At 39.9% G+C, this 115343-nt stretch carries 90 protein-coding genes, 1 tRNA gene, 3 pseudogenes and 1 riboswitch (2 of these 95 running past the window's edge); of the genes and pseudogenes, 48 read left to right on the forward strand and 46 right to left on the reverse strand.

The features are described from left to right. From rpoC to AOR04_RS16090, 9 genes are all read right to left on the reverse strand, one after another. Positions 1–980, reverse strand: partial view of a DNA-directed RNA polymerase subunit beta' gene (gene rpoC / locus AOR04_RS16050; protein WP_008133458.1) — the 5' portion only. The gene continues 3196 nt to the left of window position 1, outside the view; the window shows 980 of its 4176 coding nt (coding positions 1–980); its start codon is at positions 978–980; its stop codon lies off the left edge, out of view. 104 nt (positions 981–1084) lie between these two features. Then, positions 1085–5110: a DNA-directed RNA polymerase subunit beta gene (gene rpoB / locus AOR04_RS16055; RefSeq protein WP_007378453.1), complete on the reverse strand. Its 4026-nt coding sequence runs from the start codon at positions 5108–5110 to the stop codon at positions 1085–1087. Between the two features lie 272 nt (positions 5111–5382). Continuing rightward, positions 5383–5745 (reverse strand): 50S ribosomal protein L7/L12, encoded by a 363-nt coding sequence (gene rplL, locus AOR04_RS16060; protein ID WP_002958882.1) that lies wholly within the window; start codon positions 5743–5745, stop codon positions 5383–5385. Positions 5746–5819: 74 nt separating this feature from the next. After that, a complete protein-coding gene (gene rplJ / locus AOR04_RS16065) occupies positions 5820–6314 on the reverse strand; it encodes a 50S ribosomal protein L10 (protein ID WP_007378452.1) in 495 nt (164 codons plus the stop codon). A 323-nt stretch (positions 6315–6637) separates the two neighbouring features. After that, positions 6638–7342: a 50S ribosomal protein L1 gene (rplA, locus tag AOR04_RS16070; RefSeq protein WP_007378451.1), complete on the reverse strand. Its 705-nt coding sequence runs from the start codon at positions 7340–7342 to the stop codon at positions 6638–6640. Positions 7343–7345: 3 nt separating this feature from the next. Beyond that, positions 7346–7774, reverse strand: coding sequence for a 50S ribosomal protein L11 (gene rplK, locus AOR04_RS16075; protein WP_002958879.1), 429 nt, complete (start codon positions 7772–7774; stop codon positions 7346–7348). Between the two features lie 214 nt (positions 7775–7988). Then, the gene (gene nusG, locus AOR04_RS16080; RefSeq protein WP_007378450.1) at positions 7989–8552 is read right to left on the reverse strand and encodes a transcription termination/antitermination protein NusG; all 564 of its coding nucleotides are present in this window, start codon (positions 8550–8552) and stop codon (positions 7989–7991) included. A gap of 4 nt (positions 8553–8556) precedes the next feature. After that, positions 8557–8934, reverse strand: a complete 378-nt coding sequence (gene secE / locus AOR04_RS16085; protein WP_002958877.1) for a preprotein translocase subunit SecE — start codon at positions 8932–8934, stop codon at positions 8557–8559. 131 nt (positions 8935–9065) lie between these two features. Further along, positions 9066–9142: transfer RNA gene (locus AOR04_RS16090), tRNA-Trp, on the reverse strand. Positions 9143–9402: 260 nt separating this feature from the next. On the opposite strand from AOR04_RS16090, the gene AOR04_RS16095 reads away from it, so the two are divergent. Both AOR04_RS16095 and AOR04_RS16100 read left to right on the forward strand, forming a co-directional pair. Then, positions 9403–13386, forward strand: coding sequence for a hybrid sensor histidine kinase/response regulator transcription factor (locus tag AOR04_RS16095; RefSeq protein ID WP_096793886.1), 3984 nt, complete (start codon positions 9403–9405; stop codon positions 13384–13386). Positions 13387–13519: 133 nt separating this feature from the next. Further along, positions 13520–14650 (forward strand): CsgG/HfaB family protein, encoded by a 1131-nt coding sequence (locus AOR04_RS16100; protein ID WP_096793887.1) that lies wholly within the window; start codon positions 13520–13522, stop codon positions 14648–14650. A 37-nt stretch (positions 14651–14687) separates the two neighbouring features. Here the strand turns inward: AOR04_RS16100 and AOR04_RS16105 are convergent. Continuing rightward, positions 14688–15203 (reverse strand): annotated as a pseudogene (locus AOR04_RS16105) (hypothetical protein). Further along, positions 15187–15939 carry a deoxyribose-phosphate aldolase gene (gene deoC / locus AOR04_RS16110; protein ID WP_096793888.1) on the reverse strand — a complete coding sequence of 251 codons (753 nt, stop codon included), beginning with the start codon at positions 15937–15939 and terminating at the stop codon, positions 15187–15189. Before deoC ends, AOR04_RS16105 begins: the two are co-directional and overlap by 17 nt. A 450-nt stretch (positions 15940–16389) precedes the next feature. Here deoC and cysG point away from each other — a divergent pair, with 450 nt between their 5' ends. Genes cysG through cysQ form a run of 6 tightly spaced genes read left to right on the forward strand, consistent with a single transcriptional unit; the run spans position 16390 to position 23352 of the window. Next, positions 16390–17817: a siroheme synthase CysG gene (gene cysG, locus AOR04_RS16115; protein ID WP_096793889.1), complete on the forward strand. Its 1428-nt coding sequence runs from the start codon at positions 16390–16392 to the stop codon at positions 17815–17817. 49 nt (positions 17818–17866) lie between these two features. After that, positions 17867–18766, forward strand: a complete 900-nt coding sequence (gene cysD / locus AOR04_RS16120) for a sulfate adenylyltransferase subunit CysD (RefSeq protein WP_096793890.1) — start codon at positions 17867–17869, stop codon at positions 18764–18766. Then, positions 18766–20190 carry a sulfate adenylyltransferase subunit CysN gene (gene cysN, locus AOR04_RS16125; RefSeq protein ID WP_033039400.1) on the forward strand — a complete coding sequence of 475 codons (1425 nt, stop codon included), beginning with the start codon at positions 18766–18768 and terminating at the stop codon, positions 20188–20190. Before cysD ends, cysN begins: the two co-directional genes overlap by 1 nt. A 31-nt stretch (positions 20191–20221) precedes the next feature. After that, positions 20222–21946 (forward strand): SLC13 family permease, encoded by a 1725-nt coding sequence (locus AOR04_RS16130; protein WP_096793891.1) that lies wholly within the window; start codon positions 20222–20224, stop codon positions 21944–21946. A 32-nt stretch (positions 21947–21978) separates the two neighbouring features. Then, a complete protein-coding gene (gene cysC, locus AOR04_RS16135; protein WP_007378439.1) occupies positions 21979–22572 on the forward strand; it encodes an adenylyl-sulfate kinase in 594 nt (197 codons plus the stop codon). 9 nt (positions 22573–22581) lie between these two features. Beyond that, entirely contained in the window at positions 22582–23352 is a 771-nt protein-coding gene (gene cysQ / locus AOR04_RS16140; RefSeq protein WP_024589584.1) for a 3'(2'),5'-bisphosphate nucleotidase CysQ, read from the forward strand. A gap of 321 nt (positions 23353–23673) precedes the next feature. Here the strand turns inward: cysQ and AOR04_RS16145 are convergent, their stop codons facing one another. Continuing rightward, a complete protein-coding gene (locus AOR04_RS16145; RefSeq protein WP_096793892.1) occupies positions 23674–26457 on the reverse strand; it encodes a P-loop NTPase fold protein in 2784 nt (927 codons plus the stop codon). Between the two features lie 331 nt (positions 26458–26788). On the opposite strand from AOR04_RS16145, the gene AOR04_RS16150 reads away from it, so the two are divergent. From AOR04_RS16150 to AOR04_RS21905, 3 genes and pseudogenes are all read left to right on the forward strand, one after another. Further along, positions 26789–27112 (forward strand): helix-turn-helix domain-containing protein, encoded by a 324-nt coding sequence (locus AOR04_RS16150; protein WP_096793893.1) that lies wholly within the window; start codon positions 26789–26791, stop codon positions 27110–27112. Between the two features lie 9 nt (positions 27113–27121). Further along, positions 27122–28363, forward strand: a complete 1242-nt coding sequence (locus AOR04_RS16155) for a type II toxin-antitoxin system HipA family toxin (RefSeq protein ID WP_096793894.1) — start codon at positions 27122–27124, stop codon at positions 28361–28363. A gap of 216 nt (positions 28364–28579) precedes the next feature. After that, positions 28580–29045, forward strand: a pseudogene (locus tag AOR04_RS21905) (HAAAP family serine/threonine permease); the annotation flags it as partial. 126 nt (positions 29046–29171) lie between these two features. On the opposite strand, the gene AOR04_RS16165 reads toward AOR04_RS21905, so the two are convergent. Both AOR04_RS16165 and AOR04_RS16170 read right to left on the reverse strand, forming a co-directional pair. After that, positions 29172–29969, reverse strand: coding sequence for an alpha/beta fold hydrolase (locus tag AOR04_RS16165; protein WP_033023331.1), 798 nt, complete (start codon positions 29967–29969; stop codon positions 29172–29174). Between the two features lie 159 nt (positions 29970–30128). After that, entirely contained in the window at positions 30129–30491 is a 363-nt protein-coding gene (locus AOR04_RS16170) for a DUF7674 family protein (protein WP_096793895.1), read from the reverse strand. A 458-nt stretch (positions 30492–30949) separates the two neighbouring features. Here AOR04_RS16170 and AOR04_RS16175 point away from each other — a divergent pair, with 458 nt between their 5' ends. The 4 genes from AOR04_RS16175 to AOR04_RS16190 are packed head-to-tail and all read left to right on the forward strand — an operon-like array spanning position 30950 to position 34446. Continuing rightward, positions 30950–31627: a phosphoribosylanthranilate isomerase gene (locus AOR04_RS16175; protein ID WP_008133429.1), complete on the forward strand. Its 678-nt coding sequence runs from the start codon at positions 30950–30952 to the stop codon at positions 31625–31627. Positions 31628–31685: 58 nt separating this feature from the next. Continuing rightward, positions 31686–32390, forward strand: a complete 705-nt coding sequence (gene upp / locus AOR04_RS16180; RefSeq protein WP_232224803.1) for a uracil phosphoribosyltransferase — start codon at positions 31686–31688, stop codon at positions 32388–32390. Next, entirely contained in the window at positions 32387–33301 is a 915-nt protein-coding gene (locus AOR04_RS16185) for an EamA family transporter (protein ID WP_033039413.1), read from the forward strand. The genes upp and AOR04_RS16185 overlap by 4 nt, the downstream gene beginning before the upstream one ends. Positions 33302–33312: 11 nt before the next feature. Further along, positions 33313–34446, forward strand: coding sequence for an alkene reductase (locus AOR04_RS16190; protein ID WP_096793896.1), 1134 nt, complete (start codon positions 33313–33315; stop codon positions 34444–34446). A gap of 373 nt (positions 34447–34819) precedes the next feature. Here AOR04_RS16190 and AOR04_RS16195 read toward each other — a convergent pair whose 3' ends face one another. Next, positions 34820–35323, reverse strand: a complete 504-nt coding sequence (locus AOR04_RS16195) for a MarR family winged helix-turn-helix transcriptional regulator (RefSeq protein WP_007376275.1) — start codon at positions 35321–35323, stop codon at positions 34820–34822. A gap of 230 nt (positions 35324–35553) precedes the next feature. Between AOR04_RS16195 and AOR04_RS16200 the strand changes: the two genes are divergently transcribed. From AOR04_RS16200 to AOR04_RS16225, 7 genes are all read left to right on the forward strand, one after another. Continuing rightward, on the forward strand, positions 35554–39432 hold the full coding sequence (locus AOR04_RS16200) for an amino acid adenylation domain-containing protein (RefSeq protein WP_096793897.1): 3879 nt from the start codon (positions 35554–35556) through the stop codon (positions 39430–39432). A gap of 72 nt (positions 39433–39504) precedes the next feature. After that, positions 39505–39666 carry a hypothetical protein gene (locus AOR04_RS21605; RefSeq protein ID WP_007376273.1) on the forward strand — a complete coding sequence of 54 codons (162 nt, stop codon included), beginning with the start codon at positions 39505–39507 and terminating at the stop codon, positions 39664–39666. A gap of 12 nt (positions 39667–39678) precedes the next feature. After that, positions 39679–40623: a pseudouridine-5'-phosphate glycosidase gene (locus tag AOR04_RS16205; protein WP_007376272.1), complete on the forward strand. Its 945-nt coding sequence runs from the start codon at positions 39679–39681 to the stop codon at positions 40621–40623. A gap of 120 nt (positions 40624–40743) precedes the next feature. Beyond that, on the forward strand, positions 40744–41859 hold the full coding sequence (locus AOR04_RS16210) for an efflux RND transporter periplasmic adaptor subunit (RefSeq protein WP_007376271.1): 1116 nt from the start codon (positions 40744–40746) through the stop codon (positions 41857–41859). Beyond that, positions 41856–44948, forward strand: coding sequence for an efflux RND transporter permease subunit (locus AOR04_RS16215; RefSeq protein WP_096793898.1), 3093 nt, complete (start codon positions 41856–41858; stop codon positions 44946–44948). Before AOR04_RS16210 ends, AOR04_RS16215 begins: the two co-directional genes overlap by 4 nt. A 453-nt stretch (positions 44949–45401) precedes the next feature. Then, on the forward strand, positions 45402–46673 hold the full coding sequence (locus tag AOR04_RS16220; protein WP_096793899.1) for an aromatic amino acid transport family protein: 1272 nt from the start codon (positions 45402–45404) through the stop codon (positions 46671–46673). Between the two features lie 133 nt (positions 46674–46806). After that, positions 46807–48150, forward strand: coding sequence for a M24 family metallopeptidase (locus AOR04_RS16225; RefSeq protein ID WP_096793900.1), 1344 nt, complete (start codon positions 46807–46809; stop codon positions 48148–48150). Between the two features lie 51 nt (positions 48151–48201). Here the strand turns inward: AOR04_RS16225 and speD are convergent, their stop codons facing one another. The 8 genes from speD to AOR04_RS16265 all read right to left on the reverse strand — a co-directional run bounded on the left by speD (position 48202) and on the right by AOR04_RS16265 (position 56048). Continuing rightward, positions 48202–49014 (reverse strand): adenosylmethionine decarboxylase, encoded by an 813-nt coding sequence (gene speD, locus AOR04_RS16230; RefSeq protein WP_007376266.1) that lies wholly within the window; start codon positions 49012–49014, stop codon positions 48202–48204. 88 nt (positions 49015–49102) lie between these two features. Next, entirely contained in the window at positions 49103–49516 is a 414-nt protein-coding gene (locus AOR04_RS16235; protein ID WP_008133415.1) for an OsmC family protein, read from the reverse strand. Between the two features lie 97 nt (positions 49517–49613). Beyond that, complete coding sequence (locus AOR04_RS16240; protein ID WP_007376264.1) at positions 49614–49961, reverse strand: DUF3802 family protein; 348 nt, start codon at positions 49959–49961, stop codon at positions 49614–49616. 126 nt (positions 49962–50087) lie between these two features. Further along, positions 50088–51557: a succinylglutamate-semialdehyde dehydrogenase gene (gene astD, locus AOR04_RS16245; protein ID WP_096793901.1), complete on the reverse strand. Its 1470-nt coding sequence runs from the start codon at positions 51555–51557 to the stop codon at positions 50088–50090. 15 nt (positions 51558–51572) lie between these two features. Then, on the reverse strand, positions 51573–52589 hold the full coding sequence (gene astA / locus AOR04_RS16250; protein ID WP_008133413.1) for an arginine N-succinyltransferase: 1017 nt from the start codon (positions 52587–52589) through the stop codon (positions 51573–51575). An 85-nt stretch (positions 52590–52674) separates the two neighbouring features. Further along, on the reverse strand, positions 52675–53880 hold the full coding sequence (locus AOR04_RS16255) for an aspartate aminotransferase family protein (protein WP_096793902.1): 1206 nt from the start codon (positions 53878–53880) through the stop codon (positions 52675–52677). Between the two features lie 379 nt (positions 53881–54259). After that, positions 54260–55420, reverse strand: coding sequence for an HDOD domain-containing protein (locus AOR04_RS16260; protein ID WP_007376260.1), 1161 nt, complete (start codon positions 55418–55420; stop codon positions 54260–54262). Positions 55421–55466: 46 nt separating this feature from the next. Then, entirely contained in the window at positions 55467–56048 is a 582-nt protein-coding gene (locus AOR04_RS16265; RefSeq protein WP_007376259.1) for an anthranilate synthase component II, read from the reverse strand. Positions 56049–56593: 545 nt separating this feature from the next. On the opposite strand from AOR04_RS16265, the gene AOR04_RS16275 reads away from it, so the two are divergent. Then, positions 56594–56842, forward strand: a complete 249-nt coding sequence (locus AOR04_RS16275; protein WP_096793903.1) for a YdcH family protein — start codon at positions 56594–56596, stop codon at positions 56840–56842. 163 nt (positions 56843–57005) lie between these two features. Here the strand turns inward: AOR04_RS16275 and AOR04_RS16280 are convergent, their stop codons facing one another. Further along, positions 57006–57824 (reverse strand): SDR family NAD(P)-dependent oxidoreductase, encoded by an 819-nt coding sequence (locus AOR04_RS16280; protein ID WP_096793904.1) that lies wholly within the window; start codon positions 57822–57824, stop codon positions 57006–57008. A 314-nt stretch (positions 57825–58138) separates the two neighbouring features. Here AOR04_RS16280 and galE point away from each other — a divergent pair, with 314 nt between their 5' ends. The 7 genes and pseudogenes from galE (at position 58139) to glpD (ending at position 67245) form a co-directional block, all read left to right on the forward strand. Further along, positions 58139–59152: a UDP-glucose 4-epimerase GalE gene (gene galE, locus AOR04_RS16285; RefSeq protein WP_096793905.1), complete on the forward strand. Its 1014-nt coding sequence runs from the start codon at positions 58139–58141 to the stop codon at positions 59150–59152. Position 59153: 1 nt separating this feature from the next. Further along, positions 59154–60218, forward strand: a complete 1065-nt coding sequence (locus tag AOR04_RS16290; RefSeq protein WP_096793906.1) for a UDP-glucose--hexose-1-phosphate uridylyltransferase — start codon at positions 59154–59156, stop codon at positions 60216–60218. After that, a complete protein-coding gene (gene galK / locus AOR04_RS16295; RefSeq protein WP_096793907.1) occupies positions 60208–61356 on the forward strand; it encodes a galactokinase in 1149 nt (382 codons plus the stop codon). The genes AOR04_RS16290 and galK overlap by 11 nt, the downstream gene beginning before the upstream one ends. 19 nt (positions 61357–61375) lie before the next feature. After that, on the forward strand, positions 61376–62380 hold the full coding sequence (locus tag AOR04_RS16300; protein WP_096793908.1) for a Gfo/Idh/MocA family protein: 1005 nt from the start codon (positions 61376–61378) through the stop codon (positions 62378–62380). A 29-nt stretch (positions 62381–62409) separates the two neighbouring features. Further along, positions 62410–63732 carry an alpha/beta hydrolase family protein gene (locus tag AOR04_RS16305; protein WP_096793909.1) on the forward strand — a complete coding sequence of 441 codons (1323 nt, stop codon included), beginning with the start codon at positions 62410–62412 and terminating at the stop codon, positions 63730–63732. Positions 63733–64029: 297 nt separating this feature from the next. Then, positions 64030–65528 (forward strand): annotated as a pseudogene (glpK, locus tag AOR04_RS16310) (glycerol kinase GlpK). A gap of 211 nt (positions 65529–65739) precedes the next feature. Continuing rightward, positions 65740–67245 (forward strand): glycerol-3-phosphate dehydrogenase, encoded by a 1506-nt coding sequence (glpD, locus tag AOR04_RS16315; protein WP_096793910.1) that lies wholly within the window; start codon positions 65740–65742, stop codon positions 67243–67245. 246 nt (positions 67246–67491) lie between these two features. On the opposite strand, the gene AOR04_RS16320 is transcribed toward glpD, so the two are convergent. Continuing rightward, entirely contained in the window at positions 67492–68433 is a 942-nt protein-coding gene (locus tag AOR04_RS16320; protein ID WP_007376248.1) for a 2-dehydro-3-deoxygalactonokinase, read from the reverse strand. 3 nt (positions 68434–68436) lie between these two features. Then, on the reverse strand, positions 68437–69195 hold the full coding sequence (locus AOR04_RS16325) for an SDR family NAD(P)-dependent oxidoreductase (protein WP_007376247.1): 759 nt from the start codon (positions 69193–69195) through the stop codon (positions 68437–68439). 197 nt (positions 69196–69392) lie between these two features. On the opposite strand from AOR04_RS16325, the gene AOR04_RS16330 reads away from it, so the two are divergent. Then, positions 69393–70094 carry a FadR/GntR family transcriptional regulator gene (locus tag AOR04_RS16330; protein ID WP_007376246.1) on the forward strand — a complete coding sequence of 234 codons (702 nt, stop codon included), beginning with the start codon at positions 69393–69395 and terminating at the stop codon, positions 70092–70094. A 69-nt stretch (positions 70095–70163) separates the two neighbouring features. Here the strand turns inward: AOR04_RS16330 and AOR04_RS16335 are convergent, their stop codons facing one another. The 7 genes from AOR04_RS16335 to AOR04_RS16365 form a co-directional block, all read right to left on the reverse strand. Beyond that, on the reverse strand, positions 70164–72296 hold the full coding sequence (locus AOR04_RS16335) for an alpha-galactosidase (RefSeq protein WP_096793911.1): 2133 nt from the start codon (positions 72294–72296) through the stop codon (positions 70164–70166). A 322-nt stretch (positions 72297–72618) separates the two neighbouring features. Continuing rightward, positions 72619–74097, reverse strand: a complete 1479-nt coding sequence (locus AOR04_RS16340; protein ID WP_007376244.1) for an SLC5 family protein — start codon at positions 74095–74097, stop codon at positions 72619–72621. A gap of 36 nt (positions 74098–74133) precedes the next feature. Then, a complete protein-coding gene (locus tag AOR04_RS16345; protein WP_096793912.1) occupies positions 74134–74895 on the reverse strand; it encodes a SapC family protein in 762 nt (253 codons plus the stop codon). A 12-nt stretch (positions 74896–74907) separates the two neighbouring features. Then, the gene (locus tag AOR04_RS16350) at positions 74908–76434 is read right to left on the reverse strand and encodes a tryptophan halogenase family protein (RefSeq protein ID WP_096793913.1); all 1527 of its coding nucleotides are present in this window, start codon (positions 76432–76434) and stop codon (positions 74908–74910) included. Between the two features lie 173 nt (positions 76435–76607). Then, positions 76608–79355 carry a TonB-dependent receptor gene (locus AOR04_RS16355; protein ID WP_096793914.1) on the reverse strand — a complete coding sequence of 916 codons (2748 nt, stop codon included), beginning with the start codon at positions 79353–79355 and terminating at the stop codon, positions 76608–76610. A gap of 190 nt (positions 79356–79545) precedes the next feature. Next, a complete protein-coding gene (locus tag AOR04_RS16360) occupies positions 79546–80517 on the reverse strand; it encodes an aldose epimerase family protein (RefSeq protein WP_096793915.1) in 972 nt (323 codons plus the stop codon). A gap of 200 nt (positions 80518–80717) precedes the next feature. After that, positions 80718–81116 carry an acyl-CoA thioesterase gene (locus AOR04_RS16365; RefSeq protein ID WP_096793916.1) on the reverse strand — a complete coding sequence of 133 codons (399 nt, stop codon included), beginning with the start codon at positions 81114–81116 and terminating at the stop codon, positions 80718–80720. Positions 81117–81149: 33 nt separating this feature from the next. On the opposite strand from AOR04_RS16365, the gene AOR04_RS16370 reads away from it, so the two are divergent. Then, positions 81150–81854 (forward strand): 2OG-Fe(II) oxygenase, encoded by a 705-nt coding sequence (locus tag AOR04_RS16370; protein ID WP_096793917.1) that lies wholly within the window; start codon positions 81150–81152, stop codon positions 81852–81854. A 20-nt stretch (positions 81855–81874) separates the two neighbouring features. On the opposite strand, the gene AOR04_RS16375 is transcribed toward AOR04_RS16370, so the two are convergent. The 6 genes from AOR04_RS16375 to AOR04_RS16400 form a co-directional block, all read right to left on the reverse strand. Continuing rightward, complete coding sequence (locus AOR04_RS16375; protein ID WP_096793918.1) at positions 81875–83110, reverse strand: cysteine desulfurase-like protein; 1236 nt, start codon at positions 83108–83110, stop codon at positions 81875–81877. Positions 83111–83119: 9 nt separating this feature from the next. After that, on the reverse strand, positions 83120–83752 hold the full coding sequence (locus AOR04_RS16380) for a 2OG-Fe dioxygenase family protein (RefSeq protein ID WP_008133367.1): 633 nt from the start codon (positions 83750–83752) through the stop codon (positions 83120–83122). Positions 83753–83952: 200 nt separating this feature from the next. Beyond that, positions 83953–86550, reverse strand: a complete 2598-nt coding sequence (gene acnB, locus AOR04_RS16385) for a bifunctional aconitate hydratase 2/2-methylisocitrate dehydratase (RefSeq protein ID WP_096793919.1) — start codon at positions 86548–86550, stop codon at positions 83953–83955. Between the two features lie 292 nt (positions 86551–86842). Beyond that, positions 86843–87898, reverse strand: coding sequence for an OmpA family protein (locus AOR04_RS16390; RefSeq protein WP_007376227.1), 1056 nt, complete (start codon positions 87896–87898; stop codon positions 86843–86845). Between the two features lie 398 nt (positions 87899–88296). Continuing rightward, a complete protein-coding gene (locus AOR04_RS16395) occupies positions 88297–89706 on the reverse strand; it encodes a protein adenylyltransferase SelO (protein WP_096793920.1) in 1410 nt (469 codons plus the stop codon). A gap of 8 nt (positions 89707–89714) precedes the next feature. Continuing rightward, positions 89715–90413, reverse strand: coding sequence for a DNA-3-methyladenine glycosylase I (locus AOR04_RS16400; RefSeq protein ID WP_096793921.1), 699 nt, complete (start codon positions 90411–90413; stop codon positions 89715–89717). Positions 90414–90604: 191 nt separating this feature from the next. Beyond that, positions 90605–90805, forward strand: a riboswitch (Lysine riboswitch). Positions 90806–90995: 190 nt separating this feature from the next. Here AOR04_RS16400 and dapA point away from each other — a divergent pair. The 5 genes from dapA (at position 90996) to AOR04_RS16425 (ending at position 96379) form a co-directional block, all read left to right on the forward strand. Next, the gene (gene dapA, locus AOR04_RS16405; RefSeq protein WP_096793922.1) at positions 90996–91880 is read left to right on the forward strand and encodes a 4-hydroxy-tetrahydrodipicolinate synthase; all 885 of its coding nucleotides are present in this window, start codon (positions 90996–90998) and stop codon (positions 91878–91880) included. A 15-nt stretch (positions 91881–91895) separates the two neighbouring features. Continuing rightward, on the forward strand, positions 91896–92636 hold the full coding sequence (locus AOR04_RS16410) for a 2,3,4,5-tetrahydropyridine-2,6-dicarboxylate N-succinyltransferase (protein ID WP_096793923.1): 741 nt from the start codon (positions 91896–91898) through the stop codon (positions 92634–92636). Further along, complete coding sequence (locus AOR04_RS16415) at positions 92636–93841, forward strand: PLP-dependent decarboxylase (protein ID WP_096793924.1); 1206 nt, start codon at positions 92636–92638, stop codon at positions 93839–93841. Before AOR04_RS16410 ends, AOR04_RS16415 begins: the two co-directional genes overlap by 1 nt. 5 nt (positions 93842–93846) lie before the next feature. Beyond that, positions 93847–94968 carry a succinylglutamate desuccinylase/aspartoacylase family protein gene (locus AOR04_RS16420; RefSeq protein ID WP_096793925.1) on the forward strand — a complete coding sequence of 374 codons (1122 nt, stop codon included), beginning with the start codon at positions 93847–93849 and terminating at the stop codon, positions 94966–94968. Positions 94969–95344: 376 nt separating this feature from the next. Beyond that, complete coding sequence (locus tag AOR04_RS16425; protein ID WP_033029237.1) at positions 95345–96379, forward strand: phospholipase A; 1035 nt, start codon at positions 95345–95347, stop codon at positions 96377–96379. A 72-nt stretch (positions 96380–96451) separates the two neighbouring features. Here AOR04_RS16425 and AOR04_RS16430 read toward each other — a convergent pair whose 3' ends face one another. Continuing rightward, the gene (locus AOR04_RS16430) at positions 96452–97345 is read right to left on the reverse strand and encodes a bifunctional GNAT family N-acetyltransferase/hotdog fold thioesterase (protein WP_096793926.1); all 894 of its coding nucleotides are present in this window, start codon (positions 97343–97345) and stop codon (positions 96452–96454) included. A gap of 242 nt (positions 97346–97587) precedes the next feature. Between AOR04_RS16430 and AOR04_RS16435 the strand changes: the two genes are divergently transcribed. Next, a complete protein-coding gene (locus tag AOR04_RS16435; RefSeq protein ID WP_096793927.1) occupies positions 97588–98307 on the forward strand; it encodes a spermidine synthase in 720 nt (239 codons plus the stop codon). On the opposite strand, the gene dtd is transcribed toward AOR04_RS16435, so the two are convergent. Both dtd and AOR04_RS16445 read right to left on the reverse strand, forming a co-directional pair. Beyond that, positions 98291–98728 (reverse strand): D-aminoacyl-tRNA deacylase, encoded by a 438-nt coding sequence (gene dtd, locus AOR04_RS16440; RefSeq protein ID WP_096793928.1) that lies wholly within the window; start codon positions 98726–98728, stop codon positions 98291–98293. The two genes, AOR04_RS16435 and dtd, sit on opposite strands and share 17 nt — an antisense overlap. Continuing rightward, a complete protein-coding gene (locus tag AOR04_RS16445) occupies positions 98729–99634 on the reverse strand; it encodes a virulence factor BrkB family protein (RefSeq protein ID WP_008133351.1) in 906 nt (301 codons plus the stop codon). Positions 99635–99721: 87 nt separating this feature from the next. Here AOR04_RS16445 and AOR04_RS16450 point away from each other — a divergent pair, with 87 nt between their 5' ends. From AOR04_RS16450 to AOR04_RS16460, 3 genes are all read left to right on the forward strand, one after another. Next, entirely contained in the window at positions 99722–100378 is a 657-nt protein-coding gene (locus AOR04_RS16450) for a DUF2959 domain-containing protein (RefSeq protein WP_007376214.1), read from the forward strand. A 141-nt stretch (positions 100379–100519) separates the two neighbouring features. After that, positions 100520–101611 (forward strand): MBL fold metallo-hydrolase, encoded by a 1092-nt coding sequence (locus AOR04_RS16455; protein ID WP_096793929.1) that lies wholly within the window; start codon positions 100520–100522, stop codon positions 101609–101611. A gap of 66 nt (positions 101612–101677) precedes the next feature. Beyond that, positions 101678–102406, forward strand: a complete 729-nt coding sequence (locus AOR04_RS16460) for a CBM9 family sugar-binding protein (protein ID WP_096793930.1) — start codon at positions 101678–101680, stop codon at positions 102404–102406. Positions 102407–102568: 162 nt separating this feature from the next. On the opposite strand, the gene AOR04_RS16465 is transcribed toward AOR04_RS16460, so the two are convergent. Continuing rightward, the gene (locus tag AOR04_RS16465) at positions 102569–103657 is read right to left on the reverse strand and encodes a DUF4917 family protein (protein WP_096793931.1); all 1089 of its coding nucleotides are present in this window, start codon (positions 103655–103657) and stop codon (positions 102569–102571) included. 218 nt (positions 103658–103875) lie between these two features. After that, complete coding sequence (gene typA / locus AOR04_RS16470) at positions 103876–105699, reverse strand: translational GTPase TypA (protein ID WP_096793932.1); 1824 nt, start codon at positions 105697–105699, stop codon at positions 103876–103878. A gap of 507 nt (positions 105700–106206) precedes the next feature. Here typA and glnA point away from each other — a divergent pair. The 5 genes from glnA (at position 106207) to AOR04_RS16500 (ending at position 111455) form a co-directional block, all read left to right on the forward strand. After that, complete coding sequence (gene glnA, locus AOR04_RS16480; RefSeq protein ID WP_007376208.1) at positions 106207–107613, forward strand: glutamate--ammonia ligase; 1407 nt, start codon at positions 106207–106209, stop codon at positions 107611–107613. Between the two features lie 114 nt (positions 107614–107727). Further along, the gene (locus AOR04_RS16485) at positions 107728–108258 is read left to right on the forward strand and encodes a DUF4124 domain-containing protein (protein ID WP_096793934.1); all 531 of its coding nucleotides are present in this window, start codon (positions 107728–107730) and stop codon (positions 108256–108258) included. A 238-nt stretch (positions 108259–108496) separates the two neighbouring features. After that, complete coding sequence (glnL, locus tag AOR04_RS16490) at positions 108497–109567, forward strand: nitrogen regulation protein NR(II) (protein WP_008133339.1); 1071 nt, start codon at positions 108497–108499, stop codon at positions 109565–109567. Between the two features lie 14 nt (positions 109568–109581). Next, positions 109582–110967: a nitrogen regulation protein NR(I) gene (ntrC, locus tag AOR04_RS16495; RefSeq protein ID WP_008133337.1), complete on the forward strand. Its 1386-nt coding sequence runs from the start codon at positions 109582–109584 to the stop codon at positions 110965–110967. Positions 110968–110996: 29 nt separating this feature from the next. Continuing rightward, entirely contained in the window at positions 110997–111455 is a 459-nt protein-coding gene (locus tag AOR04_RS16500; protein WP_008133336.1) for a Crp/Fnr family transcriptional regulator, read from the forward strand. A gap of 9 nt (positions 111456–111464) precedes the next feature. On the opposite strand, the gene AOR04_RS16505 is transcribed toward AOR04_RS16500, so the two are convergent. Further along, a complete protein-coding gene (locus AOR04_RS16505) occupies positions 111465–112130 on the reverse strand; it encodes a hypothetical protein (protein ID WP_096793935.1) in 666 nt (221 codons plus the stop codon). Between the two features lie 56 nt (positions 112131–112186). Further along, positions 112187–112474 carry a hypothetical protein gene (locus AOR04_RS16510; RefSeq protein ID WP_007582180.1) on the reverse strand — a complete coding sequence of 96 codons (288 nt, stop codon included), beginning with the start codon at positions 112472–112474 and terminating at the stop codon, positions 112187–112189. A gap of 245 nt (positions 112475–112719) precedes the next feature. On the opposite strand from AOR04_RS16510, the gene AOR04_RS16515 reads away from it, so the two are divergent. Then, entirely contained in the window at positions 112720–113103 is a 384-nt protein-coding gene (locus tag AOR04_RS16515) for an RNA-binding S4 domain-containing protein (protein ID WP_008133330.1), read from the forward strand. Positions 113104–113839: 736 nt separating this feature from the next. Continuing rightward, a protein-coding gene (gene acnA / locus AOR04_RS16520; protein ID WP_096793936.1) for an aconitate hydratase AcnA crosses the window boundary here: on the forward strand, positions 113840–115343 show its 5' portion. It continues 1241 nt past the right edge of the window; the window shows 1504 of its 2745 coding nt (coding positions 1–1504); it begins with the start codon at positions 113840–113842; its stop codon lies off the right edge, out of view.

A 115343-nucleotide genomic window follows, 5' to 3' on the forward strand; every position in this document is an offset into this window, starting at 1 on the left:
AGAGATTTAAGAGGACGTTTGTTAGAACCTGTAATTGCACGACCACGACGACCGTTATCAAGTAGCGCATCTACCGCTTCTTGTAACATACGTTTTTCGTTGCGTACAATAATGTCTGGTGCTGCTAAATCTAGTAGACGTTTAAGACGGTTATTACGGTTAATAACACGACGGTAAAGGTCATTTAGATCAGATGTCGCAAAACGACCACCGTCTAATGGTACTAATGGACGTAGATCAGGTGGCAATACTGGAAGTACTGTCATGATCATCCACTCAGGGTTATTACCTGATTGGTGGAACGATTCCATTAACTTAAGACGTTTAGTGATTTTTTTACGCTTAGTTTCAGAGTTAATTGTTGGTAACTCTTCACGCATCTCAGCAATTAATTGAGCAAGATCAAGTTCACGAAGCAAGTCTAAAACTGCTTCAGCACCCATCTTCGCTTCAAACTCATCACCGTGCTCTTCTAGTGCATCTAGGTATTCTTCTTCACCTAATAGTTGACCACGCTCAAGCGTTGTCATACCAGGTTCAGTCACTACGAATGATTCGAAGTAAAGAACACGTTCAATATCACGAAGCGTCATATCAAGCATTAAGCCAATACGTGACGGTAATGATTTTAAAAACCATATATGTGCAACTGGGCTCGCAAGGTCAATATGACCCATACGATCGCGTCGCACTTTAGTTAGTGTAACTTCAACGCCACACTTCTCACAGATCACACCACGGTGTTTAAGGCGTTTATATTTACCACATAAACACTCATAATCTTTCACTGGGCCGAAAATACGGGCACAGAATAAGCCATCGCGCTCAGGCTTGAAAGTACGGTAGTTAATAGTCTCAGGTTTCTTTACTTCACCGTATGACCATGAACGAACCATGTCTGGTGAAGCAAGACCAATGCGAATTGCATCGAATTCTTCGGTCTTATTTTGTTGCTTCAGAAACTTAAGTAAGTCTTTCACCTTAGCTCTCCTGTCGGAGTTAATCTTGAGGACGGGTAATCTCGTCCCTACATTCTATTCAGCCGTAACAGATGCTGCAGCGTTAACTGCAGCACCTAATTGGCTTAATTTTCTTCCAACTCGATGTTGATACCCAGTGAGCGGATTTCTTTCAACAATACGTTGAACGATTCTGGCATACCTGGTTCCATTTTATGGTTACCATCAACGATGTTTTTATACATCTTAGTACGACCGTTCACGTCATCCGATTTCACTGTTAGCATTTCTTGTAGAGTGTAAGCAGCACCGTAAGCTTCAAGTGCCCATACTTCCATCTCACCAAAACGCTGGCCACCGAACTGTGCTTTACCACCCAGCGGCTGCTGAGTAACAAGGCTGTAAGAACCAGTAGAACGTGCGTGCATCTTATCATCAACCAAGTGGTTAAGTTTAAGCATGTACATGTAACCTACAGTTACTTGACGTTCAAACTGATCGCCAGTACGGCCATCATAAAGTGTAACCTGACCACTTCGAGGATATCCACCAAGCTCAAGCATGTCTTTGATTTCGCTTTCTTTCGCGCCATCAAATGCAGGAGTAGCAATTGGTAAACCACCTTTTAAGTTTTCAGCTAGACGACGAATTTCGTCATCAGTGAAGCTAGCAATATCTACTACTTGGCGAGATTCACCAATTTCGTAGGCTTGCTTGATGAATTCACGTAGCTCATGAAGCTCACGTTGCTCTTTCATCATTTCTTCAATACGTTCACCGATACCACGTGCAGCTAGACCCATATGTGTTTCAAGGATCTGACCGATGTTCATACGTGATGGTACACCTAGTGGATTCAATACGATATCTACCGTACGACCTTTATCATCGTAAGGCATATCTTCTACTGGTACGATAGTCGAGATAACACCTTTGTTACCATGACGACCCGCCATTTTATCACCTGGTTGAATACGACGTTTAACAGCAAGGTATACTTTAACAATCTTAAGTACGCCTGGTGCTAAGTCATCACCTTGGGTAATTTTACGACGTTTATTTTCAAACTTTTTATCGTATTCAGCTTTAAGCTCATCGTACTGTGCAGCTAGTTGCTCAAGTTCAGCCTGCTTGTCTTCTTGTGCAAGGCTTTGAGTAAGTAGTTTTTCAGCATTCAGTGACGTTAGTTTGTCTTCTTCGAAGCCTGCATCAACAAGTAACTTGCGAGCACGTCCTAAAACGCCAGCTTCTAAAATACGGAACTCTTCGTTGAAGTCTTTCTTCGCTTCGCGAAGCTGCATATCTTCAACTTCTAACGCACGTTTGTCTTTTTCAACACCATCACGGGTGAAGACTTGTACGTCAATTACAGTACCAGTTACAGAATTTGGTACACGTAAAGAGCTGTCTTTAACGTCAGACGCTTTTTCGCCGAAGATAGCTCGTAGAAGCTTCTCTTCAGGTGTCAGCTGTGTCTCGCCTTTAGGAGTCACTTTACCTACTAGAATATCGCCGCCTTTAACTTCAGCACCAATATAAACAACACCTGATTCATCAAGCTTGCCTAGTGCAGATTCACCCACGTTCGGGATATCTGCGGTGATCTCTTCAGGACCTAATTTAGTATCACGGGCAACACACTGTAGTTCTTGAATATGGATAGTCGTTAGACGATCTTCTTCAACTACGCGCTCTGATAGTAAGATTGAATCTTCGAAGTTATAACCGTTCCATGGCATGAATGCCACGCGAAGGTTTTGACCAAGGGCTAAGTCACCTAAGTCAGTCGAAGGACCATCTGCTAACACGTCACCACGAGTAACTGGTTCGCCAACCATACAAGTTGGTTTTTGGTTAATACATGTATTTTGGTTAGAACGTGTGTATTTGGTTAAGTTGTAAATGTCGATGCCCGCTTCGCCAGGAACGCGTTCTTCTTCATGTACGTTTACAACGATGCGACTTGCGTCAGCATACATTACTTCACCACCACGTTTTGCAACGATAGTAACACCAGAATCTTTCGCTAGTGTTAACTCAATACCTGTACCTACTAACGGCTTATCCGCTTTCAATGTTGGTACTGCTTGACGTTGCATGTTTGAACCCATCAATGCACGGTTAGCATCATCGTGTTCTAGGAACGGGATAAGTGCTGCCGCTACAGAGATCACCTGTTGTGGTGATACATCCATATATTGCTGATCCATACGACCCATAAAGGTAGATTCACCTTTGTGACGACATGGAATAAGTTCATCTACAAACTCATTGGTTTCAGTTAAGTTTGAATTCGCCTGTGCGATAACAAACTGACCTTCTTCAATGGCTGATAGGTAATCAACTTCATCAGTTACAACACCGTCTACCACTTTACGGTAAGGTGTTTCTAAGAAACCGTAGTCATTTGTACGTGCGTACGTAGACAATGAGTTAATTAGACCGATGTTTGGACCCTCAGGAGTCTCGATTGGACATACGCGACCATAGTGAGTTACGTGAACGTCACGTACTTCAAAGCCTGCACGTTCACGAGTTAGACCGCCCGGACCTAATGCAGAAATACGACGTTTGTGCGTAACTTCTGATAGTGGGTTATTTTGGTCCATAAACTGTGATAACTGAGACGAGCCGAAGAACTCTTTAACAGCAGCCGAAATAGGCTTAGCGTTAATAAGATCTTGTGGCATTATTGCGTCAAGGTCACCTAAGCTTAAACGCTCACGTACAGCACGCTCTACACGTACTAGACCAACACGGAATTGGTTCTCAGCCATTTCGCCAACACTACGTATACGACGGTTGCCTAAGTGATCGATATCATCAACATCGCCTTGACCGTTACGAATAGCAATTAATACTTTCATAACAGACACGATGTCTTCTTTGCTTAATGTGCCTGGGCCTGTGTCTGTATCGTAACCAACACGGCTATTGAACTTCATACGACCTACAGTAGATAAGTCATAACGTTCTTCAGAGAAGAATAAGTTCTGGAATAAGGCTTCAGCCGCGTCTTTCGTCGGTGGCTCGCCTGGGCGCATCATGCGATAAATTTCTACTAGTGCTTCTAAACGGCTGCTTGAAGAGTCAATATTCAATGTATTTGACATGTAAGCACCGCTGTCCACTTCATTGATATATAACGTATCAATTTTAGTGTAACCAGCTTTAACCAATTCAGCCATTAGCTCAAGAGTTAGTTCATCATTCGCGCTTGCTATAACTTCACCCGTTGACTCGTCAACGTAGTTTTTAGCTATAATACGGCCAATAATGTACTCATGAGGTACTTCTAGGCGGTTAATGCCTTTCTTCTCGATGCTCTTGATGTGGCGAGCCGTAACACGACGACCGCTTTCAACAAATACTTCACCGTCTTCGCTCTTGATATCAAAAGCGGCAGTTTCACCACGTAAACGCGAAGGCACAAGTTCCATAAGAACTTTACCGTCAGCTACTTCAAACGTCGTGTTGTCGAAGAAGATTTCTAGGATTTCTTCACTAGAGTACTCAAGTGCACGTAGGATGATAGACGCCGGTAATTTACGACGACGGTCAATACGTACATATAAGTTATCTTTTGCATCAAATTCGAAGTCTAACCATGAACCACGGTAAGGAATAACGCGTGCGTTATATAATACTTTACCTGATGAATGAGTTTTACCGCGGTCGTTATCAAAGAATACACCAGGGCTACGGTGTAGCTGAGAAACGATAACACGCTCTGTACCATTGATTACAAAGGTACCGGTATCGGTCATGAGCGGAATTTCGCCCATGTAAACTTCTTGCTCTTTAATGTCTTTAACTGTGCCTGGAGCTTCTTTGTCCATAACAACAAGACGCAGTTTCACGCGAAGTGGAGCAGAATAAGTCACACCGCGAATTTGACATTCTTTTACATCGAAAACTGGCTCACCAATACGATAACTTACGTATTGAAGCTCAGAATTTCCCGAGTAGCTTTTAATAGGGAACACAGAACGGAAGGCAGCTTCCAAACCATGATCGCCATCAGCGTCCGGCACTAAGAATTTTTTAAACGATTCTAACTGTGTAGACAGTAAAAAAGGTATATCCAAAACTTGTGGACGTTTACCAAAATCCTTACGGATACGTTTCTTTTCAGAATAAGAGTAAGCCATGGGGTTCCTCAGCTTGCTGATCTTTGACCCGACCTGTTCTTGTAAGAACAGACTTAACTGGCAGCTATGCCAAGATTTTTACAACATTTAACTGTTGTTCTAATTAGATCCCACTTTAACACTAGCAAACTATAAAGCGTTGAAAGTAAAGAAAAAATCAGATTTTATTTGAACTAAAAGAGTGGATCACTCTATAGCGCAAAAAGGCCGGTGATTAAATAATCACCAGCCCTTGCCTGATTTCTCAGGCAGCGAACTTAGCAAAAGCTAAATTACTTAACCTCAACTTCAGCACCAGCTTCAGTAAGATCTTTTGCAAGTGCTTCAGCTTCTTCTTTAGATACACCTTCTTTAACAGGTGTAGGAGCAGCTTCAACAAGAGCTTTCGCTTCTTTAAGGCCAAGGCCAGTTGCGCTACGAACAGCTTTGATTGCAGAAACCTTGTTAGCGCCAGCGCCAGTAAGGATTACGTCAAATTCTGTTTTCTCTTCAGCAGCTTCAGCAGCTGGACCAGCTACCATTGCAGCTGCAGCAGTTACGCCGAATTTTTCTTCCATTGCTTCGATAAGAGCAACAACGTCCATTACTGACATTTCAGCAATTGCGTCAAGGATTTGGTCTTTAGATACAGACATTACAAATTTCCTAATAATTAACGGACATTACGTCCAAATAAATTTTACACCGAAAGTGATTAAACAGCTTAAAATTAAGCAGCTTGCTCTTCTTTCTGTAGACGTACTGCTTCAATTGTTTTACACAATTTGCCAGCAGACGCTTCTTTCATAGCACTCATTAAGCGTGCAACAGCTTCATCGTATGTAGGTAATGTAGCAAGCATTGCTGCATTAACAACATTTCCTTCAAAAGCGGCCGTTTTTATCTCGAATTTCTCATTCTTTTTCGCGAAATCTGAAAAGATACGCGCAGCAGCACCTGGGTGCTCTGATGAGAAAGCGATTAAGCTTGGACCAACAAATGAATCAGAAAGACACTCAAAATCTGTTCCTTCAAGAGCACGTTTTGCTAAAGTGTTACGGACAACTTTCATCCAAACACCGTTTGCACGAGCTTCTTTACGAAGGGCAGTAATTGCGCCAACTGTTACACCACGAGAATCTGCAACAACTGCAGATAGAGCACCATTGGCTGCTTCGTTGACTTCAGCAACTATTGCTTTTTTGCCTTGAAGATTTAAAGCCATGGGTGTTACTCCTGGTTTAATGGGGATACCGATTATCGGATTCCCCTGTTTTACTCTTCCCTACCAAACAAAGTAGAGATGCTTTTTACGGCGAGAGCCAGAAGGATTAGGAAAAATCTATCTGGGGTCTACACCGTCTACGTAGGTGAATATTAAGGCCGGAGCCACCTACGGTCTTGGACGGAAGCCCAATTTATCGTTAAACCCTAAGGCTTAACGAAATTATGGACTTCAACCCGAATTCTTTACTTTGCCGACTAATAAATTAATCAACAAAATGGCGCGAAATTATAGTACAAATTTCACGCCATGTAAACACTAAATTAAGCTACAGTTGTAGTTAAAGTGCTTTGGTCAACAGAAACACCTGCGCCCATTGTTGTAGAGATAGTTACTTTTTTCAAGTAAACACCTTTAGCTTGAGAAGGCTTAGCCTTCTTAAGTGCAACAATTAGTGACTCAAGGTTTTGTTGAAGTTGCTCAGCTGTGAAATCAACCTTACCAATAGTAGTATGGATGATACCATTCTTGTCATTACGGTAACGTACTTGACCAGCTTTAGCATTTTTAACTGCTTCTGCAACGTTAGGCGTTACAGTACCAGTTTTAGGGTTTGGCATTAGACCACGTGGGCCTAAGATTTGACCTAGTTGACCAACAACACGCATAGCGTCTGGTGATGCAACAACAACGTCAAAGTTCATCTCGCCTTTTTTAACTAGCTCAGCAAGATCTTCCATGCCTACTAATTCAGCACCAGCTTCTTTCGCAGCTTCTGCGTTAGCGCCTTGTGTGAATACAGCAACACGAACGTCGCGACCAGTACCGTTAGGTAGTACAGTAGCACCACGAACGTTTTGATCAGATTTACGAGCATCGATACCAAGGTTAACGGCAACGTCAACACTTTCTACGAATTTAGCTGTCGCTAACTCTTTTAAAAGAGCAACTGCTTCATTGATTTCGTAATCTTTAGTTACTTCCACTTTTTCGCGGATAGTACGCATACGTTTAGTTAATTTAGCCATTTCTTAGTCCTCTACGTTCAAGCCCATCGCACGCGCAGAACCTGCGATAGTGCGAACCGCTGCGTCCATATCGGCAGCTGTAAGGTCAGTTCGTTTTGTCTCAACGATCTCTTCAAGTTGAGCACGAGTTACTGTGCCTACTTTATCAGTGTTAGGACGGCCTGAGCCTGACTTGATACCAGCAGCTTTCTTAAGTAAGTAAGCAGCAGGTGGCGTTTTCATGTCGAACGTAAATGAACGGTCACCGTAAACAGAGATCACTACAGGAACTGGAGCGCCTTTTTCGATAGACTCTGTACGTGCGTTAAACGCTTTACAGAATTCCATGATGTTTACACCGTGTTGACCTAGTGCAGGACCTACTGGAGGACTAGGATTAGCCATACCAGCGGCAACTTGTAGCTTGATTAGAGCTTCAACTTTTTTAGCCATTATAAATACCTCATTTGGTGGGTCTCAGCCTTGTGCGCGCGAGGACGCGTACTCTAACGGCTTCCCAGTTTAAAAATTGGTTTCGTACTTTTTGCACAGTAAAAATAAATTTTACCTTAATACAAAAAGGCCGCTGATTATAAGATAATCAGCGGCCTTTTTCAAGCTTCGTGCCAAAATTTAAAAAAAATAGTGGCGAAGCTTTTTTAATCAATTACTTATCTTGTTCAACTTGACCAAATTCAAGCTCAACTGGCGTAGAACGACCAAAAATAAGTACAGAAACTTTTACGCGGCTTTTTTCGTAGTCAACTTCTTCAACTACACCACTGAAGTCTGCAAATGGTCCATCTGTAACGCGTACAACTTCACCTGGTTCAAATAATGTAGCAGGTTTAGGTGCTTCAGCATTTTCTTGTAAACGATTAAGAATGCGTTCTGCTTCTTTAGGACTAATTGGAGCTGGACGATCAGACGTTCCACCAATAAAGCCCATTACGCGTTCAGTGCTGTTCACTAAGTGCCAGCTTGCGTCGTTCATATCCATTTGTACTAATACATAACCTGGGAAGAATTTACGCTCAGACTTACGCTTTTGACCAGCACGCATCTCAACAACTTCTTCAGTTGGTACTAATATCTCACCAAAGCTCGCTTCAAGACCTTCAATTTTGATATGTTCAATTAACGTTTGTGCTACACGCTTTTCGTAACCAGAAAAAGCCTGTACTACGTACCAACGTAATTTAATTTCTTTGTTCTCGTTCTCATCCGACATGGGATCAGATCTCCAATCCAGTTAAAAAGCCAACAGCGCGGAATAAAATGCCATCTAATCCCCAAAGGATAAGTGCCATAATCACTGTTGCAACCATTACAATTAATGTCGTGTGGGTAGTTTCTTGGCGAGTTGGCCAAATAACTTTGCGTACTTCAATTCGAGCTTCTTTAGCGAAAGCAAGAAAGTTACGTCCCTTAAATGTTTGTGAGGCAATTGCTAATCCGGCCGCTATTGCAACAACAACGCCGATAGCACGTAGTAATACAGATTGATCTGCATACATATGATTACCAACAACTGCGCCTGCAAGTAGCGCGATTGCTACTAACCACTTTACTGACTCCATCGCACTTGATGGTGTTTCTACATTCGTGCTCATAATATTATTACCTTAACTACAGACACAACAACCCTACACTACGGCAGGGTTAATCCATTAAAATCTAAACTTAAAAACAGACTTAATTTAAACCGGTTTTTAATCTCAGACTACTCAATCACAAGTAAAACTGGCAGGGGCGGAGAGACTCGAACTCCCAACCATCGGTTTTGGAGACCGCTGTTCTACCAATTGGAACTACGCCCCTGCAAAGTGGATGCCTATTATACTTACGCAGTTCATTAACACAAGCCTAAAAGATACCCACAATGCAAAATCTCAACATTGCATTGAAAAATCAATCTTAACATTGATTAAAAAGCAGTTTATGATTGACCAGATACTCGGTTTTTACTTAGCCCACTAGGCTACAAAACTCGCGGCGCGACTAAATCGCCCCTAGATTGAACAAATTTCAATCCACAAAGGTCAACGCTCCCTAAGGGATTCACAATAGATAGGAAGTCTGTGAAAGCAATTAAAACAATCATAAAATATAAAGTCATCAGCCTTTTATTATTATTTCATACTAGCTCGCTCGCCCTACCACTGTACTTAGATACATATACAAATGAACAAGGTTTATCTCAAAATTCAATCACCTGCAGTACCACTGATGAAAAGGGGTTTCATTGGTTTTCGACCCAAGGCGGCTTAAACCGATTCGATGGATATGAATTTAAACACTATAAATTCAATCCTTCACAATCGAGTATTTCGGGGAATTGGATTACAGACTGCCTGAATTTAGAAAACGGCCAACTTTGGTTTGCGACGACAAGTAACGGCCTCAACTTATTAAATACTGAAACAGGAAGTTTTAGTGTTTTTAACCAGTATTCAACCCCCTCTATTACAAACCAACGCATTTCAACAATAACCTCTAACTCCCCAGAAACAATTTGGATTGGTCACGATAAAGGGCAACTTACTCGGTTAAATACAAAAACAGGTACTACCGAGTTATTTTCTTATCAGAGCACAAATCAATTAAATGTTGTTTTTAAAGATATGCTTTTTGATGATAAAAAAAACCTTTGGTTAGCAAGTAATATTGGGCTTATTAAGTTCGATTCAAAAACAAATCAGTTCACATACATACCTAATAGCCCTAAACAGCTCTGGCAATTAAAAAAAGCACCAAACGGCAAATTTATTATAGGAGGCAAAACTGGTCTAAGTGTTTTTGACTTAAACACACTCGCATTTTATAACTTTGAGCAACTCAAAAATGTTTGGGTAACTGATATGCTTATTGATGATGAAAAAAACCTATGGGTAAGCACTTATGGCCATGGTCTTTATTATCAAACTAAAGATATTTTATTAAGTAAACAGTTTCAGCAACTTACTTACTCTCCAAATTTAAAGCATGGCTTAGCTAACGACCACTTATTGTCACTTTACCAAGACCCTAAAGGGATTATTTGGATTGGTACAGATGGTTATGGGTTACATCGCTATGATAAAAGACAGATTCAGTTTGGTCATCAAAAGCATCAAAGCAATAACTCGGCTTCGATTTCGAATGACTTTGTAAGAGCAATACTCAAAGATAGTAACAACATACTCTGGGTGGGCACGCGCGACGGACTTAACAAACAAACTGACACTGGATTTAAACACTATAAAGCAGATAAAAACCACAATATTGGCCTAACTAATAACAATATATTTAGTCTTTATGAAGATGCCAATAAGCGCATATGGGTAGGCACGTATGGAGGTGGTTTACTGCTTTATAACCCAGTTAATGATAGCTTTTCAGCTTTTACTATGCAAAGTCACCAACTCAGCAGTAACCGTATTTATGCAATCGAGGGCGACCATATTGGTAATTTGTGGCTGGGCAGTAATGAAGGATTAACGCGATTTAATCCCGATACATTGCAAGTTACACACTTTAAATACAGCGCAGATAAAAATAGCATCTCAAATAATACTGTTTTTAGTGTTACTTATGATAGCGACAACAACGCGATATGGGCTGGAACCCGCGTAGGATTAAATAAATTTTCTTTAAATGATGAAACTTTCACTCATTACCAAAGCGATCTTAAAAAGCCTAATAGTTTAACGCATGACATGGTTACATCCTTGCATTTACAAGATAAAAACACTTTATGGGTAGGTACTTTTGGCGGGTTAAATAAGTTAAATATCCAAACAAACAAAGTAATAAACATTACAGAGTTCGATGGCTTGCTTAACGATAATATTTTTGCAATTAAACAAGACAGCAGCGGTTACTTGTGGCTAAGCAGCAACCAAGGCCTAACCCGTTACGCTCCTCAAACCCAACAAATGCAGCATTTTTTACCCGCAAACGGTATACAGCATCATTCTTTTATTTTAGGCGCCGCTTTTCAAGCGAATGACGGCGAGCTATTTTTTGGTGGTATTAACGGTTTTAATCAATTTGATCCGTTAAAACTAACTCTAGCAACCAAACCTCCAGAACCCGTTATTACAGACTTACTTATTTATAACCAGTCAGTCGCGACGCAGCAATATATAAAAAACAAGACTCAAGCGGCTAAGCTTATAAGCTATACAGACAGACTCTTTTTTAAAGAAGAAGACAGTGTTATCGGTTTTAAGTTTTCTGCTTTAAACAGTGCAGAGCCCCCTTCTCAATACCAATATGCTTACAAGTTAGCTGGATTAGATAAGCAGTTTTTATACGCAAACAAAAATCAGAGGCAAGTTAGCTATTCTCAACTTCCCGCAGGAAGCTATCACTTTATTGTAAAAGTTAAAGACCAATACGGCCAATGGAGTGATGATAAAACGATGGTTGCGCTTACGGTTACTCCACCCTGGTGGAAGAACAATGTTGCTTATGTCACTTACATCATTATCGTATTATTTATAATGTGGTTAATTATAACAGCAAGGTATAGAGCTAAAGTTGCAGAGCAAGCAAACTTAAAAGAGAGAGAACTTAGCAGCTTAAAAACCCAGCTATTAGATAACGTTAGCCATGAACTTAAAACACCATTGAGCTTAATATTAGCGCCACTTGATAGTTTACTAAAAAGTCATAAAGATTCAGACACCCAACAAAAACTAGCGATGATTCAACGTAATAGCCATAAGCTATTGGATCAAATAAACCAACTTTTACAGCTCAGTCAGCGCCCAAGCACTGCAGTGAAACACGTAACACCCTATGCTATAAATCCGGTAGTTGAACAATTAATCGAAGATTTCACTCCTTTATTTAAACAAAAAAATATTACGTTCGAGTTTGAAGATTTAACGCAAAAAAATATTCTCATTGAATTAGAGCCAAATCATACAGTTTCTATTATCAGTAACTTATTAAGTAACGCCCAAAAATACACCCCGAACGGAGGTAAAGTATTACTTCAGCTATTAACTCAAAAACAAATATTAACCCTCATAGTCTCAGACACTGGTGTTGGTATAGATAAAAAGCACCTCGAGGCAGTTTTCCAACGATTTACACGCATAGATACGAGTAATCAAAGCGGTAGCGGTATTGGCTTAGCACTTATAAAGCAGCTAGTTGAGCAATATGAAGGAACCATTGAACTTAAAAGTGAATTAAACAAAGGAAGTTGCTTCACTATTTCACTCCCAATAACTCAAGTAGTCGAAACCTCTGACCTTACTGCTCTTGCTGTATCTAAAAGCAATAATTTATGTGCAGTAAAAAACAATAAAATTCTTATTATCGAAGACAACGATGAAATGCGTGATTTACTAACGTCACTCTTTATTAGCAACTTCGTATGTATAAACGCCGTTAACGGAGAGCTAGGTTTAGCTTTATGTAAAAGCGAAATGCCTGACTTGGTAATAAGTGATGTAATGATGCCTATTATGGATGGCTATCAGTTTATTAAAGCACTGCGCAGCGACACGGCTATTAGCCATATTCCGGTGTTATTACTTTCAGCAAAGGCTGATACGCGCAGCAAATTAAAGGGCCTGGACTTACTTGCTGATGATTATTTAAGTAAACCCTTCGAACCACAGCTGTTATTAAGCCGCGTTCAAGGATTATTAACGATTAGAGAAGTACTCAATCAAAATTTAAAACAACAACTACCTGCTTTATCACAAACAATCGAGCTCGACCCACAAATGGCGCAAAGTAAAGATTATGTATTTACCGAGCGTGTAAAAACGACAGTAAAAGAGCATTATCAAGACGAAGCGTTTAACGTGGAAGAATTTGCAGCTGCGCTTTATCTTAGCCCTCGCGCTTTACAATTAAAAATGAAAGCCTTGTACAACCTAACACCAAGCGATTACATTCGAAACATTCGCTTAGAATTTGCACAAGAGCTTTTAAAAAATAGTGAGCTTGCGATTGGTTTAGTAGCACAGCAAGTTGGCTTTAATTCACAAAGCTACTTTGCCCGCTGCTTTAAATCAAAATATAACATGTCCCCAAAACAGTTTCGTGAAAAATCCTCATAAATTTCGCCTGTGTGACTAAATATTTCGCACCAGTACTATTTTTAACCTACTGATTTAACTAAATTAACATGAATATAAATATTGAAGGAAATGCACAACATTTCCTTTAAGCATATTAATTAAGGACAGTCATATGTTAAAAGCACCACAAAAACTATTATTAACGGCACTATTAACGACCACTCTGAGCGCTTGTCAAAGCACCTCTACAAATGTCACTTCAGGTCAAAACTCACTAGACATAAATGCAGTTGCACAAGAACAATACAATGGTCCTAAAGCTCGTATTGCTGTCGCACGCTTTACCGATAAATCTAACAACTCAAAATGGTGGCGCAAAGAAATAGGCGACGGTATGGCTGATCAATTAACTACGGCTCTAGTATCAACAAACCGCTTTATTGTTTTAGAGCGCCAAGCGCTTGATGCTGTTTTATCAGAACAAGACCTAGCAGCCTCAGGTCGCGTTAGCGCTTCATCGGGTGCTGCTTATGGCGAGATTGAAGGTGCTGAAATAGTCGTGATTGCTGCGGTAACAGAATTTGATGACGATAGCTCTGGTGCAAGTGTTGGCAGTGGCGGCTTTATCGGTGATGTATTTAGCTCTGTATCTGCCGGTTTTTCGGGTTCACATATGGCAATTGATCTACGCCTTATAGATACTCGCACATCACGCATTTTAGCTGCAACGAGTGTTGAAGGGGGTAGTAAAGATTTTGATTTCACAGGCGCTGCAACCAATTTTGGTGGCGCACTCGTTGGTGGCAATATTAGTGGATGGTCTGATACCCCTAAAGAAAAAGCCCTGCGTGAAGTTATTATTAAAGCGGTTGAGTTTTTAGAAACTAAAATTCCAGATACCTACTATCGCTATAACAGTAACAACACGTTAGCACCGGGTTACACTGCGCCGCCACCAGCTACTAAACGCGCAAAAGCAGCCAGCAAGAGCGCTGTAACAGTTGATGTACCCACTCATAGAATGCCGCATTATGAAAAAATGGATTTAGCAATGTCGCGCCTAAGCTTGGTATGTTTGGGCTACCTAAGAAACCAGCCTGATTATGAAGAATTTGAAACACAGGATGTTGAGTATGATCGTAAAACAGTTATTGCACTTCGTGAGTACCAACAAGACAAAAAACTAAAGGTAACGGGTTTAGCTGATGAAACAACTAAAAAGTCACTTGATGATAGTGGTTGTATTGCCAAAACGAACAAATCTAGCCTCGAAAGTATAGGCAACATGTTTAAGTTTAATTAATCAGTATTAGCTTTAAGCTTAAAATTGAAAACGGCTGTTATATAGGCCGTTTTTCATCCACACGTAATAACTCACCACGATAAAAATCACACACTAACCAAATTTGCTCAAATTGATAGGTTCTTGGAAAGTTAAGGTCATCGATCACGGCTTCAAAGTCAGCTTTGCGCCAAATAGTACTCGCGTTACGAATAACAAGCCAAGTACGCTCTGAATAGTAACGTTTTTTCGCTTTTTGTTTCAGCAACCGCTCTAATGCAGCCCGCAATCTGTGTTCACTTGGCTTTTGTGCCATGTCTGCCAAATCTCGTTGCATTTGCATTGACAGCGGGCGTCCTAAAACAGCCATCGCTTCTGTTTAGCTGGCATATAGATGAGCAATTTCTATATCAAGCTGTTCATTCTCTTGATAACAACTAACGTCAGGTTTATTCGGCTCATTATGCCAAATATTACGCATATGAATACCTTGCTGTTGCTCATAACAGCGTAAAAACAATTTAGCCGCATCATGCTCTAACTGACGCTTTTCCTCATCACTGCTGCGTTTCATTCAACACCTTGTAAACATCATTCAGTAAGCTTGAAGCACCAAACCTAAATGTATTTGCTTGCAGGTAATCGTCACCCATTATCGCGCGTGCAAGCGCTAAATAATCACTGGCATCAACCACTGTTTTAACACCACCGGCGGCTTTAAAGCCAATATGCTTACCAGTATTTTTAATTGCACTGAGCATAATTTTTGTTGATTCAAGCGTGGCATTTACAGCGACTTTACCCGTACTGGTTTTTACAAAATCAGCACCGCCTTTAATTGCCAATTGAGTAGCCTGTGTTATTAGCGCTTCGGTTTTAAGTTCACCGCTTTCAATTATTACTTTGAGTTGCGCGCGCGACCCACACGCTTTTTTGCTTTCACTTACATAGCTAAGTACTGCTTGAGCATCGCCCGCTATGAGTTTTTTATAAGGAATAACCAAATCAATCTCATCCGCGCCGCGCTCTATTGCAATAAGTGTTTCGTTAATTACATCACTTAGTGGTGCATCACCCGTTGGGAAGTTAGTGACTGTTGCCACTTTTACATGGTTAAGCTCACGCGCTGCGAGTGCTATTTTTGCATCATCAACAAAGTCGCTATAAACACATACGGCGGCAGGCGTGCCCAACGTCGGATTTATACTATTAACAAGCGCTTGAATGTCTGTAGTTGTATCGCTGGTGTTTAAGCTTGTTAAATCCATCAGTGCGACTGCTAATGCAGCTTCTTTTTGTTGTTGTGCCATGTAGACTCCCTTGCCTATGTAATACCAATTTTATTAAAAACATGATCATTTTAGCGTATTAAATAACTCACTAACGACGTTAAAAATTATTTATATAGAACAACTATGTATCATAATTTTAGCCTTGTTATTGAGCTATTTTCTCGTCGCTATAATAGATCACTAATTTAATGCAATTGGTATAAGTACAAAATTTAATATACCCCCATATTAACAAATTAAATCAAACTCGCTATAGCTCATAACCAAACACTATAAGCTGATTATTTTACTTGTAACTCATCGCAATCCCTTGTTAACTAACTCTTAGGCCTAAAAAGCCCACCTATTATAACTTTTGGTTATATCAACTTGGTTTTAATTATTTTTTACTTATTGATAGCCGCTATATTCTGCTCATCAGAATAAAGCGTTTTCTTATATTTGAATTTGTTTAGGGGTCTTATTAACGTGCAGTATTTACCTATCTTTACCAAACTCGACAACAAACCAGTATTGGTTGTTGGCGGTGGAGAGGTCGCACTACGCAAATGTCGCGCGTTTTTAAAAGCGAGAGCAAGCGTTACTTTAGTAGCACCTTGGTTTTGCGACGAACTAAAAGAGCATGCACATAATAATGAAGTAACGCTTATTGATGCTTATTTTGATGAATCGCATCTCGATGGCAAAATGCTTGTTATTGCAGCAACCGACCGCGATGAAGTAAACAACAACGTATTTGAACTTGCCAATGCCCGCAATGTATTTGTAAACGTGGTTGATGACCAACCTAAATGTACGTTTATATTTCCATCCATTGTTGATCGCGACCCAATTACGATTGCTATATCAAGTGCAGGCACAGCGCCGGTACTTGCACGTCGCTTACGCGAAAAGCTCGAAACCCTTATTCCGCATCATATTGGCCCACTTGCAACACTTGTCGGTGGCTTTAGAGACAAAGTAAAAAAACGCTTTAAGCATTTTTCAGACCGCCGCCAATTTTGGGAAGGCGTGTTCGACTCATCTGTCGTCAGTAAAGTACAAACCGGCGATACCCAAGCCGCACAGCAGCAACTAGAGCAAATGCTAGATGCTAAAGCAGAGCCTGAAGGCGAAGTATATGTAGTAGGTGCAGGCCCTGGCGATCCAGAGCTTTTAACACTTAAAGCACTGCAACTTATGCAACAAGCCGACATCGTCGTTTATGACTTTTTAGTCTCTGACGAAATTATGGAATTAGTGCGCCGCGATGCTGACCTTATTTGTGTAGGCAAACGTTTAGGCGATCATAGTGTTGTTCAAGACGACACCAACCAAATGCTGGTCGACCTTGCTAAACAAGGCAAAAAAGTGTGCCGCATTAAAGGTGGCGATCCGTTTATTTATGGCCGTGGTGGCGAGGAAGTACAAGTACTAGCTGCTAACAACGTAAATTATCAAATTGTACCAGGTATTACAGCCGCTGCAGGTTGTAGTGCTTATGCGGGTATTCCACTTACGCATCGTGACCATGCACAAGCCATTCAATTTGTAACTGGCCACTGTAAAAAAGACGGTCAAGAACTTGATTGGCAATCGCTGGCAAAAGCTAATCAAACGCTGGCTATTTACATGGGCGTAATTAAGTCGCCGCACATACAAAGCGAGCTTTTAAAACATGGCCGCAAAGCCGACACACCTGTTGCCATTATCGAAAACGGTACACGTAAAAATCAGCGTGTAGTAACAGGCCAACTAGGCGAACTTGCCGACTTAATCCAGCGCAACAGCATTATATCGCCTGCGCTACTCATTATTGGTGAAGTAGCCGCCCTGCACTCGCAACTAGCGTGGTTTGGGAAAAACGAGCAAACAAGCAGCTTTGCACAGCCGCTAACAGATGTATCAAATACATAACCGAATTTTAAATTTGTAACTTTTAATCATTTTAGTAGGACGACTAACAATGGCTTTAACTCACCTTCAGCAACTTGAAGCTGAAAGTATCAAAATCATGCGCGAAGTCGCCGCTGAGTTTGAGAACCCAGTAATGCTTTACTCTATTGGTAAAGATTCGTCGGTACTTTTGCACTTAGCGCGTAAAGCATTTTACCCTGCAAAAATTCCGTTCCCGTTATTACACGTAGACACCAATTGGAAGTTTCGTGAAATGATTGAGTTTCGCGACCGTATAGCTAAAGAATACGGCTTTGATCTACTGGTACACAAAAATCCAGAAGGCATTGAAATGGGTGTAGGCCCGTTTACGCATGGCTCGGGTAAACATACTGACATAATGAAAACCCAAGGCTTAAAGCAGGCACTTAACAAATATGGTTTTGATGCTGCATTTGGTGGCGCACGCCGCGACGAAGAAAAATCACGCGCAAAAGAGCGTGTTTATTCATTCCGCGACAAACACCACCGTTGGGATCCTAAAAACCAACGTCCTGAGCTTTGGAATACCTACAACAGCCAAGTTAATCCGGGCGAAAGCATTCGTGTTTTCCCGTTGTCTAACTGGACTGAGCTTGATATTTGGCAATACATTTACCAAGAAAACATCGACATGGTACCGCTTTATCTAGCAAAAGAGCGCCCTGTTGTTGAGCGCGACGGCACTTTAATTATGGTTGACGATGAGCGTATGCCACTTAATGAAGGTGAAGTACCGCAAATGAAATCTGTACGTTTTCGTACATTAGGCTGCTACCCACTTACCGGTGCAGTTGAATCAACAGCAAGTAACCTAACCGAAATTATTGAAGAAATGCTGCTATCTACGTCATCTGAACGTGAAGGTCGTGTTATTGATCATGATTCAGCCGGCTCAATGGAGAAGAAAAAACGTGAGGGGTATTTTTAATGTCTAGCCAAAATAACGATACATTTAACGAAGTAAAAGAAATAGGCATAGACGCCTACCTAGCACGCCAACAAGACAAAAGCTTATTACGCATGCTTACTTGTGGCAGCGTAGATGACGGTAAATCAACATTGATTGGCCGCCTACTGCACGACAGCCACCAAATTTATGAAGATCAGCTAGCAGCCCTTCATAAAGATAACGAAAAAGTAGGTAATGCAGGTGAAGATCTTGACCTTGCTTTATTAGTTGATGGCCTACAAGCTGAGCGTGAACAAGGTATTACCATTGACGTAGCGTACCGTTACTTTTCAACGGCTAAGCGTAAATTTATTATTGCCGACACACCTGGGCACGAGCAATACACACGCAACATGGTAACGGGTGCATCAACAAGTGATGTCGCCATTATTTTGGTTGATGCGCGTTACGGCGTGCAAGTACAAACTAAGCGCCATAGCTTTATTTGTGACTCGCTGGGCATTAAGCAGTTTGTTGTTGCCGTTAATAAAATGGATATCGTTGATTTTGACGAAACCGTGTATGAAAAAATTAAGGCCGATTACCTTAAATTTGCTGAGCAACTTAACGTATCAAACATTAAGTTTGTGCCTATGTCGGCGCTTAAAGGCGACAACGTAGTAACGCGTTCTGCTCATACACCGTATTACACCGACAAGCCGCTACTAGAATTACTAGAAGATTCGCCAGCAGCCGAAACAGATACAGGCTTTGAAGCGCGCCTACCTGTGCAATATGTCGTGCGCCCTAACTTAAACTTCCGTGGTTTTCAGGGCACACTTACATCGGGCAAGATACATGTAGGCGATGCAATAAAAGTATTACCGTCGGGTAAAACATCAAGCATTAAAGAAATTGTTACCTTTGATGGCAACCTAGATAGCGCCGAAGCTGGCCAAGCAATTACCGTTACCCTAAATAACGAAATTGATATTAGCCGAGGGGATGTAATAGTACCTGCAAACTCAACGGCCGCTGTAACTAACCAGTTGCAAGCTAAAATTGTGTGGATGCATGAGTCGCCATTAGTGTTAGGTAAAAGCTATAACCTAAAACTAGGCAGCAAAAACACCTCAGCTATTGTTAAAAAGATTGATTACACAATTGATGTGAACACGCTTGAGCACGGCACTAGCGACTCATTACAGTTAAACGAAATTGCGATTGTAACACTTGAACTAACCGAAACTATTTTGGCAGACGAGTACCACAGCAATCACGAAACAGGCTCGTTTATCCTAATCGATCGCTTATCAAACCTAACAGTTGCTGCGGGTATGATTGAGCAAGTACTGCAAAGCCAAGCACAGCAAAGTAACTTTAGCGAATTTGAAGTTGAATTTAACAGCTTAGTACGCAAGCACTTTCCGCATTGGCAAGCGCTTGATATTTCTAAGTTATAAGTTAACTTTAGCCTGTTAGGAATTTAAAAGCATGGTAGAACAGCTCGTTTTAACAGGCATTATGCTTACCTTAGTCGGGTGCCTTTTTGGCACTCGTATTAATCCAGCATGGTTATTTGTAAGTGCCATTGGTACTAGTTATTTAACCGGATTAATTGATCTTGAAAGCATGTTAGTTAATTACGCTAACCCGTCGCTTATTACCTTGGTATTACTGGTATTAGTGTCGACCGCAATAGAAAAAACCACCCTAATTCAAAAGTTAGCGCAATCACTATCTAAAGGTAGTTTAGTAAAATCGGTAACAAAATTGGGGTTATCAACCGCCTTTTTATCATCGTTCACTAACAATACCGCCGTTGTTGCATCGCTTATTACCGCGATAAAAGACAACCCTAATCACTCCCCTTCAAAGCTATTATTACCGCTGTCGTACACTGCTATTTTGGGCGGCACAATTACGCTTATTGGTACATCAACCAACTTAATCGTCAATGGCTTTGCAGTAGATGCGGGCATGGAACCGCTGGGCTTTTTTGACTTTACCTTAGTGGGTTTGGGCGCGCTAAGCGTAGGCCTAATTACCATTTTAGTAATGCTTAAATACTTACCCGACAACGGTAAAAGCGACCAAGAAGTCGTGCCTTTTTACCTAGAAGGTAAAGTACAAGCAAGCTCAAAATTAATAGGCCAAACCGTAGAAGAAAACGGCCTGCGTGATTTAAAAGACTTATTCCTCGCTGAAATCATTCGCGACGGGAGCCGCATTTGCGCAGTCACTCCACAGCAAATTATTCAAAAAGACGACGTGCTGCTGTTTGTAGGTGACATAAAATCGGTGCCATTACTTACCCGTTTCGACGGCCTAAAAGTAGTGCACGAAAATCATCAAAAAGACATAGAACACTTAGTAGAAGTAGTCGTAAGTCAATCTTCAAAATTTATTGGCAAAACCGTAAAAGAAGCCCGCTTTAGAGAGCAGTTTCATGCAGCCGTTATTGCCATTCGCCGTGGGCACGACCGCTTACAAGGCGGCCTTGGGCAAGTGCAATTACAAGCTGGCGACTCACTTATACTCGCCCCAGGCAAAAACTTTTACACCTTACCTAATTTAAAGCGCGAATTTGTGTATATTTCAGGGTTTGACTTACAAGCCCACCTTGCACCTAAGCAATCAAATATAGTGCTACTAAGCTTTGCCGCAGTACTGGGTTTAAGTATTATTGGCATAGTGCCGCTGGTTAAAGGCTTATTAGTATTACTGATTGGCTTAATGCTCAGCGGCACCATAAAACTTAACGAAGTAAAACGCCGTTTTCCTATCGAGTTACTAGTGGTAGTAGGCAGCGCCATTGGCCTTGCTAAATTAATGATAGGCACCGGACTTGCCGGACAAATATCCGACGCCATGTTTATGGTACTAGGGGATTTTGGTCCTTACGGCGCATTTATTGCCATATTTTTAATGACCGTATTATTTACCGAGCTTATTACTAATAACGCAGCAGCTGCCTTGTCGTTCCCTGTTGCTTACTCGCTCGCAGTTGGTTTTAATGTAGACCCGCTACCGTTTATTATGGCGGTTGCCTTTGGCGCATCAGCCAGCTTTATATCGCCATTTGGGTATCAAACTAATCTAATGGTTTATAGCGCGGGTAACTATCGCTTAAAAGATTACATAGTGATGGGCTTACCCCTTTCTATTATTTATTCAATCACGGTATTAACCTTGATCCCGCAGGTATTTCCGTTTTAATACCTGCGCTCACAGCATAAGAGACTCTCACTATGGATGAAAATATAGTTTGGCATAACTACGCAACTACAAAAGCACAGCGTAGTGAGCAAAAAAAACATAAGCCCGCTATTTTATGGTTTACAGGCTTTTCAGGCTCTGGCAAAAGTACTGTAGCAAACGCATTAGAAGCAGCGCTTAACCAACAAGGTACGCACACTTACCTGCTTGATGGCGACAACGTACGCCACGGTTTATGTAAAGACCTAGGCTTTAGCGACGAAGACCGCATTGAAAACATACGCCGCGTAGGCGAAACCGCAAAACTAATGACCGACGCTGGCTTGTTAGTACTTACTGCGTTTATATCGCCTTTTAGAGCGGAACGCGACATGGTGCGCAGCCTAGTAGACGAAGGCGAATTTATCGAAGTATTTATCGATACCCCACTGGATGTATGCGAAAGCCGCGATCCAAAAGGCTTATACAAAAAAGCCCGCGCAGGGGAGATAAAACACTTCACTGGTATCGATTCAAGCTACGAAGTGCCAAATAATCCAGAAATAATTTTAGATACAAGTAAAAACACCCTAGACCAATCGGTTACACAACTGATAACGTATCTAAAACAAAAGCACATAATATAGGTTAACCCCATGAATCAAACCGAACTGCTAGAAGAAACCCTCATCCTTGCCCGCAAAGCAGGCCAAGCGATAATGGGAATTTACGAAAAGGATTTTAACGTTGAGTACAAAGCCGATGAAAGCCCCGTAACCGACGCCGATTTAGCAGCTCATAAACTGATTGTGGCAGGGCTTCAACAGCTCACACCTGATATTCCAATACTCAGTGAAGAAAACGCCGACATAAGCTGGGATGTACGCCAAACATGGAAAAGCTACTGGTTAGTTGACCCAATAGACGGCACTAAAGAATTTATTAAAAAGAACGGTGAATTTACCGTAAACATCGCCCTAATTAAAAACGGTATTCCTATTTTAGCCGTAGTGGATGCACCCGCACTCGGCGTATCGTACTTAGCCGCCGAAGCAATTGGCGCATTTAAAGATAAAGGCGATGAGCGAATTGAGCTTAAAGTAACAACTAAACCTAACAAAGGGTTAATTCGTGTTGTAGGCAGCCGCTCGCACCCATCACCCGATTTAGCCGAGTTTGTGAAACGCTTTGATGAGGTTGAAATGGTGTCTAAAGGCAGCTCACTAAAACTGTGTTTAGTCGCTGAGGGCAGCGCTGATATTTACCCCCGCTTAGGCCCAACTTGCGAATGGGATACCGGAGCTGGCCATGCGATTGCCGAAATAGCCGGCGCTAAAGTGACCAAACTTGATGGCAGCCCGCTTATTTATAACACTAAAGATGAGTACTTAAACCCGTATTTTATTGTAAGTGCGATAGAAGAGTAAGGGCCTAGACCTGTTAGCGGTTACTTCAAAAGTAGCTCGGCGTTAAGTTATTTGTAGGTCGGGATTTATCCCGTTATTTTGTCGGGCTAAAGCCAGACCTACAAAAGAGCTGCACCGCAAGTACAAACACTGTATTTCGTGGGGATACATTTAGCTCTGATAACCAATATGACATTCAGCGAAACCCAGAATGCTGAGCCATAAGCTGCATATTCCGCCTCGTAGGAGATAGCTTTAGCCACGAACAAACCTAAACTGTACTTTATTTAAAAAAGATAATTTCACCACAGGTACACTATAGCTTCGCGCTGTAATAAAGTTTTAATATTTGTCTAAACCTAATCTTTTTATGGCTTTATCTATTAAATTAGTATCTTTTTCATTAACTTTTAATTCAGAAAATCTTTCACTGAGATCTCTTTTTTTCTTACTCGAAAGAGCTGATATATACTCTCGAAATGTGTCTATTTCATTTCCGTAGTTACAGTTATTTGCTTCATCTATTAAATATCTTATAGACCAAATATTTTTATTACTAATTAAAACGTCTAGTTCATTTTTAATTTGTATACTAGTAAAACTAAGTTTACTAGAAGCTAGCTGCGACCAAGTCAAAAATTTTATGCAAATGAGGAAAGAATTTTTGGATAACTTATGCGCATTTCTATTTAAAAAATTAGCTATATTAATGTCCTGAAAAAGTTCATTACTATAGCTTGCAGCTTCCCTTCTATCTCCTTCATCTTTAAACTCTACGGAATGTTTTCTATTAAAAATTTGCAGTAATCTTTCCAATTGCCGCTCAAGCAACTTTTCTCCACTTTCTAAATTGACCAACTTGATTAAAACACTTTCCAAATTACCACTATCGATAGTTTGCTTTGTATACTCTTCAAAAAGGCCTTCATTTAAAAAGCCATTTGGATCTTTTCCAATATTATCTAAAACATCAAAAACTATTTGTTCTACTCTATCTTGGTTTTTATCACATGAAAAAAGTATGCGCCCAAAACGTTTAAATGCCTCTTGCCATCGATAATCACTACAAATATTTTTTGCTAATTCTTGAGTTGATAAAGATTTTATAGAATCAATAACAATCTGATCTCTTAGCTCATTTTCAGGGACTGTTTCCAGTAAAATACGATTTAAATAATCAACAGTATCTAGTTTTACACCTAAATGTTGCTCGCCACTATTTTTATCACTTTTTAAACCATTTCCGCTTTTATTAGTTATATCTTCTTTAAGATTTAGTAATTCCTTGAATAAAGCATTGTAAACATGCGTAGCTTCACTATTTGTAAAATCAGCTATCAAGTTTGAGAGGGTTTCATTTATTGTTTTTTGCTTTCCATCTTCTGTTTTAGCTACTGGTAACGGTTTAACATTAACTAAGCTTGTGTACGAGTTTACAAAAGCATTAAATAACGCAGGCTCAGCCTCACGTAATGTAGTGAGTAATAACAAAGAGCCAAAATCGACCTCTCCCAATAACTTTTCTTTAGTCCAACACTTACTTACGCGTCGCATCACTCGCTTCAAAACTCGAATTGAAACTATAAAGTTATTAGAAATAATAGCTGGCTGATAAAAAGTCTGACGAAAGGTAAGAGGGGTTTGGTTGAAATATTGTTCAGAACTACTTATTGAAGAATGTGTTAACAACATATCATTCTCGAATACTTCTTTAGTGCATAGCTTTGCCCACTTACATAAAGTTTTCTTTGAATCTTCGGATACTATCGTTTCGATGTGATCGGCCAGCTTGCTTTGTACTTCAATATACAAGGACTTCTCATTACCCATCGCGACGATAAAGTTAATATTACTTAAGTTTTTATCTTTCAATCTATCCAGCAGCGCGGCTATATCATTCAAACGTTTTTCGTTTTCATCGCCTGTTCCGCGATCTACATCTTGTAGGGTAATGAGTAATTTATGGTTAGTTACTTCAAGAACATCATTAAGTTTTTGAAAACTTCCTTCAATTTCCACAGGGCCTGCGAGTAACGTAGATGCAAACTGAAACACACTACCACCCGACTTTAGTGCTTCAGTGTAATGTTTAGGTAGTGCACGGAAGGCACACATATCAATATATTGGCTTATATCATCAATAATATTGCTGAGTATCACATGCGCAACACTGCCGCTGGCTGCGCCCCAAGTTGATATATCGCTGCGTATCCAAATACTCTCTTTTTCAGAGTTTTTTGCTAAATCATTCACAATACTTTCGACGATACTGCTTTTTCCGCAACCATAAGGCCCACATAAAGCTATGTGCTGCGCTAAATCCTTTTCATACTTACCACCGCCATTTTTTAACCGTTCGGTGATCCGCGTGGCGTAAACCTGTAAATCGGGTTCTAATTCCTCTGTGCTTTTAATAGTTGAATCGTCTTTAAACCAATTTTTAAACTGACCTAATGTTTTAAAATCACTAGGGTTAACACTTGTCGTACGCTCTAAAGTTATTTGATTACGCTTCCATTTAGCTTTAATGCATTCATTTATATATTTGATTATCAAAAATATTGCAGAGAATATGTAAATATCTACTGTTATAAAAAGCGGCCAACTAAAGCCTGCATGACTGATATGCCAATAAATGAAAGCTGTACTAATCACTGCGATAAGAGAAAAGCATACAACTAAATTAAGGCTAATTCTTTCATTGCTTTGTTGATAAGCTGTAATTATGGAAGAGCCTAAAATTAATACGATGAAATACTCAAAACAAGAAGTAGCAGCTATTAACCCTTCTTGGTTTGAAGTGAAATAAAAAATCGACCCTATAATAGTTACCGACAACCATAAGCTTATTGTCACTGGCGGATATCGCCAGCTAAACCTAATACTGCGTTTAGGGTGAGATATATAAAACTTATCAAGCAGCAGCTTGATGCCAATACCCGCTAAAAATGCGCTGCTGTAATGCAAAATCGGATTAGCATTTAAAATAGTGCCCAAACTCGAATATGTCTTTTGTACAAAACCGACTTTACTTAAAAATACAGTAATTGTTGCGGCGGTAATTGCGCACAATAAAAGAGAAAGCCAGCGTGTGGCTGTAATGGGGAGAGTTTTAACTTGCGACAATTTAATATCCTTATCAATACGTTACTTTGCCAGTGTATATCAATTGAACATTATTGAATAAGCAAGTTTAATAAATAAAACCGCCTATCTTGGCTTTGCGGCTCGCATGACGCTATGACATGTTGGGTTTCGCTTCGCTCTACCCAACCTACGTTTTTACTTAAAATGAAACTATAAATTCAATAAAACCTAATTTATGAAATTATTATTTCATAAATTGAGCTTTAAGAATCAATTACTGTTTGGGATATTAGTTATTCAAGTATTTGACTAATCACAAAAATGAAACTATATTTTCACTTAACATTAGTAAGTGAAAATATAGTTTTATATGAATAAAAGCGATAGCCATTCATTAGTTAAGCGGGGAGCCACTGTATTCCCGCGTAACCTTAAAATACTCCACAACTTGGGTGAAAATATTCTACTCGCGATGAAACGACGCGGGATCACCCAAGAAGTGATGTTCAACAGGACGGGAATTTCTAAGCCAACACTTCGCAAAATAACTAAAGGCGATCCTTCCGTGTCTATTGGGCATTACGTAAATGTTCTTGCCGTTTTAAATCTTCTCGAAGACTTGAGCAAAGTAGCACTTGATGATGAATTAGGTAGAAAGTTGCAAGACATTGAGCTTTTGAATAAAAAACGATAGAGGTTACCAATGGAAATTTTTGTTTACGCCGATTGGCTTATTACTGAAAAACCTTTATTTTTAGGAACACTAAGATCGTCGGTTATTCGCGGTAAAGAGCATTTTAGCTTTAGTTATGACAAAGATTGGCTCGTCTCTAAATTTGCACTTCAAATAGATCCAACATTGCAATTATATGCTGGAGAGCAGCATGCTACTGATGACAAAAATTTCAAAGTGTTTTTAGATTCGTGTCCTGATCGATGGGGCCGCTTATTAATGCAGCGCAGAGAAGCCGTTATTGCGCGTAACGAAGGGCGCAAAGCAAATGCACTATTTGAAACGCATTATTTATTAGGAGTTCATGACTCTTTCAGGATGGGGGCTTTAAGATTTTGCACTGCTCGTGATGGCAATTTCCTTGATGATAATGAAGACTTTTCCACACCAGCCATAACCTCGCTGCCAGAACTTGAAAAAGCAGCTAAAGGTATTGAAAGTAAACCTGACTTTGAAAATCCTGATTATTTAAAATGGCTGAACATGCTCATCTCACCGGGCTCTTCACTTGGTGGCGCAAGACCAAAAGCATCTGTGAAAGATATTGACGGCTCTTTGTGGCTAGCTAAATTTCCTAGTCGTTATGATGAATATGATATTGGCCTATGGGAGTATATAGTTTACAAAATGGCGCTAAATGCTGGAATTAATATGTCTGAATGCAAGGTGCAGACTATTGGCTCTGATCATCATATTTTTCTTACTAAGCGATTCGATCGGCTAGAAGGTGGACATAGGCTGCTATTCACTTCTGCTATGACACAGCTAAAGTACTTTGATGGCAACGACGACGGAGCAAGTTACCTTGAGTTAGCTGAATTTTTAATTGAAAATGGCTCTAATACTCAAGAAGATTTAAAACAGCTTTGGACGCGTATGTTATTTAATATCATGGTTTCAAATAGTGATGATCACTTACGTAACCATGGCTTTATTTTTGATACTACAGGTTGGCGTTTATCTCCCGCTTACGATATTAACCCTACTCAAAACGCTACGGGATTACATCTAAATATTGATGACAAAGACAATGCTTTAGAAATAGATCTAGCGTTTGATGTTGCACACTACTTTCAACTTAATGTTAAAACTGCTAACGAAGTCTATACGCAGGTTAAAAATGCGGTTCAAGAATGGAATGAACTAGCAAAAAATCTCGGTATTTCGCAAGGCGAGCGAGACCTAATGAAAGACTGCTTTATTATTCAATAAATCAAAGTAGAGTCATATTTAGGGTTATTATTTTTTAGGGGATTGCCTAACCAACGCTCCTTGTCGCTCACTTTTACACCGCTGTTTCGTATTCATGACACTTACCTTCCAATTGGGTCTAATTAATTAGTCTACAAATCCCCACAAAACATGAAATTTTTAGCTAAAAACTACATTCTTCTGCGCAATTGTTATTAATAATGGATGAGCACACACATGACAACACCTCAAGGTGTAACGCTTTCAAATACATCAATAAATAACACACTCTTTTACCTCAAAATAGAACCAGCACGATATACAATGGACGCTAAGTCTATATGGCACGGCCGTTGGTGCGGGTACTTTATTTTTACCTATTAATATTGGCATTGGCGGTTTTTGGCCGTTAATTATTATGGCGTGTTTAGCATTTCCAATGACCTTTGTGCCCACCGAGAGTTATCGCGTTTTGTACTTTCGTCAAAAAATAAAGATACGACTTTACCGACGTAGTTGAAGAGCACTTTGATGTAACTGCAGATCGGTTAATTTCCTTGTTGTGATTTTTATCTATATTCCCAATTTTGCTTATTTACGGTGTGGCTTAACCAATACTATTGATAGCTTTATGGTTATTCAAATGGGGATGGATTCGCCTTCTCGCGTATTGCTTTCAGGCCTATTGGTTGCGGGTATTATCCTTCAGGTCTTGTTTTTAGTTTAGGACGAAAGTCAAAAAGAATGACCTGTTCCAGTTTACTAATGATAGCTGTTATAAGTTTTTAGGACTTGCCACTAACAGAAAGCTTTTTAAAAGCAACAACCCTTAACGATTTTGCTGGGCGATAAACGCAAGCGAGTGCTGATTGAATAAGTCAGGACGTTCCACATTACAGACATGGCCACAATGGTGAATAGTTTGCAGTACGCTGTTTTTATGACGCTTAACCATTTCTTTAACAGGGCCAAGGAACATATGATCTTCCTTACCCATAATGTACAGAATGGGAATATCAATGTCTTTTTCTTTGAAATATTGCATTAAAGGATTTACATCCATGGCTAATTTAAACCATTTTATAAACTCTTTTTGGCACAAGCGCTTTGCTTCACGAACAAACAAAAGTCGAGATTCTTTATGACGCTTTTTCGGCATCATAATAAAAGCAAATAAGCGATACAGCCACATATAAGGCAGGAAGTGTTTAAAAATATTACCTAAATAAACCAATGTATTACTGCGAGTATTAAAACGAGTAACCGCTCCACCTAGCACCATGCTAGAAACATATTGCGGCGCAATTTCAGCAATATTTCGAATAAGAATTGTGCCCAATGAAATACCAACAAAGTGTGCGCTGGTGATATTGTTATGATCTAACACATCTATAATGTCTTTAGAGACATTATTAAATGAATAATTATTATCAACAAAGTTTTGTAGTAGATTATTCGATTTGCCGTGACCGCGAAGATCAAGCAACAACACATTATATTCTTTTTTATACGCTTTAAGCTGACGAAACCAGATTGCCGAACTACCACCGGCTCCATGGACAAATACAACCCATGTTTTACTGGTTTCGTGTGGAAAAATAGTATGGAAAAGAATTTCTGTACTCATTGCAGTTAGCGGCCTATTTACTTCATTTGGCATATTCAATTGCAAGAAGTATAACGGAGTTTAATAAAAATCTCTCATGAAGTTCAGATCAATAGCTTCTACTTAACAACTTTTCGGAGCAGATTTTGATTTTTAAATAAAAACGACTTACTTCTATTCTCAACGTATTTTAGGCGCTTGTCCGTGAAAATCTAAATACAGTTTTTTAAGTTTGTCAGGAACAAGTGGCCAACCTATTTCAATTCCAATGGGAGTGGCCTTGCAAAATAAGTGCTCAACGTAATAAGTGTCTATGTACTCAAGTTCAGCAGGACTTGCAGAGTCTAATTTTAGACTCATATATGACAAGTGCTTTAGAGCGTTGGTGACTTTATTTTCGTTGAATGCAAAAGTTGTTAAGTTTGCAAACTCTTCCATGCGAAAAGCAAGCGCCCAACTTTCGTGTTTATCCATTAGCGGGATCACATCTGGAAACTTACATTGTATATCCTTAATGAATCTTATTATTTCTTGCTTTTCCATATACTCCCTTACTGCACATAGTTATACAAATGCCATTGTACCAGCTAAAAATAATTTGGTGGGGCACGGACAAAGCCAACTGTTCTTGTCCGCGTTTACGACCTCGTTAACTTAACGTTTTGATAACCATACCCACACCATATAATTTTTAAAATGCCTAAATATTGTTTTTATTTAAGACTTACGCTCAATACGTTAAGTTTTTTTAAGGCCTCAAACTATTTTTTAGTAAGCTTCCAATCGCCCTGCACCACTTCAAAAACCCACTTAAACTATTGCTTAGGTTAACTTTTTAAATAATTACGATATAAAAATATCAGTCTTCAACAACTCTATGAAACAGCTAAACGTATATTAATTTAATATCTTCACATAAAGATACTTGACACAAAGTTAATTCTTACATATCTTTACGTCGAGATTCTTTACAACCCTTTAACTTTAAATTGGAGAACATTATGAAAAACATTATTCAAGTAGCTGGCATTATCGACCGAGAAGAAGCAAATCTAATGCTGGAGTCTGGCATTGAGTGGCTTGGCTTTCCTTTGCGCTTACCTTCTGGAAAAGATGATATTTCTGAAACAGATGCAATGAGCATTATTAAAGGCTTAAGTGAGCCTCAAGCCGGTGTGTTGATTAGCTATATGGTAGATGCTGAAGAAGTGAGCGGTTATTGCAGTGAGCTAGGTGTAAAAGCAGTTCAACTACACGGTGATATTAGTGTGGCAGAAATGAAAAAGCTTAGAGAGCTGCGCCCTGATCTTTTCTTATTAAAAAGCCTTGTTGTGAAAGAAGACAATGCTGAAGAGCTGTTAGAAATTGTTGATACCATGGCTGACTTTGTTGACATGTTTATCACTGATACGTTTAACCCTAAAACGGGTGCTAAAGGCGCTACTGGTTTAACGCATAACTGGGACGTAAGCGCTGAACTTGTTAGACGATCTCCAAAACCTCTAATGATGGCTGGCGGTTTAACGCCTGAAAATGTAGCTGATGCAATCTATAAGGTTAAACCAGCCGCAGTTGATTCACATACGGGATTAGAAGGTAGCGACGGCAGAAAAGATGCCGCTAAGGTGAAGAAATTCATTCGCGAAGCTGAAAAAGCATTTTCGGAGATCAATGCTTAATATAATTCACTGCCAGATTAACACCCCTAATCTGGCAGACTCAAATAGGGAGAGCGTTATGAATGCAAATCAAGTTATTCAAATATATAAAGAAGACTCACAAATACTCTCAAGTAGTGTGATCGAGTTACCGCAAACAAATAGACTAAAATACCTGCATGCAAAAATGCGTGACAAGGTAGCTAGTAAAAGCCAATTCATTTTTTATGCTGATCAAGTGTTTCGTCTGCTGATTGAAAAAAGCTTAGAATTAGTACCATTTAAAGATCTCGATGTAACTACTCCCGTGGGAGAAACATACAAAGGCAAGCAGTTTGCAGATCCAATATGTGCCGTTTCTGTGGTTCGTGCTGGTGAAAGTATGGAAAATGAGCTGCGTCATATTGACTTAAAAATTCCCATTGGAAAAATTTTAATACAACGCGATGTCGTCACAAAATTGCCAACTCTTTATTATTCAAAACTTCCGGATCATATCGCTAAATGTCGCGTGCTGATATTCGAACCTATGTTGGCGACAGGCGGCTCTGCAATTTGTGCTATTCAGGTGCTTATAGATGCTGGTGTTTTAGAAGAAAATATCATTTTTGTTAATCTTTTGTGCTCCCCTGAGGGGATTCAAAAAGTTACTCAGCAATTTAAGAAAATTCAAATAGTCACGTCTTCAATTGAAGAGTATCTAAATGGAAACGCATTTATGATACCTGGAATTGGCGACTTCGGAGATCGCTACTTCGGTACGACCGATGTGGGGGCCGTATGACAAATAAACAACTAATACTTTGGATGTTAGTTGCTATGATTGCCCCAACAATTTGGGGCAGTACATACATAGTAACGACCGAGCTGTTACCGCCAGATATGCCTTTAATAGCGTCAACACTTCGTGCTTTACCTGCTGGTATTTTATTAGTACTGATTGGTCGAAAGCTACCTAAAGGCATCTGGTGGGTGCGTTCTATCGTGCTTGGCATACTTAATATTGGTGGCTTTTTTTACTGTTTATTTGTAGCAGCCTATCTATTACCCGGTGGTGTAGCTGCACTTGTTATGTCGTGCCAGCCTATCATCGTCATGATACTTGGTGCGCTACTCTTTAAAGATACCCTTAATTTAAGGCAATTTATTGCTTGTGCAATTGCGGCTGTTGGAGTCGCGATGTTGGTCTTAGAACCAAATATGAATTTACCTGTTCAAGGTGTTATTGCAGGTTTAATTGGTGCCGCTTCAATGGCCACGGGAATAGTATTAACAAAAAAATGGGGCAAGCCTGCTGACGTTAATTTATATACTTTTACAGGCTGGCAACTCGTTGTAGGTGGATTATTTTTACTCCCGATTGGATTAGTACAAGAAGGCTTACCTAGTAACCTAACAGTGGACAATATAATTGGTTATTCCTACTTAAGTATCATTGGCGCCTTGTTCGCTTATATAGTTTGGTTTAAAGCTATTGAAAAACTGCCAGTTGTTACGGTGTCTTTTATATCGTTTGCAAGCCCAATCTCAGCAACATTATTGGGTTATTTTATTCTTTCGCAAAGGCTAACGATGAGTCAAACATTAGGCGCAGTCATTATTGTATTAGCCATTGTTATATCTCAAGTACAGCTGTTTAAAAAATCAAGTTCCAATTTTAATCTGGAACCATCATTAAACAAAAAAACTAGTTAAAGGAAGTAAACATGGACAACTTATTTACAGAAGCTCGTTTTGGGAAAATCAACGCAAGCAATCGCTTTGTAATGGCACCAATGAGTAGAAACAGGGCAACAGCTGAAGGATTAGCAACGCCTCTTATGGCAACCTATTATGCTCAAAGAGCAACAGCTGGGTTAATTATTTCTGAAGGTATTCAACCTAACCAAGTTGGTCAAGGTTTTATGAATTCCCCAGGACTACATAATTTACAACATGTGAAAAGCTGGCAGCCCATTACTGAAGCAGTACATAAAAGGGGAGGCAAAATTGTAGCCCAATTGATGCATTCTGGTCGTATTGGGCATCCTGAATTATACCCCAGTGCTCATCAATCAATAGCGCCTTCAGCAATTAAAGCTACCGGAGACGCTTTTACACCAACAGGGCCAAAGAGCTACCCTACACCAAAAGAAATGACATTAGATGAAATTACAGCAACCATTGAAGACTTCGCAAAATCAGCTGAATTAGCGATTCAGGCAGGTTTTGATGGAGTAGAAATACACGCAGGAAATGGTTTTTTACTTCACCAATTTATGGCAAGCAATACAAATAATAGAGCCGATCTATTTGGTGGTAGCGTCAAAAACCGTTTAAGATTTACGCTAAAAGTAGTGGTGGCTGTTACACAAGCTATTGGTGCTAAAAGAGTCGGTATTCGTATTTCTCCCGACAATACTTACAATGACATTATTGAACAAGACAGTGAAGTGCTCTACCAAACTCTTATTAGTCAGTTGCCAACTGATCTGGCGTATTTGCATATTATGGAAGCGGCTAACCGTGAGCACACTCAGCAGATCCGTAACCAATGGTTAGGTAAGCTTATATTAAACCCTCACAAATCTTGGCAAGATGGCCCTGTAACCCCTGCTATTGCATCAGATGTGTTAAATGAAAATTTATGCGATGGTGTGGCATTAGGGGCACTCTTTTTAGCAAACCCTGATTTGGTAGAACGTACTAAGTTAAATGCTTCTTTTAATAATGTAGATCCCGATACGTTTTATGGTGGCGACGAAACCGGTTATACCGATTATCCTACAATGGTAGATAAAAGTGCATCGCTATCTGAGAAACAAAGTGAATCTATATTAGAGCGTGTTGAGCTTTCGTGATTAATTTTGCACCTGTAGGTTTGGTAGTTAGGCGAGGCAGAGTTTATGTCGTGTGATTATTCCCCATAAATAGGCGATAACGCAGCGTAAGTGCCAAACATCCGTAGCCCTTAGGTTCGTCCTAGGGGCGATTTACTCTTTGCTGCTACATAGATGTAAATAAAAGCCGTGAGTAGGGCGCGGAAGCTTTGCGCGAATTTACCTATTCTTACATAAAGATAAGTTAGTAAGGTGATGCAGGAGCGTTACCAAAGCTACCAAGTTACAAATCTCGCGCCACGATTAAATCGCTCCTCGATTGAACAAATTTTAATCCACAAAGATCAACATGCCCTAGATAGAACAAATTGTGCTCCTGAAAGGCCAACTGGCCTTATTTATAAGTAGAGCTAGAAAGGCCTAAAAGTAATTTTTTAAGTAATACTGCGAGTTGCTGCTGCTCCGACTTATCTAAAGGTGACAATAAAGACTGCCCTTTTGCGATATGCTCCTCTACAACCTGATCAATCAATTGAAAACCTTTCTCTGTTAAAGACACCATAACGCCTCGACGGTCATTAGGATCAGAGCTGCGTGCAACCAAGTCTTTAGCTTCTAGTTTATCGATACGGTTTGTCATTGAGCCTGAGGTTAGCATTAATGTCTGCAATAGTTGATTTGGACTCAATGTAAACGGTTTTCCTGAACGCCTAATTGTCGCTAATACATCAAATTCGCCACCATTGAGGCCAAAACGGCCAAATACAGTTTGTAATTCTTTGCTAAACATTGCATCGGTACGAACGAGTCGGCCCATAACTCCCATAGGCGAAGGGTCTAAATCAGGTCTTTCTTTATTCCACTGGGCTATGACGACGTCAACAAGATCATTTTTCATTATATCTACTACTCTAATTTAAATTGATAAACCAATATAACTCACAACAACCTCTACGACAAGACTCATCACAACAAGTATCTTTACACAAAGATACTTGACATTAAGATTGTATGTATTATCTTTTACCTAACTTTGTTACATGAGAGTTATGTGTAGTACTCATTTTTAACAAGGCAATTCAAAAATTAGTCATCTATAAAATTTTAAATAAAGGAATAGGCATAGAAATGAAACTACATAACCAACTAAATCGAACCGAAAACCTTGAGCAAGATCAGATATCTTTTTTGGGAGAAAGTGATACTCGAACATTGTTTGATTTAATTCAAAAGCAAATTATTGAAACACCTGATGAAACTGCAGTAATTAGTAACCAAGGAGATTGGAGCTATAAAATGCTGGATAAAAAATCAGCTAACATTGCCTCTTTACTCCATCAGCATGGTGCTAAGCAAGGTGAATATGTTGGTTTGTTTGTCGATCCATCGCCTGACTTAATTTTTGGTGTGTGGGGAGCTATTTATGCAGGATGCGGATACCTTCCACTGTCTCCTGAATACCCTGAAAAACGTATTAGCTATATGCTAAAAGACTCTAAAGCGCGCTTAGTTTTAACTCAAGCACATTTAAAAGAGCAAATTACTGCATTGGTTAGCAGCGACATTACTGTGATTTCAATAGATGATGTTGATGATAATACGTCATATTATGCGCCACTATTACAAGATAGCCTTGCTTATATGATTTACACCTCTGGAAGCACAGGTGATCCAAAAGGCGTCATCATTGAACATAGCAGTATTGTTAATCAGCTTCTGTGGTTAAAAGAAGAGCATAGCTTTAGCCAATCAACTCGTATTGTACAAAAAACGCCTTTTAGCTTTGATGCAGCCCAATGGGAGATTTTAGCTAATGCAATCGGTATTTGTGTTGTTACAAGTGAAGTAGGAATGTATCGCGATCCGCTTGCACTTATTGATTTAATCATTGAAAAACAAGTGACCGTTTTGCAATGTGTTCCTACCCTTTTACAAGCCTTGCTTGATTCGCCTTGTATTCAATTGTGCAACTCATTGTCTCACGTGTTCAGTGGGGGTGAAACGCTTACTAAACAGCTCGCCTTGCAATTTTTTGAAACACTGCCTGAAAAAGATCTAATCAATTTATATGGGCCAACAGAATGCACAATAAATTCATCCAGCCATAAAGTAACACCTCATACTTTAGAACAAGCGTTTGATGCAATTACCATTGGTAAGCCTGTAGCCAATACTCACTACTATATACTTGATGAACATTTAAACTTAGTTGATGAGGGTGAATCTGGTGAGCTTTATATTAGTGGTGTGCAGGTTGCTAGAGGTTATTTAAACCGTAACGATACAACGCTCGAAAGATTTATATCTAACCCTCACAATAGCGAGCCTATGCATAATACGCTCTATCGCAGTGGTGATATTGTAAAACGTGATAAAGAAGGTAACACACACTTTTTAGGTCGCGCCGATAATCAAATTAAATTACGTGGTTACCGTGTTGAGCTTGATGAAATTAGACTTGCCATTGAAAAGCATGATTGGATAAAAAATGCCGCAATGGTTGTAAAAAATGACCAGCGTACCGGTTTTCAAAATCTTATTGCATGCATTGAATTAAATCATCGTGAAGCCGCTTTAATGGATCAAGGCAAGCAGAGTGAACACCATCAATCTAAAAAAAGTAAATTACAAGTTAAAGCACAACTCTCTAATGCTGGATTTAGACAACCACAAGCGCTGTTAAACTTACCCGTATTTAATTTACCAAATAAAAACGCATCAAAAGAGCAAACTGAAACTGTTTTTGCTCGTAAAACTTATCGTTACTTTGATGGTGGAAATGTGTGTGAGCAAGAAATACTTAACTTACTCAAAAAACAAAAATCAGAGATCCCTACACGCCCTGTCAGCGCATTAGAATATGATGAATTTGGTCAAATCATGAGATATTTTGGCCAGTTTAAAAGCAAGCAACGCTTACTGCCCAAGTATGGCTATGCATCTCCAGGCGCCCTGTATGCTACGCAGTTATTTTTAGAAATACATAATTTATTTAATTTAAAATCGGGTATTTATTATTATCACCCTGAACTACATACCCTGCATCTTGTACGCTCATTAGCGCCTGTAAGCACGGTTAAATTAACTTGCCATTTTTTAGGTAAACAATCAGCTATAGAACCTGTATATCAAAATAATATATTAGAAGTTTTAGAAATGGAAACAGGCCATATGCTTGGCTTATTTGATCATATTTTACCTCAGTTTGGCCTTTCAATTGGCGCTGCTAGTTTTGACAATGAATACCAAGATTACTTAGCTGTTCACGAAGATGACGCCTACTTAGGAAGTTTTGATATTAGCCAACATAGCGAAACTGACCCGCTTTCAAATGTTGAGACCTTAGTGCAAATTCAAAATGTAGATGGTTTAAATTCAGGACAATACACAGTTCAAGATAATCAGCTGACACCCCTTTCTGATCAGCTAATTGAAAAGAAAAAAGTGATTGCCATTAATCAGCAAGTCTATGATAGAGCTTCTTTTGGTATTTCTTTACTTAATCATTCTACAACGGCTTGGCGACACTATATTGATTTAGGTCGTAAGTTACAGCAGTTACAAATGAACGACTTAAACATAGGTTTAATGTCTTCTGGTTATAGCTCAAAATCTGGTAATAATTTACCTTCAGCCAATCGTATTGAAGAAATTTTATCTGATGCGAACTGTACAATGAAACCATTTTATTTTTGCATTGGTGGAAAAATTTCAGAAGAGCAAAAACGCAGTGAAGGTATGAAAGAAGACGCTATACATATGCGTGGCCCCCTTGAAATATTGAATCATGATTTACAAAATTCGCTACCTAGCTATATGGTACCTAATAAAATTATAACTTTTGCTGAATTCCCACAAACAGCGAATGGGAAAGTCGATTATCTCGCTCTAAAAAATTCAGAGAAACTTAATAATATTGAAAATAAGGCAGCCTACATTGAGCCTCGAAATAAATTAGAAGAGAAAATAGCTGATATCTGGCTCCATGTTATGAAATGGGACAAAGTATCAGTCCAAGATAATTTTTTTGAAAGTGGTGGAAACTCTTTAACAGCCGTTACATTTATGAATACTTTAAATAAAGAGTTGAGCATTAGTATCCCAATGCAAGCTATCTTTCAAGCCCCCACTATTGAAGCACTTGCTCTTTATATTAAGCAAAACGATAACAGCTCACATAGTCGGCTGATTAATTTAAATAACTCTACACAAAAATCGCGAATTTTCTGCTGGCCTGGTTTAGGTGGGTATCCAATGAGCTTAAAACCTTTAGCTGAAAAAGTGGCCGATGAAGCGACGTTTATTGCGGTGCAAGCGCATGGGCTTAATTGTGATGAAATTCCTTACGATACAATACAAGAAATGGCAGAAGCTGATATCAAGCTAATCAAAAATGAGCAACCAACGGGTCCTTATACGTTATGGGGATACTCTTTTGGGGCGCGTGTTGCATTTGAAGTGGCGCATCAACTTGAAGCAAGTGGCGAAACCGTGGAAGCACTTTATCTCATTGCACCTGGCTCACCTAACCTACCTCAGTATTCACAAAAAGAGCAGACACCTTGTTTTACTTCTCCTGCATTTGTCACCATTTTATTTTCAGTGTTCTTTCAAAAAATACAAGGCCCGGTATTAGAACAATGTTTATCGGCAGTGACTAATAAACAACAGTTTATTGACTTTGTATGTATGAATCATCGCACTTTGAATCGAGATGTTGTCAGTAAAATCATAGAAGTAGTCATGCGCACTTATGAGTTTAAATATACATTCACAGAGTTGCTTGAACGCCAAGTAAAAGCACCAAAAGTGATATTTAAAGCACAAGGAGATGATTATTCATTTATTGAAAACATTCCTGAGTACAACGAAAAAGAAGCGATAACACAACACTTACAAGCAGATCATTACGCATTATTAAAACATCAAGGTGTTGATGAGCTGTTTAATTGCATTGTGCAATCTCAAGGTTCTTACGAGAACCATCGTTCATTATTAATAGCGTAAGGACGCAACATGCCGCATATCAACATACATTATTTTGATTCTCACGTATCCAGTTCTACCAAGAATAGGCTCGTGAAAAAAATTTCGGCACTGATAAGTAAAGAGTTTAAATGCAATAACGACTTTATTTCAATCGCACTGCATGCAGAGCAACCGAAAAATTGGCGACAACGTGTTTATAACAAACATATTATTCAGCAAAAATATAAATTAATTAAAAAACCAAGTTATTAGAGGAAAAATAAAATGAACAATACAAAGATAAATCTTGTTATTAAGCCTGAAATTAAACGGGCTCTTGAGTTAGGGCTTGCGGTCGTGGCGCTTGAGTCTAATGTTATAACGCATGGCTTAGATTACCCTGAAAATAAACACACCGCGTTACAAGTAGAAGCAGCAGTTCGTGAATCGGGGGCAATCCCTGCAACCATTGGAGTCGCTAATGGTAAATTACTAATTGGCATGGATGAAAGTGAGATTGAGTTATTTGCAACAACCGCAAATATACCTAAAGTCAGCACGCGTGACTTACCCGTTGTATTAGCGACTAAGCAATTGGGTGCAACCACCGTTGCCTCATCTATTATTGCAGCTGAGTTAGCAGGAATATGCTTTTTTGCATCTGCCGGCATTGGTGGCGTTCATAGAGGAGCAAACAATACGATGGATATTTCTTCAGATCTTATGCAATTTACACGTTCACGGGTTGCCGTTGTATGTGCTGGTGCAAAAAACATACTCGATCTAGGTTTAACACTTGAATACTTAGAGACCCACAATGTCCCTATTATATCTTATCAATTTGATGATTTCCCTGCATTTTACTGTCGCTCAAGTGGCTATAAAGCACCACAACGAATAGATGATGCATCTATTTTAGCCGACATAATTGAAACCCAATGGCTGCTTGATAATAAGCGCAGTGTATTAATTACAACACCCACTAAGCTCGAAGATGCCATTGATAGTGATGATGTTAATGATGCTATCAACGCGGCAATTAGCTCGGCTCAAGCGCAAGGGATCAGTGGAAATAAAGTCACTAAGTACATTATGAAAGCAATTGATGAAGTAACTAAAGGGCGTTCAGCTAAAGCTAACAGTGCCGTTTTGATCAATACAGCGCGTGTTGCAGGGCATTTAGCTGTTGCCCATGCAAAGCAATCTAGTAATAAAAGAGAAGTAGCGTAAAAATAATGGGTGAAGTTTATTGACAAATTTTTTTAATTATATATCTTTATATAAAGATACTTTACATAAACAAACTTCACCCAAGCATATTACCTACTAGATGCACACAAGGAGCTAATTATGAATTTCATTCCATGGATTACAACGACAGGCATACTAGCAATTTTAATAGCGGGCAGCTTTGCAGTTAAAAGTAACATCATTGATGCGCGCAGCAATATAGGCAATGAACAATCGGCTAATGTCGAAGCTATGTATGTAGAAAAAGTTGCTCACCAGTCACATATAGATATTAGCGGTATCGTAAAAGCCCCTAAAACATTATCGTTAATTAATGAATCAGCAGGTAAAGTTACAAAACTCTATTTGCAATCTGGCGGTATTACTTATGCAGGTGATACGTTACTCGAAATAGAACACGAGGAGGAAAAAGCACAACTGCAAATAGCTAAATCACGCTTTGAACTACAAAACACCACCGTAAAGAGATATAAAAGCCTTTATAATTCAAATAAATTGAGCGCTCAGCAATTAGATGAATCAACGGCTTTACTTGCTCAATACCAAGCAGAAATAAACCTACTCTCAGCTAAAATTGCTAAAAAAGTGATTACAGCACCATTTACAGCCCGCGTTGGTATACATGACTTGCAAGTCGGTCAGTTTTTACCTGCTAATACAAATCTAACTCAGCTCATTGGTATTGAAAAATATATGTGGGTCGATTTTTCTCTCCCGCAAACCTATACAGAGCTAGCAATTAATACGCCGGTAGTATTAACGCTACTTGATGACACACAGACAGAAATAATTGCACAAGTTGCCTCTGTTGCACCAGAAATGTCAAAACACTCAAGACAGCTGAAATACCGTGCAAAAATTACATTAGGAAATACTAAACTAAATTCAAATCAACTCGTTAAAATTAAGGTACCTATTGGCAACAAAAAAGAGGTTGTTGCAATCCCGTATTTAGCAGTTATTAAAGGTAAATTAGGGAACTATGTATATTTATTAAATAAAGACGAGGAAGGAAAAACATACGCTAAGCGTACACAAGTTGAATTAGGCGAACGTATTGGGGATCTCGTTATGATCACCAATGGCTTAACCTCAGGCGCATTAATCGCAAGTCATGGAGCATTTAAATTGCGTGACGGTTTAAGAGCATACTTGCTTAATTCAGAGCGTACTGTAGCTATGGAAGATACGTTATCTCCTAAGGTATCATTATGAAAAACAATCATTTTATGGATCGATTCATAACACAACCAACACTTGCAATCGTTTTATCCGCTATTATTTGTATTGCTGGGATTTGGTCAGTGCTTAAGGTGACTGTGCTACAGTTTCCAAAAATTGAAAGTTCATCTTTAGTTATTTCAACTAACTACGTAGGCGCATCAGCTGAAACAGTTAAAGGTTTTATTACAGAACCAATTGAACGTATTTCCGCTACGGTTCCAGGTGTTGATTATGTTGAATCAGTCACAATTGCAGGGAACAGCACTGTAACAGCTTACTTAAATTTAAACGAAGATAGTACTCGGGCTTTATCACAGCTTACTGCTCGTCTTAGCCAAGTTAAATATATGCTCCCGAATGATACTGAGGATCCCATTGTTAGCGTTAAGCGCACCGATCGACCTCATGCGCTATTTTATTTAAATATAGAGCATCAGGGCGAATCACTTACACAACTAACCGACTTTTTATCAAGGCAAGTGACTCCTATAATTACAGATATTGAGGGCGTTCAAAGAGTCGCAATTGAAGGCAGTAGAACGCCTGCGATGCGCGTGCATTTAAATTCTGCAAAGTTAGAAGCATTTGATCTTAGCGCTGACGATATTTACTCCGCGTTGGCTGCAAATAATACAATAGCTACGCTAGGTTATATAGAAACTAATAAACAAAAAATTGATCTGGTCGCTAATACACAATTGAAAAGTATCGATGAATTTAAGCAGTTAATTGTAAAACGTATAGATAATGATGTTATATATCTGAGAGATGTAGCCCATATTGAACTTGGCTCTGAGCAGCCAACGGTAAGTGCTCGCTTAAATCAGCATGATACTGTTTATATTTCAGTTTGGCCGCAGCCAGGTGCAAATGAAATTGAAGTTGGTGACGCACTTTACGCATTAACCGATAAAATTAATAAGACTTTACCGGATGGTATCAGCATTGGTTATGCCTATGATGGTACTTTATATATGCGCGATGCATTAAATGAGATTTTTAAAACACTTATTGAGACGGTTATTCTAGTAGGCGTTGTTGTTCTCTTTATGATGGGTTCATTTAGAAGCTCAGCGGTACCTTTAGTGACTATTCCTATTTCAATATTAGGTGCTATTGCCGCAATGTATGTCGTCGGTTTTTCGTTAAACTTACTAACCGTGCTCGCTATTGTTCTCTCTGTTGGCTTGGTGGTTGATGATGCGATTGTTGTTGTAGAAAATGTTTCACGTCATATTCGTGCAGGAAAATCTAAAATTGACGCTGCGCTCACAAGCTCCAAAGAGCTGTTTGTACCAATTGTATCAATGACTCTCACACTAACAATGGTGTATTTACCGATTGGCTTTCTGTCTGGACTTACCGGCGTATTATTTAAAGAATTTGCTTTTACCCTAGCAATATCAGTGCTTATATCAGGCATTGTTGCCCTCACACTTTCACCAATAATGAGCGCTTATGTTATCCCTGCTGAAGGGCAAGAAACTAAATTAACAAAAAAAGTAAACTGGGTATTTGATCAGCTAAGAAATAAATATGCGTTGTTACTTACACTTTTATTGTCGTGGCGAAATCAAGTGATTGTCGCTGCAATTGCGTTAAGCCTTATGATAATACCATTTTACCAAGGTGCACAAAAAGAGCTTGCGCCAGTTGAGGATCAAAGCAGCATATTTGTACTTGTACAATCCCCCCCTGAGTCATCGTTAACTTATAATGAAGATAACATTCGTGGCATGGTTGATAGCTTATTAGAAATACCCGGCACAACTCAAATGTGGCAGAACATTTTTACCAATAGTGCTTTTGGCGGTATTGAATTTATAAGTGCTAGCGAACGAGATTACACTACTAAATCAATTCTTCCTGAGATTTATGGACGCTTGGCTAAAACCCCTGGAGTCAACCCGTTGCCCATTCTTCCAGCGCCACTTCCTACTGCGGGCCAATTCGATGTAGAAATGGTCGTTAAGTCCAGCGATAGTTTTGAAATAATGCAAAGCTATGCGGGGCAACTTATAGGTAAAGCATTTGCTAGTGGGCACTTTTTATACGCAGACACTGATTTAAAAATCGATTTACCCCAAATACAATTACAATTAAAGCGCGATAAAATTGCCGATTTAGGAATGGATCTCGCTTATGTCAATCAGCAACTGAGTGTTCTTTTATCAAATAACTACGTTAATCGATTTGATGCGCAAGGAAAAGCTTATCAGGTAATCCCTGTTATTGACCGAAATGTAAAGTCAGATCCTGGAAAACTACTAAGCTTAAACATTAAATCAATTAATGGAACCAGCGTGCCATTATCTGCAATAGCTGAAGTTAAATGGGCAACAGTTCCTAGACAATTAAATAGCTTTGGACAGCAAAATGCCTTTCGCATATTTGGAGCCGTATTACCTAATTCCACAAAAGAAGAGGCACTTTCAGCATTAGAAAATGCCGCAAAAGAATTACTCCCCCCTTCATACACTGTTGATTATGCAGGAGAGTCTAGACAAATAAGACAACAAGGTAATAGTTTATTAGGCGTTATGCTAATTTCACTGGTCATTGTTTACTTACTGCTTAGTATCCAATTTAATAGCTTTCGAGACCCTCTAGTTGTGTTAATTGGGAGTGTACCTTTGGCAATGGCTGGCGCGTTGATGCTATCGTATTTTGAATTAACGACTATCAATATTTATTCTCAAATCGGTTTAATCACACTCATTGGCCTGATTGCAAAAAACGGTATCTTAATTGTCGAATTTGCAAATCACCTACAAGAGCAAGGTAAAAGCCGCATAGAAGCCGTAATTGAATCTGCATCAACTAGATTGAGGCCTATTTTAATGACCACTGCCGCCACTGTTCTTGGGCACTTCCCATTATTAATGGTATCTGGAGCTGGGGCTGAAGCCCGAAATAGTATTGGCATTATATTAGTAGCAGGAATGCTTATAGGAACCCTTTTTACTCTTTTTGTATTGCCTGCTTTTTACGTAAAACTGGCTTCAAAACGAGTGCCTAAAGAAGTAAATAAAAGTAACCTTTTCAGTTCAAATGAAAAATCATCTTTTGCTATTAGTTAAGGTCTGTGACCTCTCAGGATTAAAGTTTGTTCTATCTAGGGGAAATTTAATCCCGGCGCGAGATTTATAACATAGCCAGCTCGGTAACAGCTCCTGCGTTACCTTGTTGGCTTACATGCAAACATGCTGTTGAAAATTCAACGACCAAAGATCAACACGCTCTAATAAGCTAAAGCTCTTATCGCGATAAATTATGTAATATCTGCAGCGTATAAAGAACTTTGTTTCATACAAAAAACCTGACAGCAGTTACTTCGTTCAAATAAACAACACATTGTATAATTATTACTTTATACATTGCTCACTTTTAAATCGCTGTTTCATATTCATGACAGTTAGTCACTAAACCACTACAACTAATTCATTCTAAAACCAGCTCAAAACATGAAAAATTTAGTCAAAAACTATATTCTTCGGCGCAATTATTATTACAAATAATGGATGAGCACACACATGACAACACCTCAAGGTGCAACGCTTTCAAATGCACCAATAAATAACACACACTCTTCTACCTCAAAATGGAACCAACACGATACACAATGGACGCTAAGTCTATTTGGCACTGCCGTTGGTGCGGGTATTTTATTTTTACCTATTAATATTGGTATTGGCGGTTTTTGGCCGTTAATTATTATGGCGTGTTTAGCATTCCCAATGACCTTTTGTGCCCACCGAGGCTTAGCACGCTTTGTACTTTCGTCGAAAAATAAAGATGCCGACTTTACCGATGTAGTTGAAGAGCACTTTGGTGTGACTGCAGGTCGGTTAATTTCCTTGTTGTACTTTTTATCTATATTCCCAATTTTGCTTATTTACGGTGTGGGCTTAACCAATACTGTGGATAGCTTTATGGTTAATCAAATGGGGTTAGAGTCGCCATCTCGCGTATTACTTTCGGGTGTATTAGTTGCAGGTATGATTAGCTTAATGATGGGCGGCGAGCGCTTAATGCTGCGTGCCTTTGCTATTTTAGTTTATCCGCTTGTGGGTATATTATTGTTTTTATCACTTTATTTAATCCCAAGTTGGCAAATGCCAGATATGAGCATGCCTGAAATGGGCAGCTTTGGAAAAACGTTGTGGTTATCGATCCCTATTATTGTGTTTTCGTTTAGCCACGCAGCGGCTATCTCAAGCTTTGTAAACGTGCAACGCGGTCACTACGGTGAACAAGCTACACATAAATCTGAGGCTATTTTAAAGCGCACTAGCTTACTACTTATTACCTTTGTACTGTTATTTGTGTTCTCTTGCGTGCTGTCGCTTACAGGCGAGCAAATGGCCGCTGCTAAAGCCGCTAACGTATCGGTTTTATCCTACCTTGCTAATATTACTGATAACTCGTTTATTGCCACACTTGGGCCGCTTGTTGCCTTTATTGCTATTACATCGTCGTTTTTGGGTCACTTTTTAGGAGCGCGTGAAAGCTTTACGGGTTTAGTAACTAAGCAAACAAGCTTAAGCGCAAAAGCGGCCGATAAAATTGGTGTGCTAATTATGTTTTTAGCTATTTGGTTTTGCGCTGTTAAAAACCCAAGTATTTTAGACATGATGGATCAGTTATCGGGCCCTATCATCGCGATGATTTTATTCATCATGCCAATGATTGCAGTTTATAAAGTGCCTGCACTTCATAAATACCGCAACCGTTTAAGCACGCTATTTATATTAGCGGTTGGCTCACTTGCTGTATTTGCACTTATTTACAGCATGATTAATTAATACGCTATATACAAAAAAGCCCAGCTAAGTTAATTAGCTGGGCTTTTTTGTTTGTACGGTTTGTCTCAAATTATTTTTTTATAGTGTGGGTTCTGGCATGTTAAGTATAAATTAGCCTAAAAATAGCCCAACTATGCAATACAATAAATTATTACTAATAAGCGCATGTTTGCTCGCAACACTATTTGTAAGCCCTTTAGTTCAAGCTTCAGAACCCCCAACAATTTTATCAATGAAAGAGCGCGCTGCGTTTATTAATAAAATAACTGAGCTTAGGGTTAACACCTTAATGCCCTCGTTAATGAAGCAGCACAACACTGATATGTGGCTTCTTATAAGCCGCGAATACAATGAAGATCCAATATTAAAAACAATGCTGCCTGCAACATGGCTCTCAGCCAGACGCACTACTATTTTGCTATTTGCGCTTAATAAACAAGGTGAGGTTGATGCTTACGCTATTGCACCTTATAAAATAGGTAATGTATTTAAAAAAGGTTGGGATAAGCAAACACAACCTAGCCAGTGGCAGGCACTCAATACGCTTATTGAGCAATACAAACCTCGTAACATTGCGCTTAATACTTCTACCGACTGGGCACATGCCGATGGCCTTGTGCTAGGCGATTACAAAACCTTAATGGCTAACTTGCCCGCCAATTATCACAATAAAATAATTTCTGCAGAGCCGCTTGCTGTCGCGTGGTTAGAGCAACGCATTCCTGAAGAAGTTGAAATGTATAAACACATTGTGGCTATTGCCCATTATATTATTGCAGAGGGGTTTTCGGGTAAAACAATTACGGTGGGTAAAACAACTAGCGATGACTTGGTATGGTGGTTTAGAGAGCGCGTAAAAGAGCTAAAACTACAAACATGGTTTCACCCAAGCGTTGCTATTCAGCGCGCCGATGCGAAGTCGTTTAATCATGAAGAAAGCTTTACCAATGGCTACGATGATAACGTTATACAAACCGGCGATTTACTTCATGTCGATTTTGGTATTACTTATTTACGCTTAAATACCGACACGCAGCAGCATGCGTATGTGCTCAAAGAAAACGAAACGAGTGCGCCTAGTTACTTAGTTGAAGCACTAAAAAGCGGTAATAAACTACAAGATATATTTACCAATCAATTTGCGGTAGGAAAAACAGGTAATGAAGTGTTAGCTGCAGCACGAAAAGCCGCTATTGCTCAGGGATTAAAGCCCACTATTTATACTCACCCTCTTGGCTACCATGGTCACGCTGCTGGTACTACATTAGGTATGTGGGATTCTCAGCAAGGTGTACCAGGAGATGGTGACTATCCGCTGCATTTAAATACGGCTTACTCAATTGAGCTTAACAATGCGGTGTTTATAAAGCAGTGGAATAAAGAAATAAGAATAATGCTAGAGGAAGATGCTATTTTTGATAAAAGCGGTGTCTGGTATTTAAATGGCCGACAAACACAATTATTGCTTGTAAAATAAAGCAAAAAAATGGCGCTCACTGAGCGCCATTTTTAATTTAATTCGTTGCTATTATTCTGTATCTGGCAGGTTACGGCCATAGAATATTTCTTGCATTTCACGGGTCAGTTTTGAGCGAATTTCGTCTTCTTCGCCCTCTGATAAATCTGCCGTAGAAAGGCCGAATAAATAGGTATTTAAGTCGGTTTCTTTTAACATCATTTTGGTATGGAACAGGTTTTCTTGATACACGTTCACGTCCATCATTTGGTACGCTTCTTTAGTATCTTCTGTCATGAAGTTTTGAATCGAGCTAATAGCATGATCAATGTAGTGCTTAACGCCATTTATGTCGCGGGTAAAACCACGAACGCGGTAGTCAATTGTTACCACGTCTGACTCAAGGCTATGAATTAAGAAGTTTAACGCTTTAAGTGGCGAAATAATGCCACAAGTAGACACTTCAATATCAGCACGGAATGTACAAATACCATCATCAGGGTGAGCTTCTGGGTATGTGTGTACACAAATATGGCTTTTATCTAGGTGCGCAACAACTGAATCAGGTAATGGACCTGGCGCTTCGTCAGCATCGTAATTTTGCTGCTCTTCTACTGGTTCTTCTGAAACCAAAATAGTTACACTAGCGCCTTGTGGTTCATAGTCTTGGCGCGCTACATTTAAAATGTTAGCGCCAATTATATCAACAACTTCACCTAAAATGTCGGTTAGTCTATCTGCACTATACTGCTCATCGATATATTCAATATATTCTTTACGTTGTTGCTCGGTCTTTGCGTAGCAAATATCGTAAATACTAAAGCTTAAACTTTTGGTTAAATTGTTAAAGCCATGAAGTTTAAGTTTATCGAAGGGTTTGTTCATAATAAACCAACCTATAAATTAGTGAACTCTGCACCTGCAGAATGAAAAGTTCGCGGATTTTATACGAATTTTCCTTATGGAAAAAGCGTTATTTTGCTTGATCTTGCACAACTTCGTGGCTATGCGTAATTTCTACTGTTTTATCAAGCATTAATGCAACCGAACAATACTTTTCAGCAGAGAGGGAAACGGCGCGTGCAAGGTGTTTTTCAGACACATTATTACCTTTAACAACAAAGTGTAAGTTGATTTTAGTAAATACGCGTGGGGCTGTTTCGGCACGCTCTGAAGTAAGTTGTACTTGCACGTCTGAAAAATCTTGTTTGGCTTTTTTTAAAATACTGACAACATCGACTGATGAACAACAGCCAACCGACATTAAAACCATTTCCATAGGGCTTGGCGCAGCACTATCGCTACCGCCATCAAACACTACATTGTGGTTAGAATTAGAACGGCCGATAAACGTATCGCCCTCAACCCATTTTACATTTGCTTGCATGTGCTTATCTCAAAAAAATATTTTCTTGATTGTAAGCAACTTAGCCGCAGTTGCAAATGAAAATGAAAATGTACTAGGCGGCTATATAAGCAATTGATTAATACTGTTGCGAGACTGCATTATCGAATAAGTTTTTAACTAAACCAGCAAATTCATCTATAAATGCATGCTGCTCAACCGTGACAGGCTGTGTAGTGATACTACTGAGGACTTCTTCTAAATCGTAAACTATGCCGTCAACTTCGCGTACAATTAAGCTACGCTGCTCTGTATTAAGCTCTGTGTGCTGCTCACAAATAAGCATAACATTTTGCGCAATGACGTCTTCAATTAATTCCATTACTGTTGGGGCACCTGGTTTTATCTCGCCTGGCTTCTCAAACAATGCTAAATTTTGAGTTAGATACATGATCAAATCATCGTACCCTTGCCTATCTAAAACCATTTTTTATACCACCTTAAAATAATTAATTGCCATGATTTAATCAGAAAGCGACGCGAATTACTAGCTTTGCACGATAGCAATACAAAAAAAGCAGCCGAAGCTGCTTTTGTAGTTATTAAGTAGTACTTAATCTATTTTTAAACCTGGACTTAGCGTTGCTGGCATCGCTACTTTTTCAAGCTCAACTGAAGCAACTGGGTATGCACAGTAATCAGCAGCGTAATACGCGCTTGCTCTGTGATTGCCCGACGCGCCAATACCACCAAACGGTGCTGCACTTGATGCGCCAGTAATTGGGCGGTTCCAGTTAACAATGCCGGCACGAATACGACGTAAAAAGTGGTCATAATCTGCTGCACTATCACTTAATAAACCAGCCGATAAACCAAAGGTTGTATCGTTTGCTTTATCAATTGCTTGGTCAAAGTCGTCAAAGCGGAATACTTTTAAAAGTGGTCCAAAATGCTCTTCATCTGGGAAGTCACTAATGTTTGTACACTCAATAATACCTGGTGTTACAAAGCCTGTATTGGCTGTGTGCTCAAGTTCTACTAATACTTGAGCGCCAAGTTCAACAAGCTCGTTTTGCGCTTTAACCATGCCTGCTGCTGCCGCTGATGAGATCATAGAGCCCATAAATGGCTGGTCTGCATCATCGTAGTTACCTACTTTAATAGCTTTAGTTGCAGTGATAAGGCGCTCTAAAATTGCATCGCCTTTGCTACCTTTAGGTAAAAACAATTTACGTGCACAGGTACAACGCTGGCCGCTTGAGATAAACGCTGATTGAATAATATCGTGAACAACCGCTTTAGTGTCTTCAACGTCAGTAATAATAAGTGGGTTATTACCACCCATTTCTAGCGCTAAAATTTTACCCGGTTGACCCGCAAACTGTTCATGTAAAATATGACCAGTACGCGAAGAACCCGTAAAGAACAAGCCATCAATCCCTTTGTGAGCAGCAAGGGCTTTACCCGTTTCTACTTCACCTTGAACTAAGTTAATTACACCAGCTGGTAAGCCTGCTTTTTCCCACAGTTTAAGCGTAAGCTCAGCAACCTTAGGAGTAAGCTCAGACGGTTTAAATACCACTGTGTTACCTGCTAAAAGCGCTGGCACAATGTGGCCATTAGGTAAGTGACCCGGAAAGTTATACGGACCAAATACAGCTACAACCCCATGTGGCTTATGACGAATCATCGCACGGCCAAGTGGCATTGCGTTTTCTACGTCGCCAGTGCGCTCTAAAAATGCTTTTTCAGAAATGGCAATTTTACCAACCATAGCACCCGCTTCTGTGCGAGTTTCCCACAGTGGCTTACCTGTTTCTTGTGCAATAGTAATAGCGAGCTCTTCGCTGTTTTCTTTTAATTGCGCTGCGAATGCTTTAATAATTTCTAAACGCTCAGTAAAGCTTTTATCAGCCCATACATAAAACGCTTCGCGCGCTGCATTTACTGCGGTATTTACTTGCGCCGCAGTTGCTGATGATGCCTGCCAAATAACGTCGTTATTTGCAGGGTTTAGCGAATTAAATTCTGTGCCTTGGCCTTGTGACCATTGACCATTTATAAATTGTGCAGGATGAGTCATATACTTTCTCCTAAATTAAATCGTGGTTGCACTAACAATATCGCCAGCTTGCAAATGCAATGCATCTGCTATTTCTTGCGATAAAATAAGGCTTTTTGCGCGCTCGTCAAATGTCATTGGCGCAACAGTTGCTCTAAAATCTTCAAGCTTTTCGTTCGCTAGTAACACCATGGTGTCGCCAGTCATTTCGCCAATTTCAACGTTAAAGTGATTTGCATTACGAATCGTCGCAATGTTATCTACTTTTGCTTCAACCGTTGGGCCGCCGTCAAAAATATCTACGTAGCCATTAAACGTAAAGCCTTCGCTTTTTAATAACTCGATTGCTGGGCGAGTGTTGTCGTGTACTTTACCTATTACGGCTTGCGCATCTTTACTTAGCAAGTTTACGTAAATTGGGTATTTAGGCATTAATTCAGCAATGAAAACCTTTTGGCCAATACCTGTTAAGTAATCGGCTGTTGGAAAATCCATTGAGAAAAAGTGCTCTTCAAGCCACTGCCAAAAAGGGCTACTGCCGTTTTCGTCAGACACACCGCGCATTTCTGCGATCACTGTTTGTGCAAAACGCTCTTGATGCTGTTTTATAAACATAAAGCGCGCTTTTGAAAGTAGCTTACCGTTACAATTTTTACGATAGCCATCTTTTAAAAACAATGTGCAAAGCTCTGTAGCACCTGTGTAGTCGTTACATAGCGTTAAAATATCAACCGCTTTGTAGACGTTTAATGTACGCGAAGAGTGAATCACTTTACTTAAGTGATAATGATAAAATGCATCATCAAGCCCTACCGCAGCTTCAATTGCAGACGTACCTACAACGTCACCGGTTTCGCTATCTTCAAGAACAAACAGGTAGCCTTCGTCACCAGGTTGTGACGTTTGTTTAGCAAAAGAGCTTACTGAATGGTCAATCTTTTTTTGCAATAGTTCTTCGTTTAATGGCAAAGACGTAAAACCATGCCCTGATTCGTGGGCAATTTTCAGTAATGCTGAATAATCATTTTGCTGGATTGGGCGAAGGATCATCATGAGTCCGCTTGCTCCCTTATAAATAACGGTAAATAGGAATTGCAGGGCAAGCGGTGCTTGCCCTTAATTGGTTGGCTTAAGTCGCTTATGCGTTTACTACGCTTGCTACTGCTTTTTCAAAGCGCGCCATACCTTCGCGAATGTCCGCTTCAGGAATTACTAAAGATGGAGTGAAACGTACTACATCCGCACCAGCAACTAATGACATAAGGCCTTGCTCAGTACCTGCCACTAAAAACTCTTTTGCACGACCTTTGTATTGCTCGTTCACTACTGCACCAATTAATAAACCTTGGCCACGGATTTCGCTAAATACGTTGTATTTTTCGTTAACCGCGCTAAGTAGTTCATTAAATAATGCTGCTTTTTCTTTTACGCCAGCCAGTACTTCTGGGGTATTTACTGTATCAAATGCAGCTTCTGCAACAGCACACGCAAGCGGGTTACCGCCATAAGTAGAACCATGTGTGCCTATTTTAAGGTGCTGTGCAATTTCAGTTGTTGTGATCATAGCGCCAATAGGGAAACCGCCGCCAAGTGCTTTAGCCGAAGTTAAAATATCAGGTACTATGTTTAAGCCTTGGTATGCGTATAAATCGCCAGTACGGCCAACACCTGTTTGAACTTCATCAAAAATAAGCAGTGCGTTATGTTTAGTACATAAATCGCGAACGCCTTGAGCAAACTCATCAGTTGATGAAACAATACCGCCTTCACCTTGTAGAGGTTCCATCATTACGGCACATGTTTTATCGCTGATAAGTGCTTCAAATGCAGCAAGGTCATTGTAATCGCAATGTACAATGTCGCCAGGCTTAGGGCCAAAACCATCTGAATATGCAGCTTGGCCGCCAACAGTTACGGTAAAGAATGTGCGACCGTGGAAACCTTTGTTGAACGCGATGATTTGTGATTTTTCTGCGCCAAACTTATCAAGTGCAAAACGACGCGCTAATTTAAGCGCGGCTTCGTTTGCTTCTGCGCCAGAGTTCGCAAAGTAAACTTTTTCAGCAAATGTCGCATCAACCATTTTTTTAGCTAGGCGAAGTGCCGGCTCATTGGTCATTACGTTAGATAGATGCCAGATTTTTTCGCCTTGCTCTTTTAATGCGCCTACTAATGCAGGGTGGCAATGGCCAAGACAGTTAACGGCAATACCACCAGCAAAGTCGATAAACTCTCGACCTTGTTGATCCCATACGCGAGAGCCTTCGCCTCGAACAGGAATTACGCTTGAAGGTGCGTAGTTAGGAACCATTACGTGATCAAATAATTCGCGATTGACTGTCATTTTATTTCCTCTTAATTGTGAGCAACACAAAACATCAAAATAGGTGTTTGGTTACTATTTGTAACCAACTTTATAGGCAAGATCAGTAACCTGATAATTGCGCAAAATTGCTTTGTGGTTCAATTTTCAGACGCACATTATTTCAGAATTACTTAAATCTGTCTCGTTAAAAACTTTCATGTATCCCTTTAAAATAAAGGGCTAAAGATATTATTTCATAGATAGTGAATAACTATTTGCATAGTCAATTATGCTCATTTTTAGACAACTAACCGCATGAGCACTGAGGCGCACACACTTTAAGTGTTAAATATGCAATATAACAATAGAGTGAGAATGAATGATTAGTCGCTAAAAAATTAACAAAAATTTTAAGTTTTTAGTCAATTTGAATAGCTAGATTGGTAAAATTACTTGTTTCGAGGGTTTTTAGTTCCGTTTTAGTGAACTTAAAGTACGAAAACCATGCTGTTGTTTCATCAGATTCAATAAGCTGGTGTTCTTTTAAATTTAGATATTGAGAGTAACAACGCGCTTTTAACATTACCTCGGTTAAAGGTAACATTGTATCGCCCTTATCGACTCCATTAACCAACTGCTGCATGACCCCTTGAAAGGGCAAATACTTAAATTTCATTTTCTCAATAACTTTAGCGCTGATAGCTAAAGATTGATTATTAAGTAACGTAGTTAAAAAAAGTGGGTCGGGTTTTAATTCTAATAACGCAGTGTGCAAGTCTTTGCGCTGCTCTTGGCGCGCTATTTGTACTTTACGTTGCCATACTTGCTCAAAAGTTTTTAAATATAAACGCACTAATGCGATTCGCCCTACATCTAAAAGCATACCAAGGGTAAATGCATGAATATCGTTTACATTGTTAATTTGCGCTATTTTTTGTGCTGCAATCGCATTAGCCATTGCACTATCACGTAGCCTGCGCTTTAGCAGTGAAAATGGTTCAGTACTGTGTGGCATCCAATGACGTACTGCAAAAGTAGGTATGACTAACTGTAAATTATCAAGGCCAATGTAGCGCAGAGCAAGCGCGGGGCTATCTACTTTTACTGAGGTGTTTTTACTACGCTGTTTTCGATAGTAAGGTAAATTAACGAGTGTGACTAACTCACGCCCAAGCCAGCTTAAATCGTTTACTAGAGGCTCTAGCCGCCCTACAGTTGCAGACTTAACCGCTAAAAGGTCAAGAATAGTTGCAATACCATCTTCAATCCCTAACGTATTTAGGATTACGGCATCCATGTCGCTTAGTTGCTTAAAAATAGCTGTTTCTATTGCTTTGTGAAGTACTTCACTCGCCTGAGCTCGATACTTATGATGCGCAGTACTGCTCTGCTGACGTTTATGTTGTGCTGCGACCTCAACTTGAAGCAACGTACGTTGCTTCATTGGCTCGCCATATTCTATTTCTAATGTATGAATAAAACCAATTTGCTGATGCGCAAAGCTATGACCAAGCAATAAATCATGTGCTCGTTGGTCAAGTATTTTAGCTGTTCGTTGTTGCGCTACAAGTTCAGTCATAACATCCATTCATTAGTAAATATAAAATAAGTATCGGTATTAAAAATTAGAAGCGCATTAAAAAGTTATCAAGCAGTGCTAATCCTTGTTCAGTTAAAATAGCTTCAGGATGAAACTGCACTCCCTCTATCGCTAACTCTTTATGGAGTAACCCCATAATTTCGTCAAATTCACCTAATTCGGTTTGACTCCACGCGGTTACTTCAAGCTCTTTAGGCAGTGTTTGTGCTTTAACGACTAAAGAGTGATAACGACATACCGTTAATGGGTTGGCTAAACCTTTAAATACACCTTTATTGGTATGAACTATGGGCGATGTTTTACCGTGCATAATTTTTTTAGCACGAATGACATCACCACCCAAAGCTTGTGCGATGGTTTGGTGTCCCAAACAAATGCCTAAAATTGGGTATTGCCCTTTTAGCTGCTCAACCACGCTTAACGATATACCAGCTTCGTTAGGTGAGCAAGGACCCGGCGATAACACGATGTGTTTCGGGTTTAACTGTTTTATTTGTGCAATGCTTAGCTCGTCATTACGTTTTACTAAAACGTCTTGATCTAAACGCTGAAAATATTGCACTAAGTTGTAAGTAAACGAATCGTAGTTATCGATCATTAACAGCATTACACAACAGACCTTATAAATTATTGACCACTACTTCATACAAGTGGTACTAAGCGCTGCATTCTACCACTATTAATTAACCAACATAAATTAGCAAAAAGCGTTAAAAACTTGCTCTTTTAACTAAAATAGCAGCTCAAGATAGATTTATTGCCCAGAGTTCAGGTTACTTAAGTTTGATTCCACTCATAGTCGCTTAACTTCTGTGGTTATTCTACTTCCTCGTATCTTGAGCAATAATATCAAGCTCTAAGCTTTTCACGAGTAGTTAATACGACTATTTCAGCTGTATACCCCAGCCATAAATTATTGACCGCTAAAGTACGTGCGTTTATCGATCATTTTATTGCCTGCTTTGGTGAAGTCCCTTATTGGAAAAAACAATAACTGCTAAAAAGTAAAAGCGGTTGTTTGCGCTATATCAAATTAAGTTGGCAATGGTTGATTTATGATTGTTTAAACCCCAGTGTATTATGTGAAGGTAATAATTCACTTAAACAACTCACTTACTTGTGAGCTCATTTATATCCTATTAAGGAGCGAATATGTTAGGCGAAGACCACTCATTAACAAACGACTTTCCAGATCATTTAAATGCCATTGCAACACTCAATACTGACGATTCTGAATTTGCCGAAAAGGCAACACAATACGATAAGTTAGACAAAGAAATAAGAGTATTGGAGCTTAAAGATGCGCCAATTAGCGATGAACAAATGCATCAATTAAAGCATGAACGCTCAGAATTAAAAGATTGGCTATACCAGCGTTTACTTCAAGTCGAACAACACTAAAAAGTAAAAAAGAGTTCGCTGTAAACAGTGAACTCTTTGATCGTCTTCAATCAAAAATCTATATTACTTTACAAAATCACCCACTGGATTCATAAACACAGTAGCAGGGCTTTAAAGTTGTCATAAAGCGCGTCCTCAACAGTCCACGTAATAGGTGTATTCATTATAATTCACCTAATTTAAGCTGTGCTAAAATACTGTCTAACGTATCTACTAGTTGTTGATTTTTAGCATTATCAAGTGCATCAACATGAGGAGGCGCAAAGCGTCCTGTATCGTTATCAAAATACAGGCCTGCGGCATCTTTAAATTCATCACTAAGCGCTGCGCGACAAAAAATATCAGCTCCTAGTTTTAGATCTCCACCGTCTAATCCGTATGCATCTTTAACCATTTTGCTACCCAGTAACGATTTTGGATTTACTGATACAACTAACGGGCCTACCTCTTTTAATTTAAGTCCTAGATAGCGCGACCACATCGTAATAGCTAACTTACTTTGTGCATAAGCGTCACCATCCGAAAGCGCCTTATTACCAATAAGTGCATCAAGGTTAACGCTTGATTGCGCGGCCGATGATACGTTAACTACACGCGCATTTTTATTTAATAGTGGTAACAGTAATTTAGTCAGTAAATAAGGTGCAAATGTATTTACGGCAAAACGCGCATCAAGGCCATCAGGTGTTGTTACGTTCTCAAGCTTGAATACACCAGCGTTATTAATAAGTACGTCAATTTGTTTATGATCTGCGCTTATCTGTTCTGCCAAATAATGTACCTGTGACATTTCGCTTAAATCGGCCACATAGCTTTGAGTACTTGCTTGCGGGTAATGCTCGTTTAACATTGTCTGTACATTATTAAGCTTTTCTATATTACGACCATGCAGTAATACAGTGTGACCTTGGGCTAGTAACATTTTTGCCGCCTCTAAACCAATGCCATCTGTTGCACCGGTGATTAAAATGATTTTTTTCATGTGTATGCCCTCTCAGTGCAACATTAAAGTAGTTAACCTGGACTCTAGATAATAAATATCTTAACCAGGGTTGTGGTTAGTTAAAGCCCAGTTACAGTCTTAAAGTAAATTATGCAGCTATCGTAGCACCCCAATACCGTCGTGATAATTAGCCATGTAATAGAATCAGTTTATAAAATAAATTGATAAAGCGAGGATCTGATGAGCGAATGTTTTTTATTCTTCTATTTGAATTTTGCTCTAATCATTACTATTGTTTTTACACTCCCTTAATAGTAGTATTTATCATATAAATATACTTTTCGAGAAATAACATGAAAGTTTTAGTTACTGGCGGCATGGGTTATATAGGTAGCCACACATGTATTGCATTGCATGAAGCAGGTATTACGCCTGTTATTTATGATAACTTGTCTAATGCAAGTTCGCGGGTACTTGACCAACTCGAAAAGATTACAGGTACTCGGTTTGAGTTTATATTGGGTGACATACAAGACGAGCAACAGTTTAAGCTCGCTCTAAAATACACTAAAGCCGAAGCTGTCTTTCACTTTGCAGCTTTAAAAGCCGTTGGCGAATCTACCGAGCAACCGCTGCGTTATTATCAAAATAACGTGTCGGGCACATTAAGCATGCTACAGAGCATGCAAGAGGCAGGCGTTAACCATATTATATTTAGCTCATCGGCTACTGTGTACGGCGAGCCAGACTACCTCCCTATTGACGAAAAGCATCCTATACGCGCAACTAACCCCTATGGTTGGACTAAAGTCATGGTTGAGCAAGCCATGCAAGACGTATGTAATGCCAACAGTCAATTTATGGGGATTGCGCTTCGTTACTTTAACCCAGTAGGTGCACACCCAAGCGGTTTACTAGGCGAAAGTCCTAATGGTATTCCTAATAACTTAATGCCATTTATTGCCCAAACTGCAGTAGGTAAGCGCGACGTGGTAAATATTTTTGGTGACGACTACGACACCGAAGATGGCACCGGTGTGCGCGACTATATTCACGTTTTAGATTTAGCGAAAGGCCACGTTGCCGCTTTTATGCAGCACAAAACAGACACCGCTTTTCATGCTTATAACTTAGGCACAGGGCAAGGTTATTCTGTGCTTGATATGATTAAAGCATTTAGCGCATCAGCCAATAAAGATATTCCTTATCAAATTACGCCGCGCCGAGCAGGTGATATTGCCTGTAACTACGCCGATGCCACAAAAGCGCAAAACACACTTAACTGGCACGCAGAACTAACACTTACCGACATGACAAACGACACATGGCGCTGGCAAACTAATTACCCAAGTGGGTTGGAGAGTTAATATGGCTTTATTAGAAAGTACTCACAGACGTAAAAATCCGCTAACGGGTCGTTGGGTATTAGTGTCACCACATCGTAATAATCGCCCATGGTTAGGCGCAACAGAAGCTGTTAACGAAAACGTATTACCAAAACACGATGAAAACTGCCCACTTTGTCCTGGCAACACCCGTGCAAATGGCGACAGTAACCCAGATTACAAATACACCCATGTATTTAGAAATGACTTTGGCGCACTCACACCTAATGCCAGCGAGCAATTACAAGGCTTAGAGTCAGACAGCGATTTATTTATTGCCGACGAAGCCAGTGGCGAATGCCGCGTAATTTGTTTTTCTCCAGAGCACAATAAAACACTACCAGAGCTTAGCCAAAATGCATTGCACGAAGTAGTAAAAACTTGGAAACAAAATTACACAGAGCTTGCACAGCAGTACGAATGCGTACAAGTTTTTGAGAATAAAGGCGAGATCATGGGTTGTTCGCAACCTCATCCTCACGGTCAAGTATGGGCGCATTCGCATTTATCAACGGAAATTGAAGCCGAAGATAACCAGCAGCTTACCTATTATAAAAAGCATGCCACAGCCTTGCTTGCCGATTACGCGCAAAAAGAGCAAGCAGATCAAACTCGTGTAGTATTTGAAAACGAGCACTGGCTTGTGGTTGTGCCATTTTGGGCTGCATGGCCGTTTGAAACAATGCTAGTAACTAAAGATAACATTCAAAACTTTAGCCAGCTAAACGATGCACAAACCGACTCTTTAGCTCAGGCTCTTAAAGTATTAACCACTAAATACGACAACGTATTTAATTGCAGCTTCCCCTACTCAATGGGTTGGCACAATGCACCGGCCAATAGAGGCTCTGATGAGCAGCACTGGCGCTTGCATGCACATTTTTATCCGCCGCTACTTCGCTCTGCTACCGTTAAAAAACACATGGTAGGCTACGAAATGCTAGGCGAAAGCCAACGCGATTTAAGCGCAGAAACCGCCGCTTCTATTTTAAAAGCAGCCAGTACCACACATTATAAAGATACAGTAGGACACATAGATGAAGCTTAACGAATTCCAACAACAATTTTTGTCACTGTATGGCGCGCCTGCACAAGGTATTGCTGCCGCCCCTGGGCGTGTAAATCTAATTGGTGAATTTACTGATTACAACGATGGCTTTGTTTTACCGTGTTCGTTAGCATTTCGTACCCAAGTTATGTTTAAACAGCGCGACGATAATATTATCACTGTGCGCTCTTTAAATTACCCAGGCGAAAAAGACAGCTTTAGTGTTGATAAAGAAATCACTGAAGGCCAGTCGCAATGGGGTAACTACATTCGTGCTGTTACTTATGTTCTTAAAAGAGCGGGCTACACACTGCGTGGCGCCGACCTACTAATTGACAGCAACTTACCGCAAGGCAGTGGCTTGTCGTCATCGGCTGCACTCGAAGTTGCTGTTGGCGGTATGTTTAACCATATTGCACAGCTTGGTTTACCACCAGAGAAAATTGCGTTATTTGGCCAAGAAGCCGAAAACGACTTTATGCATTGCCAATGCGGTATTATGGATCAGCTTATTTCGGCTAAAGGCGAGAATGGTCACGCACTTTTAATTGACTGCGAAAACTTAGCGACTACGGCGGTAAAAGTACCAGATGATTTAAACATTGTTATTGTTAATTCAAACTACCCGCGTAAATTAGTTGATAGCGAATACAACCAGCGCCGTATTGACTGCGAACAAGCTGCTGTAAAAATGGGTGTAGAAACACTTCGCCAAGCCACCATGGCTGGCCTGCAAGCAGTAAAAGCGACATTAAGTGAAAACGAATATAAACGTACACACCACGTAATTAGCGAAAACGACCGCGTAATTGCAGCAACTACTGCACTGCAAAATAACGATATGGATGCACTTCGCACGCTAATGGCAGCATCGCACCAATCACTTAAACACGATTTTGAAGTAACCGTACCGGCAACCGATGGCCTAGTAGAAATTTGTAAAGAAGCGATGGGCGAGCGCGGCGCAGTACGTATGACAGGGGGTGGTTTTGGTGGCGCAATTGTATGTTTGTGTCGTGATGCTGAAGTACCACTAATTAAAGCAGCGGTAGAAAAGCATTACTTTGAACGCTTTAGCTTAAATGCTGATATTTACGTATGTTCAGCGGGTTCAGGATTACAAATTACGTCTTTTTAAATAAACTTAAGGAATAAGCATGGCAAAGGTTAATTGGGGTATTATTGGGTGTGGCAATATAGCTCACACCTTTGCTAAAAGCATTGCACATTGTAGTGATGCACAGCTTATTGGCGCTGCATCAATGAGTATGCAGCGCGCTAAAGAATTTGCCACACCGTACAATATTCAAGGCTATGAAAGCTATCAAGCTCTTATGCAATGCCCAAATATAGATGCTATTTATATTGCCAATACGCACGATCAACACTTTAAAACGATAGCCCAATGCTTAAAACACAATAAGCACGTGCTTAGCGAAAAACCAATTACCGTTAATGCTAAGCAGTTGCAAAGCCTCACTGAGCTTGCAAAACAACAAAACTGCTTTTTAATGGAAGGCGTTTGGATGCGATTTTTACCAGCCATAGTAAAATTACAACAGCTCCTAAGTGAAGGTGTTATTGGTAATGTGCACAGTGTTAATGCCAACTTTAGTTTACCTGGAAGCTTTGCCGACACTCACCGATTAATGAACCCTGTAACAGCGGGTGGCGCCCTGCTCGATTTAGGTATTTACCCTATTTCGATTGCTGATGTGGTATTTAATAAAGCCCCTGAACACATCAAATCCTTTGTACATAAAAGCACAACCGGCGTTGATGAGCGAAGCACGGTTATAGTTGATTACGGTAACGGGCAATTAGCATCTCTTGCCAGCGCACTGCAGCAAAATGGCCCAACAGAAGCATGTATTAATGGTGAGCTTGGCTATATTCGAATACCTCAGTTTGTAGGTGCACAAACGCTAGAGCTACACATAAACGACCAAGACCCTCAGTACTTTGAATACAACTTTAGCGACAATGAAAACTTTAAGTTTGAAATTGCACATGTCACGCAGTGTATATTACAAAAACAAACCCAAAGCAGCGTATTACCACTGGGTACTAGCTTGCGAGTTATGAACATAATGGATACCTTGCGAGCACAATGGCAGCTGCAATATAGCAATACCGTCGAGTCGGCTGAACTGACTAATTAAAAAATAAAAATACACAACAAGGACACACAATGACACACACACTCAAGGTGCTTTCAAAAGCTATATTACTTGCTACGTGCAGTTTATCTGCCAGTGTAGCTGTTGCTGAATCTAATAAACCAGAGCAGCTATACCCGCCAATCACTAGCGAAGTACTCCCAGAACTTGCAGCTAAAGGTAGCTACAATGTAGGTGTGCAAACACTTGATTTAATTAACCCTGCGCAATTTGACCCCGCCACACAAGGCCAAAAAGATCGTCCTTTAAAAGTAGAAGTGTGGTATCCAGCTGCAAATACAGCAAAAGCAGCACTTACCAGCTACACAGATGAAACTCGCTCAGGTAAAGAGTTTACTTTGCAAGCCGATGCAATGCGTGATGTCGCCATAAATAGTAAAGAGCACTACCCTGTCATTGTGCTTTCGCACGGTTATACCGGTTACCGTACAATTATGTACTACCTTGGCGAGCACTTAGCGTCACACGGTTACATAGTTGTAGCGATTGATCATACTGATTCAACTAACGCAGATGTTGATTTTAAAAATGCGCCGTTCTCTGGCTTTTTCAGTACGCTTATAAATCGCTCTCGCGATCAGCAGTTTGTTATTAATTACTTCAACGAGCAAAATAACTTTGCAAGTAAGCAAGTAGATAACAAAAGCGCTGGTGTAATTGGTTACTCAATGGGTGGCTATGGCGCGGTAAATACGATAGGTGGTTGTTACGCTTTTAATGAGCAAACTACGGCCATGTTTACGGGTATGAAAGACCCAGCTCAAATTAAACAAGTACAGCAACTACTCAACAGCTGCGCTGGTGGGCAATACCAAAACCCGAAAGTAGACCCACGCATAAAAGCCATGGTTGCCTTTGCACCGTGGGGCGGACAGCACGCTATATTTGATGCCAAAGCAATGGCAAATATTAAAGTACCTTCGCTTTATATAGCCGGTAACTTAGATGATATTTCAGGCTATGAAGGCATTAAAAACCTTTATAACCAAACAGGCAGCGAAGATAAGTACATGCTTACTTACAAAAATGCGCGCCATAATATTGCACCACACCCAGCCCCTGCTATTGCACAAAGCAGCAGTGAGTTAGATATAGGCCATTACTACGAGCCATCGTGGTCTATGCGCACACTAAACGAAATCAATAAACACTTTGTACTTGCTATGATGGATTGCCACGTAAAAGGTATAGCCAGCGAGTGTAAATACTTAGATTTACCACAAAACGGCGACCAAGCTGTTGTTGATGGTAAGCCACTACCACAGTGGCACGGATTTGATAATCGCTTTTCCACTGGTATGGATTGGCAGCAAGCTAAACCACACGTTAAGTAACTGAGCTCTGGATAATAAATCTATCTCAAGCAGCTATTTTCAGCGTTAACTGCGTTGAATTTACTTGCAATAGTCCGTCAGATTTCAAGTTAAGTAACTCACTAAAAGCGACTGCTTCTCTTAAATAGTCGCGCTCGCACTTAAAATTTACTAAAAGTAAAACGCCCTGCTTTTTAAAAGTTATCAATAAAAACAGGCGAGTTTACTTTTTAGTAAGATATTTTAAGAAAAAACCATTGCCATTAGCTAACGTTAAAGGCAATCTAGCTATATATAAGATAAATAATATTAATAAATATGTCCAAATACATACTCTCAATTGATCAAGGAACCACAAGCTCTCGTGCCATCTTGTTTACAAAAGATGCAGACGTTTTTGGTACAGCACAGCAAGAATTTCCTCAGCATTTTCCACAAAACGGCTGGGTTGAGCACGATCCTAACGATATTTGGCAAACAGTGCTTAGCACTAGTCGCGAAGTACTCGCTAAACAAGATGTAAAGCCTGAAGAAATTATCGCTATAGGTATCACTAACCAACGCGAAACCACCCTAGTATGGAACAAAAAAACAGGCAAAACGATTTATAACGCGATTGTTTGGCAAGATAGACGCACTAGTGACTATTGCGAAAGCCTTACTACCGATGAACTTTGTCAAACTATTAGCGAAAAAACAGGCTTGCTACTTGACCCTTATTTTTCAGCCACTAAAGTTCGTTGGATTTTAGATAATGTTGAAGGCGCACGCGAACAAGCCCTCGCTGGCGAACTGGCTTTTGGTACGGTTGACACTTACCTACTTTGGCAACTAACAGGTGGTAAAGAACATCGCACTGATGCAACGAATGCATCCCGTACTATGTTATTTAATATTCATACCCAGCAGTGGGATCAAGAGCTTCTAGAGTTATTCGATATTCCAGAATCTATGCTGCCAGAAGTAATGGACTCAGCCGACGAATTTGGCTCAACGAGCGCTGATATTTTTGGTGCACCAATTCGTGTATGTGGTATTGCTGGTGATCAACAGGCAGCCCTTGTTGGTCATGCATGTTTTGAGCAAGGCATGGCAAAAAGTACATATGGCACTGGCTGCTTTTTAATGCTTAACACCGGCGAAAAAGCACTGACCTCAGAAAACCGCTTACTGACTACTGTTGCCTATAGATTAAACGGCAAACCAACTTACGCCATTGAAGGCAGTATCTTTATGGCTGGCGCAACTATGCAGTGGATTGTTGAAGGCTTAAAGCTACTTAGCCATGCTGGCGAAAGTGAATCGATGGTTAAAGATGTCCCCTCGATCATGGTGTATTTTTAGTGCCTTCGTTCACGGGTTTAGGTGCACCTTATTGGGACCCAAATGCACGTGGCGCTATTTTAGGTCTTACACGCGACTCAGGAATTAGCACTATTGTTGCGGCTGCTTTGCAATCAGTAGGTTATCAAACCAAAGATTTACAAAAAGCGATGGAGCGTGATGGCCTTCGCCCGAGTGTGCTTCGTGTAGATGGCGGCATGGTAAAAAACAATTGGGTTATGACATTCCTATCAAACATTTTAGGTGCAACAGTAGAGCGTCCAACGGTGACCGAAACCACCTCTTTAGGGGTCGCTTATTTAGCAGGCTTACAAACCGGCGTTTACGAATCAACTGAGCAGTTATCGAAAATGTGGACATGTGACCGTCGTTTTGAGCCAACTATGAGTGCCGACGAGCGTAATGATTTATATGCAAAATGGCAGCACTGTGTAGCTCAAGTGTGCTTAACAAATAAAAATTGCCCGCAGTAAATACTAAGTGGCTAAGGCTAATACTTTAGTCACTTTGTCTTTTTTAACTTAGCTAAATGCTCGATTTAAAAGGCACACTTTACTGCTCCAAATTGAAAGTGGATTCGCGTCAAAATTAACAAATAAAAAACTGGGTTTTCTATTGTCAAATGAAAACAGCAGCTTTATGATGTTATATGTATTATTTATATTATAAATAAAAGGGTGTTCGGTGAAATTAGCAGATAACGAATATGACTTACTAGTCATCGGTGGCGGCGTAAACGGCACAGGCATAGCAGCAGATGCTGCTGGTAGAGGACTTAAAGTACTTTTGTGCGAACAGTCAGATCTAGCCTCTGCAACGTCTTCAAACAGCTCCAAGCTGATCCATGGTGGTCTGCGCTACCTTGAGCACTACGAATTTAGATTAGTAAAAGAAGCCTTAGCCGAGCGAGAAGTGCTGCTTAAAAATGCCCCTCACATTATGTGGCCACTTACGTTTAGATTACCCCATCAAAAGCATTTACGCCCTGCATGGATGATCCGCATTGGCTTATTTATGTATGACAACCTAGCAAAACGAGTTACGTTACCTGCATCGAAGAGCATTAAATTTGGCGAGCATAGCGTACTAGAACCTTCAATTACTAAAGGTTTTGAATACGCTGATGGCTGGGTTGATGACTCTCGCTTAGTTATTTTAAACGCCCTTGCAGCGCAGCAAAAAGGCGCAGTAATTGCCACACAAACTAAATGTGTCAAAGCGCATCGTGAGCAAGATAAATGGCAAGTAACGCTTGAGCAACAAAGTACAAAATCGCATTACAGTATTGCTGCTAAAGGCATTGTAAATGCAGCGGGCCCTTGGGTTGCTAAGCTTTTTGATGAAGCACTCGAAGAAAAATCACCACAAAATATTCGCCTTGTAAAAGGCAGCCACATTGTCGTGCCACGCATTCATAACGAACCGCAAGCTTATATTTTACAAAACAAAGATCAGCGTATTGTGTTTGTTATTCCGTTTGAAGATGATTACTCACTTATTGGCACGACTGATGTTGAGCACAAAGGTGAGGCACAAGACGTTAAAATTAGTGAAGAAGAAATCGATTACCTTATCGAGATTACTAATAGCTACTTTAAAACTCCGATTAAACGCCAAGATATTGTGCATACTTTTTCAGGTGTACGTCCATTACTTGATGATGAATCAGTTAATGCACAAGCCGTTACTCGCGATTATAAACTAGAGCTTTCGAGTGATGCTAAACAAACACCTCTACTGAGTGTGTTTGGCGGAAAAATTACAACTTACCGCAAACTTGCCGAAGCTGCGGTTAACAAGCTTGAAGACTTTTACCCGCAAATGAGTGAAGCTTGGACTAAACATAGTGCGTTACCAGGTGGCGATTTTAGCTCTGTAGAAGCACTTAAAGCGCAATTACAAACAACCTATAGTTGGTTGCCACAAACAATGCTAAATCGCTTTGTACGCACCTATGGAACGCGCACTATAAATATTTTGAGTGATGCAAAACAACTAAGCGATTTAGGTCAAGATTTTGGGCATAACTTATTTGCAGCAGAGGTCGATTTTTTATTAAATGAAGAGTGGGCACAAAACGCATATAACATATTATGGCGCCGCACAAAGTTAGGACTGCGCTTTAGTGAAACCCAAACTACCACCCTTAATAATTATATTGAACAAAGCAAAGCGGCCAAAATTGCTTAATAACCGCTAAAGAAATTGGCTGCAATAACCCTAAAAGCTTTCTACGAAACCCCTTTATAATTTAATCATTATGAAGGGGTTTAATTTTCTCGGTTATATAATACCAATCCGCAATAACACTTGATCAATTTGAGGGCTTAAACCTGGCGCTAACTATGTTAATAACTTCTGATATAGAGCAACTAAATAACGAAATTTTCACCTTGTTATCGACCCGATTTTCTTACTTCAAAATAGCTCACTTAATTAAGCTGATTGATATAAAAAATTAAAACCGCTCAACGTAGCCATTTTAATGTCAAACTCAACACATTTAACGCCTATTTGGTTAAGTGCCGTAGAAAAACATTTATTAAGCTGTTTGGTTCCCACTACCACAACTTGTGTATTACTTTGCAACTGCCACTCACTGGCATGGCGTGCTGCTCGTACGTCACTGCCAATTAACACACCCGATAAATACGCTTTAGCTTGTACAGGTGTTAACTCCTTTGAAAGCTGACGAGTACGCACACTAAAAATACCATGCGCTAAATTACCACTATCACTGCCAAGCGTGAGTTTGCACCCTTGATCAAATGCTTTCCAATCAAAGTCGCCCTCTTCACAGTCACTGGGTATCAATACACTTTGATGGCACAGTAAATCGTATAACTCGCCAGTCATTGCGGTTTTAAAGCAGATTATTTCACCATGGTTTATAAGTACCCACTTAGTATGTGTACCTGGTAAACACAGTAATATTTTACCCTGTTGATACTCTGGGTTTTGTTTTAAAAACCCTAAAATTTGCAGCTCTTCACCGCGCATTACATCAAATAAAGAATTTTGTAGGGTGCACTTAGTACCAGGCAAGGCTTTAATAGTATGCCCTGCACAATTAAAGCTAATAGCAGCATCGAGTAAACTCTCAGGGTTTATAGGGCACTCTAAATAGGGCGTTTCGTACCAACCTATGCTTGATGTGATTTGCCCTGCTATATATACAGGTACGCAGCCATACTGCTGACTCCAAGGCTCGATAGCACTAAGAAGCGTTTGCTCAAAGTCTTGATTAACTTTTACAACACCTGGCCCATCACGTTGTTCAAGTAATGTAAGCGGTTGTTTTGCGTTAACACGGCACAAATAAGCACGTAAATGACTGGTACCCCAATCAACGGCTATAAAAAGAGATGAAGTAGTCAAACTTTAAAGTCTCCCACCGTCAATTTTAATGCCCTGCCCGGTAATCATACTGCTTTCATCTGCCGCTAAAAACATCGCTAAATTAGCAACATCCTCAGGTGAAACTAGCTTTTTAAGCGCCATAGCTTCCATCCATTTTACTTGCTCGGCCTCCGTAAACCAGCTTGCTAATTGACGGTCGGTAGCCACCCACCCAGGTAAAATAGCATTTACGCGAATACCAAACTCGCCATAATCACGAGCAAGTGCCTTAGTCATGCCTATAAGACCTGCTTTAGCGGTAACGTAACCGGCCATTTGCGGTTGGCCCATTATGGCATTGATAGAACTAAAGTTTATAATACTGCCCGCCCCTTCTCGCTGCATAAATGACATAGCGACTTGGGAAGCAAAAAAGGCTGGATTTAAATTAATTTGCAGACACTGATCCCAGTCTTGCACTGTAACGTCTTCGCTAGGTTGACGGCGATCATTTGCTACGTTATTGACCAGTACATTGACGCTACCAAGGGCAGCACACGCATCAACTAATGATTGCTGCAGAGCATGGGAATCAGTTACATCAACTTGCCTGTACCATAAGTTAGCTTGTGGGAGATTGTTAATGAGCGCCTGCGCAGCATCGTCATCTATATCGATAAAAGCAACTTTGGCATTTTGCTTAGTAAATGATTCGACCATTGCTCTACCGATGCCTGATGCACCACCAGTAATAAAAATAACTTTACCAGAAAGACTATGATATTGAGCGAGGGTGTTCAAATTCAACTCTCCATACAGCACATATAAAATCTTATTTAAACCCTTTATAAACTGATACTTACAACATAAAGGGCCAAACCAAATTGTTATTACTGTGTTAAAATACTTAACTAATAAAAAGTTTATACCATATCCTTACGTACATTAATATGATATATGATATATAATCTAGCAATATGAACTCGGAAACTCGCACAATGAAAAGCCAACCTCGTCAAAACTTAACACACCAACTAACCCATGATTTGGGTTTTGCTATTGTGCGTGGCGTGTACCCTGTAAGTGAAGGTCTGCCGTCGGAAGCTGACTTATGTATAAAATACGATGTGAGCCGTAGTGCCACTCGCGAAGCGGTAAAAATGCTCTCTGCTAAAGGATTAATTTCGTCGCGTCCTAAGCAGGGTATTCGTGTATTACCTGAAAGTAGCTGGAACATGTTTGATACCGACGTACTGCGTTGGATTTTAAGCAGCAAACCGTCACTTTCTTTATTAAAAGAATTTACCCAAGTCCGTGTAGCACTTGAGCCTCAAGCTGCAGCGCTTGCAGCGGTGAATGCAACTGCTGAACAACTCGTTGAAATAGATAATGCATTAGCGCGTATGGCCGATGCCGATGAAGGATTAGATGATCCTCTCGAAGCTGATATTGCCTTTCATACCAGTATATTAGTGGCCAGCAACAATCGATTTTTTGTACAATTGACTGAGTTTATTAGCACCGCATTACGTGTAAGTATTCGCTACACTAACCATATTAAAGGTGTACCCGGTGCTGATGTAGCAAAGCATGCAGACATTTTAAATACCATAAAATCACGTAACCCAGAGCTGGCTAAAAAAGCAGTAGAAACTATTTTAGAAGAAGCGCTTGAGCTTATCGAATCAAAGCTGGTGTAGTAAAAAGTTACTTTTGACAGATTAAAAAAGGGAGCTAATTAGCTCCCTTTTTGCTGCCCATATTTAAAATTACGCTTTTGTAAGTTCAAAAATAAGCGATGTTTGCGGGAATGAAATTGGCATTTGTAAGCCAAACTGCATTAACGCTTCACCTGTAAATGTTTGACCATTTACCACAGCAATAGAAGATGGGCGATACTCTTCAAATTTTACCGGCCACACTAAATTAAGTGTATATTGTGCATCGGTATCTAGGCCAACAAAGCGTAATTTATTAGGCGCTGTACGCGGTGTTTCGCGAACGCTATTATAGGCAAATAACGCTTTTGTTTTTTGCTCATCGATTAAACCAAAGTTAATTGATAAATCGTCGCTATCAAGGCGGTATAAATCGGCGCTATGAATAAACTCCCGATGCTCTTTGTGAAGTACTATTGCCGCTTTGAGTGTATTGTATTCGTGATCGGTCAGCTCACGTGGGTCCATTTCAATGCCCATGTGGCCAAACATTGATACCGCAGCACGCATCTCAATGCTCACATTACGCCCTGTGATATGACAATCACGTGGGCCTACGTGAGCGCCCATTACCGACGATGGGAAAAAGAACGAACATCCACGCTGTATTTCAAGGCGATCTAGCGCATCGTTTGAATCTGACGTCCATACACGATCTGTGTGTGCAAGTACGCCGTAATCTACACGTGCACCACCTGACGAACAGCTTTCTATTTCAAGCCCTGGGTGCGCCGCTTTAATACGATCAATTAAACGATAAAGCGCCAATGTTTGTTGATGCACGGCCGGCTTACCATCAAAGTTACCCGCATGGTTAATATCGCGGTTCATATCCCATTTAATGTACTTAATGGTTGGGTATTCAACTAAAATATCGTCAATGGCTTTGTATAGGTACTCAACCACCTCAGAGCGCGTTAAATCAAGTACAAGCTGATTTCTAAAGCTTAACTGTTCGTTGTTTTGAGAGCCTAAAACCCAATCAGGATGCGCGCGGTATAAATCACTATCAGGGTTGACCATTTCTGGTTCAAACCAAATACCAAACTCCATACCTAAACTATTAACATGATCTATAACTGGCGATAAGCCATCTGGGTAAATTTTGCAATCTACTGTCCAATCACCTAAGCCAGCATTGTCGCCACGGCGGCCTTTAAACCAACCATCATCAAGTACAAAACGCTCAATACCTAACGGGGCTACTTTGTCGGCTAATTGCTTAAGCGTGTCTACGTCGTGATCAAAGTAAATACCTTCCCATGTGTTGTAATGCACAGGGCGCGTTTTTTCGCGTTGTGCTTGGCTAAGTAAATTAGCTTTAACAAAACGATGGAAATTACGAGAAAGCGCGCTAAAACCTTCACTTGAAAACGAGCCATAAATGCTCGGGCTTTGATACGTTTGACCTTTAACAAGCGTAAGCTCACCAGGAAGTAATAGCTCGCCCATTTGTACATAACGGCGCCCTTCAGCTAAAAGCTCTGCACGTAGTTTATTGTTACCACTCCAACCTAAATGAAAGCCGTAACATTCGCCGTGTTGCTCGCCTGCATTTTCGTTATGCACTAATAAACCAGGAAACACATCGTGTGATGTTTTGCCTTTACGGTTTTCACGTACAAAGCTGCCAAGCACTAAATCAACCGATTGACGTTGGAATTCGTTTGACCAACGGCCTTCAAAGCTCACTATTTTGCTTACGCTATCTGGCAATTGAAATGTTGGCGCCGCGCAAAAGTTAACACTTAATGGCGAATCACCTAAATTAGTTAATACAGTATGTGCGCTCAATACGTCAGTATTTTTATCAAGCGTGATGCTGTGTACTACTTCAATACCACGAAGTTTATCTACACTTACAAACTCAACGGTCGCACTTGAAAGTTGACGTACTTCTTGAAGCTCTGGCCCAACTGACCATGCAATTGAATCATTTACTAGCTCAAGCCCTGGCGCACCAGTAAAGCCTTCGCCTAATAAAGGAGATAGAGAAATAGGCGCTTCTTCAACCACGGCACATTTTACTTCTTGACGAGTTGCTAGCTGAGTAAGCATTGTTTCAGTTGTTTGCTCAGATAGGCGTTTACCAAAGTACAGTAATGCCGGTGTTTTGCTCTGGCAGTCGAAAATAACGGTGCTGTTTACACTGTCTAATCGATAAAATGATTTAGTGTCGGCCATGATTTTCCTATCCTTTTAATCTATTACGAGTTAAATAATGTGAGTATGTGAGTCAGTTATTTTGTGTGTGAACTCATTTACCGTTGCTTGAGATACGATCGGTCAGACAGTGGCTCTCAACAATAATAGTATATATCATATAAATTAACTTTTGATAGCCTTTGCACTGCAAATAGTTAGATAAACTCACTGGAAGTACCACTGCAATAAAAGACATTAAACTAACCTTAACTCAAAAATCCAATTACTCTCTTTTTGATGAATAAAAAAATCGGCCAAGAATTACCTGTGACCGATTTTAATAGCTTAATTTATCTGTAGTTTATTTTTGTATTAGCGTCTGCGTTGCGCCATCAAGATCAGGAGTTTTACCTGCCCACTGCGCGTTTAAGCCAAATACCACTTTATTTACTACTAATGCAAAAGTCACACATACAATGAGTGTAATTGGCATTAAGTGAATGTAATGAATGTCGGTATGTAGTGGTGAGTTTGCAAACGTAAGCATACCGTACATAACCACGCCTAAAATTACCGCTGCAATACCCGCACGAGCATCAACATTTTTAAATAATAAGCCCACTACAAAAATAGAGAATATAGGCATACTTAATAAGCCGTTTAATTGCTGTAGTAAGTTAATAATACTGTCGGCTTGCTGATAAATTGGTACAAGTACCAGCGTTAAACTCGTTAGTAATAATGTTACGTAACCACTTAGCTTTACTACACTTGGCTCTTTATTAAAGTAAGCTTCGTGAATGTCACACACATATAGTGCTGTGGCTGAATTTAATAAACTGTTGTAAGTAGATAGCACTGCCGCCGCCATTGCCGCTGCAAATACACCAGTTAACCATGCAGGCATTACATCGCCAACAATTCGACCATAAGCAGCGTCGCCAATATCGCCATAAAGTTTAAACGAAATAATACCCGGTAATACCACAATTGCAGGGACGATTAAAAAGCGAATACCTGCTGCTGCAAATATACCTTTTTGCGCTTCTTTAACATTAGGCGCTGCCATTGCTCGTTGCGTAATTGTTTGGTTAGTACCCCAGTAATACATTTGAATAAAGATCATACCGGTTAAAAGTGTTGGCCACGGAATAGGTGAATCAGCATCGCCAATTAATGTTAAACGCTCCTCTGGAATACCCGAAAAGTCATAGTCAATCGCATTAAGTGCTAAAAACACTACTAAAACAGCCATGCCCAGTACAAGTATGCCATTGTAGGTATCCGATACAGCAACTGCCCGCAAACCACCAAAAAATGCATAAACAGCACCAATAATGGCAAACGCGGTGGCAATATACATTAGTGGAATATCAACCTTAAACATGGTTTGCATAAACAGCGCGCCAGAATAAATAACCGCTGGCATATAAATAAGTGCATTACCTAAAAAGAATAATCCCCCAATAACAGCGCGAATATGTTTGTTGTTATAGCGCTTTTCTAAAAGCTCTGTGGTAGTTGTACAGTTATATTTGTAATAAACAGGGATGAATACTTTAGCTAAAATAATTAAACCTATAATTGCAGCAAGCTCCCACCAAACCAGTAAGGCCATTTGGTTACCGTTCATGCCAACAAGCTGGTCAGTACTTAAATTAGTAAGTGTGATTGAACCTGCAACAAACATCCAAGTAAGGCCACCGCCGGCTAAAAAGTACTCTTTAGTTTGGCTTTGTCCGTTATTACGATTTTGGCCTCGGCATTTCCAATAAGTAAGGCCACCAATTAAAGCGGTGACAAAAACAAAAACCACCAGCTGTAAAATATTATCTGACATGTGTGTGTCTCTTATATGCGTGTGAAAATAGACACGCTATAGCGCGTGTGAATCTCTACTTAGTTCTAATTTAATTTGCTTTAAAGGTTTGAGGTCTGAATGCTGATTATGAAGTTTCACTAAGGCGTTAAGCTGAAACAGTGAAATAAGCATGCTGTTAAGCACACTTAAGTAACCCTTCTTTTGCAGTTCTGCAATGGTATTGCTATCTAATGTTTGCAGTTTGTCTTCATCAACGGTGCTCAAACCTTGAATGGTTTGGGTTTCGCCTTGTTCAAACTGTAAAACAATATCAATATTTTTAATGAGCCCTAAGCGCACTACTTCCTGGGTAAATTGATACGTTTGATAGTCATTTTTTAAATCGCTCTCAAGTAGCTTTTGTTGCGAATTTAAAAATAAGCTTGGGTTACCTTTAGCATCAAATAATGCCTCACCATGCTGCGAGTTTACAGCTGAGCTTTGCTCATCAATCGCAATAAAGTAATCGCTACTGTTTGCTTCACGGGTCATTAAATGAAGAGGGTGAGTTTGCATACATACTGGTGTGTAAAGTGCCTGCCATTGGTTGTTATTCACCAATAAACTTTGCCTGGCGTTAAAACTTGTTAACGCTGATATTGTGTAGCTGCCATTTTGCGCGTTACGGGCTAAAAAAATAGGTAAGTCGCATGCAGCTTTTGCCACTTCGTTAGCTCTTAGATTAACTAAATGCTGCGTTTTTGCGTATTCAACTGCTGCATTGGGGTTAATTTTTAATGTTTGGTGTTTAGTGTTTACGAGTTCACTAATAGCCATAGTTACACATCCTTAAACTGGGTTAGCTGCTAGCCACTGCTCTATAAAAGCACGATGTGGCGGCAAAGTTTGTAACATCTGCTGTGTAAGCTGGCTGTTACGTTCAATTATTTGTTTGGCTTGCACATGGTGTGAATACAAATATGCCTGTTTAGTAAAGTCTGGCTTAAAGCCCATACCGTACAAAACATACTGATAACTGGCAGCAGGGAATAACTCTAATGCGCCATGAAAATCTTGAATAAGCGGGCCACGGCTTCCCCAAAGAAGCAAGTCTTCTTGCAGGGTTTGTGGAGTAGTATCGGGCTGTACATGTGCTTGCCAGTAAGGTTCTGGGCGCTTGGTTAGCATGTAATGTAGCTTTAAAAAGTCGATAATACGCTGCCAGCGGTAGTCCATTTGCTCGTTAAAGCGTTTAGCTACAATAGGCATTACTTGTGTATCTGCTGGCATATGCTCTGCTACAAAGCGTGCTGAAATTTCAACAAGCATAATAGCGGTTGCTTCAAGCGGCTCCACAAACCCTGCCGACATACCAATGGCAACACAGTTTTTATGCCAAAACTTTTCACGGTAGCCCGACTCAAAGCTAATCTTACGGGCAGTTAAACCGTTTGCTGCATCGCCTAAATAGTTTCTTAGGTTTTGCTCTGCTTCATCGTCTGATAGAAACTTGCTTGAATATACATGCCCTACACCTCGGCGGTGCGTTAAACCTATATCCCAAATCCATCCAGCGTTTTGCGCTGTTGCTATGGTATGGCTGGCTAAGGAGTCATCGTTTTCATCATAAGGGACTTGCATCGCCAGTGCGCTGTCGTTAAATAGCACGTGGTCCATTTTTTTAAATGGTACGTTGAGCGCTTGGCCTAATAACAATGATGAAAAACCAGTACAGTCTATAAATAAATCAGCGTTTATAGTGCGGGTTTTATCTTTTAGAGTAAGCTCATTTATTGCACCATCGTCATCAAGTTTTACCTGATCAACAGTACCAATAATATGCTCTACGCCAAGCTTACTTTTACAATGCTGTTTAAGCATTTCTGCAAAAGCGCCGGCATCTAAGTGATAAGCGTAATTACAATTGCCTTGATATTCACCCTGCGCTATACCTCTTGGGGCTAAGCTTGCTTCGCAAATATCATGTTGAAAATTAGTTTGCTGTGCAAAGTCTTCAACATTATCTAAATAAGGGGCTAAATCTATGCGGCCGTAGCCTAGCGGTACAGTAAATGGATGGTAGTAAAAGTCGTTGTTGCCGTGCGTCCAATTTACAAATTTACCGCCTTGTTTAAAGGTGGCGTTACAGGCTTTAAATACATCAACTTCACGCAAACCTATTTGCTGAAGAGTGTTTTTCATAGTGGGCCAGGTACCTTCACCTACACCAATTGTTGGAATATCTGACGATTCAACCAACATCACTTTTAAGCCGTCACCATTTTTACCTTGGTGATACGAAGCTATAATTGCAGCGCTCAGCCATCCTGCTGTGCCGCCACCAATTACGGCGATTGTTTTTATTGCTTTATTCATAACGGACTACTCTTTGAGTACTTTATTGATAACCGGTTAGACAACAAATGCCCTTTCGGGCATTTGTTTAAATTAGTCTCATTTTGTGCAAAATAGCTACTAACTTTATTAGTAACAGGACTTATAATGCACTGCAATGAAAACTAAGAGGCAGTCGCTGCCTCTGCTATCAATTAAAACGATCCACGAATACCAAACGCGTAACGTGAGCCATTATCTTCTACTGAATAGATTTGGTTAGCAAAACGACCTGTTTGTACTAGCTCTTCTTCAGTGATATTGATGCCTTCAGCAAAAATAGTGAAGTTTTCGTTAATATCGTAGCTTGCACTAATATCCCACTGACCGTAAGTTTCTACGTTCACTGGTTCACCGTTAAAGCCATTATCAACTAAGCGTAAAAAGCCTTCACGGTTGTTAAATGCAACACGTGCTTGCCAGTTATCTTGCTCATAAAACAATATTAAGTTTTGCGAATCGCCTAAACCTTCAAGTGCAAATGTTTGTGTGGTGTCTTCGCCTACGCTAATGTCACTATCTACGACTGTGGCATTGGCTATAATACCAAAGCCATTATCAAATATGTGCGTCACACCAACTTCATAGCCCGTTACTTTAGCTGACTCACCATTTTGAGGGCGAGTTACTGTGTATACCTCTGAACTACCATTGAGTTCATCATCAGCTTGGTCTGTACATGTAGTACACGCAAAATCAGGACCCGAACGGTCAGACATTTCAAATGTTTCTGCACCTGTTAGCGTGACAATGAAGTCATCAACTTCTTTACTAAATACTGCAAAGCTAAATAAGTTAGCATCGTTGTAGTACCACTCGTAAGAAATATCCCAGTTTTCTGATTGGAATGGCTTAAGAGCAGGGTTGCCACCATTTGCCGTTAAGTTTTGACGACGAGGCTCGTTAAACGTAGTCGCTGGTGATAACTGCGACATCGTTGGACGAGTAATACTGTCGTACGTAGCAAAACGTAAAATCATATTGTCTTGCAGTTCTAACTTAACATTTAAAGATGGTAGTAAGTTTGAGTAGCTAGTCCCTTGTTCAATGCTTGTAGCCGGACCAAATACGTTAGCAAACAAAGTTGCATCCGTCGTTGGGATTACATCACTAATAAAGCTCTGTATTGCAGCTACTTCAATATCAGTTTCAGAATAACGTGCACCTAAGTTAACGGTTACAGGCATATCCGCAAGGTCAAAACCAAGCGTAAAGTCCATGTATAGGCTGGTGATGTCTTCGTTGATTGTGTAACGGTTATTTTGTAATGTTGGCTCTACTGGGAAACCTTGATCGGCTAAATAATCAAGCATTTTATCACCGTCGTAGGTGTAAAAAGTATCGATCAAACCTGGGAAGTAGTTACTTGCTTGATAGGCTTCAAAATCAATTGCATCAAGTGGTGCTTGCGTCCCATAACCACAAAATTGACATTGAGTACCATAAACTTGAAAACTTGATTTTTCACGCTCTTGGCGATAAGCACCAAAGTTGATTCGATCTACAGGGCCTTTATCTGGCACGTATTCAAAATCAGCTTTTACTTCTGTGATTTCATCTTCATCTGTAAACTGAAGACCGACTTCATTGTAGTGAAGGCGCGCAAGGCTAGGATCTGGGAGTGAACCATTTTCAAACCCGTCATGCTGAACAGTAGGAACACTGCCTGTACCATCAAAGCTATAGCTATTAATAATACCTACAACATTAAAACGGTCAGTACCTGCACGGTCATTTTCAGCTGTTGAGCGAGACACATCAAATTTAGCTTTTAATAATTCGTTTACTTGCCAATCTACGTTAATACCAAATGCTTTATTAGTTACATCACGAGAGTTACGAGTGTGCGACACAAAGTCACTTGCAGGGTCGCCACTTGGCGCACCTAAACCCACTTCTTGAGAGAAAGTTAAAAGCGTGCCTGTTTCTGGATCAATCGTTGCGCTACCTACGCGGTCTGGTTCAAACCAAGATGCTAAATCGCGTACTGTTGAATCAACTTCAAATTTTGAAATCATGCCATCAACAGTAATAGTAACATCGTCAGATGGCGCATATTGCAGTACTAAACTTGCATTTGTACGCTCACGATCTTGCTCATCAACAACTTGGTCCCAGTTACGTGGAATATAGGCATTTTCAAACAATACACCATCAGTTGGATTAGAGATTGTTTGGCCGCCGCGCCAACCTGCCGTTAAAATTTGGTTATTTTGAAGTTTACGTTGTTGATTAGTGATGGCAAAAAGCACACCTAGCTTATCATCGTTAAACGTATTACTTATTAAGAATGATGTTGATGGGGATACTTCTTCAGAAAGGCTTTCGTACATACCTTTAACTGAACCTAAAATATGTAAACCACCAAAATCAAAAGGACGTGCTGTAGTTACGTTAACCGTACCACCAATGCCGCCTTCTTGAAGCGTTGCTGTATTACTTTTATAAATATCAGCACCGGTGATTTGATCTGCGGCTAATACATCAAAATTAAATTCACGACCTGCACTGTCTGTCGCAATTTGACGACCATTAACAAGTACAGTATTAAATTGTGGACCAAAACCACGAATAGTTACCGCTTGTCCTTCACCACCACTGCGGTCAATTGCTACACCTGTAATACGTTGCAGAGATTCTGCTACGTTTAAATCAGGAAATTTACCAAGATCTTCTGCTTTAATCCCGTCTGTAACAACATTAGATGCTTTTTTATCTAACATTGATGAACGTAAGCTGCTGCGGATACCCGTTACTGCGATAACTTCAACATCCTCATTTACTACTGTAGACGTATCGCCTTCAGCGCCTTGAGCTGCAACGTTTCCGCTTGCCAATATGCCAGTGATAGCAATACTGATCGCGGTTTTCTTGTTGAACGATAACTTATTGTTAATTATCATTTTTTAAAAACTCCTGATTGTGTGTAGTCGTTGTGTCGTTGTGCTAGTGCAAATAGTTTCAAATACTATTTATATTATAAATACTTTAAATCAAGCTGAAGTGCAACCTTTTCCTTGATTGTAGAGCGTTATTTATTACCGTATTTTTTCTTTTTATTTTCTTTAAATTAACATCAACATATTGAGTTAATTACGAAAATGCGTAAATAATAACCTGTTCATAAACTTCATCAGATAATAAATTAGCTTTTGGATAATTTTCACGGTTTGGCGCGTCAGGCCAATTTTGCGCTTCAAAACACAAAGCTTGTCGTGCTTTAAACGGCGCACCGACGAAGTTAGCGGTGTATAACTGCATACCTGGCTGAGTGCTTTTGAGCGTTAAATTAACCTTCGTGTGTGGCGAGGTTAATGTAGCCATCGTCTTTAAACTGCTGTCATCATTAAAAATATAGCAGTGGTCAAAGCCATTTCCAGCTTCTAGCTGAGGATGAATGGCGCTTAATGCCTCCCCAACTTGACTTGGTTTGGTAAAATCAAAACAACTACCTGTCACTAATGCCGCTTCATTAAGCGGGATGCTGGTTTTATCGATGGGAAGGTAGTGACTGGTATTTACTTGAACAGAATGATCATTAATTGATTCGCTGCCATCAAGGTTAAAATAACAATGGTTAGTAAAATTAACGAGTGTTTCTTTGTTAGTCGTAGCTTTAAAGCGTAATGCAAGCTCGCCATTTTTAGCACTAATCGTTTGCCAAACCTGTAACTCACCGGGGAAGCCTTGCTCACCATCGGGCGAGCAATAATAAAGCTCAACTTCACTTTCAGTTTGTTTGGTTACTTGCCAAAGTACTTTATTAAAGCCTTTAACACCGCCATGTAAGCTATTAGGGCCGTTGTTCGTTTCTAATTGATACTGCGTACCAGATAAGCTGAAACGCCCCTTTGCAATACGGTTAGCGTATCTACCTACTGTAGCGCCAAGGTAAAATGGGTTTTCAAGATAGTATTGAGGGTCATCGACGCAAAGTGTCATTTCTTGCTTTTTAAACTTTATGCTTTTAATTATTGCACCAAATGGCAAAATTTCAGCGGTTAAATCTTTACCATCACTGAGCTGAATAACTTGTAAAAGCTGGTTATTGGCAATAGCTACCACATGTATTCTCCAATCAAATTACCGAATTAACATTTTCTGTTATGACGGCGCAACAATATATATTATAAATAGTATATAACTGAAGCCTGTAACTCAATCTAAATACGTTAAAATTTCTCGATAAAAATTTACAGCTGCCATTATTTATTTACAATAATTAAGCTTCGCCGGAGGTTATATAAAATATAGGCTCCTCAAGGTCAGCTTCTTTGGCATATATGCTCATTAAGCGCTGTTTTTTCGTCAATACTAAGGGCCTGCTTTGATTTCGCGATAAAATCGTATCTCACCATAACGGCTTTACCTATTGCGCAGCATTTATCATCTTGCCATGCTTCTTGCCTAAGCGTAAAAGAGCTAGTGCCTATATGCTCTACAAAGGTTTTTACTGTTACTTCGTGGCCATAAAATAATTCGCCTACAAACGACACTTCAACTTTGGCAATTATCAACTTCCAATCATGTGGGTTTAAGTCAGGTGTAAAAAACTTAAAAATAGGTGCACGTGCAACTTCAAACCATACCGGGAGTACGGTATTGTTAATGTGTCCGAGCGCATCAGTTTCACTAAAGCGCGGCATCACTTTTTCAATAAACATAAAAATCCAATAATAATTATATAAAGGTTACTCATGACGGACTTTATTCGCGTATACGATAACGCGCTAAGCAATGATTTTTGCGATGAATTTATTACCACATTCGCGCAAAGCCCGCATGTAAAACAAGGGGTGACATCGGGCGGTGTCGATCTAAAGAAAAAAGACAGCCACGATCTACACCTAAACAATCACCCCGAATATGCACAACAATTAAAACATATACAACAAACGACTGCACAGCATGTTTTTAAGTATATTGAAGAGCATATTTTTATGATGATTGGGGCGTTTGGTTTAAAGGTATATCATCCAAAAACGGGGGAGGTAGTTGATTTAACTCATGCTAATTTTGAAGAAGTAGGAAAGCCGCAACTCCCCGTTTTAGTGCAGCAGATTTTTAGACTTGGCAATATTCAAGCGCAAAAATACGAAGTAAATAAAGGTGGCTACCCTTACTGGCACAGTGAAGTTTATCCGCAGCTACAGCACAATGAAGCATTACATCGCGTGTTGCTATTTATGTTTTACTTAAACGATGTAGAAGAAGGTGGTGAAACAGAATTTTATTATCAAAACCGTAAAATAGCCCCTAAAAAAGGCACTATGGTAATAGCACCTGGCCACTTTACACATACTCATAGAGGCAATAAGCCAGTATCAAACGATAAGTATATTTTAACATCGTGGGTGTTGTTTAATCGAGCAGAACAAATATATGGTGCGCCTAAGAGTTAGCGCACCAAAATCAGTATTATTTAACCGAGCAGTTCATCAAATAAATTAAACAACTGATCTAGCTCTTCAATGGTGTTGTAGTGCATACAACCAATACGCACTACACCGCCTTTGTCGAGTACACCTAACTGCTTACACAAACCTTGCGCGTAAAAGTTACCGTCCCACACACAAATATGCTGTTTGCCTAAAAATTCTGAAACAGCGCGCGGCTCAAGTCCTTCAAAAATTAAAGCAAAAGTGGGTGTACGCTCATTAAGGCGATCAAAATCATCAATACCAAACAACTTAATGCGTGGGTAATTTACCAAGCGCGTTAAAAAGTGTTCGCTAAGCGCCATTTCGTGCTGTTTAGTTTTAGCAAAAGCTATGCTTAACTTTTCGCGGCGTGAATGGCTATCATCAAGCTCACTAATCGCCGCAATGTAATCAACAGCCGCGATAAAACCAGCCATTGCTTCAAAGCTTTGTGTGCCAGTTTCCCAGCGACCTGGTGCTATGTCTTTAGCTGGCTCAACTTTGTACGGTGTAAACCCATCTAAATGCTCTTTTTTACCGTAAACCATACCCAAATGCGGACCAAAAAACTTATACGCCGAGCAAGCTAAAAAATCGCAATCAAGTGCTTGTACATCAACAAGTTCATGCGGTGCGTAATGTACTGCATCAACATAAACAAGTGCGCCTACGCTGTGAGCAAGCTCTACAATGCGTTTAATATTATTAATTGAACCTGTGGTATTTGACGCATACGTTACCGCAACAAGCTTAGTATTACTGTTTAATAAGCTTTCAAACTGCGCCATATCTAAGCTGCAATCAGCTTCGTTAATAAGCGCAGTATTTACAACAACACCTTTATCTTCTGCGGCTTGTTGCCACGACGATACATTCGAGAAATGATCAGCGTTAGTTACAATTATTTCATCGCCAGCCTGCCAATCACGCGAAATTGCACGGCTAAAGCTAAATGTGAGGCTGGTCATGTTTGGACCAAACACAATTTGTTGTGAGCTAGGTGCATTAAGTAAGTCAGCGGCGGCTTGGCGCGCATTCGCCATCAACTCAACCGTTTTATCACTTGAAAAAAACGCGCCACCTAAGTTCGAATTATAATGACCTAAATAAGCAGTCATCGCAGTAAGCACCGATGTTGGTACTTGCGAGCCGCCTGGTCCGTCTAAAAATATTGGCGATTTACCATCAACGTTTTGCATTAATGCTGGAAATTGCTCACGTAATTGCGTTATGTTCATGCTTATTCCTTAAGACGTTAATACAAAACAATCCAGGTAACCTGGTTTGCTAGCATCAATTTTGTTCATAGGTGTTGCGTTGTGCCACACTTGACGGTCGTTTATTAATGCAAACATGCCGTCTTTTATTTCCATTTTAAAACAAGGCTCAGCTTGCTTGCTTTCGTATACAAGTAGTTCGCCACCTTCTAAGTTCTCGTGAGATACGCCGCATATACATACATGGTCAAAACCATCTTGATGAACGCCTTCTGGCGCTGCAGGTGTATCGCTATCAATGGCAAGCATGCGGAACTGATGAATTTCAATATCGCGCTGCTCATCAATACCGGTAAGTTGGCGAAACTCATTGACGATATTTTTCATACCCTCTGATTCAAGTAAACTTTGCTCTAGGTTTTCGTAAGTACGCTCTACATTACCCTGAAAAGTATTAATTGAATCGTCTTGAACAAATGCTTTGGTTTTTTGTAACTTTATTTCACCATTTAGCATTTTAACTACTGAATAACGACGTTTACGAAAAGCACCATCTGCATATGGATTTGCAGGCAGGTTATCAAAAGAAGGCTTAACCAAATCAATATTTACTTGGTTAATAAAACGTAGTTGCAGTAAATTCTGGTTGTTTAATGCTGTCATAAAATCTCGCCTAAAATAATGAGAATATTGGTGAGGATTTTAATGCATATTGAGAGGATTTTTTGCTTTATTACTCAACTTAAAAACAACTTAAGGCCAGAGTTAATACAAAAATATAAAAAAAGAAGCATGAACTATCTAATATTTATTTTAGTCAATAAAAAACCCGCCGAAGCGGGTTTTTAAACAAACTTTAAAAATTATACAGCTTGTTGAATAATAACCTTGTCTGCTTTTTTAGTGTAAGCAGGCATACGGTGGAAGTTCAAGTAACGGTAAGTATCTGCAGCCGTTGCATTGATCTTCGCTGCATACTCTTGGTACTCAGCTGGAGTAGGTAATTTACCTAAGATAGCCGCTACAGCAGCAAGTTCTGCTGATGCTAAGAATACGTTTGCACCATTACCTAAACGGTTAGGGAAGTTACGTGTAGAGGTAGACACAACCGTTGCTTTGTCTGCAACGCGTGCTTGGTTACCCATACAAAGTGAACAACCTGGTGTTTCGATACGTGCACCAACACGTCCAAAGATACCGTAGTAACCCTCTTCAGTAAGCTGGTCTTTATCCATCTTAGTTGGTGGAGCAACCCAAAGTTGAGTTGGTAACTGACCTTTAAAGCCATCGAGTAATTTACCCGCTGCGCGGAAATGACCGATGTTAGTCATACAAGAACCGATGAACACTTCGTCGATTTTCTCGCCAGTAACGTCAGATAGTAAGCGCGCATCATCTGGGTCATTTGGAGCACAAAGAACGGGTTCTTTAATCTCAGCTAAATCAATTTCAAGTACATGCTTGTACTCTGCATCAGCATCAGCTTCCATTAGTTCTGGGTTAGCTAACCAATCTTGCATTGCAGTAATACGACGCTCAATAGTACGTACATCACCGTAACCTTCAGAGATCATCCATTTAAGCATAACAATGTTTGACTCTAGGTATTCTGCGATAGATTCTTTAGAAAGTTTAACCGCACAACCTGCAGCTGAACGCTCTGCAGATGCATCTGATAATTCAAATGCTTGCTCAACAGTAAGGTGTTCAACGCCTTCAATTTCTAGTACACGACCAGAGAATTCGTTAATTTTACCTTTTTTCTCAACTGTTAATAAACCCGCTTTGATACCGTAGTAAGGAATTGCATGTACAAGGTCACGTAAAGTGATACCTGGTTGCATTTCGCCTTTAAAACGAACCAAAATAGATTCTGGCATATCAAGTGGCATAACACCCGTTGCTGCTGCGAATGCAACTGCACCCGAACCTGCTGGAAATGAAATACCTAGTGGAAAACGTGTATGTGAATCACCACCAGTACCTACAGTATCTGGTAGTAACATACGGTTTAACCATGAGTGAATTACACCATCACCTGGGCGAAGTGAAACACCGCCACGGTTCATGATGAAATCAGGAAGCGTATGGTGAGTGTTTACATCGATAGGTTTAGGGTAAGCTGATGTATGACAGAAAGACTGCATGGTTAAATCTGCAGAAAAACCTAAACAAGCTAGATCTTTAAGTTCATCACGTGTCATAGGACCTGTTGTATCTTGCGAACCAACAGTTGTCATTTTAGGCTCACAGTATTGACCTGGGCGAATACCTGCAACGTTACATGCTTTACCAACCATTTTTTGCGCTAGTGTGAAGCCTTTGTCAGATACTTCTGTTGCTGTTGGTACTTTAAATACGTCAGTTGGAGCTAGACCAAGTGATGTACGTGCTTTATCAGTTAAACCACGACCAATGATTAGTGGAATACGACCACCAGCACGAACTTCATCTAAAATTACATCAGATTTAAGCTCAAAAGTAGAAATCACTTTATCTGTACCATGTTGCTTAACAACACCTTCGTACGGGTAAATGTCGATTTGCTCGCCCATGTTAAGCTCATCAACATTTAACTCGATTGGTAATGCGCCTGAATCTTCCATTGTATTGAAAAAGATTGGCGCAATTTTATTACCTAGACATACACCGCCAACACGCTTGTTTGGTACGAACGGGATATCATCGCCCATAAACCAAAGTACAGAGTTAGTTGCAGACTTACGAGAAGAACCAGTACCAACAACATCACCTACATATGCAAGTGGTAGGCCTTTAGTTTTTAATTCTTCAAGCTGAGAGATTGGACCTACTTCGCCTGGCTTGTCTGGTGTAATTCCATCACGTTCAATTTTTAGCATTGCTAAAGCATGTAGTGGGATATCTGGACGAGACCATGCATCTGGTGCAGGTGACAAGTCATCCGTATTTGTTTCGCCAGTTACTTTAAATACAGTAACTGAGATCTTTTCAGCAACAGCTGGCTTATTAGTAAACCACTGCGCATTTGCCCAAGACTCAATAATTTGCTTAGCGAATGTGTTACCCGCTTTTGCTTTTTCTTCAACATCGTAGAACGCATCAAACATAAGTAATGTATTTGAAAGGCCTTGAACTACGATTGGTGCAAGTGTTTCGTCATCAAGTAGGTCAATCATTGGTGCGATATTGTAACCGCCCAACATTGTACCTAATAATTCTGCCGCTTTTTCTTTAGAAACAAGTGGAGAATTAGTTTCACCTTTAGCTATAGCTGCTAAAAATCCCGCTTTAATATAAGCAGCATCGTCAACACCCGCTGGTATACGCTGAATAAACAAATCTAAAATGAATTCTTCTTCACCTGCAGGTGGAGTTTTGATTAATTCAATAAGATCAGCAGTTTGCTGAGCATCTAATGGCGCTGGTACGATACCTAACGCGGCACGTTCTTCTACGTGTTTACGATATTCTTGTAGCACAATATTGCCCTCTTGGTGACGTGAAAGTATCCGGTAGCGCTTCAAGCGCAAATAAGTTACCCAATACTTATAGTATTCTAACGCGTAATTATAAAGCTTTTATGGATAGATGAAAATCCATCCAGTTACGCAACTGATTATACCGATTATAAATACTATGAATAGTGGTTGTAGTAAAAACTATTCCCATGAATACTTGTTAAGTAATAATCATTACCATTAACCAATATTAATTTATTACAGACATAAAAAAACCCAGCTCTTGGCTGGGTTTCTATTACAAACTATTTAATTAACGTAAAACTTTAACGTTTTTGATAGTTTTGATATGCGCTTCTACACGACGGTTTTCTGCGTTTGCAGCTTTAGTGTTTGCATCATTTTTAAGACGCTCTTCACCTAAACCAACTGTAGTAATGCGATCTTGAGCAATACCATCAGCAACAAGTTGCTTAGCTACAGCATCAGCACGCTTTTTAGATAACCATTTATTGTAAGTTGCTTTACCTACAGCTGAAGTGTGACCTTCTAAAAGCACTGTTGTACCTGGGTACTCTTTTAAGAACTCAGATACTTTTTCGATATCATTTAAGTACTGAGTAGATACTGCTGATGTATTATTAGGGAAAGTCACTAATAAGCTTACAGTTACTTCTTTATCTTCATATAAAGTACAACCTGTGCCATCAACTGCGTCAGTCATTGGCGTGTTTGGACATCTATCGTCAGCATCTAAAATATTATCATTGTCGCTGTCTGAAGGAGCAACTGCAACTTCAACTACTTCTGGAGCTGGTTTTACTGGCTCAACTGGTGCTGAGTTTTGGCCAAATAAGTAGTTAATACCAATTTTAGCGCCTACATCTGTGTAACCACGGTCAAGACCTTGGTATACAGCTGTTTCAGCATTTACAAATAAACCATCTGTAATGAAATGTTGGTAACCAACACCTGCATTTAAGAATGTGTTGTCATCTACTACGTCCATTTCTTTAATACCGAAAAGACCGTAGAAAGGACCGCCATTTAAATGATAAAGAGCATCAATACCGTAACGCTCGCCATCAATACTGTTGCGGTTGCCAGCAACTTTATCAAAAGCATTAAAATCCATGTCTGCATATTCTAGGCGTGCGCTCCAGTAATCACTGAAACGGTAACCAGCTTCAACACCCCAACCAGTTGATTCATTTACATCAAGACCAGCTTGGGCACGCATGTTTTTCCAAGATGCGTCATAGTAGTCACCAAATGCGCCAATGTAGAAACCTTCTTCTTTATCTGCAGCAAATGTAGATACGCTAGTTGCAGCTAACGCAATTGCGATTGTAAGTGATTTTAATTTCATTGTTTTCTTCCCATTTTAACAATTAAAAATTGTAGCTAATCAATACTAGCTCAATCTGTTTTATACAGACTAACCGAACCTTTGTTAATCAATACTTAACGAATAATAAAGTTTATAAATTTTTTAATGATCTATAACGACATCCAACCACCCATTGTAGGTGAAATTAAAAATATTACCTACTCTGCAAATAATTTATAGTTGTGGTTTTTTTATAAATCGATAGCCTGCGATAAAAACAGGAACAATTCAGTTAAATGCACTTTTATACACAGCAAAACTTACTTATCCTTATAAAATGGATGATAACACTAGAATTTATTTTGCTCAATCAATGAACACTTCTAAAAATGAAAAATGAATATTTATAATCATAAACTTACATCTAAAATTAATAGTTAAGTACCGCAAAAAGTACGATACCCCTGATCACTTTTAGGAGGCGTCTGAAAATCGACAAGCTTATTCACTTCATTATAAGGATTGCTCAGTACTTTTAAAAAATCACTTAATAGCGCACTTGACCCCATTTCGCTGTAGTCAGTAATAATTGATTCAATGATGTGATTGCGTGGTATTACTCGAGGGTTCGCTTTTCGCATTACTGTATAACTATTTCCATCAACCCGGCTTTGCCATTTACATGCCCATTGCGCTAATGCTTCAGGAATAAGCGCTTCCTGTTTTAACGACTCAGTTAATGCATCAAAGGTATTGGTGTAATCGAGTTCATGAACCTTTAATAATGTTAACAATTCTGCAACTAATTTTGTATCGTTTTCATCAATACCGACTAAGCCCAACTTTTTTGCCCACATAACCGTAAATTCAGTATTAAACTGTTCAGCAAAGCTATTTATATGTGGCGTCATTAGCGAAACAGCTTGCTCATCATCGTCATGAATTAGTGGTATAAGACTTTCAGCTAAACGGGCACAGTTCCAGTTAGCCATATTCGGCTGGTTACCAAATGCATAGCGGCCTTGTTTATCAATAGAACTAAATACAGTATCAAAATCAAAACTGTTCATCATGGCACATGGGCCGTAATCAATGGTTTCTCCGCTTACTAGCGTATTATCTGTATTCATTACTCCGTGAATAAAACCAACACGCATCCAGCTCACAATTAGCTTAACTTGGTTTTTAATCACTGCGCCTAAAAAGGCTAAATAGCGCTGCGAACCTGTATCAGTTATTTCTGGGTAGTGTCGCTCTATAGCTAAATCGGCTAAATTTTTAAGCCCTTCAACATCGCCTTGCGTCGCTAAATATTGAAATGAACCAACACGAATATGGCTCGTTGCTACGCGAGTAACGATAGCCCCTGCTTGTGGCGGATTACGGTAAACCGTTTCGCCACTGCCAACAACCGCTAAGCAGCGTGTGGTTTTAACTCCCAGCGCATGCATTGCCTCGCTCATTACGTATTCACGAATAGCAGGACCAAGTGCACAACGCCCATCCCCTCCTCTTGAGTAAGGAGTAGCACCAGAGCCTTTTAATTGAATATCCCACAACTGGTTTTTATCATCATTAATAGCGCCCAGTAAATGCGCTCGCCCATCGCCTAAACGTGGTGAAAAATGTCCAAATTGGTGCCCAGAGTAACCAAGTGCTACTGCAGGAATTGCCTGTTTATCGTTGCCGCTAAAAGTGCTGGCACGCAAATCAGCCGCAACGTTAATATTAAACTCTTTTGCTAAGCTCTCGTTCCACAGCAATAACTGAGGAGAGGCGACACTTGCAGGGAAATCTTCAATCGCGAAGTTTTCCGCAATGTCTGTGTATCTTGGCACTAATTTCATGGTAATTCCTATTGTTGCTGACTTATACCAACACGGTTGTCACCTACGCCATAAGCAACAATTAAGCTCAACTCTTGCATACTTAAGCCACTTTGCTTTTGCATTTCGTTAAAAAAGGCCTGGGCTGCACTCAGTGATTTTTTAGTTTGTAAGCCGCCGTCTATAATTTTATGGGCACGTAAGTAATTCTCTACATCGCGTGATAATAAAAAAGTATCTTTACCAAGTGCTCGCAATGCATAAGGGCCAGTATTTCCGCCTAAACGCGAACCATGCTTTTTTAAATACGCCCATAAACCAATAATATCGTCTGTTGGCCAATTAGCGATAAACTGGCTAAAACTGCCATGTTCCCCTGCTATCTCGTGGATCATGTAAGCATTTTCGGTAATTGTTTTTACTTTTTTATAGTTACGAACAATACGCTCATCAGTAGCTTTTTGTTCCAGCATATCGGGTGGCATCATTAATAACTTATCAACGCTAAAATCCCAAAAAACCTCTCTAAAGCCCGGCCACTTATTATTAATGACTGACCAATAAAAACCGCTTTGAAATACTTTTCGAGTAAATTCTTCAAGCCAATCGTCGTCACTTAACGTGCTTAGTTGTTTTTTAGATAACGGTTTTGCAAGTAATAACTTCAGCATTTTTTCGGAGCCTTTTCGCTCTACAGCTCGCTTATAAATATCGCTAAATTTTTCCATACTAATTAAATACCTCACTACTTATATTGCTAGTGTACGAGAAAAGCACCCAATACGTAACCACTCCCATTATGGATGAATGAATATGCATTTAGTCGCTTGACACCCAGACGGCTAAAATGCTTTAATCGCCGTAATTACCCTATTTAAATTGCTCAGGTTTGTAAGTTTTACTCTACAAACAGGTGCAAAGGGCTAGAAGAGGTGCGTTATTCAGGTAGCGTATGTTAGGAGCGCAAACTCCAGTGAGCATACGTGAGGGGAATTAACGCCGAGAAGTAACCACTTTTGCGAGGTGTTTATTTCGGGCGACTAGGTTGAACCCTAGCGACTGTCACCAATAGCTGCTTATAAAAAGCAGCTTATTAGTTTGGTGGAGAGCTTCTGGTCTTAAATATTAAGGCCGTGCGCCCTATTATTTTAAGCCCATTCGCTCTTCGAATTATTAGTTCGAACGACGTTAATGCGGCTCCTTCCATAAAGCTTTTTAACTCTTCGAATAATATCAATTGCATTAAATTAGTTATCGCTAAAATGATCACGTTTTTAATAAAGTTGGTACAAATTATAAGTTCGTGAGAGATGATCAACAACTTCAATTTAAACGACTACTCATTGTGGACCGCGCTCGTAACGCCATTTGATCAACACGGCGATGTTGACTACAACACGTTAACTAAACTGGTTAGGGATCAAGAAGCGGCGCATAACGGTATTTTACTACTTGGCAGTACAGGCGAAGGCTTGGCGCTAACGCAAAAAGAGCAACAAGCCATTGTTGAACACGTATGCCAGCTAAAACCAGCAGTACCACTCATGGTAGCTGTTGGCGGTAGTAACTTAAAACAACAAATTGAGTGGGTTAACTACTGTAATACATTGCCAATTCATAGCTTTTTACTTGGTTCACCGCTTTATGCAAAGCCCGGCGCTATAGGTCAAACTCATTGGTTTGAAAGCCTACTTAATGCAAGCGATCACCCGTGTATGCTTTATAACGTACCGGGACGAAGTGCTGTTAGCATCCCAGCGGCAACTATTAAAAACTTAAAAAACAATAAAAATTTATGGGCGTTAAAAGAAGCGAGCGGCAGTATTGCTCAGTTTGAAGCTTACCGCCAAGCGGCCCCTAATTTAGCTATTTTTAGTGGCGACGATGCGCTAATGCCTTATTTTGCACAAGCCGGTGCAAAAGGATTAGTGTCGGTAGCTGCAAACGCATGGCCTGAACAAACTCACGAGTTTGTTAAACGCAGTTTAAGTGGTCAACACCCTAATTTATTTGCCCAGTGGTCAAGCGCTATTAATAGCCTATTTGCTGTCGCAAACCCTATTCCCGTAAAGGTACTGATGCATTTGCAAGGTCGCTTAAGCAGCCCGCAACTTCGTCCACCTTTAACACACCTTGAGTTAACTCAAACCGATTGCATCACAACTGCAAACAACACCATTTTATCTTGGCATTAAATACAGGTTTTTATAATGAGCTGGTTAGAACTATTAAATAATTTAGAATCGGGCGCTGTACGCGCAGCATCACAAAACGAAAGCGGCCAATGGCAAGCTAACATAGAAGTAAAAAAAGGTATTTTAGAAGCCTTTAAAAATGGCACTAATACTGAGTTTTCAGGTGGTTTTGTTGATAAACATAACTTAGCTCCGCAAGAGTTTAGCACTGATGATGGCGTGCGAATGGTGCCGGGTGGCTCAAGTGTTCGCCGTGGTGCTTATGTGGCTAAAGGCACGATTATTATGCCACCAGCGTATGTAAACATTGGTGCATATATCGACGAAGGCACAATGGTAGATAGCCACGCATTAGTTGGCTCGTGTGCACAAGTAGGTAAAAACGTACATTTAAGTGCTGCAGTTCAGCTTGGTGGTGTACTTGAGCCAATTGGTGCAAGCCCAGTAGTGGTTGAAGATGACGCATTTATTGGTGCAGGCTGTATTATTGTTGAAGGCGTAGTCATTAAAAAAGGCGCAGTACTTGCCCCTGGCGTGCGTTTATCAGCAACTATTCCAGTATACGATTGCGTAAACGAGCGCCAACTTGATAAAGGCGAGCCAATCCCAGAGTACGCGATTGTAATACCGGGCTCTCGCCCTGCGTCAAACGAATGGGCACGCGAACAAGGCTTAAGCATGTCGTGTGCGTTAATAGTTAAATACCGCGACGAGAAAAGCGATGCATCGTTATTGCTTGAAGAGGTTTTACGATAATGAGCTTTTTGAGCACGCCTATCATAACCGCTGTAAATACTATTACACAACAACTTGATACACCTTTTTTTGTTTACGACCTAGATCAACTAAACACGCATCTTGCGCGTTTAGTTGCGCAAACCGATGTAAAACTGTGGTACGCGGTAAAAGCAAATCCACTGTCTAAAATAATTCAAAGCTTAGACAGCGCTGGCTTTAATTTTGACGTAGCAAGTAAAGGTGAGCTTGAGCAAGTACTCGCACAAGGTATTAGCTCACAGCGCGTGCTCAACACAGGGCCTGCAAAAAGCCCTAAACAAATAAAACACTTTATTGAGCGCGGCGTGCGTATATTCGTAGCAGAAAGCCTCAATCAAGTACGTTGGTTAAACCAACAAGCACAATTACAAAACACGCAGTTACAAGTATTACTGCGTGTGCAATTACGTTGGCCTGAAGGTGAAAAAAACCCTCTGGGCGGCGATAGCCTTACGCCGTTTGGTATGGGTTGTGATGAGTGGCAAGCACTCAATGTAGCTGACTACCCTGCACTTAAGTTTGACGGCCTGCATATTTTTCAGTGGGGCAACATGCTTAGCACGCAAAAGCTAAGCGACTTGTGGTCACAAATGATTGCACCACTTAGTCAACTTGCCAGCGATTTAAATATTAGCCTTAAAATTCTCGATTTAGGCGGCGGCTTAGGAATTCCTTATACACAAAATGAAGCAACGCTTGATTGGGATGACTTAATTGCTGCGCTCGCTAAAATTAAAAATGATGCGGGTGTAGAAGAATTATGGATGGAACTTGGTCGCTATGCCGTGGGCGAATGCGGTCATTACGCAAACCCAGTAGTAGAGCGCAAACAAAACTATAATCAAGAACAAGTAATTTTAAGCGGCGGTATTAATCACTTATTACGCCCTGCTGTTACCAGTCAAGATTTTCCTGCTGCATTACTGCGTGAATCCAGTGCTAAAACTCAAGCGGTCACTTTATACGGCCCGCTTTGTACAGCGCTTGATTGCCTAGGTGAACATAACCTGCCAAGCGATTTAAATGAGCACGACTGGCTAGTGTTTAGCCAATGCGGTGCTTACGGCTTTACCGAAAGTATGCCGTATTTTTTATGCCATGAGCTAGCTGCCGAGTATACCCTGCAAAACGGTACACTTACCTGCGTTCGCCAAGCCGAAAATGCCAGCCACTATTTAAGGTAATAAGCATGAGTAATACAACACACATCAGCCAAGAGAACATTGTAGTAGGGGAAGTTGCAAACGGCTTACCGCTTACAATTCCTGTGTATCGTTTAAAAGGCGATGGTACAGGGCCTAGTGTTTACATTCAGGCCAATATGCATGGCGCTGAAGTGCAAGGTAACGCAGTTATTTTTCAGCTGCTTGAGCAATTAAAACACCTTAATCTTAATGGCGATATTACCCTTGTACCTTATGCAAATCCGATTGGTTGTAATCAAAAATCTGGCGAGTTTACCCTTGGCAGGTTCGATCCGATTACGGGCACTAATTGGAATCGCATGTATCATTACAATAAAAATTTAGTGACACAGTTTGCGCAAAATCATACTCAGTATGACAACGCTACATTAAAAAGTAACTTCAAACAGGCGCTTATTGACGAAGTAGACAGCAAACTTAACGGCCCTGCTTATTTACTCAATACGGGTAAACGCATTGCGCTTAACTTACAAAAACTCGCTCATCAGGCTGATATAGTACTCGATTTACACACAGGCCCTATTTCAAGCAAGCATCTGTACTGCCCAACCTATGCAACCGACAGCGCACGTTACTTTAATATTGAACATGTATTGCTTATTCCTAGTGATTTTGACGGCGCTATGGATGAAGCTAACTTTTGCCCATGGTGGCATTTAAGTGATGCACTTAGCGAGCAAGGTCGTGAATTATCAATACCTGTAGAAGCATTTACGGTAGAGCTAGGCAGCCAAGAAAAAATAGACTTAAAAGAAGCACTAAACGATGCAAACAGCATTTTAAGTTACTTAAATCATAAAAGCGTATTACAAAACGCACCGCATACGCCAGCTAACATCACTCGCTATGCATGTAATTTAGATGACTACTTTGCTTATTACGCCCCTATTGGCGGTATGGTTGAATACATAGCCCCACTTGGCGGGCACATTAAAGCCGGTGAGCCTATTGCACATATTTTACGCATGGAGCGCTACTTAAGCGAGCAGCCACTGCAAACACTCACTCTTGATTGCGATGCAATTGCTATTTTGCACTTTGCCTCAGCGAGTGTTAACCAAGGTACCGAACTTTATAAGTTTTTTACTAACATATTTGAGCTTTAGCTCACCCTTCTCATTGCGTGAGAGTAATACCAATTGCATTAAATTAGTGATCTATTATAGCGATAAGGAAATAGCTTAATAACAAGGCTAAAATTATGGTACATAGTTGTTCTATATAAATAATTTTTAACGTAGTTAGTGAGTTATTTAATACGCTAGAATGATCATGTTTTTAATAAAATTGGTATAAATTAACTAAAGTAGTTAATTTGCATTAGAAAGCGGCCCTGGCCGCTTTTCTTTTGATCTGTGTTTATCTCAAATACGTATAATACGAAGTATAAAAAAATTCAGTAAAAGTTCACCGTTACATATGTAAAAAGACGTTTTAATTAAATTAACGCATACAATAACTTAAACTCACAAAGGAACTACAATGAGCTGGCGCCACTGGATAACACTTTCTGCCTTAATAAGTACAGCTACCTTAGCACAAGAAGAGGTTGCTACAAACGAGCAAGACAACGAAATAAACCTTGTAAAACAGTGTATTTTAAACGAAGTTATTGGTGGAGACGGTAAACAAACTCTAGACGATCTTCGTAAAAAATGTTCGGCTCTTGAAGAAAACAAACAACTTACCGCGCTTGATAAACGCCAAGCACGTGAAGAAGTGGGTAAAAAAAATCGTAATGTTATTACGCCACATAAACGTAATTATATTTTACCACTTTCGTACGTATCCCATCCCAATGATCGCCCTTTCGATGGCTTCGACGAATTAACTGATGATAATGATGGTGAACCGCTCGATAACTTAGAGGCAAAGTACCAACTTTCCATTAAAGTACCTTTGTACGATGATTTTTCAGATGAAGACCAAGCATTATTTTTTGGTTTTACGCTGCAATCATATTGGCAAATATATAATTCAGAAATCTCCTCACCATTTCGTGAAACGAACTACGAACCTGAAGTTTTTTGGATAAACTACCTCGACCCAGAAAATGTACTTTGGGGCGATGAAATGGCAATTGTTTTAGGTATTTCACATCAGTCAAATGGTCGTAGCCAGCCCAACTCACGCTCATGGAACCGTATTTACGCTGATTTCATTTGGGAAAATGAAGGGTTTGTTTTTAGTTTTAAACCTTGGTATCGCATAGCCGAGGACGAAAAAGACAACGTTTTAGAAGCTAAAGGCGACGATAATCCAGACATATACAAATACATGGGCTATTTTGAATTTAGCGGTGCATACCGTCTTAACGATCATGAATTTAGCTTTATGTCGCGTAATAACTTAAATTCAGACAATCGTGGTGCTATTCAGCTTGACTGGTCATTTCCATTATGGGGCCGAGTTCGTGGTTATGCACAATACTTCAATGGTTATGGCGAAAGCTTAATTGACTATAATGCCGATATAGAACGTATTGGTGTAGGTATATTATTAACCGATCTGCTGTAATACTTCCCTAAGTTTTACGCATTAAAAAGCCAAGCATTGCTTGGCTTTTTAGTGTTTTGAACAACTAAACAGTTATTTTTTTACTACAAACTGCCCTTCAAATTCCGCAACTATATTATCACCATCGTAAATAGTTACTGGCACAACATAGCTTGCTTTACCTTCGGTTTCTAAATCGCTCAACTTACCCTTGCAGGTTTGTATATCAACACACCCTCGTGGGTCGGTAGTAAGCGGCTTTAAGTACTTAATACTTGCATCGGCTAATACAATATTACCTTCAAGCCCTGCTTCTTTAAGTGCTAAGTAAGTAGCGCCCCAACCTGTTAGCGTGGCCAAGCTATAAATAGATCCTGCAAACATGGTGTTATGGAGGTTTAAGTTAGCGTCTAGGTCGGCGCTGGTTGTAAATTGCCAATCGGTGTAGCTTTCTACTTTAATGCCCATCGCGTCACTAATTGGAATAGACTCACGCCATGTGTTTTGCAGCACTTGCGTCCAATTAGGATGGCGAAACCAGCCTGGCTCACACGGCTTTTGCTTTACCATTTTAAAATGCTGTACATCGCCATACGCTAAATGTGCTTTTTCTTTTAGTTCGTAACCGTGGCGTTTATAAAACTCAAGCGCACGTTCGCGAGCAAATAAAACCAGTTCATCAGCATTTTGCGTCCATGCTATTTTTTCAAGCTCATGTAATAAACGACTACCAATATGTTGATTACGATTCCCTTCAGCAACGGCCATGTAACGCACTTGTGCCTGTTCATGATTGTTAAAGTGCAAACGTGCTACGCCTAGCACTTCACCTTCTTTATTTTTTATAAACCGATGCTCAGAATCTTGCTCCATATCATCTTGCTCAGAGCCACGCGGCTCGCCCCAAGGCGCGCGTAATACCTGCCAGCGCAATTGGTAATACGCTTGCCAATCTTCGCTACTTTGTGGGGTGCTTACCTGAAACATACATACTCCTGTTGTTATATAAGCCGTAAATAAAAATCCAAAAGGCTACGGCGCTATACTAATCATATTGATTATCTACAAGCTAGAAAGCTCAAATAATTAAATCGCTTGGTATTTTTATTGTAAATACCATACTCCATCTTTAAAAAACTGCAAATACGACTTTGGTGATGGCCATAAAATATCTAAAAATTAATAACACAAGGCATTGCCATTTAACGGTGCTAGTTTATGCTGAGAATATGATAGAAAAAATCAATTATATAAATTCGCTGACGGGCTTGCTAAGCGATCAGTTTATTGAGAATAGCCACAGCATTGGTCAGTTAATCTATTGGCATAAATGCAGTGGCGATCACATTCAGATACGTGGTCATGAGCAGTTGCGCTGGTTACTCATTAACGACACACTCCAATCTGTTATTGATTTAAATAACCCGAGTTTATTACTTTTTCCACATTTATTGTGCTTAGGTAAGCACTGGCAAGCTCTTAGCGCGCCAAAAAAGGTGCTAGAACTTGGCCTTGGCGGCGGTGCTATTCGTAATTATTTACAACACAAATACCCCAAAGCACACATAACATCCGTTGAAAAAAACGCTGATATTATTGATTGCTACACTCAATTTTTTTCATCAAATAAAAATGATCAATTACTATGCGCCGATGCACAACAGGTTTTAAAAAGTGCGCAAAATATTGACTGGATTATCTTAGATTTATTTAGCCAAATAGACGCACCTCGATTTTTATTTGAAGAGGCATTTTATAAAAAAATCTACTTGGCTTTAAATAACAACGGTGTGCTATTTATTAATTTTTTATCGCAACATGAGTCGCAATTAAAGCAACTTAAGCAGCTATTACTCGATGTGTTTGGCTGTACAGTCAGCCCGCAAAAAATTACGGGCTACGTGAATCATATTGTCGTGGTAACCAAAAAACTTAAACAGATAAGTTAAACGTAACGGGTCCATCGTTACACAAGCTTACTTGCATATCGGCACCAAACTCACCGGTGGCTATTGTAAGCCCCAACTCTTTAGCTTGAGCAACAAAGTACTCGTAAAGCTCATTAGCTTGGCTTGGCGTTGCCGCAGATGAAAAACTAGGGCGCATACCCTTTTTAGTATCAGCCGCTAAGGTAAATTGCGAAACCACCAGCAACTCACCTTTAATATCTTTGAGGCTTAAGTTCATTTTGTCCTTTTCGTCAGTAAAAATACGATAGTTACTTACTTTGTGTAAAAGCTTATCGGCCGTTTGCGTATCGTCGTGTTTTTCAACACCCAGCAACAACAATATACCTTGGCTAATTTCGCCTACAACTTGATTATTAATTTCTACCTTGGCATGCTTTACGCGCTGTATTAACCCTTGCATTTAAACTGTGTCCTTTACTGTTGGCTTGTCATCTTCAAACTCAATCTCTGGTGTTTCTGGTATTTCATCTGGGCTAATACATGCTGTAAATTCAGCGCCAAGCAAAACAACAACCCACGATAAATACACCCAAACAAACAAAATAGGAATCGTCGCCACTGCGCCGTAAATCACTTCGTACGAAGGAAAATGGCTAATATAAAGTGCAAACCCTTTTTTAGTTAGCTCAAACAAAAGTGCCGCAAATAATGCTCCCGGTATCGCCGCTTTAAACGATACGCGCGTATTAGGCACTAAGGTGTAGAGCATAATAAAGCCCACCATCGAAATACCATACGGCAATAGCTTTAACAAAAACCCGCTAAACCCAGGAATACCCTGATCAGCAAACGATACCAAAGATACAATATAAGAGGTAACACCAATGCTGGCACCAAGTAACATAGGCCCTAAGCTCAAAACCATCCAATATACTGCAAAGGAAATCATCATCGGGCGCTTTTTCTTTATTCGCCAAATGCGGTTTAGCGTGGCATCCACATTACGTATTAGCAACAATGCAATTGCAGCTAAAAAACCAATACCTACTGCGGTCATTTGGTTTGCGTTACCGGCAAAAGAGCTAATATGCTCTCTAATAACATCGGTAGAAGTAGGCACAAAGTTAGTAAACAAAAAGCTCTCAATCTCCATACGAGTGGATTCAAAACCTGGAAAAGCCGAAAATATAGCAACACCCACTGCAATAAGCGGTATCAAAGAAAGTAACGTAACATAGGCTAAATAGCCGGCATTAACCGTTATTTGATCATCTATACAGCGATTAAAATACTGCATCCACCAACTTGGCTGCTGGCGTATAAAGGTCTTAACTTGCTGTTTGTAATTGGAGAGCTTATCATTCATACAATTGACTTGTGCTTATGTGGTTTTGATTATAATAACAATCAGCGCCATAATTTACAGCACTAACACGCGTAAACAGGAATTCAGATGAAAAAACAAACATTACTTAGTGTTTCAATGCTTGTACTAACACTTACTTTGTCAGGTTGCCAAACAGCTTATTACTCTGCAATGGAAAAAGTAGGTATTCACAAACGCGACATCCTTATCGATCGCGTAGAAGAAACCAAAGACTCGCAGCAAGAGTCTCAAGAAGAATTTAAATCGGCACTAGAGCGCTTAACTACTCTAATCGATTTTAATGGTGGCGAACTACAAGACACTTACAATCAATTAAACGACGATTACGAGTCGAGCTTAAAAGCCGCAAACGAAGTATCAACTAACATCAATAAAGTAGAAGACGTAGCAGAAGCACTTTTTGATGAGTGGAGCGATGAGCTAGAGCAATACAAAAGCGCATCACTTAAGCGTGAAAGCAGCAAAAAGCTAACCGCGACTAAGCGTCAATTTGAACAGCTATTACGCTCGATGCGCAGCGCAGAGAGTAAAATGGAGCCAGTATTAACGTCGCTTCACGATAATGTTTTATATTTAAAGCATAACTTAAACGCACAAGCGGTATCGGCTATTAAAGGCGAATTCACTAACCTTAAACGCGACATACAAGTGTTAATGAATGACATGAACAAATCGATTGCCGATTCAAACAAATTTATTGAACAAATGAATAGCGCAGGCTAACTAATATATTACAAACAAACAAAAGTAAGCCTGCAATTTCGCAGGCTTACTTATTTTTACTTTTTGTTACTTTTTAACCACTTATTAATCTAACGTTTTTGGTACACTTTCATAAAATTAGAATTAAAATAAAAAACTACAATGAAAATAAGTATCTTAACTCTTTTGGCTATCTCTAGCTTACTAACCGCTTGCGGAACTGCTAATCACATAGAAAGAATCGCAGGGCCTGATACTGTAGTACCACTACATAAAGATGGTGATCGCGAAGGGCGCTACCATAATCTATACCCAGGCAAAAAAACGTACCCTATTAGTTGTGAAAATGACTGCTATCCAAGCAACACTCATTTGCAATGTGAAGAAGGAAGTGAAAACTGCCAATATATTGCTGGGCAAGTAACTCCAAAATTAAATACCGGATACACTGTTCGCTGGCTTGGCCATGCAGGGTTTATGATCAGCACACCAAACGGGCAGCAAGTGGTGTTTGATCCTGTAAAAGAGCAGTTCGACTCCCCTGTTGATTTAGCCTTTAAACTTGCCTCAGGGTTTTATCGTAAGCCCGGTGACTGGCTAACTAACAGCGAACTAACTAATTTAGATGCCGTTATATATTCTCACCTTCATTATGATCATTTTAATAAAGCAGATATAGCAGAAATAGGTAACAAACCACGCTACTTAACGCCACTGGGAATGGCTGATAACTTCCCAACAGGTGGATTTAACATTAGCGAAATGGCCTGGTATGCAAAAACGAGTATTGACGATTTAGCAATTCATGGCGTACCTGCACATCACTTTAGCAGTCGTATTTCAGTGCCTTTTATTTACGAAGATCACGATAAAGACCTTTGGAATGGCTGGTTACTTGAACAAAACGGTAGCACCTTATTTTTTGCAGGCGATACAGGCTACTCAAAACATTTTAAAGACATACAGCAAAAATACGGCGATATCGATATTTGCTTAATGCCAATCGCTTCTTACTACAGTAAAGACGATCCTAACTGGTACCGTTACGTGCATACCACACCAGAAGATGCACTAAGCGCAGCGCAAGAGCTTAACTGTAAAGTAATGATCCCTTTTGGATACGGCAACTCTAGCTGGAAAATGGGCGACCACAGCACTCATTCAGCCTTGCTGCGCTTATTGCACATGGTTAAAAAAATGGATGCTAAAACACCGCTGTATATTTTAAACGAAGGCGAAAGTATTTCACTGTAACTAATCACTTAGCTACTTTAAGATGGTGTTACATCAATAAAAATACATAATAAGATTGAGAAATTAATGAAAAAATTAGCACTCGCCTTAAGCTTTTTATTAAGCACGCCAGCAATGGCTATTGATGTTGAGCATACATCAACTCCAATTACTGTTGATGGCGTATCAGAAAGCGCATGGGATAAAGCCGCTTGGCACGACATGCCTTATCTAATGGATGGCACACTGCCATCAAACGATGCCGACTTTAAAGGGCGTTATCGTTTATTGTGGGATCAAAACTATTTATACCTACAAGCCGATATTGTGGATGATGTTCTAATAGATACACACGCAGATCCAACCTATAAATATTGGGATGACGATGCGCTTGAAGTATTTATTGATAGCGATGCATCGGGCGGTAACCATCAATTTAATCACACCGCATTGGCGTACCATATTGGCCTTGATAACCAAGCCGCCGATTACGGACCTGATAAAAAAGCCCATTTGTACACCGACCACCTAGTCAGTAACTGGAAGCGCAACACCACCGCGCCCTTTAACATCACCTGGGAAGTAGCGATAAAACTCTACCCTAATGATTATAAAGAAGGGGCTAAAAACACCCCTATTACACTTAGCGAAAAGCAAGTAATCGGCTTTATGCTAGCGTATTGCGATAACGATGGCAGCGACGTGCGCGAGCACTTTATGGGCTCACACGAAGTACAACCAGTAAATGGCGACAGAAACCGTGGTTTTATAGATGCAGACGTATTTGGCAAAATCACCCTACTCCCTAAAAAGTAAGTAACTACCAATAAAATAATTGAACACGTAGGTTGGGTTGAGCGCAGCGAAACCCAACGAAAAAATACCCTACCAACAAACACAGGGCTTTGCGCTATCGGTTTTTTACATTTGGCAAAATTAAATTCCGCAATTCACTAAAAGTAAAATGTGTCCTATTTATCAGTTTTTTACGTAACTTTTAATAACTTTAACGGCTTTAATCGATTCGTTTGATAATAATATCATTTCACCAGGGATTTCTTCTTCAGCTTCGTTCTCATCAGGCTTATTCCAACAGCCAGTACTCGTAGAGTCAAAAAAACATAACTCTTCTAAGCTTAAAGAAGCGAGCTTTAGTTTAATCTTGCTTACTAACACTTGATCGTTTTCGAAAATAGATACAGCAACCTTGCGAACCTTAGATTTTTTAATTTGCATTATAATATGCTCGTCTTGATCACCGAATCCCCAGCCATAAACCACCAAAGTTGAACTAAGTGAAGGTAAAACTTCATAGAAAATACGCTCAAAATAATTACAGCTTGAAATCGCTTCTAACTTATTATTTTTAGTTCCTTCGCATACAAAAGCTGGGGCTAAATTTTCCTGCTTCCATTTCAAAAGAATAGTCTCCAGTAAATTACTATTTTGATTACGAGTTGAAATTTTCCGCTCACTAGAAAAGCCACTACGATACAAAACTAGGTTCCCGTGTGGATAAAAATATAATGTAGCTCCTTGAGATTTATATGGTTTTTCTAATACTTCCCAGTCATTTCGAAATTCTCCATTTTGAAAACAGTCCTTAAACCACGTTCCTAAATTTCTATTTCCGTATTGCGCTGCCCAATAAACAATAAGGTCGTAGTTAAGAGAAATAACTTTATCAAAATGTTTCATAAATAAGTAGATTGGTTCTAAATGTGAACTTGCATCATCATATGATGCATGTGTTGATCGGACGGTTTGAATAAGTGCTTGGCGAACACATTCATAAGCTTCCTCAACCTCACCATGTGGTAATTCTAGCGCCTCATTCACAAGCATCGCCTGCCATAAACGCCTTAATACCAACTCAAAGTCTTTAACATCAAACTTTTCAAATACAGCTTTCACTTCTGGTGTTATATATTTACGTGCTACAGCCTCTTCATACAAAGAATGGTAATTAAAACATGTATTAACAGCTATACTTGCTCCATTGCCCAACAACAGGCTTCCCTGATGATAATCTTCTCTTATGTCATTCCATTGAACTATTTTCGGCATTAACTAAGTCCCTCGCGTTGATAGCTTGGTTTCTACTTCCATAGCTACTTAAAAATATACTCAATCTTTACCAGCATATAATAATGAAAACAATAAATATTTCATACTGAACACTAAAATAGAACGATAACCTATCTTTACCAACCCACCAAACACAAAAAAGCCGCTGTATTTTTCAATACAGCGGCTTTTAAAATCACTTCATTAAAATAAGGTGATTATGCTTTAGGTGCACGACCCGCACGTTTACGTTCGTTTTCTGTAAGGTGTTTTTTACGAATACGAATGTTTAGTGGAGTAACTTCAACTAGCTCGTCATCATCGATGAACTCAAGCGCTTGCTCAAGTGAGTAGTTAAGGTGTGGAGAAAGCGTTTGCGCTTCATCAGTACCAGATGCACGTACGTTAGTTAACTGTTTGCCTTTAAGGGCGTTAACTGTAAGGTCGTTATCACGGTTATGAATACCGATAACCATACCTTCGTATACTTCAACACCGTGACCGATGAATAAACGGCCGCGCTCTTGTAAGTTGAATAATGCGTTAGTAAGTGCTTTACCAGTTGCGTTTGCAATCATTACGCCGTTCTTACGAACACCGATGTCGCCACCTTTGTGAGGACCGTAATGATCGAACGTATGGTACATAAGACCAGAACCCGAAGTAAGCGTCATAAAATCAGTTTGGAAACCAATTAAACCACGGCTAGGGATCATGAAGTCTAAACGCATACGGCCTTTGCCATCTGGAGTCATGTTAGTAAGTTCACCTTTACGTAGGCCAACTTGTTCCATAACAGAACCTTGATGCTCGTCTTGACAGTCAATAGTCACTGTTTCAAACGGTTCTTCTAGAACGCCATCTACAGTACGTAAGATAACTTCTGGACGAGAAACTGAAAGCTCGTAACCTTCACGACGCATGTTTTCGATTAAGATACCTAGGTGTAATTCACCACGACCAGAAACACGGAAGCTATCTGGGCTAGCAGTATCTTCAACGCGAAGTGCTACGTTGTGTACTAATTCTTTGTCTAAACGCTCACGGATATTACGTGACGTTACAAACTTACCTTCTTTACCACAGAAAGGTGAGTTATTTACAGAGAATGTCATTGTTACAGTTGGCTCATCAACACTTAGTGGTGGTAATGCTTCAACGTTTCCTGGGAAACAAACTGTGTCAGAAATCTTAAGCTCACCAATACCTGTTACAGTTACGATGTTACCAGCGTAAGCTCTATCAGTTTCGATACGTTCAAGACCTAGGTAGCTTTGTACTGCGCCAATTTTACCATTACGTGTAGTGCCATCAGCACTGATAATAGTAACTTGTTGGTTAGGAGCAACAGAACCACGTTTAATACGACCAATACCAACTACACCAACATAAGAGTTGTAATCTAGTTGAGAAATTTGCATTTGGAAGTCACCTTCAGGATCTGCATCCGGTGGTGATACTTCTTCAACGATCATCTTGAACATAGGTTCCATGTTCTCTGATGGCTCGTCTAAATCTAGTGTTGCCCAGCCGTTGATTGCTGAAGCGTAGATTACTTTAAAGTCTAACTGTTCGTCAGTTGCGCCAAGGTTGTCGAATAAATCAAAGATTTGATCCATAACCCAATCAGGACGTGAACCTGGCTTATCAATTTTATTGATAACTACGATTGGCTTTAAGCCTTGCGCGAATGCCTTTTGCGTAACGAAACGCGTTTGTGGCATTGGACCTTCTTGAGCATCAACAAGTAATAATACTGAGTCAGCCATCGAAAGTACGCGTTCAACTTCACCACCGAAATCGGCGTGTCCCGGAGTATCTACGATATTGATATGGTAGTCGTTCCAAGAGATGGCTGTGTTTTTAGCCAAAATGGTAATACCACGTTCTTTCTCAATGTCGTTTGAGTCCATCACGCGCTCTTCGTTACCGCCGCGTGTTTCTAATGTACCTGATTGCTCAAGTAGTTTGTCAACCAGTGTTGTTTTACCGTGGTCAACGTGCGCGATAATCGCTATATTTCTTAACTTTTCGATGCTCATATATTTACTCAGAGAAATTAAATTCTCAATGATCCTGCAAGATCTACGCACTCATCTGCGTTTTCACGAGATGTCCAAGCATAGGATTTAAAAGGGCGCATATTATCCCTCATTAATGACATGGATGAAAGTTTATCCAATACAAATTTTAAAACTTTCTCAATACTTTCACTAAGTATCTGTTTTATATATGACAATTATATGAATTAAATTTCGATATTTTTTCGAAAAACAGCCATTTTGGCTATTTTTCCGATCTTTTTGGTACTCTTTTGCATTTAGTTTATGCTAATTTTAAGCGATTAAATTATCAGCAAATTGCACCGTGTAAATATTGCACCAAAAGGGATATTTTACGCACCAAACTAGTGCACCACTATACTGGATTTTATAACAACTTATTTTTTTTAATTTATAAACATGCAGTTATAAAAATGGCACAAAATCAGCTTAATAAATGCTAAAGCAATTATGCAGCAATAACAAAACCCCACACTTGGAGGACACATGTCACAATCGGTTTTAGATTTTATTAAAGAAAATGACGTTAAGTTCATTGATTTACGCTTTACTGACACTAAAGGTAAAGAACAACATGTTTCTATTCCTCATCATCAAGTTGATGAAGATTTTTTCGAAGACGGTAAAATGTTCGATGGTTCTTCAATCGCTGGTTGGAAAGGCATTAATGAGTCAGACATGGTTTTATTACCAGATGCAGACTCTATCAAATTAGACCCTTTCACAGAAGAAACAACACTAATTGTTCGTTGTGACGTTGTTGAACCTTCAACACTTCAAGGTTATGAACGTGACCCACGCTCAGTTGCTAAGCGTGCTGAAGATTACATGCGTTCAACTGGTATTGCAGACACTGTGTTATTTGGCCCAGAGCCAGAATTTTTCGTATTTGATGATGTTAAATACAAATCAGACATGTCTGGTTCTATGTATAAAATTGATTCTAAGCAAGCTGCTTGGAACTCAGATAAAGAATATGCAGATGGCAACACAGGTCACCGTCCAGGTGTTAAAGGCGGTTACTTCCCAGTTGCTCCAGTTGATGACTTCCAAGATTGGCGTTCAGCTACGTGTCTAGTGCTAGAAGAAATGGGCCAAGTAGTAGAAGCACATCACCACGAAGTAGCAACAGCAGGTCAAAACGAAATCGCTACTCGCTTTAATACAATGGTATTAAAGGCGGATGAAATTCAAGAAATGAAATATGTTATCCATAACATGGCTCACTTATACGGTAAAACAGCAACGTTTATGCCTAAGCCAGTTGTTGGTGATAACGGCTCTGGTATGCATTGTCACCAGTCACTTGCTAAAGATGGTGTAAACCTTTTTGCTGGTGATAAGTACGGCGGTCTTTCTGAAGATGCACTTTACTACATTGGCGGCATCATTAAGCATGCTAAAGCAATCAATGCTTTTGCAAATGCCTCTACTAACTCGTACAAGCGTTTAGTACCAGGTTTTGAAGCACCAGTTATGCTTGCATACTCTGCACGTAACCGTTCTGCATCAATTCGTATCCCAGTGGTTCCATCTGAAAAAGGTCGTCGTATTGAAGTACGCTTCCCAGATCCAACTGCTAACCCATACCTTGCTTTCTCAGCAATGCTTATGGCTGGCCTTGATGGTATCAAAAACAAGATCCACCCTGGCGATGCTATGGATAAAGATTTATACGACTTACCAGCTGAAGAAGCAGCAGAAATTCCAACGGTTGCAGCATCACTTGACGAAGCACTATCTGCACTTAGCGCAGACCGTGAATTCTTAACTCAAGGTGGTGTATTCACTGATGATTTAATTGATGCTTATATCTCACTTAAATCTAAAGAAGTTGAAAAACTTAACATGACAACTCACCCAGTTGAGTTTGAAATGTACTACAGCTGTTAATTAAGCTGTAAAAAACATGTGTGTTCTCAAGCCCGCTGCTCTGCGGGCTTTTTTAATGGTAAATCAAAGCAATCTCCACTAGAGTAAAGTTACTCTAAAACGCAGGACCGCCGAGTGAATAATTACATTTTATTACTAACAATTACTTTAGGATTAAGTAATTATGGCTATGCTGCTGAAAAAAAAATATACGCTTGGGAAGATAAAAATGGCGTGTTAGTGTTCTCAGATACACCGCACAAAGGCGCGACGGAGGTAAAGCTTACAAGTCAGCACCTTACAATGCCTGCGACCAATACTGATATTTTAAATAACCAACCTCAACCCCAAAAAGCAGCGTTTAACATTGCTATTTTGTCACCAGAGCATAATCAAACAATTCATGAAAATACAGGCACGGTATATGTTACCAGCCGTATAACACCACGGTTCGAAAGTGGGTTAACAATACAGCTGTTTGTTGATGGTCAAACACATGGCCCTGCTAGTCATGATTCAACCTTTGCTATAAAAGATGTTGAACGCGGTGAACATACATTGCAAGTAAAGCTGTTGAATAATAAAAACCAAATTATTGCCGTGAGCCAACCTTATGTGTTTTTTATGCGCAGAAAGGGCTTAATACCAATACACAATAATACTTGATCAATTTGAGGGCTTAAGCTTGACGCTAACTGTGTTAAAAATTTCTGATATAGAACAACTAAATAACGAATTTTTTGCCCTGTTATCGACACGGTTTTCATACCTCAAAATAGCTCACTTAATTAAGCAGATTGGTATAACATTCAAGAACTAAATTTAAGTTTAAAACTGAGGCGCAGCAGTGCATTTTATTGATATTAATTGCCTGCAAATATTAGCGCACTAAAATGGTGCAACTATGATTAATAATGAAATTTTCAGCCCAGAACTGCTTGACGCTATCTGGCAAAACCAAACAACAGCGGTCATGTTGCTCGATAAAAAATTTACTGTTGTTTATGCTAATACCAGTACGAGTGAGTTACTTGGCCTTGGTACTAAACGCTTGTTAGATCAACCTTTCGATAGCCTTTTTAATTACCATTCTATTGACTTGAAACGTATTGAACAGTATTCATTAATTGATGGCGTTGATTGCCAGCAACATAGAGCTGACGTGGTTTTTAGCGATTCTCGCCATGCCAAGGTAGCAGTCAGCTCAAGACAGCTTAAATTTAAAGACACGTTATATATATTATTAGAATGGCGCCAAACAGATGATGAAATAAAGCACGACCAAGCATCAAACCAAATGCATCAATATCAAGCTGCACGAAACTTAATTCGTGGCTTAGCGCACGAAATTAAAAATCCTTTAGGTGGAATTCGCGGAGCGGCGCAGTTATTGCAGTATGAAGTTGATCAACAAGAAAGAGACCAATGCGCTGAGCTTATCATTGAGCAAGCAGATAGATTGCGCGAATTAGTAGATAGGCTCTTAGGGCCAAATCAGCTACCGCAAAAGTCTTATGGCAATATTCATCAAACCCTAGAGTCGGTTGTCAGGCTAAGTACGTTAGATAATTGTTCTAATATTGGCTTAGTGAAGGATTATGACCCGAGTATTCCTGATGTATATATTGACCAAGGCAAAATACAACAAGTCGTATTAAACATTGTTCGAAATGCCCAACAGGCGCTCGTTGATGGCGGTGAAATAAAAATAAAAACCCGCATAAACCATCAACATCGTCGCCCAGGTAAAGCACCTAAAAAAGCCTTGTTGATCCAAATATCTGATAACGGACCAGGCATTGACCACAGCATACGCGAAACATTGTTCTACCCGATGATCACCAATAAAGAAGGTGGTTCAGGACTTGGACTTTCTATTGCGCAAACGCTTATTGATCAGCATGACGGCTATATTGAATGTGATAGCTGGCCTGGACATACTGAATTTAATATCTATCTGCCCTTTGCAGATTAATGTTTGGAGTTTGCATGAAAACAGTTTGGCTTGTAGATGATGATGCCTCAATTCGCTTTGTACTTGAAAAGGCACTTACCCGAGCAGGGTTTAACACGGAAAGCTTTGCTAATGCGCAAGATGTATTAAGTGCATTAAAGTTTAGCCAACCAGCTGTTTTGGTGTCTGATGTAAAAATGCCTGGCATGGATGGCATGGCTTTACTTGAGCTTATTGCAGAGCAAAACCCTGGGCTACCGGTTATTATAATGACCGCGCACTCAGATTTAGATTCGGCCGTTAATGCCTTTCAAAAAGGTGCTTTTGAGTATTTAGCTAAACCGTTTGATTTAAACGAAGCGGTTGCTCTTGTTGAAAGTGCATTTAGAGCAAACTCTACAAAAAAAACTAAACGTAAGCAGGCCCCACCTAAAAGTGCACACATAATTGGTGAAGCACCCGCTATGCAAGAGGTATTTAGAGCAATAGGTAAACTGTCAGCCTCTAGCATGAGTGTATTAATAAATGGTGAGTCTGGCACAGGCAAAGAACTGGTCGCCAGCGCCTTACATAATCATAGTCCACGTAAAGAAAATCAATTTATTGCACTTAACATGGCCGCAATTCCAAAAGAACTTGTTGAGTCAGAATTATTTGGCCACGAAAAAGGCGCATTTACGGGCGCTGATAGTGTGCGTAAAGGGCGTTTTGAACAAGCCAATGGCGGCACGCTTTTTTTAGATGAAATTGGTGATATGCCTCTTGATGTGCAAACACGTTTATTGCGCGTGCTTGCCGATGGTGAATTTTATCGTGTGGGCGGGCATCAAAGCATAAAGGTGGATGTACGCATTATTGCAGCTACGCATCAAAATCTGGAAGATTTAGTTAAACAAGGTAAATTTAGGGATGATTTATTTCATCGTTTAAACGTAGTACGCCTACGCTTGCCAGCTCTTCGGGAGCGCACTGAAGATATTGATCGCTTGTCGCAACATTTTTTGCACAAAAGCGCTAAAGACTTACAAGTAGAAAGCAAAGTACTCAGCCCTAAAGCAACAGAGCAGCTTAAACTCTTTAATTGGCCAGGTAATGTACGTCAGCTCGAAAATACGTGTCGTTGGCTTACTGTGATGGCGCCAGGTGAACTTGTTACAGAACAAGATTTACCACCTGAGATCCTTGATGCCTCGCCAATTCAAGAGGAAGGTGATTGGCTTGATGCATTTCAACAATGGCTTAACCACGAACTTAAACAAGGCAAAGAAAATATTTGGCCCGATATTCAAGCACAACTAGAAACTCGGCTAATAAAAACAGCTCTCGCCAATTGTTCTGGCCATAAACAAGATGCAGCTATAAAAATTGGCTGGGGACGCAACACGTTGACCCGTAAGTTAAAAGAGCGCAATATTAGCTAATTAAACGTGTCTAACAAATTTGGTTATTGATGAAGCTAATCGAACATATTCCATTATTCAAACAAATGGAAATTATAAACAGGCTACACTTTTTTAAAGAGTTTACGCTCAACGAACGTCAAATATTATTAGAATCGTTTGGCCTGTTGTATTTAGTTAACCAACAGCAATTTTTATTTAAGCAGTTTGATAACGACAAACATTTATACATTGTACTAAGTGGCGCCCTTTTAGTCTTTAAGCATAATCACTTATTAGAACTAGGTACTATTGAGCCCGGTGAATTTATAGGTGAAGGCGCCTTTATTGGTAACAGACAAAGAAGTACCAATGCCCAAGCTAAAAGCGACACTATCGTACTCGCTATAACTCCTGAAGCATTGACTCGTTTACCTAATGTTATACGTGAAAAAATTAAAGACCGTATTATCGAGGGCATGAGCGAACGAATTGCAAAACTAAGTGAGCATATAGAAACCCACGGTTAACTCTATCACTCAGTCCATATAAACAATTTGTAGTGAGCAATCAAGCCAGTTGGGGTTATTAACGTGAGCTGTAAACCTGTAAGTATCGGATGGTTTGGCGCCAAAGGGCGTATTTATAAGTGGTCGTGAGTGACTGTATGTTTGCGAATAATTTTTGTAATAAATGACAACGTAACCATATAAATACTCCCAACTCAGCCTAACTATTGCGCCACTTGGTAGTGTAAATTCAACATGTTCATTTGCAAATTTGACCGCTAAATCATTGTACTTGTCTTCGCTGCATTGAGTTGTTCGTAACTTTTTAGGCATAACAAAGGTTGTACCCGCCACTGCATTTTTTAGATAAAATCCTATATTGCCATCACCATAAAAATGATTTGAACGCGTTGAATAGTTAACTTGTGGCTCGTAACCTAGCCCCTGCATAATAGTAGCTAACTTCTCAGTCTCTTTTGGGTAAATTTTGTCACTTGATAAGAGTAATGTGGCTTCACTAAACTCTGATGGAATTGCCAGCTCAACATATTCATAAGGGAGCGATTGTGCTTTTAGCGCAGCATCGAGCTGATTGCGCTGTTCATCTTGCAAGTTTTCACTAAATACATACACGGTAGGTTGTTGGCACGCAGCTAATAGTAATGCCAACACACATATTAAAATTCCATTTTTCATAGCTACCCCTTTTTGATTACAATTGTAGTCTACTGAAGGTAACTATTTATGGCAATTTAATTTGTTTGGCTATCTAACCAAGCATCAACACTTTTGCGAGTATATAAAACTTCTTTAAACAAACGATGACGTTCAAATTCAAGTTTTGTTTTTCTCGTGGCATCACCACTAACTAAACGGCTATGGGTATCATTAAATTTTGAAATTACAGAAAAACCGCGCTCATCTTGATCAGCTTGCTTTTTTACAGAATTAGCAAGGTGCTCTCTAACATCGTCAGCAGTTAACATACCTGAATTATCTAATCCCATTAGCTCTTTTTTCATTGCTAATCTTACGCCCATTTCCTACTCCATTTAATGAAAAATATTTATTCCGCCAAAGTTTTAGCAATTAGCAGGCCATACGTAAAATTAACTGCTGCAAAGCTTAACCTTCAATTGCTTCAGTTTTTTTAAAGACAGACAAAATACATAAAAACTTTCATAACTATTTACCTATTACAATTAGCTAAAGTCACTTGCTTTGGTGCAAAAGTAGCTGCAAGCCTTTATACTAAAGCTTGTGCGTTACCCCACCGAGAGCAAATATGAACGAAGAATACATAGAAATAGAATTAGAAGAAGAGCCGATTGAGCTCTGTAAATTATTAAAAGTACTAAACTTAGTTGAAGGTGGCGGCCAAGCTAAAAACCTAATAACTGAAGGTTATGTGGGTGTTAACCATGAAATTTGTACAATTAAACGGAAAAAATTATACAGTGGTGATGTGTTAGAGTTTGATGGTGAGTTTTTTCAACTATCACTAAGTGCGGATGCAATCCCTGCAGAAAAACCTGCTGTACAAACTCACACTGAACCAAAGCCGGCGGTCTCTCAACCAACAGTTCAGCCTGCTAAAAGTAAGCGTAAGCGAACTAAAAAGCCAAAAGTAGATGACAAAACAGGACGTCGTCCTATTTCATTTGGTTAAGTGTTTAAAACCCCCTCTTTTTATATAAAAAGGCCAACTTATATAGTTGGCCTTTTTACTCTTCAATAACCTAGGGCGTGTTAGTAAATAATAAAAATAAGGTGGTTACATGCCTGTCAATACATCCCAACATTGGTTTAAACCTGCTGTATAGGCATTAACTCGTATGGAACTTACTTGGCGTTATTGTATTTTTATGCAGATGATGACTCCCAAGATGATAATTAAACCAACTATAAATCAACAAGCTGCGCATTCTAACATTCCTATTTAGTTAACCATTACATTTACTATTGCCGTATTAAGAGGCACTTTTGGCCGGTTTTACTTTGTGTGAGTGTTAAAGTTACGCAACAAGGCTGGTTACAGTAATTATACCAATTGCATTAAATTAGTGGGCTATTATAACGCTAAGAAAATAGCGTAATCACGAGGCGAAATTACGATATATAGTTGTTCTATAAAAATAATTTTTAACGCAGTGAGTGCGCTATTTAATGCGACAAAATGATCATTTTTTTAATCAAGTAGGTATCAGTATGGGCCGAATAACGTTTGGCCCCCTCCCTCTTTTAAATCATCCTTGAAAATAAAGTTTTCAGCATCATCTCTATCTTGGTAACTGTATAAATTTCGTTCTCTAAGTATGGTTTTTTACGCTGGTATGTACTTTGCAACTCAAGCACTACAGAGGTCACTCTTCAAAATATTTTTATAATTCATAAAGGGGCAAATAATGAATAATAGTTTCGACACCCAACATCAGCTCACAATTAATGGTGAGCAATACCATATTCATTCTCTAAAAGGACTTGGTGACAAAGCAAAACGATTGCCCTTTTCCTTAAAAGTATTACTCGAAAACCTCCTTCGTAACGAAGATGGCGCAAACATTAAAGAACGAGACATTCAAGCTCTGCTTAATTGGGATCCTCAAGCAAAACCAGCATCTGAAGTTGCCTTTACCCCCGCTCGTGTTGTTATGCAAGATTTTACAGGCGTACCCGCTATTGTAGATTTAGCCGCAATGCGTGACGCAATGGAAAAATTAGGCGGAGATCCTGCAAAAATAAATCCGTTATCACCTGCTGAACTTGTTATTGACCATTCGGTACAGGTAGATGGCTATGGTAACGAGGGTGCTTTCGATTTAAATGCAAAGCTTGAATACGACCGAAATAAAGAACGTTACGAATTTTTGCGTTGGGGGCAAACCGCTTTTGATAATTTAAAAGTAGTGCCACCCGCAACCGGTATTGTTCACCAAGTAAACCTAGAATATTTAGCGCGCGTTGTTTTTAATGAAGAGCGCGACGGCAAAAAATTCGCTTACCCAGATACGCTTGTAGGGACTGACTCTCACACCACCATGATTAATGGCTTAGGTGTGCTTGGTTGGGGTGTAGGCGGTATTGAAGCCGAAGCAGCAATGCTTGGGCAGCCAATTAGCTTACTCATCCCACAAGTAGTGGGTATGAAGCTAAGCGGCCGCCTACCTGAAGGGACCACCGCAACTGATTTAGTATTAACAGTAACAGAGATATTACGTAATCATGGTGTAGTGGGTAAATTTGTCGAGTTTTATGGCGACGGTCTTGCCGATTTACCACTCGCTGATAGAGCAACCATAGCTAACATGGCACCAGAGTACGGCGCTACGTGTGGTATTTTTCCGATTGATGATGAAACTATTAACTATCTTCGCTTAACAAACCGCGATGAGAAGCAACTTAAACTCATTGAAGATTACGCTAAGCACCAAGGCTTATGGCGTAACGATGGCGACGAAGCTAATTACACCGACACACTCGAGCTTAAATTAGATGATGTTGTACCAAGCCTTGCAGGACCTAAACGTCCTCAAGACAGAATTGCCTTAAATGAGGCTGGCAAAGTTATTAGCGAGCATTTAAAAGGCTTTCAAGATGAGCGTATGGCTCGTCGTGATAAAAGCGATGAAGAACAAGCTCGTATCGAAAGTGAAGGGCCGGCAACAAACCCCGATGAACCTGTTGATGAAGCGCAATTTATGGGCGTCGCTAAAGTTAAATTTAAAGGGCAAGAGTTTGAGCTAAACGATGGCGCATGTGTTATTGCCGCCATAACCAGTTGTACTAACACCTCGAACCCGAGTGTAATTTTAGCCGCAGGTTTGGTCGCTAAAAAAGCGAAGCAATTAGGTATTAATGTAAAACCTTGGGTTAAAACATCCCTTGCACCTGGCTCTAAAGTAGTTACCG

Origin of the sequence: Pseudoalteromonas sp. 1_2015MBL_MicDiv (genome assembly GCF_002407505.1) — a bacterium.
In the GTDB taxonomy this organism is placed as follows: Bacteria; Pseudomonadota; Gammaproteobacteria; order Enterobacterales; family Alteromonadaceae; genus Pseudoalteromonas; species Pseudoalteromonas fuliginea.

Bases quoted from the DNA above. Each gene is read 5' to 3' on its own strand.
- AOR04_RS16165 (WP_033023331.1), bottom strand. From the start codon at position 29,969: ATGAGTACAGAAATTCTTTTCCATACTATTTTTCCACACGAAACCAGT.
- AOR04_RS16275 (WP_096793903.1), top strand. From the start codon at position 56,594: ATGTTAGGCGAAGACCACTCATTAACAAACGACTTTCCAGATCATTTA.
- AOR04_RS16205 (WP_007376272.1), top strand. From the start codon at position 39,679: ATGAACAATACAAAGATAAATCTTGTTATTAAGCCTGAAATTAAACGG.
- AOR04_RS16380 (WP_008133367.1), bottom strand. From the start codon at position 83,752: ATGACAGCATTAAACAACCAGAATTTACTGCAACTACGTTTTATTAAC.
- AOR04_RS16225 (WP_096793900.1), top strand. From the start codon at position 46,807: ATGCAATACAATAAATTATTACTAATAAGCGCATGTTTGCTCGCAACA.
- deoC (WP_096793888.1), bottom strand. From the start codon at position 15,939: ATGGCACAACAACAAAAAGAAGCTGCATTAGCAGTCGCACTGATGGAT.
- rplA (WP_007378451.1), bottom strand. From the start codon at position 7,342: ATGGCTAAATTAACTAAACGTATGCGTACTATCCGCGAAAAAGTGGAA.
- AOR04_RS16410 (WP_096793923.1), top strand. From the start codon at position 91,896: ATGAGCTGGTTAGAACTATTAAATAATTTAGAATCGGGCGCTGTACGC.
- AOR04_RS16170 (WP_096793895.1), bottom strand. From the start codon at position 30,491: ATGGAAAAGCAAGAAATAATAAGATTCATTAAGGATATACAATGTAAG.
- cysC (WP_007378439.1), top strand. From the start codon at position 21,979: ATGGATGAAAATATAGTTTGGCATAACTACGCAACTACAAAAGCACAG.
- AOR04_RS16375 (WP_096793918.1), bottom strand. From the start codon at position 83,110: ATGAACATAACGCAATTACGTGAGCAATTTCCAGCATTAATGCAAAAC.
- AOR04_RS16130 (WP_096793891.1), top strand. From the start codon at position 20,222: ATGGTAGAACAGCTCGTTTTAACAGGCATTATGCTTACCTTAGTCGGG.
- AOR04_RS16200 (WP_096793897.1), top strand. From the start codon at position 35,554: ATGAAACTACATAACCAACTAAATCGAACCGAAAACCTTGAGCAAGAT.
- AOR04_RS16420 (WP_096793925.1), top strand. From the start codon at position 93,847: ATGAGTAATACAACACACATCAGCCAAGAGAACATTGTAGTAGGGGAA.
- AOR04_RS16100 (WP_096793887.1), top strand. From the start codon at position 13,520: ATGTTAAAAGCACCACAAAAACTATTATTAACGGCACTATTAACGACC.
- AOR04_RS16150 (WP_096793893.1), top strand. From the start codon at position 26,789: ATGAATAAAAGCGATAGCCATTCATTAGTTAAGCGGGGAGCCACTGTA.
- cysN (WP_033039400.1), top strand. From the start codon at position 18,766: ATGTCTAGCCAAAATAACGATACATTTAACGAAGTAAAAGAAATAGGC.
- AOR04_RS16185 (WP_033039413.1), top strand. From the start codon at position 32,387: ATGACAAATAAACAACTAATACTTTGGATGTTAGTTGCTATGATTGCC.
- AOR04_RS16390 (WP_007376227.1), bottom strand. From the start codon at position 87,898: ATGAAATTAAAATCACTTACAATCGCAATTGCGTTAGCTGCAACTAGC.
- AOR04_RS16210 (WP_007376271.1), top strand. From the start codon at position 40,744: ATGAATTTCATTCCATGGATTACAACGACAGGCATACTAGCAATTTTA.
- AOR04_RS16265 (WP_007376259.1), bottom strand. From the start codon at position 56,048: ATGCTGTTAATGATCGATAACTACGATTCGTTTACTTACAACTTAGTG.
- AOR04_RS16350 (WP_096793913.1), bottom strand. From the start codon at position 76,434: ATGAATAAAGCAATAAAAACAATCGCCGTAATTGGTGGCGGCACAGCA.
- secE (WP_002958877.1), bottom strand. From the start codon at position 8,934: ATGAGCACGAATGTAGAAACACCATCAAGTGCGATGGAGTCAGTAAAG.
- AOR04_RS16510 (WP_007582180.1), bottom strand. From the start codon at position 112,474: ATGGGCGTAAGATTAGCAATGAAAAAAGAGCTAATGGGATTAGATAAT.
- AOR04_RS16450 (WP_007376214.1), top strand. From the start codon at position 99,722: ATGAAAAAACAAACATTACTTAGTGTTTCAATGCTTGTACTAACACTT.
- AOR04_RS16290 (WP_096793906.1), top strand. From the start codon at position 59,154: ATGGCTTTATTAGAAAGTACTCACAGACGTAAAAATCCGCTAACGGGT.
- galK (WP_096793907.1), top strand. From the start codon at position 60,208: ATGAAGCTTAACGAATTCCAACAACAATTTTTGTCACTGTATGGCGCG.
- AOR04_RS16355 (WP_096793914.1), bottom strand. From the start codon at position 79,355: ATGATAATTAACAATAAGTTATCGTTCAACAAGAAAACCGCGATCAGT.
- AOR04_RS16430 (WP_096793926.1), bottom strand. From the start codon at position 97,345: ATGTTTCAGGTAAGCACCCCACAAAGTAGCGAAGATTGGCAAGCGTAT.
- dapA (WP_096793922.1), top strand. From the start codon at position 90,996: ATGATCAACAACTTCAATTTAAACGACTACTCATTGTGGACCGCGCTC.
- AOR04_RS16435 (WP_096793927.1), top strand. From the start codon at position 97,588: ATGATAGAAAAAATCAATTATATAAATTCGCTGACGGGCTTGCTAAGC.
- AOR04_RS16365 (WP_096793916.1), bottom strand. From the start codon at position 81,116: ATGTTTATTGAAAAAGTGATGCCGCGCTTTAGTGAAACTGATGCGCTC.
- AOR04_RS16220 (WP_096793899.1), top strand. From the start codon at position 45,402: ATGACAACACCTCAAGGTGCAACGCTTTCAAATGCACCAATAAATAAC.
- AOR04_RS16465 (WP_096793931.1), bottom strand. From the start codon at position 103,657: ATGCCGAAAATAGTTCAATGGAATGACATAAGAGAAGATTATCATCAG.
- AOR04_RS16335 (WP_096793911.1), bottom strand. From the start codon at position 72,296: ATGGCCGACACTAAATCATTTTATCGATTAGACAGTGTAAACAGCACC.
- rplL (WP_002958882.1), bottom strand. From the start codon at position 5,745: ATGTCTGTATCTAAAGACCAAATCCTTGACGCAATTGCTGAAATGTCA.
- rplK (WP_002958879.1), bottom strand. From the start codon at position 7,774: ATGGCTAAAAAAGTTGAAGCTCTAATCAAGCTACAAGTTGCCGCTGGT.
- AOR04_RS16455 (WP_096793929.1), top strand. From the start codon at position 100,520: ATGAAAATAAGTATCTTAACTCTTTTGGCTATCTCTAGCTTACTAACC.
- AOR04_RS16395 (WP_096793920.1), bottom strand. From the start codon at position 89,706: ATGAAATTAGTGCCAAGATACACAGACATTGCGGAAAACTTCGCGATT.
- AOR04_RS16280 (WP_096793904.1), bottom strand. From the start codon at position 57,824: ATGAAAAAAATCATTTTAATCACCGGTGCAACAGATGGCATTGGTTTA.
- speD (WP_007376266.1), bottom strand. From the start codon at position 49,014: ATGAACAAACCCTTCGATAAACTTAAACTTCATGGCTTTAACAATTTA.
- AOR04_RS16300 (WP_096793908.1), top strand. From the start codon at position 61,376: ATGGCAAAGGTTAATTGGGGTATTATTGGGTGTGGCAATATAGCTCAC.
- galE (WP_096793905.1), top strand. From the start codon at position 58,139: ATGAAAGTTTTAGTTACTGGCGGCATGGGTTATATAGGTAGCCACACA.
- AOR04_RS16195 (WP_007376275.1), bottom strand. From the start codon at position 35,323: ATGAAAAATGATCTTGTTGACGTCGTCATAGCCCAGTGGAATAAAGAA.
- ntrC (WP_008133337.1), top strand. From the start codon at position 109,582: ATGAAAACAGTTTGGCTTGTAGATGATGATGCCTCAATTCGCTTTGTA.
- AOR04_RS16330 (WP_007376246.1), top strand. From the start codon at position 69,393: ATGAAAAGCCAACCTCGTCAAAACTTAACACACCAACTAACCCATGAT.
- nusG (WP_007378450.1), bottom strand. From the start codon at position 8,552: ATGTCGGATGAGAACGAGAACAAAGAAATTAAATTACGTTGGTACGTA.
- AOR04_RS16460 (WP_096793930.1), top strand. From the start codon at position 101,678: ATGAAAAAATTAGCACTCGCCTTAAGCTTTTTATTAAGCACGCCAGCA.
- AOR04_RS16505 (WP_096793935.1), bottom strand. From the start codon at position 112,130: ATGAAAAATGGAATTTTAATATGTGTGTTGGCATTACTATTAGCTGCG.
- AOR04_RS16235 (WP_008133415.1), bottom strand. From the start codon at position 49,516: ATGCAAGCAAATGTAAAATGGGTTGAGGGCGATACGTTTATCGGCCGT.
- AOR04_RS16175 (WP_008133429.1), top strand. From the start codon at position 30,950: ATGAAAAACATTATTCAAGTAGCTGGCATTATCGACCGAGAAGAAGCA.
- AOR04_RS16305 (WP_096793909.1), top strand. From the start codon at position 62,410: ATGACACACACACTCAAGGTGCTTTCAAAAGCTATATTACTTGCTACG.
- astA (WP_008133413.1), bottom strand. From the start codon at position 52,589: ATGATGATCCTTCGCCCAATCCAGCAAAATGATTATTCAGCATTACTG.
- AOR04_RS16445 (WP_008133351.1), bottom strand. From the start codon at position 99,634: ATGAATGATAAGCTCTCCAATTACAAACAGCAAGTTAAGACCTTTATA.
- AOR04_RS16255 (WP_096793902.1), bottom strand. From the start codon at position 53,880: ATGACAGTCAATCGCGAATTATTTGATCACGTAATGGTTCCTAACTAC.
- AOR04_RS16190 (WP_096793896.1), top strand. From the start codon at position 33,313: ATGGACAACTTATTTACAGAAGCTCGTTTTGGGAAAATCAACGCAAGC.
- AOR04_RS16155 (WP_096793894.1), top strand. From the start codon at position 27,122: ATGGAAATTTTTGTTTACGCCGATTGGCTTATTACTGAAAAACCTTTA.
- cysD (WP_096793890.1), top strand. From the start codon at position 17,867: ATGGCTTTAACTCACCTTCAGCAACTTGAAGCTGAAAGTATCAAAATC.
- AOR04_RS16500 (WP_008133336.1), top strand. From the start codon at position 110,997: ATGAAGCTAATCGAACATATTCCATTATTCAAACAAATGGAAATTATA.
- AOR04_RS16340 (WP_007376244.1), bottom strand. From the start codon at position 74,097: ATGTCAGATAATATTTTACAGCTGGTGGTTTTTGTTTTTGTCACCGCT.
- AOR04_RS16345 (WP_096793912.1), bottom strand. From the start codon at position 74,895: ATGGCTATTAGTGAACTCGTAAACACTAAACACCAAACATTAAAAATT.
- upp (WP_232224803.1), top strand. From the start codon at position 31,686: ATGAATGCAAATCAAGTTATTCAAATATATAAAGAAGACTCACAAATA.
- rplJ (WP_007378452.1), bottom strand. From the start codon at position 6,314: ATGGCTTTAAATCTTCAAGGCAAAAAAGCAATAGTTGCTGAAGTCAAC.
- dtd (WP_096793928.1), bottom strand. From the start codon at position 98,728: ATGCAAGGGTTAATACAGCGCGTAAAGCATGCCAAGGTAGAAATTAAT.
- AOR04_RS16425 (WP_033029237.1), top strand. From the start codon at position 95,345: ATGAGCTGGCGCCACTGGATAACACTTTCTGCCTTAATAAGTACAGCT.
- AOR04_RS16370 (WP_096793917.1), top strand. From the start codon at position 81,150: ATGACGGACTTTATTCGCGTATACGATAACGCGCTAAGCAATGATTTT.
- astD (WP_096793901.1), bottom strand. From the start codon at position 51,557: ATGACTCATCCTGCACAATTTATAAATGGTCAATGGTCACAAGGCCAA.
- glnL (WP_008133339.1), top strand. From the start codon at position 108,497: ATGATTAATAATGAAATTTTCAGCCCAGAACTGCTTGACGCTATCTGG.
- AOR04_RS16515 (WP_008133330.1), top strand. From the start codon at position 112,720: ATGAACGAAGAATACATAGAAATAGAATTAGAAGAAGAGCCGATTGAG.
- typA (WP_096793932.1), bottom strand. From the start codon at position 105,699: ATGAGCATCGAAAAGTTAAGAAATATAGCGATTATCGCGCACGTTGAC.
- AOR04_RS16215 (WP_096793898.1), top strand. From the start codon at position 41,856: ATGAAAAACAATCATTTTATGGATCGATTCATAACACAACCAACACTT.
- AOR04_RS16415 (WP_096793924.1), top strand. From the start codon at position 92,636: ATGAGCTTTTTGAGCACGCCTATCATAACCGCTGTAAATACTATTACA.
- cysQ (WP_024589584.1), top strand. From the start codon at position 22,582: ATGAATCAAACCGAACTGCTAGAAGAAACCCTCATCCTTGCCCGCAAA.
- AOR04_RS16260 (WP_007376260.1), bottom strand. From the start codon at position 55,420: ATGACTGAACTTGTAGCGCAACAACGAACAGCTAAAATACTTGACCAA.
- glnA (WP_007376208.1), top strand. From the start codon at position 106,207: ATGTCACAATCGGTTTTAGATTTTATTAAAGAAAATGACGTTAAGTTC.
- AOR04_RS16240 (WP_007376264.1), bottom strand. From the start codon at position 49,961: ATGGTTTTAGATAGGCAAGGGTACGATGATTTGATCATGTATCTAACT.
- AOR04_RS16400 (WP_096793921.1), bottom strand. From the start codon at position 90,413: ATGGAAAAATTTAGCGATATTTATAAGCGAGCTGTAGAGCGAAAAGGC.
- rpoB (WP_007378453.1), bottom strand. From the start codon at position 5,110: ATGGCTTACTCTTATTCTGAAAAGAAACGTATCCGTAAGGATTTTGGT.